Source organism: Streptomyces sp. NPDC059785 (genome assembly GCF_042732375.1).
GTDB lineage: Bacteria > Actinomycetota > Actinomycetes > Streptomycetales > Streptomycetaceae > Streptomyces.
Genome location: NZ_JBHWHV010000036.1, coordinates 1 through 95783 on the forward strand (window position 1 = coordinate 1; position 95783 = coordinate 95783).

The following is a 95783-nucleotide window of genomic DNA, read 5'->3' on the forward strand; positions in this document are numbered from 1 at the left end:
CCGGCGCCCGCTTCTTTTTTTTTTACCCCCCCGGCGCAACCGGGGGGGGGCACCGCCGCGGCCGGGGGCGGGGATTCCCGCCGCCGGCCCTCTCAGGGGTGCTGCTCAGCCGGTCACTTGCACTTCTTGCCGGAGTTGATGCAGCTGACCATGGTGTTCATCAGGTTCTCGTCGAAGACGTTGATGAAGTCGTCGTGGTCGGTGCTCGGCTTGTGCAGCTGTTCCGGGAATCCGTCGACCGCGTAGGCGTTGACGACCTCCCCGTTCTCGATGGTCGGCGCCGGGATGTCGTACACCAGACGCATCGTCAGCTGCGGGATCGCCTTGAAGCCGTTGGCGCAGTTGCCGTTGGCATCGGCGAAGGCCACGTGGGTGCGGTGGTTGGCGCTGTCGACGTTCTGCCCGTCCCAGCAGCTCTGGAAGGCGAACGTACGGACCACGCTGCTGCCCTCGGGGCAGATCGGGTACTGCTCGGTGAGCTGCACCTTGTTCTCGAAGCCGGTGCAGCTCCAGTGCGCGTTGGCGTTGGCCAGACCGTTGGTCGTGGTCTTCGCGTCACCGGTGATGATCCGCAGGAACTTCGGCATCGCGACGACCTTGCTGCGCGCGTTGCCGACGAACTTGATGTCCGCCTGCGCGGCCTGCTGGATGGCGCCGACGTTGCCTTCCTTGCCACCGCCGTCGTTGTTCTGGTCGAAGTCCTGCGTACCGTCCTGGATCCGGATGACCGGCCAGTAGTACGACGACTTGTCACCGGCGTTGGTGCAGCTCGTGTCGGCCGCGGCGAAGGTGTCGTTGTTGGCGAAGGCGTCGTTCGACTGGTTGCCGACGTAGTCGTGCAGGTGGTGCGCGCCGTTGGTGACACCGGGCGCCACGATCACGTTGTCGGTGTTGAAGTTCTTGTTCTCGTTCACACCGCAGGTGCTCGTGAAGGTGCCGGAGGAACCGCCGCGCCGGGTGCGGGCCTTGGTCGACCTCGTCTTCTTCACGTTCGGCTGGACCGTCGTGATGTCCACGAAGTCGGCTGCGACGGGGCCGTTGCCGGCCTGGCCGCCGTTGCCCTGCTCCTGACCGCCGTCGTCGCCCTGGTCCTGACCGTCACCGTTCTGGTCCTGACCGTCGTTGTTCTGGTCCTGGCCGTCGCCGTTCTGGTCCTGACCGTCGCCCTCACCGTCGTTGGTCTGCGGCTGCTCGGCGGGGATGCCCGTGCAGCCGGCGAGGCCGTCCAGCGAGCCCGGGGCGGTCTGGCCGGCCCGAGTGAAGTTGATCTTGATGCGGTCGATCACCGCGGCCCGCTTCTCCTTCAGCGGTCCGAGGATCGAGTTCTGGACGAAGCTGGCGTCCTTGGTGGCCGCGTCGCGCGTCGCGGCGAGCCGTGCGTACGCCTCGGTGATCTGCTTGTCCAGATTCGCCAGCTCCCTGTCGACGCCGGAACGTGCCTTCGACGGCACGTCGGTCAACTGCTGGCCGACGTCCGGGCACTTGATCGTCGCCACCTGGGCGGCGGCCGCCCTGGTGTTGTTGCGCGCCGAGTTCTCCTCGTGCGCGGAAGCGTAGAAATTCGCCCAGACAAGCCCGCCCCCGCCGACGGCCAGTGCCGCGGAGGCGGCTATGGCGCGGACGGCCAGTGGCGAACGTCGTTTTCGTGTGTTGCGTCCCATGGAACTCCTCTGACTTCCTTGCGGGGCAGCGAGGCGCCCGACAGGAGTGAAGCGGCGCCATCCCATACGCAGGGGGCGCACGAGGCGTTCAGAAACCCGGGAAAATCTTAGAAGTTCATGAGGCCAATTCCGGCACAATGGGCCCGAAGGCCCATGTATCACCGGCACTTGATCTAGGCTTCCAGGTTTGAACCCGATTCAGTCGCGGATTACTGACCCGGATTCAACAGTGCCGCGCCGGATTCAGCGGGCGCCCTGATCGAGATAGGCGAGGACGGCGAGGACGCGCCGGTTGTCGTCGTCGGAGATCTCCAGATCCAGTTTGCCGAAGATATTCGACGTGTGTTTCGCGATGGCCCGTTCCGTTACCACCAATTGGCCCGCGATGGCCGCGTTCGACCGGCCCTGCGCCATCAATTCCAGTACTTCCAGCTCGCGCGGGGTCAGCCGGCCCAGCGGCCGGTCGGCCGAGGAGCGGCGCGCCAGCAACTGCTGGATCACCTGCGGGTCCATGGCCGTACCGCCCGCCGCCACCCGGCGTACCGCGTCGACGAACTGCTCCGCGTCGAAGACCCGGTCCTTGAGCAGATAGCCGACTCCGCCCGCCCCGTCGGCCAGCAACTCCCGCGCGTACAACTGCTCCACGTGCTGCGACAGCACGAGCACCGGCAGCCCGGGTCTGTCCCGGCGGGCCTGGAGCGCGCACTGCAACCCTTCGTCCGTGTGCGAGGGCGGCAGCCGTACGTCGACCACCGCGACGTCCGGCGCCTGCTCGGCCAGCGCCCGGGTCAGCTCGGGCCCGCTCTCCACGGCGGCGGCGATCTCGAAGTCGTAGGCCTCCAGCAGCCGGACCAGTCCGTCGCGCAGCAGGAACAGGTCCTCGGCTAGGACAACTCGCACGGGATCTCCATCGTGACCATGGTGGGACCGCCCGCGGGGCTGCTGACGGCCAGGACGCCGTCGAATGTACCCAGCCGCCGCTCCACCCCGGCCAGCCCCGAGCCCGCCCCGACGACCGCGCCGCCCCCGCCGTTGTCCGTGACCGCGATCCGCAGCATGCCGTCCGCGTGGTGGACGTCCACCCACAGCCGGTCGGCGCCGGAGTGCTTGACCGCGTTGGTCAGCACCTCGCTGACCGCGAAGTACGCGGCCGACTCCACGGGCGCGTCCGCCCGCCCGGACAGCTCGACCGTCACCTCGCCCTCCAGCGGCAGCCGCAGCGCCAGCGCCCGTACGGCGTCCCCGAGTCCGCGCTCGGCGAGCACCGGCGGGTGGATGCCGCGCACCAGGTCGCGCAGTTCGGTGAGGGCGTCGGCGGACGACCTGCGGGCCTGGGCGAGCAGCTCCCTGGCCTTCGCCGGGTCCTTCTCGACCAGCGCCTCGATGGTCCCCAGGTCCATGCCCATCGCGACCAGCCGGGCCTGCGCCCCGTCGTGCAGGTCCCGCTCGATGCGCCGCAGTTCGGCCGCCGAGGTGTCCACGGCGTCCCGCCGGGTCTCGGTGAGCTGCTCCACCCGGCGGGTCAGCTCCCGCTCCGCGGCCGGGGCGAGCTGCGAGCGGGCGATCCGGAAGTGGGTGCGGATCAGCAGCGGTCCGGTGAACAGGGCGACGGTGATCCACACGCAGCCGAGCGCGGCGGCCAGCAGTGCCGTGCCCTGCCCGGCGACCGGGACGAACGCGTACCAGTAGGTGCCGATGGCGCCGGTGACCGGCTCCCACAGGCCCAGCGCGAGCAGGACCCCGAAGACCCCCTCGGCCAGCAGCCCGGGCACCAGCACGGCGACGGTGGCGCCCGCCAGCGTGTCCACCGTCAGCCACCGCAGGTCCCGCCAGGTCGCCGGGTCCCGCAGCAGGGCCCGGCAGCGGCGCGCCTGTCCGATGAGACCGCCCTCGGCACCGGGCGGGAACGGCGCGTACCGGGCGGGGATCCGTACTTCCGACCACCCGGCGGCCAGCGACCGCCGCCCGTTCGCGTAGGCACGCACCCGCAGCAGCAGGTACGGGGTCGTCAGCACGCCGATCCCCAGCGGGATGAAGGCGATCGACAGCCAGGCGAACACGGACAGCACGATCGACGCCGTGTACCCCATCAACGACAGGGCCAGCCCCTGTGCCCCCGCGACCAGCGCCGCCCGTACCCTCGCCATCGCCCCGTCCATGCCCCATCCCCTCTCGTGACGGGCACAAGTGTGCCCGTACGCAGGGGGGTCGGTCAGGGTGGACGGCCCCCCGAAGGGGGTGGAGACAGGTACACCCCGTGCTCGTCCCGGACGGCCGAGGCGTCTTCACGCGCCCTGCGCGCCGAGGCCCAGCACCTTCGCCTCCACCGCCGGGTCGAGGCCCACCGCCGGCCGGTCGGGGCGCCGCGGCGCGCCGCCGCCGAGCGTCCCGAGCCAGCTCCAGGTGTCGGCGACGGTCTCCGCCACCGGACGGCAGCGCAGCCCGGCCGCCACCGCCCGGGAGACGTCCGCACTGTGCAGCCCGGCATGCAGGTCGCTGTCCGGCGGCACCCACACCGGCAGCTGGGTCCAGGGCGCTATGCCCGCGCCGAGGATCACCTCAGGGTCGGTCCACCGCAGCTCGGCGTCGCCGCCCGTGGCCCGTACGCACGCGTCGAGCAGTTCCCCGGTCGTCGTGTGCCCCTGCGGCGACATCAGGTTGTACGCCCCGCTCAGCCCCTGCCGTGCCGCCCCGAGGATCCACTCGGCCAGGTCACGGACGTCGACGTACTGGAGCGGCAGCCCGCGCGGGCCCGGCGCGAGGACGGGACCGCCGCGCGCCACCCGCGTCAGCCACCACGGCAGCCGCCCGATGTTCTCGTACGGCCCGAGGAGCAGCCCGCAGCGCACGAGCAGCGAGCCGCCGTCGCCGAACGCCCCGGCGGCGGCGAGTTCACCGCCCCGCTTGTCGCGCGCGTAGTCGGTGAGGTCCGCGTCCGCGGACGCGTCCGGCACGAGCGGCGCGTCCTCGTCGTACCCGGCGGCCGGCGGCCACGCGTACACCGAGCAGCTCGACACGTACACGTACCGTCCGGCCCGCCCCGCGAGCAGCCGGGCGGTGTCGCGGACCGCCCGCGGGGCCCCCGACCAGGTGTCCACGACGGCGTCCCAGGTGCCCTCGGCGAGCGCCGCGAGGCCCTCCGGGGTGGTGCGGTCGCCGCGCAACGCCGTGACGCCCGCGGGCGGTTCGTGCCGGCCCCGGTGGAAGACGGTCACGTCCCAGCCCGCCGCGAGCGCCGCCTCGGCGACCGCGCGCCCCGCGAACTCCGTGCCGCCCAGTATCAGAAGTCTCATACCGGCGACTCTGCCCCGGCGGGCGGCCCCGCGGAACGGTTCTCTGCTGACAGGAGAGAACCGCGCCCGCTGCCTTGCGCCGGGACCGGGGCCGGGGCCGGGGCCGGGTCAGTGTCCGGCCGGCGGCGCGTACTTGTAGCCCACCCGCCGCACGGTCTGGATCGCCTCCCGGTGCTCCGCGCCGAGCTTGCGGCGCAGCCGGGCGATGTGGACGTCCACCGTGCGCCCGTCGCCCACGTGCCCGTAGCCCCACACCGTGGTGACCAACTGGTCCCGGGTGTGCACCCGGTGCGGATGCGCGACGAGATGGGCGAGCAGCTCGAACTCCAGGTACGTCAGCTCGAGCGGCCGCCCGTCGACCCGGGCGGTGCGCTGCACGGGGTCGATGCGCACCAGCGGCGCGGCCCCCTCGTCCGCGCCCTCGGGGTCCGGCACCTCGGCCGGCAGCGGGGGCTGCTGACCGGCCTGGCCGGCCGGGACCAGGACGAGGTAGCCGACCATCGGCGGCCGGCCGGGCAGCGTGGGCAGGGTGTGCTGGGGTGCGGGCAGCCAGGTGGCGCCCGGCGGCAGGAGCGCCGTGACGTCGGAGACCGGGCCGTGCGGCGCGGCCGTTGCGGCGGCCGGGGACCAGGTGTCGTCCCGGTCGACGGCACGCAGCCGGTGCCGTGCGCTGCCGGGGGAGGCGGGGGTGAGGGTGCCGGCGGTCGAGACGGAGCGGGAGTTCGCCATGAGGGTCAGCTCTTTCGCGCGAGGAGTCGTCGTGTGGAGTCGACGGCCGCCAGTTCCTGGTCGGGCTCGTCGGAGACGTACGTCGTGCGCGCTGGCCGAAGGCCGGGGGTGTACGGCTTTAGAGGGCCCGCGCGTTCCTCGCGCGGCGACACACCCGGTCGAAGTCGTGGTGCTGGCGGGAAGGCCAGAAGGGCTCCAGATCGGGACGCCCCGTCGCGGTGCACCTCTGGAAGCCGACCATGCCCCCATTGAAGCAGACACCCGTGCCCCACAGGAGATCCCGCCCGGACCTTCTCGGCAGGTGATACGGGGCGGGGGCGCGGGGTGCGGGTGGGCGGGGCGGTGTGCGGGGCTGGGCGCGGCATGTGGGCGGGCGGCGCGGCGTGCGGGACGGCGGGGTGGCGTGCGGGACGGCGGGGTGGCGTGCGTGCCGACCGGCGCGGGGTCGGTGCCGGCCGGCTTCGGGGCCGTGCGGCGGGACCGGCGCTGATCCGGCACGGGACAGTGCCGGCCCGCCATGGTTCCCGTGCCGACCGGCGCGGGGTCGGTGCCGGCTTTCCGCAGGACCGGTGCCGGCCCGGGGCGGGATCGGTGCCGATTCGCTAAGGGTGCCGCTCCGGCTCGGGACCGGCGTCGGCCCGCCACGGGACCGGTGCTGATCCGGCACGGGACAGTGCCGGCCCGCCATGGGTCCCGTGCCGACCGGCGCGGGGTCGGTGCCGGCTTTCCGCAGGACCGGTGCCGGCCCGGGGCGGGATCGGTGCCCGTTCGCTAAGGGTGCCGCCCCGCCATGGGGCCGGTGCCGACCAGCGCGCGACAGGATGCTGACCGGGGCAGGACCAGTGCCGCCCCGGCTCGGGACCGGCGTCGGCCCGCCGCGGGACCGGTGCCGACCGGTGTGGGGCGGCACCGGCCGGTACCGGATCCGGGCCGCGGGCCGCCGGTCCGTGCCTCAGCCCGTCAGGCGCTTGCGCCAGTCCAGGTCCGTCACCTCGATCGCGCGGTCGGGGGAGCCGTCCCAACTGGTGGACAGGCCCGCGGCGGTGAGCGCGGTGACGACCGCCTGGCCGACCTCCGCCGTGCGCTCCTCGGGCCGGTCGGGGGCGTCCCAGCTGCCGTAGTACAGGGAGAGGCCGTGACCCGCGGCGGCGCTCTCCGTGCACTGCCGGTGGAAGAAGACGAAGCCGCGGGCCCCGGCGTCCGCGCACTCCGCGCCGATCTCCGCCATCCCGCAGCCGCGGCAGCAGGCGAAGTCCTCACGGGCCGTGATGCCGTCCGCGTCCAACGCCTCGAAGGCTTGCGTCAGGCGCTCGGGATCGGTCGTACCGGTCCAGGACTCCTGCTCGGCGACGCGCTCCACCCACAGCCGGTCCACCAGTCGCCGGGCCTGCGCCTTGGTCACCAGCGGCTCGTCGTCCTCGTCGCGCAGATCGGCGGCGGCCTCGCTCAGCGTCTTGCGATCCGCGTACCCGCAGCGCAGCAGTTCCCGGACGCGCGCCTCGGTCTGCTCCCGGGCCTCCCGCGGCGGTTCGGGCACCTCCTCGGGGGCGGGCAGGTCCACCGGCTCCCAGACCAGACCCGCGTCCCAGCCGTCCTCCTGCCGGGCCCAGGCCGTCATGGCCCGCACCACGGGCCCCGGCTCGGCCAGATTCGTCCCGTGCATCGGCGCACCGGCGCGGTGTTCGAGGCGGTAGTCCCCGTCCCCCTCGTGCCACACCTGGACGAACACGTCCGGGAGGTCCGGTATCCGGTTCACCACCAGATACCGGTCGCGCTCGCCGCCGATCCGCTCCACCAGTTCGGCGAGGACCGCGGCCGGAATCCGGGTGTGCGTCTGCCAGTTCTCGGTCTCGACCTTGACGGCCAGCGGTTCGTCCGGCGTTCGTTCGCTCAGCATGGGCCAAGACTGGCACGCACCACTGACAGCGCGAGGGGCGCCCGCGCACGACGCGAGGGGCGCCCACCATGCCGGTGGGCGCCCCTCGGACCGTCGCGGAAGCGGATCAGACCTGGCCGGCCTTCTCCAGCGCGGAGCAGCACGTGTCGACGAGCAGCCGCGTCACGACGTACGGGTCGACGTTGGCGTTCGGACGGCGGTCCTCGATGTAGCCCTTGCCGTCCTTCTCGACCTGCCACGGGATACGGACCGAGGCGCCGCGGTCGGAGACGCCGTAGCTGTACTCGTTCCACGGGGCGGTCTCGTGCAGGCCCGTCAGACGGTCGTCGATGCCCGCGCCGTAGTTCTTGACGTGGTCCAGCGGCTTGGAGCCCTCACCGAGCGACTCGGCCGCGGTGATGATCGCGTCGTAGCCCTCGCGCATCGCCTTGGTGGAGAAGTTGGTGTGCGCGCCCGCGCCGTTCCAGTCGCCCTTCACCGGCTTCGGGTCGAGCGTCGCGGAGACCTTGAAGTCCTCGGCGGTGCGGTAGAGCAGCCAGCGGGCCACCCAGAGCTGGTCGGAGACCTCCAGCGGGGACAGCGGGCCGACCTGGAACTCCCACTGGCCGGGCATGACCTCGGCGTTGATGCCGGAGATGCCGAGCCCCGCCTTCAGGCAGTTCTCCAGGTGCGCCTCGACGATGTCACGGCCGAAGATCTCGTCCGCGCCGACGCCGCAGTAGTAGCCGCCCTGCGGGGCCGGGAAGCCGCCCACGGGGAAGCCGAGCGGGCGCTCGCCGTCGAAGAAGGTGTACTCCTGCTCGATGCCGAAGATCGGCTCCTGCGCGGCGAACTTCTCCGCGACCTCGGCCAGCGCGGCCCGGGTGTTGGACTCGTGCGGCGTCATGTCGATGTTCAGGACCTCGCAGAGCACGAGGACGTCGTCGCCGCCGCGGATCGGGTCCGGGTAGGAGGCGACCGGCTTGAGCACGCGGTCCGAGGAATGACCCTTGGCCTGGTTGGTCGAGGACCCGTCGAAGCCCCAGATCGGCAGCTCGGCGCCCTTGGCGTCGTCGGCGAGGATCTTGGTCTTCGAACGCAGCTTGGCCGTCGGCTCGGTGCCGTCGATCCAGATGTACTCAGCCTTGAAGGTCACGGGCCACATCCTTCGGGTGGGTCTGCACGCACCCTCGCGGGTGCTGCGGCGCTGCGGCACTGGGGCGCCGCGTATCTGCCGGGCAGCTTGTCAACGCGCGATTTCCCGGCCATTGCCCGAATGTGAACCCCGTGTTACCTGGCGCTCGTGTGGCCGGAGTCACCCGGTGAGGCCCCGGCAGTCATCCGGTGCGGCCACGGAGCCGGATGGGAGCCGCGGCCGCCGTGCGGCTCGTATGCGATGGGTTTGCGTGCCCCGCGCGGTGGCCGGGGTCAGCTGACCTTCTCGATCCTGGCCTTGCGGATCAGGAACTTGCCGGGCTCGCGGACCTGCTCGAACGCCGCGTCGTTCAGCAGGACGCAGCTTCCGGAGACCGAGGTGACCTCCACCGTCGTCGACTTCCCGTTGTCCAGATTGGTCACCTTCAGCTTCGTACCGGCCGGGAACCGGTTGCTGGACGCGGCCGGGGCACCCGCCTCGCCGGAGAGCGTGACGGTCGAACCGGCGCAGACCTGCTCACCGGCGGCGGCACCGCTCGCGCCCGTGCCCGCGCCCGGGTCGTCGGCGGAGCCGGTCGCCACGGGCGCGCTCGTCGCCGGCCTGGCGGCCCCGGTGGCCTGGGAACCCTGCCCGGCCTGCGAGTCCTGCCCGGCCTGCGAGTCCTGCCCGGCCTGCGAGTCCTGCCCGGCCTGGGAGTTCTGGGAGTCCTGAGCCGACTCCCCGACCTCGCAGCCGGACGCCTCCTGCTTGCGCTCGATCTCCGCGACGACCGCCTCGCGGTTGGCGATCCGGGCCTCCGACAGCGCGTCGGGGGAGGCCCGCTGGGCCTCGATGAACCGCTGGTTGTTGTTGAGGGCGGTGGCCAGGCCCTGGCAGACCGTCGAGGTCCGCGCGTTCTGCACCGGCGCCGCGTTCGAGACGGCCGCCAGGGCGAAGGCCCCGCCGCCGGCCACGACCGCGGCACCGGCCAGCAGCGCGAGCTTCTTCCTGGCGCCGAGCGTTCTTCTGCGCGACATGCGCGCCTCCTGGGTGAGGGGGGTGCGTACGCCGCTATGTACGGGATACCGAACGGGGCTGCTCAACGGGTGACGGGTGTGGCGCGAGTGACCTGGACCACAGAGAACCGGGGCGGAGCCGGGACGGTCACCGGGGAGCCGGAGCCGGAGCCGGAGCCCGTGCCGGGACGGTCACCGGAGAGCCGGAGCCGGAGCCGGAGCCGGAGCCCGTGCCGGGACGGTCACCGGCGAGCCGGAGCCGGAGCCCGTTCCGCCGTGCTCACCGCGACAGCGCGTCCCGTACCGCCTCCTCCGTCCGCGCCACCACCGCGGTGCCGTCGTCCGCGGTGATGATGGGCCGCTGGATCAGCTTCGGGTGCTCCGACAGCGCCTTGATCCACCGGTCCCGGGAGCCCTCGTCCCGCGCCCAGTCCTTGAGCCCCAGCTCCTTGGCCGCGGCCTCCTGGGTGCGGGTGATGTCCCACGGTTCGAGGCCGAGGCGTGCCAGTACGGCTCGGATCTCGTCCTCGGTGGGCACGTCCTCCAGGTAGCGGCGCACGGTGTACTCGGCGCCCTCCGCGTCGAGCAGGCCAACGGCGCTGCGGCACTTCGAACAGGCCGGATTGATCCAGATCTCCATGCCCGCAACGATATCGCCGAACACCCTTTTCCCAGGCGTCACCGAGGCCCCAAAGCCCGTCTGGCCAGGGGCTTTTGTCAGTGGTGGACGGTAGAATAGAAGCAGTGTTCGAGGGTGCCACCGGAGGTTCCGGAAGGGTCCCCGACCGCGACAGGAGGATGCCCGTGCCCGCTGCCGCACTCAAGCCGAAGCCCACCCAGTCCACCGCCAAGAGGGCGGTGCCGCTCGACCTGCCGTACGCCCCCGTCGACAAGCGCCCGCTCCCCGCGGGACGCCCCCGCGACTGGTACGTCACGCACAACCGCCGGCTCAAGGCCATGCGGCTGGCGATCGCCCTCCTCGACTCCGGTGTCTACGTGCCGAACCAGGCCCGCGACGAGACCATCCGCAGCACCGCCGTACAGATCGGCGTGCACCCGCCGTCCGACACCACCTGCCACATGGTCCGCGCGCTGATGCGGTACTCCCGCTGACGCGGTAGTCCCGCAGGGCCGCGCGTCACCAGGCGCCCGCCGCCCGGACGCCCCGCCCACCGCGGGGCGTCCGGGCGGACCGCATACGCCGATCGCATGTGCCGCCGCCCCTCCGTCCGGCGCAAGCGGTCTACACCCGCCACCGAACGCGCTGGTCAACGGTGCGTTTCACACCGCGGGCGCGGGCTAGGCTCTACCCGTGAGCGCCGAACGCGTCGTTCCCGGCCAGTACGCGGTGGTGGCGGTCGCCTCCTCCGCGGGCGGCGTCCACGCGCTCATCTCCCTGCTCGGCGGTCTGGGCCAGGATTTCCCCGTACCGGTGCTCGTCGTCCAGCACCTCGACCCCCGCCACCGCACCGTGATCGCCGACGTCCTGGCCCGCCGTACGGCCATGGACGTGAAGCTCGCGGAGACCGAGGACCGGGTCGCGCCCGGCACGGTCTACATCGCCCCGCCCGACCGGCACCTGCTGGTCGACCCGTCCGGTGCGCTCGCCCTGAGCAACAGCAGACTGGTCCACTTCGTCCGCCCCTCGGCCGATCTGCTCTTCGAGTCGGTGGCCGGCGCCTACGCGGAACGGGCGATCGCCTGCGTGCTCAGCGGCTCGGGCAGCGACGGGGCGATGGGCGTGGACGCCGTCAAATCCCGAGGCGGTACCGTCATCGCGCAGGATCCGGCGACCGCCCAGTTCCGGGGCATGCCGGATGCGGCGGTGGCGACGGGGTCGGTGGACTTCGTGCTACCTCTGGAAGAGATTCCCGCTGTGATCCGGGCACTGGTCGGGACTAGTAGTGATGGATGAGGCAGAGATGAGCAAGGACCAGGACGTCGAGACCGACGAGGAACTGGAGGAACTCCTCGGTTTCCTGCGTGACGCCCGAGGGTTCGACTTCACCGGCTACAAGCGTTCCACGCTCGGCCGCCGGATCCGCAAGCGCATGGCGGACGTGGACGTGGATTCGTACGCGGACTACCGCGACCGCCTCGAGGCCGACGCCGACGAATTCAGCGCACTGTTCAACACCATCCTGATCAACGTCACCTCGGTCTTCCGCGACCCCGAGGCCTGGCCCTTCCTCCAGCGCGAGGTGATCCCGGAACTGCTCGCGCAGGTCGCCCCCGACGAGGAGATCCGGGTCTGGAGCGCCGGCTGCTCCAGCGGCGAGGAGGCGTACTCGCTGGCCATCATGTTCGCCGAGAGCATCGGTCTGGAAGAGACCATCAACCGGGTGAAGATCTACGGCACCGACGTCGACGAGGAGGCGCTGCGCGAGGCGCGCTCCGGGCTCTATCCGGCGAAAGCGCTCGAACCGCTCGCCCAGGACCTCCGCGAGCGGTACTTCGAGCAGAACGGCGCCAAGTTCAGCTTCCGCAACGACCTGCGCCGCCGGGTCATCTTCGGCCGCCACGACATCACCCGCGACGCCCCGATCTCCCGCCTCGACCTGCTCGTCTGCCGCAACACGCTGATGTACTTCAACGTCGAGGCGCAGCGGCAGATCATCGACCGGTTCCACTTCGCGCTGCGCGAGGGCGGCTTCCTCTTCCTGGGCAAGGCGGAGATGCTGCTCAACGACTCCGACCGGTTCAGCGTGGTCAGCATGCGGCAGCGGTTCTTCCGCCGCCGCCCCGGCAGCTCGGCCACTCCCTACCAGCTCACCTCGGTGAAGATCAGGCAGGGCGCCGGTGCCGAGGTGCGCAGCGTCGCGCACACCCGGCAACTCCGCGACCTGATCCTGGACGCGGCGCCGCAGCCGACCCTGGCCGTCGACTCCGACGGCATCGTCGTCCTCATCAACAACCAGGCCCGCTCCCAGTTCGGCCTGACCGCCGGGGACCTCGGGCGGCCCTTCCAGGACCTGGAGATCTCCTACCGGCCGCTGGAGCTGCGCTCGCTGATAGAGCAGGCCACGCACGAGCGCCGCACGCTGCGCGTCAACGGCACCGAACGCCGCACGCCCGAGGAGGTCCAGTACTACGACATCCTCATCCAGCCGCTGCTCGGCCCGAACGGCGTGCCCGCCGTCACCAGCATCACCTTCGCCGACGTCACGGTGGCCACCCAGCTCAAGTCCGAGGTCAAGCGCGTACGCGAGGACCTGGAGACCGCGTACGAGGAGCTCCAGTCCACGAACGAGGAGCTGGAGACCACCAACGAGGAACTCCAGTCCAGCATCGAGGAGCTGGAGACCACCAACGAGGAACTCCAGTCCACGAACGAGGAGCTGGAGACCACCAACGAGGAACTCCAGTCCGGCAACGAGGAACTGGAGACGATGAACGAGGAGATGCGGGTCCGCACCGACGAGCTGGACCTGACCCGCGCCTTCCTCGAGTCCGTCCTGTCCAGCATGGGCGCGGGCGTCGTCGTCCTCGACCCCGCACTGCGGGTCAGGAGCTGGAACAGCGGAGCGGTGGACCTGTGGGGCCTGCGCTCGGAGGAGGTCCTCGGCCAGCCGTTCTTCGAGCTGGACTTCGGGCTGCCCACGGAGCCGCTGCGCGACACGGTGCAGAAGGTCCTCGACACCGGCAGACGCGGTGCCCCGCTGTACGTGGCGGCCGTCAGCAGGCTCGGCAAATCCATGAAGTGCGCCGTGCTGTGCAGCCCCTTCGACGGTGACGAGGGCGGGGTCGTGCTGCTGATGGAAGAGAGCCGGAACCCGGGTCTCAGCTGAACCGCCGAGCGTACGATATGGGCATGAACCCGGAGGGCGGTCCGCCGGACTCGGCGTCGACGGCGCAGCACCGCGCCGCCCTCGCACGGCGACGTGCGGACCAGGAACTGAAGGCCGCCGCCCGGCAGGAGCGGCTGGCCGAACGGACCGGTCTCGAACTGTACGCACGCCTGGCACGGCTGCACCACAGTTCGGCTGCCTGCCACCGCACCGCGGCAGAGCTCCAGGACGCCTACGCGCGGCAACTCGCCTCCTGGGAGGGCGGACAGGGGGCGCAGCCGCACTTCATGACCGGGGTCGCCGAGGTCTGCGGCACCCGCAGCGCGGCCCTGTCCCTGATCGGTCTCGACCAGCGGCAGCTCGCCGTGGCCGCCTCGGACGACCAGGCCTGGGCCGCCCAGGAGCTGGAGTTCGTGCTCGGCGAGGGGCCGGCCAGAGAGGCGGCGGTGCACCGCCGCCCGGTCTCGGCCTCGGGCACGCTGCTGGACGAGCGCTGGCCCGGCTACGGGTCCGGCCTCGCCGAACTGGGCATCGACGAAGTGGTCGCCGTACCCCTGAGCCTGGGCGACAACTGCGTGGGATCCCTCGCCCTGTTCGACCCGCGCCCCGGCTCCGGCGACCCCGTCTTCACCGAGGTGGCCGACGCCCTCACCCGCACCGTGGTGCTCGGCCCCGAGGCCGACGCGGGCCTGTACGGGAACGCGGACCTCCGCGTCGTCGTGCACCAGGCGTCCGGCATGGTCTCGGTGCAGGCCGACATCACCATCGACAACGCCCTCGAGCTGATCAAGGCCCGGGCCTTCAGCGAGGGCCGGGCCGTCCACGACGTGGCGATGCTCATCGTGCGAGGGGAACTGCGCCTCGGCTGAGACGGGGGAAGACACATCGGACCGGAGGGAGGACACTGCTGGCATACGGGCCGCACACATGACAACGGCATAGCGCGATGGCACGACGAAGTACCAGCGACGGGGGGACTGGCTCCGAGTGAACGACATCCGAGAGGTGGAGGAAACCTCATGACCACGCCCATGCCGCAGCAGCGGCTGGCGCAGGCGTTCGTCCAACTGGCCGGCAGTTCCGTCACCGAGCCCTCCGACCGGTCCGGGCTGCTCGGCACGCTCGCGAGCCAGGGCCCGGCACTCCTCGGCAGCAACGCGGCGACCGTGCTGTACGTGCCGGACGGCAGGTCGCCGGCCCAACTGACCGGTACGGACGAGAAGCCGCTGCTCCTGGAGCAGGAGGCCGTGGAGCGGCGCGAGGGCCCGGCCCACGAGGCGTACACCGGGGGCCGGCCCGTCCGGGACTGCCACCTCGAGAGCTCCGAGACCGAGCAGCGCTGGCCGCAGTACGCACCGCGCGCCGTCGGCCTCGGCTATCGGCGGGTCGCCGCACTGCCCATGCCGATCGGCCTCGGCCACCAGGAGACGCTGGGCGCCCTGGTTCTGCTGCGCCGCGACGACGACCCCTTCCCCGCCGATGTGCTGACCCTGGCCCAGTCACTCGCCGACGCCGCCGGCTGCGCGCTGGCCCGGCACCGCGAGATGGCCGAGAGCCGTGCCCTGGCCGACCAACTGGGGCACGCGCTGACCAGCCGGGTGGTGATCGAACAGGCCAAGGGGGTGCTCGCCGCGCGCCTCTCGGTCACGGTCGACGAGGCGTTCGCGCTGCTGCGGCGGCATGCGCGCTCCAAGCAGCGCCGGCTGTCTGAGGTGGCGCGCGAAGTGGTCGACGGGCGGCTGGAACTGGGCGACGGCTGAGTCCCGGCGCCCCGCGCCCCGTGCCCGGCCATGACGGAGACCGGGTGCGGAGCCTCGTGGTGCCCGGATCCGTCCGGTGACCGGACGGCATAAATACGGATGCGCGCGCCCGCGGCGCCTCCCTACCGTGGACACGCGTACCCAGCTGTCGAGCAACCGCCCGATGCCGGACAGGTTCCGGGCGGCGCGCTCGGGGCTACTCTTACGCACCGGCGGACGCGCCCCTCAGCGCGCTGTCGGACTGTCCGCCACGGCCCGAGTACCTCATGTCCCAAGGAGTCCCGTCATGGGCACCTTGATCTTCACCGTCACCCTGATCCTGGTCGTCCTCGGTTTCTCGAACCACGTCCTGTGGCTGGCCGCGATCGGCCTGCTCTTCCTCTACATCCGCTACGGCACCGGCAGGGGGAACACATCGGCCGCGTCCGGCACACCGGCCTCGTCCGGAGCCGCGGGAGGAGGCGCGGGGCGCATGGACTCCAGCTACCGCGCCTATCGCGATCGCCGCGACCGGCAGGCCAAGTGGGAGCGCCGCTACCGCCGCGAGCGCCCGTGGGAGGCGCGCCGCCAGGAGCGCCAGAAGAACAGCTAGGGCCCGGTGTCCCGACGCTGACCACGACGGAGCCCCGTCACCGCAGGGAAGCGGTGACGGGGCTCCATCCAGGTCGGGCAGGGGTCGGCTCACACGTCGAAGTAGAGCTCGAACTCGTGCGGGTGCGGGCGGAGCTGGAGCGGGGCGATCTCGTTCGAGCGCTTGTAGTCGATCCACGTCTCGATCAGGTCGGACGTGAACACGTCGCCCTGGAGCAGGAACTCGTGGTCGGACTCGAGGGAGTCGAGGACGGCCGGGAGCGAGGTCGGGACCTGCGGGACGCCCGCGTGCTCCTCGGGGGCCAGCTCGTAGAGGTCCTTGTCGATCGGCTCGGCCGGCTCGATCTTGTTCTTGATGCCGTCGAGACCGGCGAGCAGCAGCGCCGAGAAGGCCAGGTACGGGTTGCCGGAGGAGTCGGGCGCGCGGAACTCGACGCGCTTGGCCTTCGGGTTGGAGCCCGTGATCGGGATGCGCATGGCCGCGGAGCGGTTGCGCTGCGAGTAGACCAGGTTCACCGGCGCCTCGAAGCCCGGCACCAGACGGTGGTACGAGTTCACCGTCGGGTTGGTGAAGGCCAGCAGCGACGGGGCGTGCTTGAGGATGCCGCCGATGTAGTAGCGGGCGGTGTCCGACAGGCCCGCGTAGCCGGCCTCGTCGTAGAACAGCGGGTCGCCGTTGGCCCACAGCGACTGGTGGACGTGCATGCCCGAGCCGTTGTCACCGAAGATCGGCTTCGGCATGAAGGTCGCGGTCTTGCCGTTGCGCCAGGCGACGTTCTTCACGATGTACTTGAAGAGCTGGAGGTCGTCGGCCGCGGCGAGCAGCGTGTTGAACTTGTAGTTGATCTCGGCCTGGCCGGCCGTGCCCACCTCGTGGTGCTGGCGCTCGATCTGCAGACCGGACCGCTCCAGCTCCAGGGAGATCTCGGCGCGCAGGTCGGCGAAGTGGTCGACCGGCGGGGCCGGGAAGTAACCGCCCTTGTAGCGGACCTTGTAACCCCGGTTGTCCTCAAGGGCGCCGGTGTTCCAGGCGCCCGCCTCGGAGTCGATGTGGTAGTACGACTCGTTCTCGGCGGTCTTGAAGCGCACGGAGTCGAACACGTAGAACTCGGCCTCGGGGCCGAAGAACGCGGTGTCGGCGATGCCGGTGGAGGCGAGGTAGGTCTCGGCCTTCTTCGCCACGTTGCGCGGGTCGCGGGAGTACTGCTCGCCCGTGATCGGGTCGTGGATGAAGAAGTTGATGTTGACCGTCTTGTCGCGGCGGAAGGGGTCGACGCGCGCGGTGGACAGGTCGGCGCGGAGCGCCATGTCGGACTCGTGGATGGCCTGGAAGCCGCGGATGGAGGAACCGTCGAACGCCAGCTCCTCGGCCGGGTCGAAGGTCGCAGCCGGCACCGTGAAGTGCTGCATCACGCCCGGCAGGTCGCAGAAGCGGACGTCGATGAACTTGACATCCTCGTCCGCGATGAACTTCTTGGCGTCGTCGGCGTTCTGGAACATCCAGCTCCTCCTACTCCCTGCCACTGCGGACCGGGGTGGTAGTTCGTTCGTGCGGCCAGTGCGGTGGCACACGCGTGACCCGACCATAGGGACGGGGGATTTCTCAAGCGTGACCCATTTGTTTCGCCGAAGTTAACCGGCCCGGGTCCACGCGCGGTCCCGGCGGACCCCGAGCGGACCGGTACCCCTACGGTCGCAGTACCGTGGACGGGTGGACAACAGGCAAGCAATCGGATCGTGGCTCTCGGGCCCCCGCGCGGCGGCGGAGGAAGCCGGTGCCGACTTCGGATACCGGGGGGAGCAGCTCGGTCTGCCGGAGCAGGGGCCGGGTTCGATCGCCCGCCCGGGACGCCGGATCGGCGCCCTCGCCGTCGACTGGGCCCTGTGCCTGCTGATCGCATACGGGCTGCTCACCGACGGCTACAACCAGGCGACGGGCAACTGGGCGCTCCTCATCTTCTTCGTCCTGAGCGTCCTGACCGTCGGCACCGTGGGCTTCACCCCGGGCAAGCGCCTGTTCGGCCTGCGTGTCGTTTCCGACGGCGGCGGCCGCGCCAACCCGCTGCGCGTCCTGGTCCGTACGGTGCTGCTGTGCGTGGCGGTGCCCGCCCTGGTCTGGGACCGCGACGGCCGGGGCCTGCACGACCGCCTCGCCCGCACGATCGAGGTCAGGATCTGACCGGAGCGACGGACATGTGAGAGGGGCCCGGAACCGATCGGTTCCGGGCCCCTCTCACATGTCCGGCAGGTGTGGACTAGCGGCCCTTCGGACCGCCCCGCGGCATCCGCATCCCCTTGGGCATCGGGCCCTTCGGCAGCGGCATGTTGCTCATCAGGTCGCCCAGCGCGCGCAGCCGGTCGTTGGTGGCCGTCACCTGCGGACCGGTCAGCACCCTGGGGTACTTCAGCATGGTGGTGCGCAGCTTCTTCAGCTCGACCTGGCCCTCGCCGGTGCCCACCACCACGTCGTGCACGGGCACGTCCGTGACGATCCGGGCCATCTTGCGCTTCTCGGCGGCGAGCAGGGTCTTCACCCGGTTCGGGTTGCCCTCGGCGACCAGCACGATGCCCGCCTTGCCCACGGCGCGGTGCACCACGTCCTGGTTGCGGTTCATCGCCACGGCCGGTGTCGTCGTCCAGCCCCGGCCGACATTGTCGAGCACCGCCGCGGCGGCGCCGGGCTGGCCCTCCATCTGCCCGAAGGCGGCACGCTCGGCCCGGCGTCCGAAGACGATCGCCGACGCGAGGAAGGCGAGCAGGAGACCGAGAATGCCGAGATAGACCGGGTGACCGATCAAGAAACCGATCGCGAGGAAGACACCGAGGGTGACGATTCCGACAGCCGCGAGCACAAGACCGATCTTGGAATCGGCCTTGCGGGTCATCTTGTAGGTCAGGGCGATCTGCTTGAGTCGCCCGGGGTTCGCAGCGTCCGCTGCGGTTTCCTTCCTCGCCATGCCATGAAGTCTACGTGGCCCGCGAAGCGCCGACGACGGCGGTGCCGTGCAGTGGCCCCGGGGCCCGGTCCTACGACAGACGGGTGCCGGTGCCGGCCTGTTCGAGGACCCGCTGCGCCTCGACCCGGTCCTTGGCCCGGCGGCGGTCCTCGAGCACGGAGGTCCAGGCGTTGCGGCGGGCCGTGCGCTGTCCACCGCTCATGAGCAGCGACTCGACGGCACGCAGTGCATCGGTGAACGACGGGATGGCGTTGGCGCGGACGGGCGCGGCCTGCATGGTGGAGGTCCCCCCTCGGGATCAACACGGAAGCGATGACTCAGGTGCGGTCTCTACGTGGCGTAGGACCACGGTCACTGATTGGTGTTACCAGGGCGTGACCGAGCGGTCAAACGCCCGTGAAGCCTTGATGTGCCGGGCCCGAAGAGCGGCACGGCCCCGGGAAACGCCCCTATCTGCGGGGACGGCCGGGACCGCGCCGTATCGGCCACTACCGGGCGGTAGTCACTTGTGCGCGGATTCACACGCGTCACATGGCACTGAGTGCCGACGCACGTCCGGCCGCGGGGTCAGACCGCCTGCGAGGCGACGTACGCGCCGCGCTTCTCGATCGCCATCTGGTAGAGGCGCCCGGCGCGGTAGGAGGAGCGGACCAGGGGGCCCGACATGACGCCGGAGAAGCCGATCTGCTCGGCCTCCTCCTTCAGCTCCACGAACTCGTTCGGCTTCACCCAGCGCTCGACGGGGTGGTGCCGCACCGACGGGCGCAGGTACTGCGTGATGGTCACCAGCTCGCAGCCCGCGTCGTGCAGCTGGCGCAGCGCCTCGCTGATCTCCTCGCGGGTCTCGCCCATGCCGAGGATCAGGTTCGACTTCGTCACCAGGCCGTAGTCGCGGGCCTCGGTGATGACCTTCAGGGAGCGCTCGTAGCGGAAGCCGGGGCGGATCCGCTTGAAGATCCGCGGGACCGTCTCGACGTTGTGCGCGAAGACCTCGGGGCGGGAGGCGAAGACCTCCTGGAGCAGCTCCGGGACGGCGTTGAAGTCCGGGGCGAGCAGCTCGACCTTGGTCCGGCCGTCCGCGCGCTCCGCGGTCTGCTGGTGGATCTGGCGCACGGTCTCGGCGTACAGCCAGGCGCCGCCGTCCGCCAGGTCGTCGCGGGCGACGCCGGTGATCGTGGCGTAGTTCAGGTCCATCGTGACGACGGACTCGCCGACGCGGCGCGGCTCGTCACGGTCGAGCGCCTCGGGCTTGCCGGTGTCGATCTGGCAGAAGTCGCAGCGCCGGGTGCACTGGTCGCCGCCGATGAGGAAGGTCGCCTCGCGGTCCTCCCAGCACTCGTAGATGTTGGGACAGCCCGCTTCCTGGCAGACCGTGTGCAGCCCCTCGCTCTTCACGAGGTTCTGCATCTTCGTGTACTCGGGGCCCATTTTCGCCCGGGTCTTGATCCACTCGGGCTTGCGCTCGATGGGGGTCTGGCTGTTCCGGACCTCCAGGCGCAGCATCTTGCGTCCGTCGGGTGCGACTGCGGACACGTCCGGCTCCCTACAACTTCGATTCGTCGGCGTCCACCAGGGTACGCCCGTGCTGTTCTCGGCCCTGCGTCCGGGCAACCTTCGGCTGCGGGGGTGCATTCCCGGTCCCGGGGGGTGGGTCCTAGGCGGAGGCGGGTGCCACCTCGCGCGGCTTGAGGTCGGCGTTCTCCAGTACGTCGCGCAGGTGCTTCTCGGCGACGGGCAGGACGTCGGCGATGGTGAGGTCGCGGCCCAGCTCGTGGGCGAGGGAGGTCACACCGGCGTCGCGGATGCCGCACGGGATGATCTTGTCGAAGTTGGACGTGTCCGGGTTCACGTTGAGCGCGAAGCCGTGCATCGTGATGCCCTTGGCGACGCGGACGCCCAGCGCGCAGATCTTGCGGTCCTCGCGCCGCTGGCCCGCGTTGGAGGGGGCGTACTCGGGGCCGTCGAGGCGCGGGTCGAACTCGTCGTCCGTCAGTCGCGGGTCGAAGTCCAGCGACAGGCCTCCCGCCCGTCGCCCACCACCCTCAACCGAAGCGCTGCGCGCAGCCCCTTCATCTCGGGCGGGGCGCTGCGCCACCGGGTCGCCGAGGACCCAGACGCCCGCACGGCCCTCCACCCGGCTCGTCTCGACGCCGAACTCCGCGCAGACGCGGATCATCGCCTCCTCCAGGCGGCGCAGATGTGCGACGACGTCCACCGGCCGGGGCAGCTTCTGGATCGGGTAGCCCACGAGCTGGCCGGGGCCGTGCCAGGTGATCTTGCCGCCGCGGTCCACGTCGATCACGGGAGTGCCGTCCAGGGGGCGCTCGTTGTCCGCCGTGCGCCGGCCCGCGGTGTAGACCGGCGGGTGCTCCAGGAGCAGGCAGGTGTCGGGGATCTCGTCGAGGAAGCGGGCGGCGTGCACCCGGCGCTGCTCGTCCCAGGCCAGCTGGTAGTCGACGTACCCCACGGACTGTGCGGACCCGTCGGGTATGCCCGACCCGGCACCGAACCCCATCCGCACGAACCGCAGCTCACTCACGGCCAACGCCTCCCTCAAGACAGCTCCGCGAACCCGAACCGCGAGGCCCGCCCGATGCGCGCGACCGGCTCGTCAGGCGTGAAGAACGCCCACGCCACTGTACGTCCGGCCGGAGTCCGCCGGTGCCCCGTCAGCTTCGGGGCAATCCTCACACGATCGGATGAATAGACGTCGAAATGTGCGATCGGGTACTTACAGACCGCTACATTCGCGCCGTTCACGAGGCCATAAGGGCTGCTCACAGGCAATCCGGACACCTGTGCCCGGAAGGCAGGAGACCGCACCGCAGATGACGGAACGACCCGCGCAGCGCACGCCCAACCGTCAGCTCGCCGCGCTCATCACAGAAGCGGGCTTTTCCAACGCGGGGCTGGCCCGTCGCGTGGACCAGCTAGGGCTGGAACACGGACTCGACCTCAGATACGACAAGACATCGGTCACCCGCTGGCTGCGCGGCCAGCAGCCCAGGGGCACCACCCCCGCACTGATCGCCGAGGTCTTCACCCGCCGCCTCGGCCGCCGCCTGACCGCGCAGGACCTGGGACTCGACGCCTGCGCCCCCGTGTACGCGGGCCTGGAGTTCGCGGCCAGCTCCGAGGAGGCCGTCGACATCGTCAGCGGCCTGTGGCGCAAGGACTCCGGCAGCCACGCCGAACTGCGCAAGATCGCCTTCACCCCGGCGGGCCTCGTCGTGCCCAGCCGGGACTGGCTCATCGGACGCGCCGACGACCACGTGGGCCGCGGCGACCCGGCCGCGCTCCGGATCCCCGTGCAGCAGCGCCCCGGCGCCCGGGTGCCGGGACCCGCCGAGCCGGGCGGCGTCCCGCTGCCCCGCCAGCGCGGCCGCACCGAGCGCGGTCCGGGGCAGAAGGTCACCGCGGGCGACATCGCCGCCCTGCGCTCCGTCGGCGAGCTCTTCCGGACCCTCGACCACGCCTACGGCGGCGGCCACGCCCGCCAGGCCCTGGTGCGCTACCTGGAGCACGAGGCCGAGCCGATGCTGCGCGGCACCTACGGCGAGAAGACCGGCCGCAGGCTGTTCGCCGCCGCCTCCGACCTCACCCGGCTGGCCGGCTGGACCTCGTACGACATCGCCGCGCACGGACTCGCGCAGCGGTACTTCGTGCAGGCGCTGCGGCTGGCCCAGGCGGCCGGCGACCGGGCCTACGGGTCGTACGTGCTGGTGACCATGAGCCGGCAGGCGATCTACCTGGGCCACGGGCGGGAGGCCGTGCAACTGGCCCGGGTAGCGCAGCAGGGCGTCGGCGGCTCCGCGCCGCCCGTCATGCAGGCGCTGCTGCACGCCGTCGAGGCACGCGGACACGGCGTGCTGGGCGAGGTCAGGGCCTGCACCGCCTCTCTCGTACGGGCCGAGCGCGCCCTGGAGGCCGCCAGGACCGCCGACGAGGTCCCGTACTGGGCGCGGTTCTTCGACGAGGCGCAGCTCGCCGACGAGTTCGGTCACTGCCACCGCGACCTCCAGCAGTACCGGGCCGCTGTCCAGCACGCCGAGCGTTCGCTGCAACTGCGCGCGCAGGGCTTCGCGCGCAGCAGGCTCTTCTGCCGGGTCGTGCTCGCCACGGCCAGGCTCGGCCTCGGCGAGCTGGACCAGGCGTGCCAGCTCGGCGCGGAGGCCGCGGGACAGGCCGCGGAGATGCGGTCGGTACGGGCCCTGGAGTATGTACGCGACTTCGAGCGCCGGCTCGAGCCGTACCGGGACGCCGCTCCCGTACGGGGCTACCGGGACCGGGTCGCCCCGCTGGCCTGAGGGGCGCTCAGGCCGCGGTCCTGAGCGCCCCCGCCGGAGTCGCCGGGCGGACGCCGAGGTCGTCGAGGAGGGCGTGGGCGGCCCGGCGCCCCGAGTGCAGGGCGCCCTGGACCGTGCTGGTGTCGCGGTGCTCGCCGCACACGTACAGGCCCGAAAGGAGCCGCACCGGGCGGCGCGGGTCGTGCGGCGGCGGCATCGCGGGCACCGCCTCGGGGTCGTGATGGACGGCGAGCAGTTCCCAGCGGGCGGTCGAGGTGCGGTACAGACGGGCGAGCTGGGCCCGGACGGTGGCGTCCAGGTGGGCGGTGGCCGGTGCGGGGTCGAGCACCCAGGAGGTGATCAGGGCGCGCCCGGCCGGCGCCCGGCTCGGGTCGACCCGGCTGATCACCGTCGTGTGCGTCACCGGGCCGCTCCGGTCGGCGTCCAGGACCAGCGCGGGCTCCAGGAGCGGCGGCCGGTCGGTCGTGTGGTGCAGCACCGTGACCGGGTGGAAGGCGGGGACGCGCAGCCCCGGCAGCAGTTCGGCGGCGGCGCGGGCACCGGTCGCCAGGACCACGGCGCGGCAGCCGAGTCCGCCGTGGTCGCGGGTGGTCACGGAGGTGGTGGACACCGAGGTGACCCGGACGCCGGTGCGCACCGTGCCGGGCGGCAGACCGGCCGCGAGCAGCTCGGGCAGGGCCTCGGAGCCCCCCTCGGGGACGCACAGCCGGCCCGTCAGGAAGGAGTGCAGGGCCAGGTCCGCGCAGCGGCTGGAGGTGGTCAGCGGCGGCGCGCACAGCAGGGCGGTGAGCAGTGGGCGCAGGAAGCCGTCGATCGTCCGGGAGGGGAGGCCGCGGGCGGCCAGCGCCCGGACGGCGGAGAGTTCGGGCCGGACGGGCGGGGCGTCGGGGCCGGTGGCCGCGAGCCGCGCCAGGGCCGCGTACAGCCGGGCCTGGTCGACCGGGCGGCCGAGCGGACCCGGACGGGCGCCGGACGACCCGGCACGCGGGCCCTGGGGCCGCGGCAGCCGGGGGGCGCTCGCGAGGGCGCGCGCAACAGTCAGTGCGCCCCTTGCGCTCCGGGGAACGGCCGGAACGGCGGCCCGGTGGGTCAGACCGTCGCTGTGCAGCAGGACGTCCGGGGAGAACGGCCGCAGAGCCAGCCCCTTCAGGCCCGGCGTGCGGCGCAGTTCGGGGAACGAGGTGCACAGCAGCCGTCCGACACGGTCGAGCCGGAAGCCGTCCACCTTCTCCGTAGCCATGCCTCCACCGGCGTACGGACCGGCCTCCAGGACCACGGTACTGAGACCTGCCCTGGTCAACTGGTCGGCGACCGCGAGACCGGCGACTCCGGCCCCCACGACGACGACGTCCACGTCCTGCGAGATCCCCGCCCCGCGTGCCGGCTCTAGCACGTGCACCTCCTGGAGGTCGCGCGACTGTGGGGACTTGATGCCCCAACAGATTTACGGGATAACCGAGTTGGCTTCGAGGCTAGATCGCCGCACAGAACCGGCAAGGCGCACGGAGCCCTCGCACGGTCGCATGGGGGTGGCACGGAATGCCGTCCGGCAGCGGTTACGGGGGTACGGCCCCGGAGCCGCCTACGGAACCCGGAGCGAAGCGGACCGGGCCCCGCGGATTCGCTGGCACTCGCGGACTCCCCGCCGAGGCGGAAGCGCCGGCGCTGCCCAGCGAAACGACGACACCGCGCCCGTATGGATCGATCCGCACCCCGTACGGCCCGCAGCCGCCATCCGGCGGGAGGGGCCGTGCCGGTGCATCACATGCCCGTCGAGACGTGGTCACACCCGGGTTCAGCACCTACCGACAAGGCCGAGTGCCCGACCACCGACGGGCGGATGCACCGGCACGGCCCCGCGCCCCCACCTGCCGTCGGCGCTCCGGCACCCCAGGTCGCCCCGGCCCACGGCATGCCGCCCGAAAGTCAGCGCAGCGCCGAACGCAGAGCCGAGTCGATGCCGGGAAACGCGAACGTGAACCCCGAGGCGAGCAGCCGGCGGGGCAGCACGCGCTGACTGCCCAGGATGTCACCGGCCATGTCACCGAGGGCCGCCCGCAGCACCGGCGCCGGGGCGGGAAAGAGGGCGGGCCGGTGCAGCACCCGCCGCATCGCGGCCGTGACCTCGGCATTGGTCAGCGGCTCGGGCGCCGTCAGATTGACCGGCCCCGACAGCGACCCGGTGTCGATGAGATGCCGCAGCGCGGCCACCTCATCGTGCAGCGCGATAAAGCTCCAGTACTGCCGACCACTACCGAGCCGCCCCCCGAGCCCCGCCTTGAACAGCGGAAACAGCTTCCCCCACGCACCACCGCCCCGAGCCACCACCAGCCCCGTACGGGCGAACACCGTCCGGACACCGGCCTCCTGCGCGGCCGCGGTCGCCTCCTCCCACTCCACGCACACCGACGGCAGGAACCCGTCGCCGGGCGGCGCCGTCTCGTCCACCGCGCGGTCCCCCGTCTCGCCGTAGAACCCGATCGCGCTGCTGTTCACGAAGACGCGCGGCGGCACGTCGAGGGCGGCCACCGCCTCGGCCAGGGTGGCCGTACCGAGCACCCGGCTGTCGCGGATCCGCCGCTTGTACGCGTCCGTCCAGCGCCGGGAGGCGATCCCGGCACCCGCGAGATTGACCACCGCCGCGCACCCGATCAGCCCGGCCGCGTCGATCCGCTCCGCCTCCGGATCCCAGCGCACCTCGCGATCGTCGCGGGGCGCCCGGCGCACCAGACGCACCACCTCGTGGCCGTCCGCGGTCAGGGAGTCCGCCAGCGCGGAGCCGATCAGGCCGGACGCACCGGCGATCACGACACGGGAACCGGGGGGAAGCGGTGAGTCGTTCATGGGCCCATCCTGTCGCGTCGGCCGGTGGAACGCCGGTCAGGGCGGGGCATTTCCGCCGTACAGTTGCGCGCATGCCCACCGTGCACATACGTCACGCGACCCTCGCCGACGAGGAGGCGCTCGGCCGGCTCGACCGGGAGACCTGGTCCCCGGTGCACGCCGTCCAGCCGCGCCCGCAGCCGCCGTACGGGCCCTTCTTCGACGAGCGGCGCGGGCCGCGGCAGCATCTGGTCGCCGAGCTCGTCGACGACGCCGCTGCCGTCGACGGCGCCGTCGATCGGGCCACCGTCGTCGGCTACGTCCGGCTGGGCTTCGCCACCCCGCTCGCCGCCAACTCCCACGTGCGCCAGATCCAGGGGCTCGCCGTCGCCGAGCGGGCCCGCGGCGCCGGGGTCGGGCGGGCGCTGCTGCGCGCGGCCTGCGCGGAGGCGAAGGCCCTCGGGGCGCGCCGCATCACCCTGCGCGTCCTCGGCCACAACACCCCGGCCCGCAAGCTGTACGAGTCCGAGGGCTTCGTGGTGGAGGGCGTGCTGCCGGGGGAGATGCTGATCGAGGGGGAGTACGTCGACGACGTATTGATGGGCCGCGAACTCTGAGTCGGCGTCGGCGCCGGAACGCGCGTCGGCGACCGGCGTCGGTATCGGAACACGCGTTGGCGCCCGGCGTCGGAACGTGTTCAGGCGTCAGGACGTGACCAGATCACCCGTGTCGACCGGCGCCGTAGCCTTCGCGGCGCGTTCGGCGTCGCCCGCGACCTCGTCGGCCGTCAGCACGTACCCCGTCTCGTCGTCAGAGGTGGAGCGGGCGAAGACGACGCCGTAGACCCGGCCGTCGGTGGTGAGCAGCGGGCCGCCCGAGTTGCCGGGGCGGACGGTGGAGCGGACCGAGTAGATCTCCCGGGTGACGGGGCCGGTGTTGTAGATGTTCGAGCCGCGGGCGTCGAGCCGGGAGGCGACGGTCGCCGCCTGGAGGTCGAGGCCGCCGTCCTGCGGATAGCCCGCGACGACGGCCGAATCGCCCCGGGCGGCGGTGTCGTCGAAGCGCAGCACCGGCGCCTTGAGCTCCGGTACGTACAGCACGGCGACGTCCTTGTCCGGGTCGAACAGCACGACCGTCGCCTCGTACGCCGCGCCGACGCCGCCGACCCGGACGGTGGGCTCGTCTATGCCCGCCACCACGTGGGCGTTGGTCATCACGTGCCGCGCCGCGAAGACGAAGCCGCTGCCCTCGCGGCCCTGGTCGCCCGCGGCGCCCTCGACCTTCACGGTGCTCAGCTTGGCCGCGTTCGTGGCGCTCGCCGTGACGCTGTCGCCGGAGGGCTTGGCGACACCGGCCGCCGGCTCGTTCTCGAACGGGTTGAAGACCTGGGGGAAGCCCGCCTCGGCGAGGGCCGACGTGGCGCGTGAGAACCACGAGGGCGTGGTGTCCGGCATCGCGTCCTGCACGGTGCCGAGCAGCACGGAGTTGCGGATCGACTGGGTCACCACGGCGGAGGACGAGGCACCGAGGACGCTCGCGGCCACCCAGGCCACGAGCAGCACGGCCACGCCGTTCGCCGCCGCGCCGCCGATTCCGTCGGCCACGCGGAGGGGGCCGCGGTCCAGCTCGCGGCGGAGCTTCAGGGCCAGCCGTCCCGTCAGCTCCTGGCCCACGACGGCGGGCAGCAGCACGGTCAGCACCGCGGCCACCGTCGCCGCCGCTGTGCCCGCGTCGACCAGGTCCATCACCCACGGCAGGAGCCAGACGCCGATCACGGCTCCGCCCACGAAACCGGCCAGCGAGACACAGCCGGCGACCAGGCCCCGGCGGTAGCCGGACGCGGCGTAGGCCAGGATCACCAGCAACAGCAGGATGTCGAGCAGGTCCACTCCGGCCGCCTTTCTCTCAGTGCCCCTTAGTACGCGCGGGGCGGGTCCGGTGATCAGGCACGCGCGCGTACGCCTCGTCATCGGGCACGCGTGCGTGGACCTGCGTGGACCTGCCTGGACCTGTTAAAACGTCCCGGACCGGGACGATGGTTCCACCGGGTGGCACAGCACACATCGCGGACCGGCCCGATGCGGGTGAGGGTGAGGGCGAGGACATGCGTGCCTTCTCCGGAGCGCGCGGGGAGACGGATCTGCGGGAGACGGATGCGCGGGAAACGAATACCGGGGGCGGTGCGGCGGTGGCTGACGGCCCGCTCGCGCCCCGAGACGCAGCGTCCGCCCGAGACGTGCTCGGGTGCCGAGACGCTGCGGTCGCCCGAGACGTGCTCGCGCCCCGAGACGCAGCAGTCACCCGAGACGCGCTCGGGTTCCGTGGGACAGCGACCGTCCGCAGCGCGCGCATCGTCCGTGGGGCAGCGGGCATCGGTGGTGCGCTCGGGGTCCGTGGCGCGGTGGTGGGCGGCGCGGTTGCTGGCCGGGGCGCGCGCAGCGCACCTTGCGCGTGCCGCACGCCCGCCGGATCCCGGCGATGCGCCGAGCACGCGTGTTTCCCGGTACACGGCGCGACTCCGGACCCGGCTTCGTCCGTCCCGGCTCGCACCCGCACCTCCGACCCGGCCTTCGGCCCAGCCCCCGACTCGGCTCGCACCCAAGCCTTCGGCCTGGCCGCCGGCCCAGCCTTCGGTCCAGCCTTCGGCCCAGGCTCCGACCCGGCCTTCGGCCCGGCCTTCGGTCCAACCTTCGGCCCAGGCTCCGACCCGGCCTTCGGCCCAGCCTTCGGTCCAACCTTCGGCCCAGGCTCCGACCCGGCCTTCGGCCCAGCCTTCGGCCCAGGCTCCGACCCGGCCTTTGGTCCAACCTCCGACCCGGCTTTCGGCCCGGCGTCCGCCGCGGCCTTCGGCACCGCCTCCGGCACGGCCCGCGGCCGGACCGTCGCCTCGGCTGTGGGTCCGGTTTCTCCCGGCACGGCTCGCGGCTCGGCTTCTCCCCGCGCGTCTCGCGTCCCGGCCTCCGGCACCTCCCGCTCCCCGGCCGTCAGCCCAGCCTCTCCCGGCCCGGTGCTCGGCCAGGCCGTCCGTCCGGCTTCTCCGCAAACGGTGCGCGTCCCGGCCCTCGCCCCGGTCCCCCGCGCGGGCAGCGGGGATTTCCGGTGGCTGGTGGGTCGCGCTCGCCTGCGTGCCCGGGATGGTCGTCGTCGTGGTGCTGGTCCTAGGGGCCGGCGGCGGTTCCGGGGACCGTGGCGGGCGGCCGGCGACGGCGCGGGCCGCGGGGCAGCACCGGGCCCCCGAGCCGCCCGTCGTGCCACGCTCGCGGTGGATCGACGACCGCGCCCACGAACAGCCGCCCCCGCGCTACGACGACCGCGTCACCGCGGTCTTCGTGCACCACACCGACTCCCCGAACACGTACGACTGCGCCGACTCGCCCCGTATCATCCGCGACCTGTACGCCGGGCAGATCGGCGCCCGCGAGTGGGACGACATCGGCTACAACTTCCTGGTCGACCGCTGCGGCACGATCTTCGAGGGCCGGGCGGGCGGCGTCGGCCGGCCCGTCACCGGCGCCCACACCCAGGGCTTCAACCACCGCACCGCCGGCATCGCGGCCATCGGCACCTTCACCGCGGGCACGCCGGTGCCGTCGGCGATGACCGACGCCATCGCCGCGCTCGCCGCGTGGAAGCTCGGCCTCTCGGACATCGACCCGCGTACCCGGGTGCCCCTCGTCTCCAGCAACGACCTCAGCCGCTACCGGGCCGGCAGCACCGCCCGGCTGCCCGCGCTCGCCGGTCACAACGCGGGCTTCATGACCAGTTGCCCGGGCGCCGCCCTGACGGCCCGGCTGCCCGCCATGCGCGAACGGGCGGCGCGGTTGCAGGGGCGCGATGGCTGAGTGCACCCCTGGTGGGTCCACAGAAAGGTCACAGTCCGCCCAAGGGGTCCTCATCGCCGCGCTTCCTAACCTCGTCGTACAGCCGACTGGAGGTGGGGAAGATGAGCAGCAGTCGTACGAAGCGGACCGTCCGGTGGAGCCGGGCCCTGCGCAGTCCGTGGACCGTGGCCTGCGCGGTGGTGACGGTCGTGGTCGGTCCGGCCGCCGTCACGGCGTCCGCGCTGGACCGCGCTAACGCGGCACCGCCGCTGCATGCGCCGGCCGACCGGGGTGGATCGTCGGCCGACCAGGGCGGATTGTCGGCCGACCGAGGCGGATCGTCGGCCGACCGGGACCGACCGGGCCCCCGGGGGCTGCCGGCCTCCGACGCGTATCTCGCGACAGCGGCGTCCGTACGGGAAGTGCGGCGCCAACGCTGAGTGCGGGCGGGGCGCGGGCAGCAGGGGGTATCAGTCCCTGAAGCGTTCCCACAGCCGTGGGTACCGCTCGGCGAGCACGGCGTCGTTCTCGAAGTCGAGCGGGGTGCCCTCGGGTTCGGGCGGGGCGGGCGGGATTCCCAGGTCGGGGGCGACGACGCCGGTGAGCTGCTCGTACGCCTCGTCGGCCGCGTAGCCGAGCTCCTCGCCGTCCCCGTCGATCTCCTCGTCGAAGTCGTCCAGGAGGCCGGCGAGCGAGTCCGGGTCGTGCAGGGCGCCCTCGAACACCTCGCGGCCCTGGCCGATCAGCCAGCACCGGAAGAAGTCGAAGGCGTCGTCGCTCGCGCCGTCGAGCAGCATCCACGCGGCGCCCCACAGGTCCCAGCGGTAGGCGCGGTTGTAGCGGGACTCGAAATGCCGGGCGAAGTCCAGGACCGAGTCCGGGTCCAGTTGGAGGAGCCGCTCGACGAGAAGGTCGGCCTGTTCCTCGGGGTCGCCCTCGGCGGCCTCGCGGGTGGCGTCCACCAGCTCCCAGAACTCCGTCTCGTCCATCACGGGTCAAGCATCGGGCCTCGCGGAGGGGGACGCACGCGGAGTGCCGCAGATTGTTGTGCGCGCCCGCGCGACGAGGGGAAACCGCAGGTGGGGGTGGTGCCAGTCGCGACATCGGTGCCCATCCCGTCGCCACCGTCCGGCCGAAAGCAGCCCACCCTTGGCGCTATCCGAGCGTTCGCCCGCCGCCCTCACACGCCGAGGCGCACGCCGGTACCGCGAACCGGGCGCACGGTGACCTTCGCCGGGGAGGCGACCGCGTTGGGCGCCCGGCTGTCCGTCGCGGGCGCCCGGCGGTCCGTCGCGGGCGTCTGGCGGTCCGTCGTGGTGCCTGGCTCGGACGTGGGGCGGGGCCGCGCCGGTACATCCGCCCGTCGCTTGCGCGGTCGCCCGACTCGGTGACCAAGGTGCCCTCTCGGTACGACCACGCAAGCGACGGGCATGTGATGTACCGGCACGGCCCCTCCCGTGCGTACGCGGCTGCGGGTGGTGGGGGTGCGAGGTGCGGGCAGTCCCGTCGTGCGCCCGGCGGCCATGCGCGGGGCGGACCTCAGTGGTACAGCGCCGCCAGCCTTGCCGCGTCTGCTGCGAAGCGGGTGCGGAGGGTGGGCGGGTGGAGGACTTCCGCCTCCGGGCCGAGGGCCGTGAGCTGGGTGTGGGCCACGTCCTCGGACTCCACGGGCAGGGTGAGCGTGACACGGCCCCCCTCGTCCGGCTCGCCGCAGGCGTCCAGCGCCTCGCGGGCCGCTGCCGGATCGACGGCGTACGGCAGCCGTCGTACGCCCTCCGCGGTGAGCCGTACGGTGACCGTCGCCCGGAGGATGGAGCGGGCGAACTCCGCGGACCGGGCCGCCCAGAAGTCCGGCAGGTCGAAGTCCTCGTTACGGTCGAAGCCCTCCTCGGTGGCGGTCACCGACGTGAACCTGTCGATCCGGTACACCCGGAAAGACTCCGACACGGGCTCCCGGGCGCACAGGTACCACACGCCCGCCTTCAGCACGAGCCCGTACGGTTCGAGGGTCCGTTCCACCTCTTCCTCGCCGCGGCGGTAGCGGCTGTCGATCCGGTGGTCGTCCCAGACCGCCTCGGCCACCGCGGGCAGCAGCTCCGGGGTTCCGGGCTCCGCGAACCACGCGGGCGCGTCCAGGTGGAAGCGCTGCGCCGCCGTGCGCGGGGCGTCCCGCAGGGCGGGCAGCAGTGCGGCCGAGACCTTGAGGCGGGCCGCCGACGCCGTGTCCCCGAGCCCCATCTCGCGCAGCGGGCCCGGCACCCCGGACAGGAACAGCGCCTCCGCCTCCCCGCGCGCCAGGCCCGTGAGCCGGGTGCGGTAGCCGCCGATCAGCCGGTAGCCGCCCGCCCGGCCCCGGTCCGCGTACACCGGGATGCCGGCCTCGGAAAGCGCCTGCGCGTCCCGGGTCACCGTCCGCTCGGACACCTCAAGGTCCCGAGCCAGCTCGGCTCCGGTCATCGACGGCCGGGACTGGAGCAGCAGCACCATCTTGATCAGGCGGGCAGCGCGCATACCGACATCATGCGGGGTACGGGGAGGGGACAGGCGTGCGGGTACGGCCGAGGGGCCGGACATCCCTTCGGATGTCCGGCCCCTCGGGACCAGGAGACCTACAGGCCGTAGCGTTCGCGCGCCTCCTTCACGGCCGTCGCCTTGACCTCGCCGCGGCGGGCGAGCTGGGCCAGCGCCGCTACGACGATCGACTGGGCGTCCACGCCGAAGTGGCGGCGGGCCGCCTCGCGGGTGTCGGAGAGGCCGAAGCCGTCCGCGCCCAGCGAGGACCAGTCCTGCTCGACCCACTGCGCGATCTGGTCCGGGACCTGGCGCATGTAGTCGGAGACCGCGAGGACCGGGCCCTCGGCGCCCTGGAGCGCACGGCGTACGAACGGCACCCGCTCCTCGCCGCGCAGCAGCGCCTCGTCGGCCTCCAGCGCGTCGCGCCGCAGCTCGGTCCAGGAGGTCGCGGACCATACGTCGGCGGCCACGCCCCACTCCTCGGCGAGCAGCTTCTGGGCGTCGAGCGTCCAGTGGATCGCCGTGCCGGAGCCCAGGAGCTGGATGCGCGGGGCGTTCGCCGGCGTGGTCAGGCCCGCCGTCTCCGCCGTGTTGAAGCGGTACAGGCCCTTGACGATGCCCTCGTCGATGCCGGGGGCGGCCGGCTTCGCGGGCTGCGGCAGCGGCTCGTTGTAGACCGTCAGGTAGTAGAAGACGTTCTGGTCCTCGCCCGGGGCCGCCTCGCCGTACATCCGGCGCAGACCGTCCTTGACGATCGCCGCTACCTCGTAGGCGAACGCCGGGTCGTACGACAGCGCCGCCGGGTTGGTCGCCGCGATGACGGGGGAGTGGCCGTCGGCGTGCTGGAGGCCCTCGCCGGTCAGCGTGGTGCGGCCCGCCGTGGCGCCGACCAGGAAGCCGCGGCCGAGCTGGTCACCGAGCTGCCACATCTGGTCGGCCGTGCGCTGCCAGCCGAACATCGAGTAGAAGATGTAGAACGGGATCATCGCCTCGCCGTGCGTCGCGTACGCGGTCGACGCGGCGATGAAGTCGGCCATGGAACCGGCCTCGGTGATCCCCTCGTTGAGGATCTGGCCGTCCTTGGCCTCCTTGTAGTACATCAGCTGGTCGCGGTCGACCGGCTCGTACGTCTGGCCCTTGGGCGAGTAGATGCCGAGGGAGGGGAACAGCGACTCCATGCCGAAGGTGCGGGCCTCGTCGGGGACGATCGGGACCCAGCGCCTGCCTGACTGCTTGTCGCGGACCAGGTCCTTGACCAGCCGGACGAAGGCCATGGTCGTCGCCACGTTCTGCGAGCCGGAGCCCTTGTCGAAGGCGGCGAACGCCTTGTCGGCGGGGGCGGGCAGCGGCGCGAGGGCGTGCGTGCGGCGGGCCGGGGCCGGGCCGCCGAGGGCCGCGCGGCGCTCCTGGAGGTAGCGGACCTCGGGGGAGTCGGCGCCCGGGTGGCCGTAGGGCACCTGGCCGTCGGCGAAGGCGCTGTCCGCGATGGGCAGCTCCAGGAGGTCGCGCATCTCCTTGAACTCGTCCACCGTCAGCTTCTTCATCTGGTGGTTGGCGTTCTTGGAGGCGAAGCCCTTGCCGAGGGTGTGGCCCTTGACCGTCTGGGCGAGGATGACGGTCGGCGCGCCCTTGTGCGCCAGGGCCGCCTTGTACGCCGCGTGAACCTTGCGGGCCTCGTGGCCGCCGCGCGAGAAGTGGAAACACTCCAGGATCTTGTCGTCGCTCAGCAGCTTCGCCAGCTCGGCGAGCGCCGGGTCGGCGCCGAAGAAGTCCTGGCGGATGTAGGCGGCGTCACGGGTCTGGTACGTCTGCACCTGCGCGTCCGGGACCTCGCGGAGACGGCGGACCAGCGCGCCCGTGGTGTCGAGCTGGAACAGCTCGTCCCACGCGGTGCCCCACAGCGTCTTGACGACGTTCCAGCCGGCGCCGCGGAACTGGGCCTCCAGCTCCTGCACGATCTTGAAGTTGGCGCGGACCGGGCCGTCGAGGCGCTGGAGGTTGCAGTTGATGACGAAGGTCAGGTTGTCCAGGCCCTCGCGGGAGGCGAGCGCGAGTGCCGCCGTCGACTCGGGCTCGTCCATCTCGCCGTCGCCGAGGAACGCCCACACGTGGGACTGCGAGACGTCCTTGATGCCGCGGCTGGTCAGGTAGCGGTTGAAGCGCGCCTGATAGATGGCGGAGAGGGGACCGAGGCCCATGGAGACCGTCGGGAACTCCCACAGCCAGGGCAGGCGGCGCGGGTGCGGGTACGACGGCAGGCCGTTGCCGCCCGCTTCCTGGCGGAAGTTGTCGAGGTGCGCCTCGGTGAGGCGGCCGTCGAGGAAGGCGCGGGCGTAGATGCCGGGGGAGGCGTGGCCCTGGATGTAGAGCTGGTCGCCGGACCCGTCACCCTCCTTGCCCTTGAAGAAGTGGTTGAAGCCCGTCTCGTAGAGCCAGGCCGCGGAGGCGAAGGTGGCGATGTGGCCGCCGACGCCGTGTTTGCTGCCCCGGGTGACCATCGCGGCCGCGTTCCAGCGGTTCCACGCGGTGATCTTCCGCTCCAGCTCCTCGTCGCCGTCCACGGTGGGCTCGGCGGCGGTCGGGATGGAGTTGACGTAGTCGGTCTCGAGCAGCTTGGGCAGCGCGAGGCCGGCGCCCTCGGCGCGCTCCAGCGTGCGGCGCATCAGGTACGCGGCACGGTGCGGCCCGGCCGCCTTGGTGACGGCGTCCAGGGAGGCCTGCCATTCGGCGGTCTCCTCCGGGTCGCGGTCCGGGAGCTGGTCGAGCGCGCTCGGCTGGATTGCGGTGGGGTCGGTCATTGCGCCGCCTTCCGGATGCGGAGGGGGGTTCCCTCGTCGGTAAGGGGTTGGGGGTGCCCTTGGTCTTTGGCAGGACAGGGCGGCGGGCCCTGGTTGGGGTCCGTCGGTGACTGTAACTCCCTGATCGATGATCGATCAAAGGGTTGAAGGCGAAAACCTCTTCAAATCGAGAAAGTCGGCACCCGGTGCCTTTCGGTCAGGCACCGGGTGCCTTGGAAATGACTGTTCCCGCGCGCGTTTGCACAGGTGGGGGCGCGTCCGAGCAAGGTCACGCTGCGTCGCCGTCAGGGCGCGGCGCGCACCCGAGCACATGCGACTTCACCAGGTCCGCGATCAGCGGATCCCGCCGCCGGAAGGCGTCCACCAGCGCCTCGTGCTCCTCGGCGTACGACTGCTGCACGGTGCCGAGCCAGCGGATGGACAGCGCCGTGAACACCTCGATGCCCAGGCCCTCCCAGGTGTGCAGCAGCACCGAGTTGCCCGCGGCGCGGACGAGTTCGCGGTGGAAGCCGACGGTGTGCCGCACCTGGGCGGTGCCGTCCGCCTTCCGGTCGGCCTCGTACAACGCGCTGACGTGCGGCTCCAGGGCCGAGCAGTCCTCGGCCAGGCGCTCGGCCGCCAGCTCCGCCGCGATGGCCTCAAGACCGGCCCGTACGGGGTAGCTCTCCTCCAGGTCCGCGGCGGACAGATTGCGCACGCGTACGCCCTTGTTGGGGGCCGACTCGATCAGCCGCAGGGACTCCAGCTCGCGCAGCGCCTCGCGGACCGGGGTCTGGCTGACCTCCAGCTCGGTGGCGATCCGCCGCTCCACGATGCGCTCGCCCGGCTGCCAGCGCCCGCTGACGATCCCCTCCACGATGTGCTCGCGGATCTGTTCGCGCAGCGAGTGGACGACGGGCGCGGTCATGGGGGCTCCTTCGCTGGGCGCGGGCGCCGGGCGGGGCCCGGTGACATCGACGTCTAGACAATAAGGCCGTGCCTGGGTGGGGGAGCGGCGCTTGGGGGCGCTTTTGCGCAGGTGAGACGAGACTTACATGTCGCACGGCGCGAGCCTTCGCGGGGGCGGCCGCCAGGGCTTCGCGGGAGGTCCGGTGCCGCGTGCGGACTCGTCGTGGCTGGTCGCGCAGTTCCTCGCGCCCCTGAAAACCGCGCAGTTCCCCGCGCCCCTGTCCACAACGTGCGGCGCCCCCGCCCGGACTTCTCCGGGCGGGGGCGCCACACGTGCACGCACGCTTGCGCGTCAGAGGCCCAGCTCGACCTCGAACTCGCCCGCCTCCAGGATCGCCTTGACCGCGGTCAGGTAGCGGGCCGCGTCGGCGCCGTCGACCTGGCGGTGGTCGTAGGAGAGGGTCAGGTAGGTCATGTCGCGGACGGCGATGACCGTACCCTCCTCCGTCTCGAGGACGGCGGGGCGCTTGACCGTGGCGCCGATGCCGAGGATCGCGACCTGGCCCGGCGGCACGATGATCGTGTCGAAGAGCGCACCGCGCGAACCGGTGTTGCTGATGGTGAAGGTCGCGCCGGCCAGCTCGTCCGGCGTGATCTTGTTCGCCCGGACCTTGCCGGCCAGGTCGGCCGTGGCCTTGGCGATACCGGCGATGTTGAGGTCGCCGGCGTTCTTGATGACCGGGGTCATCAGGCCCTTCTCGGAGTCCACCGCGATACCGATGTTCTCGGTGTCGAAGTAGGTGATGGTCCCCTCACCGTCGTTGATCTTCGAGTTGATCGCCGGGTGGGCCTTCAGGGCCTGGGCGGCGGCCTTCACGAAGAACGGCATCGGGGAGAGCTTGACGCCCTCGCGGGCGGCGAAGGAGTTCTTCGCCTGGGCGCGCAGCTTCATCAGCCGGGTCACGTCGACCTCGACGACCGAGGAGAGCTGGGCCTGCTCGTGCAGGGCCTTGACCATGTTGTCGCCGATGACCTTGCGGATGCGCGGCATCTTGACGGTCTGGCCGCGCAGCGGGGAAGCCTCCAGGGTGGGGGTCTTCTTCGCGGCGGGGGCGGCAGCGGCGGCCGGGGCCGGGGCGGCGGCCTTGGCGGCCTCCGCGGCGGCGGTGACGTCCTGCTTGCGGATGCGGCCGCCGACGCCGGTGCCCTTGACGCCGGCCAGGTCGACGCCGTGCTCGGCGGCGAGCTTGCGCACCAGCGGGGTCACGTAGGCGCCGTCGTCACCGGAGGTCGCGGCCGGGGCCGGGGCCTGGGCGGCGGGGGCCGGCGCGGGAGCCGGGGCGGCGGGCGCCGGCTCGGGAGCCGGGGTCTCCTGCTGCTGCGGCGCGGGAGCCGACGGAGCCTGCGGGGCCGGAGCGGCCTCGGCCGGGGCGGCGGGCGCCGCGGGGGCGGCCTGGGCCGGGGCGGGCTGCGCGGGAGCGGGCTCGGCGGCCGGGGCGGCCGGAGCCTCGGCCGGGGCGGCCGACGGAGCGGAGCCGGGCGCGCCGATGACGGCGAGCTTGGCGCCGACCTCGGCGGTCTCGTCCTCGCCGACCACGATCTCCAGGAGCACGCCGGCGGCGGGCGAGGGGATCTCGGTGTCGACCTTGTCGGTGGAGACCTCGAGCAGCGGCTCGTCCTCGGCCACCTCCTCGCCGACCTCCTTGAGCCAGCGGGTGACGGTGCCCTCGGTGACCGACTCGCCCAGCGCGGGCAGGACGACATCGGTGCCCTCGGCGGAACCGCCGCCGGAGGCGGCCTCCGCGGTCGGGGCGGGGGCGGGGGCCGGGGCCTCGGTGGACGGGGCGGCGGCCGGGGTCGGCTCGGGGGCCGGCGGGGCCACCTGCTCCTGGGCCTGCGGGGCGGACTCGGCCGCGGGCGCGGGCTCGGCGGCGGGCGCGCCCGTGCCGTCGTCGATGACGGCCAGTTCGGCGCCGACCTCGACCGTCTCGTCCTCGGCGACCTTGATGGAGGCGAGGACACCGGCGGCGGGGGAGGGGATCTCGGTGTCGACCTTGTCGGTCGACACCTCGAGCAGCGGCTCGTCGGCCTCGACGCGCTCGCCCTCGGCCTTCAGCCAGCGGGTGACAGTGCCCTCGGTGACGCTCTCACCGAGCGCCGGAAGGGTTACGGAAACCGCCATGGTTTCTGTTGCTCCTTAACGATGGGTCTCCCCTTCTCGAGCCTAGTCGAGAGCACGGGGAAGGTGCGGAAGTCTGTGGTCGTCGCGTCCGGGCGACGCGGTGACTGGGGCTCGGCCCGGCCGGGACAGACCCGGCCGGTCGGGTCAGTCGTGCGAGTGCAGCGGCTTGCCCGCGAGGGCCAGGTGCGCCTCGCCGAGCGCCTCGTTCTGCGTCGGGTGGGCGTGGACGAGCTGCGCGACCTCGGCGGGAAGCGCCTCCCAGTTGTAGATGAGCTGGGCCTCGCCGACCTGCTCGCCCATGCGGTCACCGACCATGTGGACGCCGACCACGGCACCGTCCTTGACCTGGACGAGCTTGATCTCGCCCGCGGTCTTCAGGATCTTGCTCTTGCCGTTGCCCGCGAGGTTGTACTTCAGGGCGACGACCTTGTCCGCGCCGTAGATCTCCTTGGCCTTGGCCTCGGTGATGCCCACGGAGGCGACCTCGGGGTGGCAGTACGTCACCCGGGGCACGCCGTCGTAGTCGATCGGGACGGTCTTCAGACCGGCCAGCCGCTCCGCCACCAGGATGCCCTCGGCGAAGCCGACGTGCGCGAGCTGGAGGGTCGGGACCAGGTCGCCGACCGCCGAGATCGTCGGCACGTTCGTCCGCATGTACTCGTCGACCAGGACGTAGCCGCGGTCCATGGCGACCCCGGCCTCCTCGTAGCCGAGACCCTGCGAGACCGGGCCGCGGCCGACCGCGACCAGCAGGTACTCGGCCTCGAACTCCTTGCCGTCGGCGAGGGTGACCTTGACACCGTTCTGGGTGTACTCGGCCTTCGAGAAGAAGGTGCCCAGGTTGAACTTGATGCCGCGCTTGCGGAAGGCGCGCTCCAGCAGCTTGGAGGAGTTCTCGTCCTCGACGGGGACGAGGTGCTTCAGGCCCTCGATGACCGTCACGTCGGTGCCGAAGGACTTCCAGGCCGAGGCGAACTCGACGCCGATGACGCCGCCGCCGAGGACGATCGCGGACTGCGGCACGCGGTCCAGCTTGAGCGCGTGGTCCGAGGAAATGATGCGGTTGCCGTCGATCTCCAGGCCCGGCAGCGACTTCGGCACGGAGCCGGTCGCAAGAAGCACGTGGCGGCCCTGGACACGCTGGCCGTTCACGTCGACCGAGGTCGGGGAGGACAGCCGGCCCTCACCCTCGATGTACGTCACCTTGCGGGAGGCGATGAGCCCCTGGAGGCCCTTGTACAGGCCCGAGATGACGTCGTCCTTGTACTTGTGGACGGCCGCGATGTCGATGCCCTCGAAGGTGGCCTTGACACCGAACTGCTCGCTCTCGCGAGCCTGGTCGGCGATCTCGCCCGCGTGCAGCAGGGCCTTCGTGGGGATGCAGCCGTTGTGCAGGCAGGTGCCGCCGACCTTGCCCTTCTCGATCAGGGCGACGTCCAGGCCCAGCTGCGCCCCGCGCAGGGCCGCGGCGTAACCACCGCTACCGCCGCCGAGGATCACTAGGTCGAAAACGGTGCTGGCGTCGTTCGCCACGTCACGTCCTCCATGCATTGCGCCGTACGCCGGTCTCCACTGACCGGTCGGCGGCTGGTGTCCGGCCGCATCTGTTTCTTCGGCCCTGTGGTGGGGGCCCTGTCCTGCCGAGAACCCATCTTCGCACTTGTCGGTGACTGCCGGGACGCCGGGCCGGGGTGTGAGACGTCTCATCCGTCACGTACGGGCGGTACGGCGGAGTGGGGAGGCCGTACGACGGCCCCGGGCCCAGGGCCCGGGGCCGTGCGCCGTACGGGGGGTCAGCCCAGGTCGCCGGCGGCGGTCAGCTCGGCGAGCCGGACGAGGGTACGGACCGCGGAGCCGGTGCCGCCCTTCGGGGTGTAGCCGAAGGGGGCCTGCTCGTTGAAGGCCGGGCCCGCGATGTCCAGGTGCGCCCAGGCGATGCCCTCGCCCACGAACTCCTTGAGGAACAGGCCGGCGACCAGGCCGCCGCCCATCCGCTCGCCCATGTTGGCGATGTCGGCGGTGGGGGAGTCCATGCCCTTGCGCAGGTGCGCAGGGAGCGGCATCGGCCAGGACTCCTCGCCGGCCTCCGCCGCGGCCTCGGTGACCGCGGTGCGGAAGGCGTCGTCGTTGGCCATCACACCGAAGGTGCGGCTGCCGAGCGCCAGCACCATGGCGCCGGTCAGCGTCGCCACGTCGATGATCGCGTCCGGCTTCTCCTCCGAGGCGCGCCACAGGGCGTCGGCGAGGACCAGGCGGCCCTCGGCGTCCGTGTTGAGGACCTCGACGGTCTTGCCGCTGTACATGCGCAGCACGTCGCCGGGGCGGGTCGCCGAACCGGAGGGCATGTTCTCGGCCAGCGCGAGCCAGCCGGTCACGTTGACTTCCAGGCCGAGGCGCGCGGCGGCGACGACCGCGGCGAAGACCGCCGCCGCGCCGCTCATGTCGCACTTCATCGTCTCGTTGTGGCCCGGGGGCTTCAGGGAGATGCCGCCCGAGTCGTAGGTGATGCCCTTGCCGACCAGGGCGACGCTCTTCTTCGCCTTGGAGCTGGTGTACGCGAGCTTCACCAGCCGGGGCGGGTTGGCGGAGCCGGCGCCGACGCCGAGGATGCCGCCGTAGCCGCCCTTGGCGAGGGCCTTTTCGTCGAGCACCTGCACCTTGATGCCGTGCTCCTTGCCCGCGGCCTGCGCGACGGCCGCGAAGGCCTCCGGCGTCAGGTCGTTGGGCGGGGTGTTGATCAGGTCACGGGCGCGGTTGAGCTCCTCCGTGACGGCGACGGCGCGCTCGATCGCGGCCTTGTACGCCTTGTCGCGGGGCTTCCCGCCGAGCAGCACGACCTCGGCGAGCGGGGCCTTGCGGCCGCCGTTGCCCTTGGCGTCCTTGCCGTTGTCCTTGTACGCGTCGAAGGAGTACGCGCCGAGCAGCGCGCCCTCGCCGACGGCCCCCGCGTCCTCGGCGTCCGCGACCGGGAGCAGGAAGGCGGCCTTCTTGCTGCCGGCCAGGGCGCGGGCGGCGGTGCCCGCGGCGCGGCGCAGCGACTCGGCGCCGTGGGTCTCGTCCTTCTCCGGGGCGGCACCGAGGCCGACCGCGACCACCACGGGCGCCTTGAAGCCGGACGGGGCGGGCACCTTGGTCACCTCGCCCTCGGCACCCGAGGCGCCGAGCGTCTCCAGGACACCGGCGAGCCTGCCGTCGTACGCCTTGTCCACGGCCTCGGCGCCCGGTGCGAGGACCGGGCCCTTGGCGCCCTTCGCGACACCGACCACGAGGGCGTCGGCCCTGAGGCCGGACGCCGCGGCGGTGCTGAGAGTGAGAGCAGTCACGGTGGTGAAATCTCGCTTCCGTTGAAATTGCGGTGGTCGAACGGGGTATGTCGACCAAGCCTGTGCAACAGACCTTAGATCGGTACGGAGCGGCGGCTCGGACCGGGCCGGTGATGCCAGGGACGAGCCTACGCGCGGGCGACCGTTTCGCCGGTGCCCACAGCCCGTTCACCCACCTGTGGCGCGGCACCGGACCCGCCCCACCGGTACCGGTGTTGACGCCGGCGCCGGCGTCAGCGGAGGGCGAGTACGAGGAGGGCGGTCGTGGCCGCCGTTTCGGCGAGGGCGCCGAAGACGTCGCCCGTGACGCCGCCGAAGCGGCGCACGCAGCGCCGTAGCACCAGCTCGGCGGCGCCGCAGCCGGCCACCACCGCGAGCACCCCCCGCAGGACCCCGTACGAGACGGACTGGCCGCTCCCGAGCAGCGCACCCGCACCCGCCACCATGGCCGTCACGGCGACCGTGACGAGCAGTGCGAGTCGCGCGGGCACCACGCCCGCCACCGCCGCGCCCAGCCCCTCGGGCCGGGCCGCCGGCACCCCGTCGCGGGCGGCCAGCGTCAGGGCGAGCCGGGCGACCGCCGCCGAGACGACGGCCGCGCACGCGCCGCGGGCCCAGGAGGAGTCGTACGCCCGGTCGAGGGCGGCGACCTGGGCGAGCAGCACGAACAGCAGCGTGATCACCCCGAACGGCCCGATGTCCGACTGCTTCATGATCCGCAGCGCGTCCTCGGCGGGCTTGCCGCTGCCGAGCCCGTCCGCGGTGTCGGCGAGCCCGTCCAGGTGGAGCCCCCGGGTGAGCACGGCAGGCACGGCGGCGGATCCGACGGCCGCGAGCAGCGGCCCCGCGCCGAGGACCAGGAGCAGCAGTCCCACCGCCCCGGCGGCGAGCCCGACCACCAGCCCGGCCACGGGTGCGCACGCCATGCCGCCGCGCGCGGCGGAGCGGTCCCAGCGGGTCACCCGTACGGGCAGCACGGTGAGCGTGCCGAAGGCGAAACGGAGACCGTCGGAGAGGAAGAGGAGGGGTGACCTGGACACCGGCGCAGGCTACCCGGGCGTACCGAGCGCGGGTGAGGAGGCACCCGGCACCGTGCCCCGCACCCGCACCCGCCGGACACGGGCGCCCCGTACCCGCCGGGCTCGGCCGCCCCGTACCCGCCGGGCTCGGGCGCCCCGTACCCGCCGGGCTCGGGCGCCCCGCACTTGCCGGGCTCGGGCGCCCCGTACTTGCCGGGCTCGGGCGCCCCGTACCCGCCGGGCTCGGGCGCCCCGTACTTGCCGGGCTCGGGCGCCCCGTACCCGCCGGGCTCGGCCGCCCCGTACCCGCCGGGCTCGGGCGCCCCGTACTTGCCGGGCTCGGGCGCCCCGTACCCGCCGGGCTCGGGCGCCCCGTACTTGCCGGGCTCGGGCGCCCCGCACTTGCCGGGCTCGGCTGCCCCGTACCCGCCGGGCTCGGGCGCCCCGCACCCGCGGGCTCGGCCGCCCCTCATCCGCGGGCCCGGGCCCCGAGATGCCGCCGGTGCAGCCACTTCGGCAGCCCCGGCGCTTCGAGGAACCCCTCGGCGCGGGCGGCGGCGATGCCGATGCGCGGCAGGTCCGCGCTCTTCTCGAAGAGCAGGAAGCGGGGCTCCCAGATCGGCCGGTACTTCGCGTTCGCCCGGTACAGCGACTCGATCTGCCACCAGCGCGAGAAGAAACTGAGCAGCGAGCGCCACAGCCGCAGGACCGGCCCCGCACCCAGCCGCGAGCCGCGCTCGAAGACGGACCGGAACATCGCGAAGTTCAGCGAGACCTGCCGGACCCCGATCTCCCCGGCACGGCGCAGCAGTTCGATCACCATGAACTCCACGAGCCCGTTCTCGGCGCCCCGGTCACGCCGCATCAGATCGAGGGACAGCCCGCAAGGCCCCCACGGCACGAAGGACAACAAGGCCCGCAACTCACCCTTGCCATCCACGCATTCGAGCATCACGCAGCGCCCGTCCGCGGGATCCCCGAGCCGCCCGAGCGCCATGGAAAAACCGCGCTCGGTGGCGCCGTCGCGCCAGTCGTCGGCGCGGTCGAGCAAGCGGGCCATCTCGTGCGCCGGAATGTCCTCGTGCCGCCGGACACGGACCCGGTAACCGGCCCGCCGCACCCGGTTGTACGCCTGCCGGACGGTACGCATGGCCCGCCCCTCCAGCGTGAACTCGTCGGTCTCCACGAGCGCCTCGTCCCCGATCTCGAGGGCGTCCAGACCGTGCCGCCGGTACACGGTGCCCGCCTCCTCGCCCGCGCCCATCACGGCCGGGATCCACCCGTGCGCGCGGGCCTGGGCGAGCCAGGGTTCGATGGCGCCGGGCCACGCCTCGGGATCGCCCAGCGGGTCACCGCCCGCCAGCGACACCCCGCCCAGCACGCGGTACGCCACCGCCGCCTTGCCGGTCGGCGACCACACGACGCTCTTCTCGCGGCGCAGCGCGAAGTAGCCGAGCGAGTCGCGCTCACCGTTGCGGTCGAGCAGCCCCCGCAGCCGGGCCTCGTCGTCCGCGCTGATCGGGTCGACGGCGCGGCGGGAGCGGAAGGCCGCGTAGAACACGGCGAGGACCAGCAAAGTACTGCACACGTTGATGACGACATTGACCCAGTTGGGAGCGAGAATCCCAGGAAAGCGAACGTCGTCGGCGGCGACGGAGACGAGCCGGAGGGCGCCGTAGTGCCAGCGATCGGCAAAGGACGAACGCCACGCGTCGGGCGCCGCATTGGTAACCGTCACGAGCACGCCCGCGAGCAGCGAGGAGCCCAGCAGCCCGCCCACGGCGACCACGGCCGCGAGCCGGGGATTGGCCCGGTCGCCTTTCGCGTAGAAGGCCCGCCGCCCCACAAGAAGCGAAAGCACGAAGACCGCCGTAAGAACCAGCGAAACCCAGTTCTGCGCGTATCGCCGAATCTCGGGAAACACCATGGCGAACGCGAACAGCACCAGGAACGGACCGCTGAGCGCCAGATTGAGAATCCAGGCGGCCCGCTTGCGGCGGCGCATGGTGACGGCGAGGAACATCGCGAACACCCCGGACGCGAACCCGGCCGTCAGCAGATACGGGGTGAAGTAGTTCTCCGTGTTGTGCCGCCGCACGTCCTGCCCGAGGGACACCCACACGGCACTGAGAAAGTTGACGAACGCGACGCCCCGCAAGTACCAGACGGCGAAGGCGGCGGCTCGACGTGAGACGGAGACCGGGACATCGGCGGACAGGCGTTCCCTCTCGCCCCGCCGGACCGGAACCCCCCGCGACCCAAGGGTGACAATGCGGACATCTCCCATGAAGGGCGATGATATGGCCCATCACCCCACGGGTCCGGCAGGGCGCGGGCCGGCGGGCCACCTCGGTGGGCGCACCCCCGACCACCCGCGGCCCCGCCCCACGGACAACGAAGCGCGCCCGACGGACCGGCTAGGCGTCGTCCGAGTCCCCCGCGCTCCTCTCGTCCTCCATGTCCCCCGAGCCGGCAACCGCCCGCTCCGGCAACTCCGCCGCCAACGCCGCAGCCGCCCGTACCAGCGGAAGGGCGAGCAGCGCCCCCGCCCCCTCCCCGACCGTCACCCCGTGGTCGAGCAGCGGATCGAGCGCCATCCGGTCCAGCGCCTTGGCCTGCGCCGGCTCCCCGCTGTTCTGACCGGCCAGCCACCAGTCCGGCGCCCGGAAGGCGACCCGCTGCGCGACCAGCGCGCACGCCGCCGAGACGACCCCGTCGAGGATCACCGGGGTCTTGCGGACCGCGCACTGCAACAGGAACCCGGTCATCGCGGCAAGATCGGCCCCGCCGACCGCGGCCAGGAGCTGGAGCTGGTCCCCGAGCACGGGCCGCGCCCGACGCAGCGCATCGCGCACCGCCGCGCACTTCCGCATCCACGCGAGATCGTCGATCGGCTCGCCGCCCCGCCCGGTGACCACGGAGGCGTCGGTCCCGCACAGCGCGGCGATCAGCACCGCCGCCGCGGTCGTCCCGCCGACGCTCACATCGCCCAGTACGACGAGATCGGTACCGGAGTCCGCCTCCTCGTCCGCCAGGGCGACCCCGGTCCGGAAGGCGGCCTCGGCCTCCTCCTGGGTCAGCGCGTCCTCGATGTCGATCCGCCCGGAGCCACGCCGCACCCGGTGCCGTACGACGTCCGCGGGCAGGCTCTCCGGCTCGCAGTCGAGGGCCATGTCGACCACCCGTACCGGCACGTCCGCCCGCCGGGCGAGGATCGCGGCGGCGCTGCCGCCCTCGAGAAGCCGGCGCACCAGCAGCTCCGCGGTGCCCGCGGGACGCGCCGAGACGCCGAGCGCGGCCACCCCGTGATCGCCCGCGAACAGCACCGCGCGAGGCCGCTCGACCGGCCGCACCGGCACCGCGGACTGCGCCGCCGCCAGCCACTCACCCAGTTCGTCGAGCCGGCCCAGCGACCCGGGCGGCACGATCTGCCGCTCCCGGTGCGCCTCGGCATCACGGCGCACCCCGCCGTCGGGGCGCTCGATCAGATCGGTGAAGTCGTCGAGATTAAGCGAGCTCATTCGCCGAACAGTACCGGCACCGATCGAACACGGCTGCGTCACGTCATTGCACCACTCACCGGCATCCCTTACGTTCCGTTTTGCACCGAAATATCAGATAGCCGTCACCCAACCGAAACCACCCGCAGTGGCCACCCGCCAATCCCCCGGGCCCAGGAGCCGCACATGCCCCCCACCCAGCAGCCGCGCTCCACCCCCGACACCCCGCCTCACACCCCACCCCACATCCCACCCCGCCCCACGCACCGCCCCACACCCCCCGACCACCCCACCCAGAACGGCGCCAGCGCCGGCGACCGACTCCACGAGCCGCGCCGCGAGGACTGCCCGTGGTGCGGCTCCGCACGGCTCCGCACCAGGCTGCGCACCCCGGGCCCGGGCAGGCGCCGGGCCGGAACCTTCGTCGTGGACGAGTGCCGGGAGTGCGGACACGCCTTCCAGAATCCCCGGCTCACCGCGGAGGGCCTGGCCTTCCACCACGCCGACTTCCACGAGGGCCACGACGCGTTCGCGGACCGCATCCTCACCGCCCGGGGCAGCCGCAGCCGCCACCTGGCAGCCGCCCGCGCGGTGCTCGCCCTCCCCGCACCCGAACCGGAGAGCTGGCTGGACGTCGGCACCCGTAACGGACACTTCCCGCAGGCCGCCCGCGAGGTCCACGCGTACACCGCCTTCGACGGACTCGACGCCGGCGCGCGCGTGGAGCAGGCGTACGCGGCCGGACGGGTCGACGAGGCCCACGTCGGCCGGCTGACCGACCCGGTGACCGCGGGCCGGCTGCGCGGCCGGTACGACGTCGTCAGCATGTTCCACCATCTGGAGCACACCGCCGACCCGCGGGCGGAACTGCGCGCGGCCCTCGCCGCGCTCCGCCCCGGCGGCCACCTCCTGATCGAGGTCCCGGACCCGGCCAGCGCGTTCGGCACCCTGCTCGGCCGCTGGTGGGTCGCCTACGGCCAGCCGGCCCACCTGCACCTGATGCCGCTGCCCAACCTCGTCGCCGAGCTGCGCGCCCTCGGCTGCGAGGTGGTCTCCACCGACCGCCGCGAACCCCACGTCCCGTACGACCTGACGGGCGCCCTCGCGCTGGCGCTGGCGAGGGTGCTGCCGGACGTCGAGGCGTCCTGGCGGGCCGCGCCGCCCACCGAGGCGCAGCGCGCCGTCCGCGCCGCCCTGGTCGGGGCGGCGACGCCGCTGCTGGCCGCGGCCTGCGCCGTGGACCACGCCCTGGCCCCGCTGCTGCGCCGCACCCGCTTCTCGAACGCGTACCGCATCATCGCCCGCCGCACCCCCTGAACCGCACCCGCACCCGGCAGCGAACCGCACCCGCACCCGGCGGCGAACCGCACCCGCACCCGCACCCGGCGGTGAACCGCACCCGTACGCCCCGCGAGCCGCACCCGGCGGTGAACCGCACCCGCACGGCCCGCGAGCCGCACCCGCACCCGCACCCGGCGGCGAACCGCACCCGCACGCCCCGCGAGCCGCACCCGGCGGTGAACCGCACCCGCACGGCCCGCGAACCGCACCCGCACGGCCCGCGAGCCGCACCCGCACCCGCACCCGCACCCGCACCCGGTGGCGAACCGCACCCGCACGCCCAGCGAACCGCACCCGGTCCCGGTCCCCTCCCAGCCAGCGCAGCTCAGCCCCCAACGCGGCTCGCCCTCCCCCTCAACCCCGCAGGGCCACCGCCTGCCCCGCCACCACCAGCAGCACGTGCTCGCACTCCGCCGCGAACGCCGCGTTCAGCCGCCCCAGTTCGTCGCGGTAACGGCGCCCGGAGGCCGTCGCCGGGACGATGCCGGAGCCCACCTCGTTGGAGACGGCGACGACCGTGCGCCGGGTGGAGCGCACGGCGGACGCCAGCTCCGTGACGCGGCGCCGCAGGGCGGCCTCCCCGCCGCCCGCCCACTCCGCGTCGTCCCAGGCGTTCACGGTGTCCATCGCGTCCGTCAGCCACAGCGACAGACAGTCGACGAGCAGTGGCGGACCGTCCCGCTCCAGCAGGGGCACCAGGTCGCAGGTCTCGACGGTGCGCCAGGAGCCGGGCCGCCGCTCCCGGTGGGCGCGCACCCGGGACGCCCACTCGCCGTCTCCGCCCCGGGTGCCGCCCGTCGCCACGTACACCACGTCGGGGAACGCCTCCAGACGCCGCTCCGCCTCGACCGACTTGCCGGAGCGGGCGCCGCCGAGGACGAGGGTGCGGCGCGGCACGTCCGGTACGTCCTCGTACGCGCCCACGACGAGCGTCGTACCGTCCGGCACCGCACGCGCCCCGGCGGCGGCGAGCCGGCGGCGCAGCTCGGGCCCGGGCGGCACCTCGTGCCCGAGGTGCACCGCGATCACGTCCGTGGTCGGCCCGACGGCCCCGGCCGCGCGCAGCTTCGCCAGCGCGTCGGGCCGCCCCACCACGTCGGCCACCACCATGGCGTACGGCTCCGGGTGCTCGTCGAGCCCGGCCGGCGCCCCGCCCGGCGGCAGGTAGAGCAGCCGCAGCCCGTCGGGCCCGGTCAGGGCGTACCCGGTGCCCGGCGCGTCGAGGGCCACCGCCCGCACCCGGTGCCCGGACAGCAGCGCCAGCTCCCGGCCGTCCGGCACCCGTCCGGGCCGCGGCAGCCCGGCCGGGATCTCCACCGCGGGCCCGTCGTGCGGATGCGACAGCAGCACCTGCCGTACGCCGCCCAGCGAGTGCCCGGCCCGGGCGGCCGCCAGGGCCGCGCCGGGGGTCAGGTCGAACAGCAGGCTCCCGTCCACGAGGAGCGCGGTCGCGGCCCGGGCGTCCGTACCGAGGGCGGTCGCGCAGACCGCGCAGGGGCAGCCGGGGCGGGGGAGTCCGGCCGGGGCGCCGGTGCCGAGCAGAGTCAGTTCCACGGGCATGATTTTCGCTTGTCGGGGCATGTCCCGCGCGTCCGGCTAGGCTTTCGGCAGGAGCTGGATCTTGTCCGGCTTCCGCTGTGCGGTGTGGATTGTGCTCACAACTGGGAGGCGTACATGGCGGCATGGACGTGGCGGTTCGAGAAGGCCGACGGGGCTGAGGTCCAGCCCTCGGTCGCGCCCGAGGAGTTCACCACGCAAGGGGACGCCGAGTCGTGGATCGGTGAGTACTGGAAGGACCTGGCCGACGGCGGCGCCGACCAGGTGCGGCTCTTCGAGGACGGCTCGGAGATCTACGGCCCGATGAGCCTGCACGCCGAGGAGGCGTAGCACGGGGCCGTCGCTCGGACTCGTACGGGCCGCCGGGGCCGGACCTCCGGCGGCCCGTCCCGCCTCTCGCCCCACTCCCCGCGCTTCCCGTCGTCCGCCCTCTCGCCCCACTCCCCGCGCTTCCCGTCGTCCGCCCCCTCGCCCCACTCCCCACGCTTCCCCTCGCCCCGCCGCCCGGCTCACTGCTCGCCCAGCGTGACCTCGGCGGTCCGGCTCGCCCCGCCGCGGGTGTAGGCCACCTTCGTCCGGTCGCCGGGCTTGCGGGACGCCAGCGCCTCGGTCAGCGAGGTGATGGTGGTGATGTCCGTGGAGCCGATCCGGGTGATGACGTCCCCGGCCCGGATGCCCGCCTTGTCGGCCGCGCCGCCTTGCGCGACCTTCACCACGGCGACCCCCGCCGACCGGTAGGAGCCGTCGACGACCGTACGGCCGGTGATGCCGAGCGCGGCCCGCCCCGAGTCGGTGACGTGCCCCTTCTCGATGATCTGGTCGGCGACCGTCTTGACCATCGACGCGGGGATCGCGAAGCCGATGCCGGGCGCCGCGCTGCCCCCGAGGTCCGGGTCCGTCGCGGCCAGCGTGGGGATGCCGACGACCTGGCCGTCCAGGTCCACCAGGGCGCCGCCGCTGTTGCCCGGGTTGATCGCGGCCGACGTCTGCACCATGTTCGGGATCGTCGCCCCCGTGCCGCCGCCCCCGCTGCTCTCGCTGACGGTCCGGCCGGTCGCCGACACGATGCCCTGCGTCACGCTGGACGACAGCCCGAGCGGTGAGCCCATCGCGAGCACGATCCGGCCCACGGCCACCTTCGAGGAGTCTCCGAAGGAGGCCGCCCTGACCCCGTCCGGCACCTTGTCCAGCTTGAGCACGGCGAGGTCCTGCTCCGGGTAGCTGTGCACGAGCCGCGCCGTCAGCGTGGCCTCGCTGCCCGCCGTCGTCACCTTGAAGGTCCGCTCGCTGCCCACGACGTGCGCGTTGGTGACGATGTGCCCCTTGCCGTCGTACACGACGCCGGAGCCGAGGTCGCTGCGGGCCTGGATCTGCACCACCGAGGGCAGTACGTCCTCGATGACCCGCTGGTAGTCCGCCTCCAGCTCGTTGGCGGAGCTGCGCCCGACGGGCCGGCCCGCCCCCACGCCCGCCTCCGCACCGCGTTCCGTGCCGTCCCGCGTGCCGTCCCGCACGGCGGCGGGACCGGCCAAGGAGCAGCCGGCGAGCAGGGCCGCGGCACACACCAGGGCGGCCACGGGACGGAGCGGACGGGCGCGGGTACGGAAAACGTCCATGCCCCGAAGTGTTCCGTCCGGAACCCGCACCGGCCCGTCGTACGCGCCCGATCAGGCGTCGGCGCCGGTACGCGGTACGTCCCGGCCGCGCGCACGCCGTACGGCGGCGACGCCTCAGCCGCGTACCCCGCACAGATGCAGCAGCGCCGCCACCCGGCGGTAGGGGTCCGTACGGCCGGCCCGCTCCTCGGCGGCCAGCAGGGATTCGAGGTCGGCCGGTACCTCGGCGCCGTCCGGGGCGAGGTCGGTGAAGACCCGCACCCCGTACCAGGTGTGCAGCGGCGCCCCGATGCCCGCGAGCGTCGCGGTCAGCGTCTCGAGGCGGTCGGCGCGCACGTCGAGACCCAGCCGGTTCGTGTACGACACCGAGTCGAAGGCGCCGAGCGCGCCCTGCCAGTCACCGGCCAGACCCGGCCGCATGGCCAGCGCGTCCCCGTTGCGGACGAGCAGCGAGAGCAACCCGCCGGGGGCCAGCATCCGCGCGAGGCCCGCCAGCAGCGCGTCGGGCTCCTCGACGTACATCAGCACACCGTGGCACAGCACCACGTCGAAACTGCCGGGCAGGAAGTGGACGCCGGTGTCCCGGCCGTCGCCCTCGACCAGTTTGACCCGGCCCCGGATCCCCTCGGGCTCACCGGCCAGCGCCGCCCGCGCCACCGAGAGCATCTTCGCGTCCTGCTCGACACCGGTGACCTGGTGGCCGGCGCGCGCCAGGCGCAGCGCCTGGGTGCCCTGCCCCATGCCGACGTCGAGCACCCGCAGCCGCTGACCGACCGGGAACCGCCCGGTTATCTGCTCCTCGACCTGCCGGGCGACGAGCTCCTGCCGCACGACGTCGCGCAGTCCGCCCAGCCTGCTCAGCCAGGCGTCCGCCGCACCGCCCGCGAAAGGCGTCGCGCTCAGAGCTGCGCCCCGCGCTTGACCTGCGGCTTGGGCAGCCGGAGCCGGCGCATCTGGAGCGTACGCATCAGGGCGTAGGCGACGGCGCCCTTCCTGGACACGTCCGGGAAGCGCGCGTTGAGCTGCTTCTTGAGCCGGAACGCGATGTTGATCGAGTCGAGCACGATCAGCACGATCACGATGAGCCACAGCAGCAGCGCGATGTTCTGCAACGAGCCGATCCGCACCATGCTGCACACGAGGATCACCACGGCCAGCGGCAGGAAGAACTCGGCGACCGAGAACCGGGCGTCGACGAAGTCGCGCGCGAACTTCCGCACCGGGCCCTTGTCCCGGACCGGGAGATAGCGCTCGTCGCCGTTGGCCAGTGCCTGGCGCTGCCGCTCCATCTGGGCACGGCGCTCGTCACGCTGCCGCTTGGCCGCGTCCTTGCGCGTCATCGGCGTATTGGCGACGCTGCGGCGCTGGCTCTGGGCCTGGCTGCGCTTGGGCGTGGGCCGGCCCTTGGGGGCCTGCGGGTCACGGGGCTGCTTGGAGTCGGTCACCTGCGCCGCGGTGGCGGCGGGGGCCTTCTCTTCCTTGGCACGGCTACGGAACACAAAACCCAAGGGTACGGGGTACCGGGGCATGGACCCCAGCGGACTGGGGAACGATCCGGCAACACCGCTCGTCTGTAGTGGGACAGAGGGGACGTAGCGTGCGGTTCGGTCGGGGAAGCACCTACTCCCTACGCCGGATCGGGCCCGGACGCAGTCGTCCTTGGGGATGAGCGCATCCGTCCCCGAACAGTGCGGTAATGGATGCAGACCCCGTACCGTGGGGTCTGTTGCAGTGGCTGGAGCCGGAGTCCGTCAGAAGGGGGCGCGCGAAGCCCATGAGCGGTGTCATGAAGCGTATGGGGATGATCTTCCGCGCGAAGGCGAACAAGGCCCTTGACCGGGCCGAGGACCCGCGCGAAACCCTCGACTACTCGTACCAGAAGCAGCTCGAGCTGCTCCAGAAGGTGCGCCGGGGTGTCGCCGACGTGGCGACCTCGCGCAAGCGTCTGGAGCTCCAGCTCAACCAGCTCCAGTCCCAGTCCACGAAGCTGGAGGACCAGGGCCGCAAGGCGCTCGCGCTCGGCCGCGAGGACCTGGCCCGCGAGGCGCTCTCCCGCCGCGCCGCCCTCCAGCAGCAGGTGACGGACCTCCAGACGCAGCACCAGACGCTTCAGGGCGAGGAGGAGAAGCTCACCCTCGCGGCGCAGCGCCTCCAGGCCAAGGTGGACGCCTTCCGCACGAAGAAGGAGACCATCAAGGCCACCTACACCGCAGCCCAGGCGCAGACCCGGATCGGCGAGGCGTTCTCCGGCATCTCCGAGGAGATGGGCGACGTCGGCATGGCCATCCAGCGGGCCGAGGACAAGACGGCGCAGATGCAGGCGCGGGCCGGCGCGATCGACGAGCTGCTCGCCTCCGGCGCCCTCGACGACCCGACCGGCATGGCCAAGGACGACATCCAGGCCGAGCTGGACCGGCTCTCCGGTGGTACGGATGTAGAGCTGGAGCTCCAGCGCATGAAGGCGGAGCTGGCCGGGGGCACCTCGTCGTCGCAGCAGGCGATCGAGGGCGGCACGGGACAGGCCCAGCCGGCCCAGCCCCAGCAGCAGTCCCAGGACACCCCGCGCTTCGACAAGCAGTGACCGCGGATCACCGCGGACAACCACGCATCACGGTTCCCACGCCGAGGAGGCGACATGATCGTACGGATCATGGGGGAGGGGCAGGTGGAGCTGGCCGACGGCCACTTCACCGAACTGAACAAGCTGGACGACGCGCTGCTCGCCGAGATACAGAGCGGTGACGAGGAAGGCTTCCGCCGCACCTTCGCCGCGCTCCTCGACGCGGTACGCCGCCTGGGCACCCCCCTGCCCGACGACTCCCTGGAACCGTCCGAGCTGATCCTCCCCGCCCCGGACGCGACCCTGGACCAGGTCCGGGACATGCTCAGCGACGACGGCCTGATCCCCGGCTGACACCCGCGCCCCCCACCGCAGGGGCGCGGGGAACTGCGCGCCGAGCCACGACGCCGCCGCGCCCGCCCGACGCCGGACCGTGGCACCCACCGGCCCACCCGGAGGGCCCCGTGGCGGCGAGGCGCGCGGGTACCGGTGGCAGCCGTTCCAAGCCCCGCACGGGCCCCGTACCGTGAACGGGTGAGCACCCTAGAGCGCACCAGGTGTCAGGTGCGGGCCCATCCGCTCGCGCTGGACGCGACCCTGGCCGCCTGTGTCCTGGCCTGCATGGTGGCGGGTTCCTTCGTCGACCCGCACGGCGACGACGGAGTGACCTGGGGCGTCCGTACACCCGACGCCCTCGGCCTGACCCTGATGGTGTTCGGGGCGGCGGCCCTCGTCCTGCGCCGCCGCGCACCGCTGCCGGTCCTCGGCACGACGGTCGCCTTCTCCCTCGTGGAACTGATCACCGGCGATCCCCGCGCCCCCGTCGTGATGTCCGCGGTGGTCGCCCTGTTCACCGTGGCGGCGGCCACGGACCGCCCCACCACCTGGCGCGTCGGCCTGCTGACCATGACCGTGCTGACGGCCACCGCGATGCTCGCGGGACCACTGCCCTGGTACGCGCAGGAGAACCTGGGCGTCTTCGCCTGGACCGGCATGGCCGCGGCCGCGGGCGACGCCGTGCGCAGCAGGCGCGCCTTCGTGCACGCCATCCGCGAGCGCGCCGAGCGCGCCGAACGCACCCGCGAGGAGGAGGCGCGCCGCCGGGTCGCCGAGGAGCGGCTGCGCATCGCACGCGACCTGCACGACGTCGTCGCCCACCACATCGCCCTCGTCAACGTCCAGGCCGGGGTCGCCTCGCACGTCATGGACAGACGGCCGGACCAGGCGAAGGAGGCGCTGGCGCACGTCCGCGAGGCCAGCCGCTCCGCCCTGAACGAACTGCGCGCCACGGTCGGACTGCTGCGGCAGAGCGGGGACCCGGAGGCCCCCACCGAACCCGCCCCCGGCCTGGACCGGCTCGACGAACTGGCCGACACCTTCCGCAACGCGGGCCTGCCGGTCGAGGTGGCCCGCGCCGACGACGGCACCACCCTGCCCGCCGCCGTCGACCTGGCCGCGTACCGCGTCGTGCAGGAGGCCCTCACCAATGTGCAGAAGCACGCGGGCCCCGAGGCGAAGGCCGAGGTCAGCGTCGTACGGGTGGGGACGGAGCTGGAGGTCACGGTGCTCGACAACGGGTCGGACGACAAGAAGGGGGAGGAGCAGGGGCCCCCGGACGGGGGCGGGCACGGACTGCTCGGCATGCGCGAGCGGGTGACCGCGCTCGGCGGGCGCTGCACCGCCGGTCCCCGCTACGGCGGCGGTTTCCGCGTCCATGCGATCCTTCCGGTCGACAGCCGCACGCCTGCCCCGGGGGGCTCCGCATGACCGTCCCGATCCGCGTCCTGCTCGCCGACGACCAGGCGCTGCTGCGCAGCGCCTTCCGCGTGCTGGTGGACTCCGAGCCGGACATGGAGGTGGTGGGGGAGGCGTCCGACGGCGCGGACGCGGTGCGGCTGGCCCGCGAGGCGCGCGCCGACGTGGTGCTGATGGACATCCGGATGCCGGGCACGGACGGCCTCGCCGCCACCCGGCTGATCAGCGCGGACCCGGAACTCGCGCACGTACGCGTGGTGATGCTGACGACCTTCGAGGTCGACGAGTACGTGGTGCAGTCGCTGCGCGCCGGTGCCTCGGGCTTCCTCGGCAAGGGCTCCGAGCCGGAGGAACTGCTCAACGCCATCCGGATCGCGGCGGGCGGCGAGGCGCTGCTGTCACCGGCCGCCACCAAGGGCCTGATCGCCCGGTTCCTCGCGCAGGGCGACCCGGCGGAGGACGGCCGCGACCCCGCCCACTCGGACCGGCTCGGCACCCTCACCGGACGGGAGCGCGAGGTGCTGGTCCAGGTGGCCGGCGGACACTCCAACGACGAGATCGCCGAACGCCTCGAGGTCAGCCCGCTGACGGTGAAGACCCACGTCAACCGCGCCATGGCAAAGCTGGGCGCCCGCGACCGGGCCCAACTGGTCGTCATCGCCTACGAGTCGGGACTGGTCCGTCCGAGGGTGGACTGACCTCCACCGGCGTGTACTGCGCCCGCAGTAGGCGCGGCATAAGGAAATCGCCCTCCAGAGGGCGGATCACCCTCCGGCGATGGCTCAGGGTGAGAGCAGGCGCGCTCACATGCGCCCCAGCGGGCCCCTGGTGCCCGCCATCCGGTTGCCTGCCCTCCTGCCGTCCGCCACAGAGAAGAGACCCTCTCCCATGTCCTGGCTGTCCAGATTCAGCCTCGCGCAACGGGCCCTGATCGGGCTGATGTCGATCATCGCGGTCGTCTTCGGAGCGATCGCGATCCCGCAGCTCAAGCAGCAGCTCCTGCCCACCATCGAGCTGCCGATGGTGTCCGTCCTCGCCCCCTACCAGGGCGCGTCGCCGGACGTGGTGGAGAAGCAGGTCGTCGAACCCATCGAGGACAACCTCGAGGCCGTCGACGGCATCAGCGGCGTCACCTCCACGGCGAGTGAGGGCAACGCCGTGATCATGGCGTCCTTCGACTACGGCAACGACACCAAGCAGCTCGTGGCCGACGTCCAGCAGGCCGTCAACCGGGCCCGCGCGCTGCTGCCGGACGCCGTGGACCCGCAGGTCATCGCCGGTTCCACCGACGACATGCCGACCGTGACCCTCGCCGTCACCTCGCAGCAGGACCAGCAGGCCCTGGCCGACCGCCTCGACCGCACCGTCGTCCCCGCCCTGGAGGACATCGACGGCGTCGGCCGGGTCACCGTCGACGGCGTCCGCGACCTCCAGGTCACCGTCACCCCCGACGACGCCAAGCTGGCGAAGGCGGGCCTCACCACGGCCGCGCTCGGCCAGTCCCTCCAGGCGGGCGGCGCCACCGTTCCAGCCGGCTCCTTCGACGAGGACGGCGCCAACCGCACGGTCCAGGTCGGCGGCGGCTTCACCTCGCTCGGCCAGGTCCGCGACCTGATGGTCACCGGCCAGGGCGTGAAGAAGCCCGTACGCCTCGGCGACGTGGCCACCGTCCGCCAGGAGCAGGCGAAGGCGGACTCGCTGACCCGGACGGACGGCCGGCCGAGCCTCGCGGTGAACGTGACCATGGACCACGACGGCAGCGCGGTCGCCATCTCCGACGAGGTCGCCGACAAGCTGCCGGACCTGCGCAAGGACCTCGGCAAGGGCACGGACATCACCGTCGTCAGCGACCAGGGCCCGGCGGTCTCGAAGTCCATCGACGGACTGACCACCGAGGGCGCCCTGGGCCTGCTCTTCGCGGTCCTGGTCATCCTGGTCTTCCTGGCGTCGGTGCGCTCCACCCTCGTCACGGCGGTCTCCATCCCGCTGTCGGTGGTTCTCGCCCTGATCGTCCTGTGGACCCGCGACCTGTCGCTGAACATGCTGACGCTGGGCGCGCTGACCATCGCCATCGGCCGCGTCGTCGACGACTCGATCGTGGTCCTGGAGAACATCAAGCGGCACCTGGGCTACGGCGAGGAACGCCAGGAGGCGATCCTGAAGGCCGTCCGTGAGGTGGCGGGCGCGGTCACGTCCTCGACCCTCACCACGGTCGCCGTCTTCCTCCCGATCGGCCTGACCGGCGGCATGGTGGGCGAGCTGTTCGGCTCGTTCAGCCTGACGGTGACGGCGGCGCTGCTCGCCTCCCTGCTGGTGTCGCTGACGGTGGTGCCGGTCCTGTCGTACTGGTTCCTGCGCGCGCCGAAGGGCACCCCGGAGGACGCCGACGAGGCCCGCCGCAAGGCCGAGGAGAAGGAGTCCCGCAGCCGCCTCCAGCGCGGCTACGTCCCCGTCCTGCGCTTCGCGACCCGCCGCCGCCTGACCAGCGTGGCGATAGCCGTCGTCGTCCTCATCGCCACCTTCGCCATGGCGCCGCTGCTGAAGACGAACTTCTTCGACCAGGGCGAGCAGGAGGTGCTGACGGTCAAGCAGGAGCTGGAGCCGGGCACCAGCCTGGCGGCGACCGACGCGGCGGCCCGCAAGGTCGAGAAGCTGCTCGGCGGCACCGAGGGCGTCAAGGACTACCAGGTCACGGTCGGCTCGTCCGGTTTCATGGCGGCCTTCGGCGGCGGCACGGACACCAACCAGGCGTCGTACCAGGTGATGCTGGAGGACTCGGCGTCCGCCACCGACGTGCAGGACAGCCTCGAGAAGAACCTCGGCAAGCTCTCCGGCACCGGTACGACGACGGTCTCGGCGGGCGACGGCTTCGGCAGCCAGGACCTCAGCGTGGTCGTGAAGGCGTCCGACGCGGACGTGCTGCGCGAGGCGGCCGAGCGGGTCCGCGCCGAGGTGGCGAAGCTGGACGACGTCACGGACGTGACCAGCGACCTGGCGCAGAGCGTGCCGAGCATCTCGGTGAAGGCCAACTCCCGCGCCGCGCAGGCCGGTTTCGACGACACGACGCTGGGCGCGGCGGTCGCCCAGGCGGTCCGCGGCACCACCACCGGCAAGGCGACCCTGGACGACACCGAGCGGGACATCGTCATCACCCCGGCGCAGCCGGCGAAGACGCTGGCCGACCTCAAGTCCCTGCGGCTCGGGGCCGTGAAGCTGAGCGACATCGCGACGGTGAAGCTGGTGGACGGCCCGGTCTCGATGACCAGGATCGACGGCCAGCGCGCCGCCACGATCACGGCGCGCCCGACGGGCGACAACACGGGCGCGGTGAGCACCGACCTCACCGCGAAGCTGGACAAGCTGAAGCTCCCGGCCGGCGCCACGGCCTCGATCGGTGGCGTCTCCGAGGACCAGGACGAGGCGTTCGCCAACCTGGGCCTGGCGATGCTGGCGGCGATCGCGATCGTCTTCATGCTGCTGGTCGCGACCTTCCGCTCGCTGGTGCAGCCGCTGATCCTGCTGGTCTCGATCCCGTTCGCGGCCACGGGCGCGATCGGCCTGCTGCTGGTCACCGGCACCCCGATGGGCGTACCGGCGATGATCGGCATGCTGATGCTCATCGGCATCGTGGTCACCAACGCGATCGTGCTCATCGACCTGATCAACCAGTACCGCAGGCAGGGTTACGGAGTCGTCGAAGCCGTCCTCGAAGGCGGCCGCCACCGACTGCGCCCCATCCTGATGACGGCCCTGGCGACGATCTTCGCCCTGCTCCCGATGGCGCTGGGCGTCACGGGCGAGGGCGGCTTCATCGCCCAGCCGCTGGCGGTGGTCGTCATCGGCGGTCTGATCACGTCGACCCTGCTGACCCTCCTCCTGGTCCCCACGCTCTACGCGATGATCGAACTCCGCAAGGAGCGCAGAGCGAAGAAGAAGGCGGCGAAGCGAGCCGAGAAGACGCCCATGGACCCGCAGCAGTCCACGGCCGAGCCGGAACCCGCCAAGGTCTAGTCCGAGACCACACGAAAGGGGCGCCTCTCCACCGGAGGGACGCCCCTTTCAAGCACCTGTCACCGTCTCTCTCGCTCCTAGGGCAGGGCGAGCATCCGCTCGAGGGCGAGCTTGGCGAACGCCTCGGTCTCCTTGTCGACCTGGATGCGGTTGACGAGCGAGCCCTCGGCCAGGGACTCCAGGGTCCAGACCAGGTGGGGCAGGTCGATGCGGTTCATGGTGGAGCAGAAGCAGACGGTCCGGTCGAGGAAGACGATCTCCTTGCCCTCACTCGCGAAACGATTCGCCAGACGACGGACGAGATTGAGCTCCGTACCGATGGCCCACTTGGAACCGGCCGGGGCGGCCTCCAGCGCCTTGATGATGTACTCCGTCGACCCCACGTGATCGGCGGCGGCGACGACTTCGTGCTTGCACTCGGGGTGGACCAGCACGTTGACGCCGGGTATCCGGGCCCGTACGTCCTCGACGGACTCCAGCGAGAACCGCCCGTGCACCGAACAGTGCCCCCGCCACAGAATCATCTTCGCGGCACGCAACTGCTCCCCGCTCAGCCCGCCATTCGGCTTGTGCGGGTTGTAGACGACACAGTCCTCCAGCGACATGCCCATGTCGCGGACGGCGGTGTTGCGCCCCAGATGCTGATCGGGCAGGAAGAGCACCTTCTCGCCCTGCTCGAACGCCCACCGCAGCGCCCGCTCGGCATTGGAGGAGGTGCAGATCGTGCCCCCGTGCCTGCCGGTGAACGCCTTGATGTCGGCGGAGGAGTTCATGTACGACACCGGCACGACCTGCTCGGCGACGCCCGCCTCGCTCAGCACGTCCCAGCACTCGGCGACCTGCTCGGCGGTGGCCATGTCGGCCATCGAGCACCCGGCGGCGAGGTCGGGCAGCACAACCTTCTGCTCGTCCCCGGTCAGAATGTCGGCCGACTCGGCCATGAAGTGCACACCGCAGAACACGATGTACTCGGCCTCGGGGCGCGCGGCGGCGTCCCGGGCCAGCTTGAAGGAGTCACCCGTGACGTCGGCGAACTGGATGACCTCGTCGCGCTGGTAGTGGTGTCCCAGTACGAAGACCTTGTCGCCGAGCTTCTCCTTGGCGGCGCGGGCGCGCTCCACGAGGTCCGGGTCGGACGGGGAGGGCAGGTCGCCGGGGCACTCGACGCCGCGCTCGCTGCGCGGGTCGGCCTCACGGCCGAGCAGCAGCAGGGCGAGGGGCGTCGGCTGTACGTCGAGCTCCTGGGGCTGGGCGGTGGTCACCACACGCACCCTTTCTGTTACGCGGCTGGCCGGACCGTGATGCGGCCGGAGGTTACGCCTTTTCGTCGAATTGACGCTATCTATCATATCCGCTTCGCGTCACTTTGACGACGCCCATAACGTCGATGTGACGTGAATCCCGCAGGGCATCCCGAACCCGCACCTTGTCCACAGCCCGTTCTCGCCCCCCGGCGGTATATGCGAGCATGAAGAGGAAAAGCGAAAGCAGGACACTCGGCCCGGAATGATTCCGAGGCCCCGCCGGTTGCAACCGTCGGCAAGCAGTCTCCGTACAACCCGGGAGAGAAGCAGATGTCCGTATCGGACGAGACCACCACCGTGAGCGACGGCATCATCCTTTCCGACGCCGCCGCGGCCAAGGTCAAGGCCCTGCTCGACCAGGAAGGCCGCGACGATCTGGCGCTGCGCGTCGCCGTTCAGCCCGGTGGCTGCTCCGGCCTGCGCTACCAGCTCTTCTTCGACGAGCGCTCGCTCGACGGGGACGTCGTCAAGGACTTCGGCGGCGTGAAGGTCGTCACCGACCGCATGAGCGCCCCGTACCTGGGCGGTGCCTCCATCGACTTCGTGGACACCATCGAGAAGCAGGGCTTCACGATCGACAACCCGAACGCGACCGGCTCCTGCGCCTGCGGCGACAGCTTCAGCTGACCGGCCTCATGGCGGCACCACGCCAAGCCGAAGGCGGCGTCCCCCTCCGACAGGGACGCCGCCTTCGCGTTTGAGGCGGCCGGACGCACGACGGACATGCCCGTACCGCGCACCCCCGACCACCCGCAGTCGCGTACGCACGGGAGGGGCCGTGCCGGTACATCAAATGCCCGTCGATTGCGTGGTCGTACTGACAGGGCACCTTCGTCACGAGGCCGGGCGACCGCGTAAGCGACGGGCGGATGTACCGGCGCGGCCCCGCCCCACACCCGCCCGCCGCTCACGACGGAGAGCCAGGCGCCCACGTGCGACCGCGACCGCCAGGCCCCCACCTCCGACCGCCAGGCCCCTAGGGCTGACCGGCCTTCGCGCCCGGAGCGCTCGCCGTCCCCTCCGGGACCTTCTCGCCGTCCTTCCCCACGACCGTCCGATCCCCGAGCGGCTCGTCAAGCTTCACCGTCCGCTCGAAGACCTTAGCGATCTTGATGCAGACCTTGTCCTTCCAGGGCTTCTCGGTCACCGTGACCGTCACCTCGCCCGAGCCCTCGCTCGCCGAGGCCGAGTAGTCCGAGCACACCCCGCCCGTGAAACTGAGGGTCAGCTCCTTGCCGTCGGCGGTGTAGCCCTCGACATCGACATCACGCGAACCCGCATCGGACGACGACTTGGACGTCTCGCCGGGCGTCTTGCCGGACGCCGGCTCGGACGACACCAGGAACCGCGGCTCGACGGCCGGATGCGTCACCGTATAGCTCTCCTCGGCCCCCTTCGTCCGCACCTCGAACAGCCAGGACGGCACCAGCGTCTGCCGTCCGTCCGCCGAGTGCGACGCCAGCCCGAAGACGGCCTTCCCGACGCTTGCCGTGGCCCGGGCCGAGGCCGTGGCCGAGCCGCCCCCGCAAGGCGTCTCGTCCCGGTCCTTCAACGGCACCGGACTGGCACACCCCCCGATCCCCTTGCGCCCACCGCCACCGCCACCAGCACCGGACCCGTCATCACCCGTCCCGGCCGCTGCCCCGTTCATCGCATCGAGCGCCTCCTGCGCCCCGATCACCGGATAGACGTCCCCCTTCACCGGCTCCTTGAGCTGCCCGCTGCCGCCGACCACCTGCCCGTCGCCGCCGACCTGCACCCCGGTGGTCCAGCCGTACGTGGGCAGCCCGCCGATCTCCGGGTCCGCGTTGACCACCCGCACGGAGCCCATGAGCTGACGGGCGTCCAGCTTCGCGTCGTCCTGGCCGACGGCCTTGAGCACGGGCGCGGCGGCCTCGCGCGCGACGGCCTGGCTCACCGCGTGACCGTCACCCTCCTCGGACCCGGACCCGGACCCGGACCCGGACCCGGACCCGGACCCGGACCCGGACCCGGACGCGGACCCGGACCCGGACGCGGACCCGTTCGCGCACACGGTGCCGCTCTTGCAGTTGTCGGTCCCCGACGCGTAGCGGCTGAACGTCCAGGTCCCTGGAGCCGCCCGGTTCACTTGCAGACTGGGCCCGGAACCGTCCTTGGCCTGCCCCACGCGCCAGGTGCCGCCCGTGAGCCGCGGCGTCCCGGAGACACCGAGCGCCTTGGCGAGCCGGGCCACCTCGTCCGCGGTGACATCACCGCGCGGCGTGTACACGGGCGCGGACCCGGGATCGCCGGGCAGTTCGCCGTCCGCCCGGTAGACCACCCCGTACGGGTTGGGCTCGCCGGGCGCGATGCCGTTCGTGGCGTCGGCGTCGGCGTCCGCACCGCCCTCGGAGTAGCCGTCGAGGGCGAGCGGCGGGGGAGTGCCGTCGGCCGAGGCGGAACCGTCCCGGCCGCCCCCGCCTTCGCTCCCGCCGGACGCGCTGGTGGCGACGTACGCCCCGCCGCCCCCGGCAAGCAGCACGGCGGCGGCGACCGAGGCGACAACCACCCGGGACCGCCGCCGAGGCGGCTCGGCCGTACCGTCGCCGGAGTCCGCGGCCGTCCCGCCGGCGGAGACGGTCGTCCCCTCGGCGGAATCCGTAGCCGTACCGTCGCCGGAGGCGGACGTCCCGTCGGCGGAGTCCGCGGCCGTCCCGGCGGCAGAGTCCTCGGGGGGCTCGCTCGCTTCGTTGTCGGGTCGCTCGGTGCTCACCGCATCGCTCCTTCGGCTCCGCTGCTGTCCCTGTGACCTTTGCCCGGCCGAAGCCGTGGCACTGAGAGGTCGTATCCCGCATCGCCTATACGGGGGACAGCGATGGGACGCAGCGGAGGAGCGTGTGGTTCCCTGCCTGAAGCTCCCGCCCGAAGCTTCCGCCCGAAGTCTGCGCCTGAGCTCCCGCCCGGATCAGTCCCCGTACTCGGACATGGCGTCGAGCAGCCGAGCCGAGGCAAGCGGTACGGACACCCCGTGGATGAGGGAAAGCGAGACCGGGAGCGGAACAACCCGATCGGGAGCCACCCAGTGCGGAACCATCCGCGCGCAGTCCCCCCACAGCGAGTCCGGCCCACCCTCCGCACCAAGCGAAACGGAGCCGTACGAATCGGAACCGTACGAATCGGAGCCGTACGAATGGGAACCGTACGAAACGGAACCGTACGAACCGGAGCCATGCACCTTCGGGTACGTCATGACGGAACCGTAAGCACAGGACCGCCACGAAGAAAGATCTACTATCGGGTATTTTCGGCCGCTTCTGAGCCGTACCTCGACCGGGTAGCGTGAACTGTCAATCCCCTCCCCGCAGGAGCGTGTCCCCGCCGTGCGTATCGCAGTCACCGGCTCCATCGCCACCGACCATCTCATGACCTTCCCCGGCCGTTTCGCCGACCAGCTCGTCGCCGACCAGCTCCACACGGTCTCCCTCTCGTTCCTGGTCGACAACCTGGACGTGCGCCGCGGCGGAGTGGGCGCCAACATCGCCTTCGGCATGGGACAGCTCGGCACCGGGCCGATCCTGGTCGGCGCCGCGGGCGCCGACTTCCACGAGTACCGCGCCTGGCTGGACCGCCACGGCGTCGACACCGGCTCCGTCCGCATCTCCGAGGTGCTGCACACCGCGCGCTTCGTCTGCACCACGGACGCCGACCACAACCAGATCGGCTCCTTCTACACCGGCGCCATGAGCGAGGCCCGCCTCATCGAGCTGAAGTCGGTCGCGGACCGGGTCGGCGGCCTGGACCTCGTCTCGATCGGCGCGGACGACCCGGAGGCGATGCTGCGCCACACGGAGGAGTGCCGCAGCCGCGGCATCCCCTTCGCCGCGGACTTCTCGCAGCAGATCGCCCGGATGAGCGGCGACGAGATCCGGATACTGCTCGACGGCGCCACGTACCTCTTCTCCAACGAGTACGAGAAGGGGCTGATCGAGAGCAAGACCGGCTGGACGGACGAGGAGATCCTCGGCCGGGTCGGCCACCGGGTCACCACCCTGGGCGCCCGCGGCGTACGGGTGGAGCGCGCGGGCCAGGAGCCGATCGAGGTCGGCTGCCCGGAGGAGGAGCGCAAGGCGGACCCGACGGGCGTCGGCGACGCGTTCCGCGCCGGCTTCCTGTCCGGTCTCGCCTGGGGCGTCTCGCTGGAGCGCGCCGCGCAGGTCGGCTGCATGCTCGCCACGCTGGTGATCGAGACCGTCGGCACCCAGGAGTACCAGCTCCGCCGGGCCCACTTCATGGACCGCTTCACCAAGGCGTACGGCGACGAGGCCGCCGCCGAGGTGCAGGTCCACCTGGCGTAACGCCACTCCCCGCGTCAGGAGACCCGGCGGACCAGATAAGCGGAGCCCCGGTCCGCCGGCTCCTCACCGACGTACTCCTGTCCCCGCATCTCGCACCAGGCGGGGATGTCCAGGCGGGCCGCCTCGTCGTCCGCCAGGACGCGGACCGTGCCGCCGACCGGTACGTCGCCGATGGCCTTGGCCAGTTCGATGACGGGGATCGGGCACCGCCGGCCCAAGGCGTCCACCACGAGGCCATCACCACCCCCGGCAGGCGCCCCGGCCGCTCCCGTCCCGGCCGCTCCCGTCCCGGCCGCTCCCGCCCCGGTTGCGGCCGCCCCGGACGCTCCCGCCGAGGCCCCCAGCGTCTCCCGGACCGCAGCGACCACCCCCGGCAGCACGTCCAGGAAGCGCTCGACCTCCTCGGCCGGTGTCCCCGCGGGCAGCGACACGCGGACGTTCCCCTCGCTGAGCACCCCCATGGCCTTCAGCACGTGGCTCGGGGTCAGCGTGCTGCTCGTGCAGGAGGAGCCGGACGACACCGAGAACCCGGCCCGGTCCAGCTCGTGCAGCAGCGTCTCCCCGTCGACATAGAGACAGGAGAAGGTGACCACGCCGGGCAGCCGGCGCACCGGGTCGCCGACCACCTCCACGTCCGGCACCAGCTTGGGCACGCGGGCCCGGATCCGCTCCGTCAGCTCCCGCAGCCGGGCGGCCTCCGCGGCGGCCTCGGCCCGGACGGCGCGCAGTGCCGCCGCCGAGGCCACGATCGCCGGGATGTTCTCGTAGCCGGGCGACCGCCCGGCCTCCCGCTCGTCGGCCGGGCCGCCCGGCGCGAACCGCACCCCCTTGCGCACGGCGAGCAGCCCGACCCCCGAAGGCCCGCCCCATTTATGGGCACTTCCGGTGAGCAGCGACCAGTCGCCCTCGACCGGCCTCCAGGGCAGCGACTGCGCGGCGTCCACCAGCAGCGGCACCCCGGCGGCCCGGCACGCGTCCGCCACCGCGGCCACCGGCTGCTCGGTGCCGACCTCGTGGTTGGCGGACTGCAAACACGCCAGCGCCGTGTCCGCCCGCAGCCCGCGCTCGTACGCCGCCGCCTCGACGGCACCGGTCCGCAGCACCGGGATCCGCGTCACCGAACCGCCGCCCGACTCGTGGGCCTCGGCCGAATGGAGCACCGAAGAGTGTTCGACCGCGGACACGATCAGGTGGTCGCCGACCCGGCGGCGGCCGGCCAGCGCGCCCGCGATCCCGGTGTGCACGGCGTGTGTGCCGGACGGGGTGAAGACCAACTCGTCCGGGCGGCAGCCCACCGCCTCGGCGGCCGCCTCGCGCGCGGCATCGAGCAGCAGCCGGGCCCGGCGGCCCTCGCGGTACAGCCGGGCGGGGTCGGCCCAGCCCTCGTCGAGCGAGGCGAGCAGGGCCTGGCGGGCCACCGGGTGCAAGGGCGCGGAGGACGCGGCATCGAAGTAGGACACGGGGCCAAACTAAGCGTTTCGCCGAGTCCCGGAAGCCCGCCGTTCTCCGAAGCCCGGTATACCGACCGCGGCGCCGCCGTGGCCGGTCGCGCCCGTGCGGCGGAGCCGCACATCGACACAGCCCCGCGCCCCTTGGGGGCGCTCCCCTCCGCGTCCCCCGACACCCCGTCAGTTGGCAGTCGGCCCTGGTCATCTCCCACCCTTCGGAGTGACCCGCGGCGCGTATGGCACCCTCCCCGCGCGACCCCAAATGGCGTCCAGTAGGGTTTGGTCCGCATAAACATCCAAACCCCTGCCCGACGCAGGGCGGCGACCGACCAGCGAGAAGGCCGCAGCCGACAAGCGCGGGCGAGACTCTCGGGAAGGCGCTACGTGAGTCCCAACGGCTCCGACCTCCCCCACGCCCCGGGGGGCGCGGGCGGTACCCCCACCCCGCGGCGCCCGATGCGGCGGAAGCTGCTGCAGGCACTGACCGCGGGCCTGGTCCTGGCGACCGCGACCGGTTGCACATACAAGGACTTCCCCCGCCTCGGTATGCCCACCCCGACCACGGAAGAGGCTCCGCGGATCCTCTCCCTGTGGCAGGGGTCGTGGGCGGCCGCGCTCGCCGTCGGCGTGCTGGTGTGGGGTTTGATCCTGTGGAGTGCTTTCTTCCACCGGCGCAGTCGCACCAAGGTCGAAGTTCCCCCGCAGACCCGGTACAACATGCCGATCGAGGCGCTGTACACGGTCGTTCCGCTCATCATCGTGTCGGTGCTGTTCTACTTCACGGCCCGCGACGAGTCGGAGCTCCTCGACACCTCCAAGAAGCCCGACGTCACGGTCAACGTGGTCGGCTTCCAGTGGAGCTGGGGCTTCAACTACATCGAGAACGTCGACGGTTCGACCGGCGACGCGAAGACCGACAAGAACCTGGACGCCATTCCGGACCGGTTCAAGGACCAGTTCCCGGCGAACGCGGGCGGGGTCTACGACGTCGGTACGCCGGGTACGCGGAACCCGCAGACCAACAACCCGGGCCCGACCCTCTGGCTTCCCAAGGGCAAGACGGTCCGCTTCGTCCTCACTTCGCGTGACGTCATCCACTCCTTCTGGGTGGTGCCGTTCCTGATGAAGCAGGACGTCATCCCGGGCCACACCAACTCTTTCCAGGTGACCCCCAACAAGGAGGGCACCTTCCTGGGCAAGTGCGCCGAGCTCTGCGGCGTCGACCACTCCCGGATGCTCTTCAACGTGAAGGTCGTCTCCCCCGAGCGCTACGAGGCCCACCTCAAGGAGCTCGCGGCGAAGGGCCAGACCGGTTACGTCCCGGCGGGCATTGAGCAGACGGGCCCTGAGAAGAACCGGGAGACGAACAACCTGTGAGCATCCTCAACGAACCCCAGGGTGCCGCCGCTGCCGACGGTACGCTCACGGCCGAGGTGCCGGTGCGGCGCAAGCAGCCCGGCAACGTCGTGATCAAGTGGCTGACGACCACTGACCACAAGACGATCGGCACGCTGTACTTGGTCACGTCGTTCGCGTTCTTCTGCATCGGTGGCGTGATGGCGCTGATCATGCGCGCCGAGCTGGCCCGGCCGGGTCTGCAGATCATGTCGAACGAACAGTTCAACCAGGCGTTCACGATGCACGGCACGATCATGCTGCTGATGTTCGCGACGCCGCTGTTCGCCGGTTTCGCCAACTGGATCATGCCGCTGCAGATCGGCGCGCCGGACGTGGCCTTCCCCCGGCTGAACATGTTCGCCTACTGGCTGTACCTGTTCGGCTCGCTGATCGCGGTGGCCGGCTTCCTGACCCCGCAGGGCGCGGCCGACTTCGGCTGGTTCGCCTACAGCCCGCTGTCGGACGCGGTCCGCTCGCCGGGCGTCGGCGCCGACATGTGGATCATGGGTCTGGCCTTCTCCGGCTTCGGCACCATCCTCGGCTCGGTCAACTTCATCACCACCATCATCTGCATGCGCGCCCCCGGCATGACCATGTTCCGCATGCCGATCTTCGTGTGGAACGTGCTGCTGACCGGTGTCCTCGTGCTGCTGGCCTTCCCGGTCCTGGCGGCCGCGCTGTTCGCCCTGGAGGCGGACCGCAAGTTCGGCGCCCACGTCTTCGACGCCGCCAACGGCGGAGCCCTGCTGTGGCAACACCTCTTCTGGTTCTTCGGCCATCCAGAGGTGTACATCATCGCCCTGCCGTTCTTCGGGATCATCTCCGAAGTGATCCCGGTCTTCTCGCGCAAGCCGATGTTCGGCTACATGGGCCTGATCGGCGCCACCATCGCCATCGCCGGCCTCTCCGTCACCGTGTGGGCCCACCACATGTACGTCACCGGCGGCGTCCTGCTCCCGTTCTTCTCCTTCATGACGTTCCTGATCGCCGTCCCAACGGGCGTGAAGTTCTTCAACTGGATCGGAACGATGTGGAAGGGATCGTTGTCCTTCGAGACACCGATGCTCTGGGCGGTCGGCTTCCTGATCACCTTCACCTTCGGTGGTCTGACCGGCGTCATCCTGGCCTCGCCGCCGATGGACTTCCACATCTCGGACTCGTACTTCGTGGTGGCGCACTTCCACTACGTGGTGTTCGGCACCGTGGTCTTCGCGATGTTCGCCGGCTTCCACTTCTGGTGGCCGAAGTTCACCGGCAAGATGCTGGACGAGCGGCTCGGCAAGATCACCTTCTGGACGCTGTTCATCGGCTTCCACGGCACGTTCCTGGTCCAGCACTGGCTGGGCGCCGAGGGCATGCCGCGCCGGTACGCGGACTACCTCGCGGCCGACGGCTTCACCGCGCTGAACACCATCTCGACGATCTGCTCGTTCCTGCTGGGCCTGTCGATCCTGCCGTTCTTCTACAACGTCTGGAAGACCGCCAAGTACGGCAAGAAGATCGAGGTCGACGACCCGTGGGGCTACGGCCGTTCGCTGGAGTGGGCCACCTCCTGCCCGCCCCCGCGGCACAACTTCATCACCCTGCCGCGGATCCGCTCCGAGTCCCCGGCGTTCGACCTGCACCACCCGGAGATCGCCGCGCTCGAGCAGCTCGAGCACAGTGGCCACGGTGCCAGCGCCCTCGCGGGTAGCAAGGAGGCCGGCAAGTGAAGATCCAGGGCAAGATGTTCATCTGGCTCGCCGTCTTCATCCTCGTCATGGCGATCGTCTATGGCGTGTGGTCGAAGGAGCCAGCCGGTACCACGGCGCTCTTCCTGGCCTTCGGCCTGAGCATCATGATCGGCTACTACCTGGCCTTCACGGCCCGGCGGGTCGACGCGGGCGCTCAGGACAACAAGGAGGCCGACGTCGCGGACGAGGCCGGCGAGGTGGGCTTCTTCAGCCCGCACAGCTGGCAGCCGCTCGCCCTCGGCATCGGCGGCGCGCTCGCCTTCATGGGGGTCGTCTTCGGCTGGTGGCTGCTGTACTTCTCGCTGCCGGTCATCCTGGTCGGCCTGTACGGCTGGGTCTTCGAGTACTACCGCGGTGAGAACCGCACCCAGTAGCACGCACCGCACGAACGGGAGCCCGGACATTCCGCCAGGAGTGTCCGGGCTTCCCTCGTTCGCCGTACCCCCTCTACCCCACACGGCTCACCCGCCGCGCCGTACCCGCGGGTCGTTCCTACTTTGAGGGCATGAGCCACTCACCGCGTCTCCGCACGGTCGTCAGCTGCACCTCGCTGGTGGTCGCCCTGGGCGCCGCCCTCAGCGCCTGCGGCGCGGACGACCAGCCGCTCTCCGCCACGCCCTACGACGCGGCGGACCAGATCGCCTTCAACGGCCCCTCGGGCGGCAGCCGCAAGGCCGACCCGGACAAGCCCCTGGAGATCACCACCAGGGACCAGGAAGGGCGCATCACGGACGTGACGGCCGTGGACGCGAGCGGGCGGTACGTGGCGGGCGAACTCTCCGCCGACGGCGCACGCTGGCACAGCACCTCGCCGCTCGCCGCGGACGCCCACTACACGGTGCGGGTGAGCACCGAGGACGACGACGGGGCACCGGGCCGGGGGGTGCTCGGCTTCGACACCAGCAGGCCCACCGCCAAGAGGCGGCTCGACGTCACCTTCGGACCGGACGCGGGCACCTACGGCGTCGGCCAGCCCGTCACCGCCGAACTCAGCACGCCCCTCAAGGACAAGGCCGCCCGGGCCGTCGTCGAGCGCGCCCTCAAGGTCGACTCGACGCCCGCCGTGGAGGGCGCCTGGCACTGGGTGGACGACAAGGAACTGCACTACCGGCCCAAGGACTACTGGCCCACGCACGCCACCGTGCGGGCGCACGCCAACCTCGCCGGAATCAAGATCGGCGACCGGCTCCGGGGCGGCAACGCCAAGGCCCTGAAGCTGACCACGGGCGACCAGGTGATCGCCGTGACCGACGCGGCGGCCCACGAGATGAGCGTCTACAAGAACGGCGAGGAGATCAACCAGATCCCCGTCACCACCGGCAAGGCCGGCTTCGAGACCCGCAACGGCGTCAAGGTCGTCCTCGGCAAGGAACCCTTCGTACGGATGCGCAGCACCACCGTGGGCATCGCCGAGGGCTCCTCGGAGGCGTACGACCTACCCGTCCGATGGGCTACCAGGGTCACCTGGAGCGGTGAATATGTGCACGCCGCTCCGTGGTCCGTCGGCTCCCAGGGTTCGGCCAACGTCAGTCACGGCTGCACCGGGATGAGCACGTCGAACGCCGAGTGGTTCTTCGACAACATCCGGGCCGGTGACCTCGTCAAGGTCGAGAACTCCGAGGGCGACACCATGGACCCGTTCGGCAACGGCTTCGGGGACTGGAACCTCGACTGGAAGAAATGGCGCGAGGGCAGCGCGCTGCTCGACGGCACCCCGGACGGGCCGAGTGCCGCGGACCGGGCGCGGCTGCGCCCCGGTCCGAGCTGAGCGTGCGGCCCGCCGGACCGGCGCACCGCCTCCGCGGAGCGGGGTCAGGCGCCGACGGGCGCCCCGTCGCGCAGCAGCGCGGCCAGCGCGGCGGCGAACTCCACCGGGTCGACGGGCAGCGTCACCGCCGCGTCCGCGCGGCTCCAGGTGGCCAGCCAGGCGTCCTGCGGGCGGCCGATGAGCAGCAGCACCGGCGGGCACCGGAAGATCTCGTCCTTGATCTGGCGGCACACTCCCATGCCGCCCATCGGCACCGCCTCGCCGTCCAGGACACAGACGTCGATGCCGCCCTTGTCCAGCTCCGCCAGGACGGCGGCGGGCGTGGCGCACTCCACGAACTCGACCTGGGGAACGTCGGTGGCCGGCCTGCGGCCGGTGGCGAGCCGTACCTGTTCGCGGGTGTTGGAGTCGTCGCTGTAGACCAGCACCGTGGCGGTCGGCTGCATTGTTCCTCCGTGACTTCGGCGACTTCGGCGTCGTACGGGTGTGAACCGATGCGCGGATGCTACTCCCTCGGACACCCCGTCAACAGCGGTTCGGACACGGCTTCGATGGGCCATACGGGCTGGACACACGCCTCGGACACCCCGAACGGCACCCCCGGAGGTGAGGGCGGGATAAGCGACCGACATAATGTCGGTCGTGGCGACAGCAACGACAGTAGAAACCGGGCACGCGCACCCGTCGGTCAACCGGCCGAACCTCACCAGCGTCGGAACCATCATCTGGCTGAGTTCCGAGCTGATGTTCTTCGCGGCCCTCTTCGCGATGTACTTCACCCTGCGATCGGTGACCGGAGCGGATCACTGGAAGGAAATGGCGTCAGCCCTGAACTTCCCGTTCTCCGCGACGAACACCACGATCCTGGTGCTCTCCTCCCTGACCTGTCAGCTCGGCGTCTTCGCCGCCGAGCGCGGGGACGTGAAGAAGCTCCGGATGTGGTTCATCGTCACCTTCATCATGGGTGCGATCTTCATCGGCGGTCAGGTCTTCGAGTACACCGAGCTGGTCAAGAAGGACGGGCTCTCCCTGTCCTCCGACCCGTACGGCTCGGTCTTCTACCTGACCACCGGCTTCCACGGACTGCACGTGACGGGCGGCCTCATCGCCTTCCTGCTGGTCCTGGGCCGTACCTACGCGGCCAGAAGGTTCACTCACGAGCAGGCGACCGCAGCCATCGTCGTGTCCTACTACTGGCACTTCGTCGATGTCGTCTGGATCGGCCTCTTCGCCACGATCTACATGATCAAGTAGTCGGCGCGCCGCACTCGGCAGACCGATCCATTACCGAAGCATCGACGCAGAAGATCCTGACACCGGGGTAATCCGTGAAAAAGCTCTCCGCACGACGACGCCATCCGCTGGCGGCGGTCGTCGTCCTACTCCTCGCGCTGGCGGCCACCGGGGGGCTGTACGCCGTGTTCGCGCCAGCGGACAAGGCGCAGGCCGACGAAACCGCCCAGTCCCTCGCCATCGACGAGGGCAAGAAGCTCTACTCCGTGGGCTGCGCAAGCTGCCACGGCACCGGTGGTCAGGGCACCTCTGACGGACCGAGCCTGGTCGGCGTGGGCGCCGCGGCCGTCGACTTCCAGGTCGGCACCGGCCGGATGCCGGCCCAGCAGCCCGGCGCTCAGGTGCCGAAGAAGAAGAACATCTACTCGCAGGCGGAGATCGACCAGCTCGCGGCGTACATCGCCTCGCTCGGCGCCGGTCCTTCGGTGCCGACGAAGAACCAGTACAGCCCCGAGGGCGCGGACATCGCCGCGGGCGGCGAGCTCTTCCGTACCAACTGCGCGCAGTGCCACAACTTCACCGGCAAGGGCGGTGCGCTGTCCGAGGGCAAGTTCGCGCCCAGCCTCGAAGGCGTCGAGCCGAAGCACATCTACGAGGCCATGCAGACCGGCCCGCAGAACATGCCGTCCTTCCCCGACACCACGATGTCGGAGAAGAACAAGAAGGACATCATCGCGTACCTCAACGCGGTCAACGGAGACGAGACCGAGAGCCCCGGCGGCATTGAGCTGGGCGGCCTCGGACCGGTGAGCGAGGGTCTGTTCGGCTGGACCTTCGGACTCGGTGCCCTGATCGCCGTTGCCATCTGGGTCGCCGCTCGGACCGCAAAGGCCAAGAAGTCATGAGTAGCCAAGACATTCCAGAAGAGAACGTGCCCGCAGAGCGGGACGCCGCGCACGGTGCCGTCGGCGTGGCGGACGAGCAGAACCCGTTCGCCGACCCGGGGCTGCCGCCCCACGAGCACCGCATCCAGGACATCGACGAGCGGGCCGCCCGGCGCTCCGAGCGCGTGGTCGCCATGCTCTTCGCCCTGTCGATGCTGGCGACCGTCGGTTTCATCGCCTCGTACGTGGCGATCCCGTCCGACAAGTCCGTCTACATCTTCCCGCTGGGCCACATCAGCGGGCTGAACTTCGCGCTCGGCATGACGCTCGGCGTCGCGCTCTTCGCGATCGGCGCCGGCGCCGTCCACTGGGCGCGCACGCTGATGTCGGACGAGGAGATCGCCGACGACCGGCACGCGATCGAGGCCACGCCCGAGGTGCGGGCCAAGGTCCTCGCGGACTTCAAGCAGGGTGCGCAGGAGTCCCAGCTCGGCCGCCGCAAGCTGATCCGCAACACGATGTTCGGCGCGCTGGCCCTGGTGCCGCTCTCCGGCGTCATGCTGCTGCGCGACCTGGGCCCGCTGCCCGGGGACAAGCTGCGGCACACCCTGTGGTCCAAGGGCAAGCTGCTCGTCAACATGAACACGAACGAGCCGCTGAAGGCCTCGGACGTCGCCGTCGGTTCGCTCACCTTCGCCAAGCCCGAGGGCCTGGAGGAGCACGACGAGGACTTCCAGAAGGAGATCGCCAAGGCGGCCCTGATGATCGTCCGGCTCCAGCCCGACAACATCAAGGACAAGCAGGAACTGGAGTGGTCCCACGAGGGCATCGTGGCCTACTCGAAGATCTGCACCCACGTCGGCTGCCCGATCTCCCTGTACGAGCAGCAGACGCACCACGTCCTGTGCCCGTGCCACCAGTCCACCTTCGACCTCTCCGACGGTGCCCGAGTGATCTTCGGCCCCGCCGGTCACGCTCTGCCGCAGCTGCGCATCGGCGTGAACGACGAGGGCTACCTCGAGGCGCTCGGCGACTTCGCAGAGCCCGTCGGTCCTGCATTCTGGGAGCGCGGATGAGTACTGCACACACCACCGACTCTCGCGCTCGCGAGGAGAAGGCACCGGCCGGCGTCAAGATTGCCGACTGGGCGGACGGCCGCCTCGGGATCTACTCCCTGGCCAAGTCCAACATGCGCAAGATCTTTCCGGACCACTGGTCCTTCATGCTCGGCGAGATCTGCATGTACAGCTTCATCATCATCATCCTCACGGGTGTGTATCTGACGCTGTTCTTCCACCCGTCGATGAACGAGGTGGAGTACCACGGCTCGTATGTCCCGCTCCAGGGACAGCTGATGTCCGAGGCGTTCAACTCGACCATGCACATCTCCTTCGATGTGCGCGGCGGTCTGCTGATCCGGCAGATCCACCACTGGGCGGCGCTGGTCTTCCTGGCCGGCATGTTCGTGCACATGATGCGCGTGTTCTTCACCGGCGCGTTCCGCAAGCCGCGTGAGGTCAACTGGCTGTTCGGCTTCCTGCTGTTCGTCCTCGGCATGTTCACCGGCTTCACCGGTTACTCGCTCCCGGACGACCTGCTCTCCGGTACCGGTGTCCGCTTCATGGAGGGCGCGGTCCTGTCCGTGCCGATCGTCGGCACGTACCTGTCGATGTTCCTCTTCGGCGGGGAGTTCCCGGGCGGCGACTTCGTCGCGCGGTTCTACTCGGTGCACATCCTGCTGCTGCCGGGCATCATGCTCGGCCTGATGGTGGCGCACCTGATCCTGGTCTTCTACCACAAGCACACCCAGTGGGCGGGCCCGGGCAAGACCGAGAAGAACGTCGTCGGCATGCCCCTGCTGCCGGTCTACATGGCCAAGGCGGGCGGGTTCTTCTTCCTGGTCTTCGGTGTCATCGCGGCCATCGCGGCGATGTTCTCCATCAACCCGATCTGGGCGATGGGCCCCTACCGTCCGGACCAGGTGTCCACCGGCGCGCAGCCCGACTGGTACATGGGCTTCTCCGAGGGCCTGATCCGCACCATGCCGGGCTGGGAGATCAACCTCTGGGGCCACACGCTCGTCCTGGGCGTGTTCGTGCCGCTGATCATCTTCCCGCTGGTCCTCGCCGCGATCGCCGTCTACCCGTTCATCGAGTCCTGGGTCACCGGCGACAAGCGCGAGCACCACATCCTGGACCGTCCGCGCAACGCCCCGACGCGCACCGCGGTCGGCGTCGCCTGGATCACCTGGTACGTGGTCATGCTGATCGGCGGCGGCAACGACCTGTTCGCCACGCACTTCCACCTGTCGATCAACGCGATCACCTGGTTCGTCCGGATCGCCTTCTTCGTCGCTCCGGTGGTCGCGTTCATCATCACCAAGCGGATCTGCCTGGGTCTCCAGCGCCGCGACCGCGACAAGGTGCTGCACGGCCGGGAGACGGGCATCATCAAGCGCCTGCCGCACGGTGAGTTCATCGAGGTCCACGAGCCGCTCAGCCAGGAGGCGCTGCACACGCTCACCGCGCACGAGCAGCCCAAGCCGGCCGAGATCGGTCCCGCGGTCGACGAGAACGGTGTCGAGCGCAAGGTCAAGGGCAGCGAGAAGCTCCGCGCGAAGCTGAGCAACACCTGGTACGGGGAGGACAGCCAGATCCCCAAGCCCACGGTCGAGGAGTACAAGGAGATCACCAGCGGCCACGGCCACCACTGATCACCCGACCGTTCCACTCTGATCGCCACGATCGCCACGGCGAGAGCCCCGTCCAGTGCATGGACGGGGCTCTTTGCCGTCCCATGGCCTGGATAGGGTGGACCCCGCAACATGTGTACGGCCGCGTCCGGCCCGTACGTGCCTACGAACCCAGGAGCGGCATATGAGTGCTGTGACCCCCGCTGGAGGCGACATCGCGGCGGGCCGTTCCTGGCCCGTGGTGCTGAACGGCCTGCTCGACGGCCGCGACCAGAGCGCGGACGACACGGCCTGGGCCATGGACCGCATCATGCGCGGCGAGGCGACGGACGCCCAGATCGCCGGCTTCGCGGTCGCGCTGCGCGCCAAGGGCGAGACCGTCGAGGAGATCTCCGGGCTCGTCCGCACGATGTACGAGCACGCCAACGTCATCGAGGTGCCGGGGGAGACCGTCGACATCGTCGGCACCGGCGGCGACGGGGCGAAGACGGTCAACATCTCCACCATGTCCGCGATCGTCGTGGCCGGTACGGGCGCCAAGGTCGTCAAGCACGGCAACCGGGCGGCTTCTTCGGCCTCGGGCGCCTCGGACGTCCTGGAGAAGCTCGGCGTCAATCTGGAGCTGACCCCGCGGCGGGTCGCCGAGGTCGCCGAGGAGGCCGGGATCACCTTCTGCTTCGCGGTGAAGTTCCACCCGGCGCTGCGCCATGTGGCCGCCGCCCGCGGGCAGTTGGGCATCCGTACGACCTTCAACTTCCTCGGCCCGCTCACCAACCCCGCGCGCGTGAAGGCGCAGGCGGTGGGCGTCGCCGACGCGCGCATGGCGCCCATCGTGGCGGGCGTCTTCGCCGAGCGCGGCCACTCCTCGCTGGTCTTCCGCGGCGACGACGGCCTCGACGAGCTGACCACCACGGCGACCTCCCGGGTCTGGGTGGTCCGCGACGGCGAGGTGCGCGAGGAGCGCTTCGATCCGCGCGACGCCGGCATCGCACTGGCCCCCGTGGAGGCCCTGCGCGGCGCGGACGCGTCCTACAACGCGGACGTGGCCCGCCGGCTCCTGGACGGCGAGACGGGCCCCGTACGGGACGCGGTGCTGCTCAACTCGGCGGCGGCCCTGGTCGCCCTGGAGGCGGGGGACGGGCCGCTGGCGGAGCGGATCGGCGCCGGGATGGCGCGGGCCGCCGAGGCCATCGACTCGGGCGCCGCGAAGCGTGCTCTGGAGCGCTGGGTGGCGGCCAGCAACGCGTGAGCGCTCCGCTGGGAGACCGTGTGCCGACTGCGAGTCCGTCGTGGCTGGTCGCGCCCACGCGGCGGAGCCGCACATCGACACAGCGCCCCTTCGGGGGCGCGTGTGACGCAAGGCGCAGTCCGGGATCCGGACTGCGCCTTGCGTCGTCAAGATCCTGTGGCAGGATGCTGTACCAGGTCATGAGCGACAGCCATCAGGCCCCGGCCGGCTGTCCGGCAACCCTCCGTCCGTGGCGGGGTGCCCCGGGTGAAGACCAGGCCGTAGGCAGCGAGGTCTACGGCAAGCGCGGACCCCTCGCCCGCTTTCTCCGAAAGCGCAGTACCAGGGGTCCTGGTCGTTCGAGGGAGCCTTCTGTGAGCAAGCGAATGCGATAGGGCGTAGAGCCCCGCCTCCGCGAACCCCTTTCACCTTTCACCGCTTCCTCCGCGCCGAGCCGCCCCTTTCCCGTCTTCCCGGGGCGTCCGCTCGCGCGGTGCCTGCGCCTTGACTCTCACAGGAGTGCGCCATGTCTGTCTCCGCCGTTGCCGCCGACCGTTCCGTCTGTGCCCCGCTGCCCGTTCTGGGCGGTGATGTCGCCGTACCGCTCGTCACCGGCGGCGAGGTCACCTACGCGGCGCTCGACTACGCCGCCAGCGCCCCGGCCCTGAAGCGCGTCTGGGACGACGTGGCCGCGTACGCCCCGTACTACGGCAGCGTGCACCGCGGTGCCGGGTACCTCTCGCAGCTCTCCACCGACCTCTTCGAGAACGCGCGGGCGACGGTCGCGGAGTTCCTCGGCTGCCGCGAGGGCGACCAGGTGGTCTTCACCCGCTCGACCACCGACTCCCTCAACCTCCTCGCCGGGGCGCTCCCGGCCGGCTGCGAGGTCTTCGTCTTCGAGACCGAGCACCACGCCTCGCTGCTGCCCTGGCGGGACGCCCGCGTGACGTACCTGGACGCCCCGCGGACCCCGGACGAGGCCGTCGCGAGCCTGGAGCGCGCCCTCGCCGCCCGCGACCCCCACGGCCCCGCGCTGGTCTGCGTCACCGGCGCCTCGAACGTCACCGGCGAGCTGTGGCCGGTGCGCGAACTGGCCGCCGCCGCCCACGCGCACGGCGCCCGCATCGTCCTGGACGCCGCCCAGCTCGCCCCGCACCACCCGGTCGACATCGGCGACCTCGACGTCGACTGGGTCGCCTTCTCCGGGCACAAGCTGTACGCCCCGTTCGGCTCCGGCGTCCTCGCCGGCCGCGCCGACTGGCTGACCGCGGCCGAGCCCTACCTCGCGGGCGGCGGCGCCAGCCGTACGGTCTCCCGGCGCGCCGACGGCGGGGTGGACGTGGAGTGGCACGAAAGCGCCGCCCGGCACGAGGCCGGCTCGCCCAACGTGATCGGCGCCTACTCGATCGCCTCCGCCTGCAAGGCGCTGACCGAGGCCGGTTTCGGCAATCTGGTCGCCCGCGAGCGGCAGCTGATCGAGCGGGTCCGCGCGGGTCTCGCCGAGGTGCCCGAGGTCAGGGTGCTGTCGCTGTTCGGCGACGACGCCCCGCGGGTCGGCGTCCTGTCCTTCGTGGTGGAGGGCTGGAACAGCTCGCACTTCGCGGCGGCGCTCTCGGCCGAGTACGGCATCGGGGTGCGCGACGGTCTCTTCTGCGCCCACCCGCTGGTGCGCACCCTGCTCGGCAGCGACCCGGGGACCCAGGGCGAGTGCGGCGCCCCCGAGGCGGCACCCGGCGAGAAGTCCCTGAACGCGATCCGTGTCAGCTTCGGCGCCGGCACCCCGGACGAGCACGTGGAGCGCTTCGTGCGGGCCGTGCGGGAGCTGGTGAGCGACGGGGCGCGGTGGCGGTACCGCACCGAGAACGGGCGGTGCGTTCCGGCCGTGTGACGGCGGTCAGGGGCGCGGTCGGCGCCCCGTGGAGGCGGTGTTCAGGAGTCGAGGCCGATCGCGAACGCCGCCTCCAGGTCGTGCTGGGAGTACGTACGGAACGCGACGTGGGTGTCCGTGGCCTCGACGCCCGGGATCTTGCTGATCTTCCCGGGGATGATCTCCGCGAGGTCGTCGTGCGCCCTGACCCGGACCATCGCGATCAGGTCGTAGGTGCCGGTGACGGAGAAGACCTCGCTGACGCTGTCCAGCGCGGCGATCGACTCGGCGATCTCCGGGATCCGGTCCACGCTGGTCTTGATGAGCACGATCGCGGTGATCACGGCTGGTTCTCTCCCTCGGGGGCGGGCGCTGGGCTTTCGGCTGACGGTTGCGCCGCGGTGATTGCTGGCGTTTTCACTCTAGCCGCACGCCCGAAGCGCACCCACGCGTAGAGGAAGCCGAGGGAGAAGCCCACCAGGTGGGCCAGATGGGCGACCCCGGGGCCCTGGTCGTCGCGGCCCGCGGCCAGCCACTGGAGGGCCACCCAGAAGGGCAGCACCACCCAGGCCGGCAGGCGCAGCGGCAGGAAGAAGAGGAACGGGAAGAGACTGGTCACCCGGGCGCCGGGGAACAGGTAGAGGAACGCGCCGAGTACCGCGGAGATCGCCCCGGAGGCGCCGACCAGGGTCTGTACGGACCCCGCGTTGGCGACCGCGTAGGCCAGCAGGGCGAGGCACCCGCAGCCCACGTAGAACAGGGCGAACTCGACGTGGCCCATGCGCTCCTCGGCCATCACCCCGAAGACGCAGAAGAACAGCATGTTGCCCAGGAGGTGGAGCCAGCTCCCGTGGATGAAGAGCGCGGTCACGGGGCCGAGGGCGGCGCGCGGATCGCCGCCGAGGAGCTGCTCGGGCACGACGCCCCAGCGGCGGAAATAGGCCTGCTGGGCGGCGAGCAGACCGTCCCCCGTGCCGTAGGCCGGATTCAGCCCCGCCGCCGGCCCGATCACGAAGACCAGGCAGCAGACGGCGATCAGCCCGTAGGTCACCGGCGCCGACCGGTTCCGGACCGTTCGGCCGACCGTCGTACTCCTCATACCGATCATGGACAGAGCATGACGTAACGGGATGGGAGCGGACAGGCCGCCTCGCCGCACGGACGGCCGAGCGTCGAGTACGCGCCAGGCCGTAGGGTACGAGCCACACGCACCGGGGAAGCCGGCGCGTCACGGACACTGGAAGGAAGGCGAACAGCCCCGATGACGGTCCCGCTGCCGACCGCCGAGACGCGGTGGCGCTGCATGCTCTGCGGCAACCTCACGCGCTTCGACGTGACCCGTTCCTCGAAGGTCGTCGAGTACGTGCACCTCGACCTGGCCGGAGAGCCCAAGGTCGAGGAGCGCGAGGTGGTCAGTGAGACCATCGAGTCGGTGCGCTGCCGCTGGTGCAACGCGGTGGATCAGGTGGAACTGGTGGACAGGCCGGGCGCCGGCTCCTGAGGGAGCGGGCCCCGCACACGTATTGGGGTGACGGATGGCGGAGACCACGGGCGGGGCGCCGGACGACGGCGCCGCCGAGGTGCTCGACCGTCCGCTGCCCGACGGCGTGCGCCGCCGCGTCGTGCAGATCGTCTCCGACGGCTTCGGCGGGCTGACCGTCGGCGAGCTGCCGGTCCAGCTCCGCCAGTACGCGCGCTTCGCGCCCAACCGGCGGGCCAAGTTCGCGGGCAACGCCATGGCCGCGGCCCTGGAGTCCGAACCCCTCTTCAGGCAGCGCATCGCCGAGAAGCTGCGCGAGGCGCAGCCGGAGCTCTCCGGCGCCCTCGACGCGGGGTCGCCGCCGCCGGCCGCGGATCCGCTCGACGTGGCGGCCGCGGCCTACGTGCTGCGCCCCACGGGCTGGGTGAAGCTGGTGACCGCCGCGGGCGAGGAGGCCCAGCGGGCGGACGCCGAGCGGGCCGACGAAGAGAGCCGGGCCGAGCTGGAGCGGCTGCGCGAGGAACTGGCCGCCGCCCGCGCGCAGACCAGGACCGAGACGGAACGGCTGCGCACCGAACTGGAGTCGGTCAGGAAGGAGGCCGAGTCCCTGCACCGCAAGCTGCGCAGCGCCCTCAGCGACGTCAAGCGCGGCGAGGCCGCCCTGCGCACGCTGCGCGGGGAGCTGGAGGCCGTGCGCGGCGAGGGACAGGCGCAGGTGTCCGCCGCGGAGAGCGAGACCCGGCGGCTCAAGGCACGGCTCGGCGAGGCCGAGGCGGCCCTGGAGGCCACCCGCAGGGCCGCCCGCGAGGGCCGCAGCGTGGAGGACATGCGGGTGCGGCTGCTGCTCGACACCGTGCTCGACGCGGCCCAGGGCCTGCGCCGCGAACTCGCCCTGCCGCCGGTGTCCGTGCGGCCCGCCGAGACCGTGGACGCGGTGCAGCCGGGGCGCATGACGCCGAAGGACATCGCCGCCCGCGCGCTGTCCGAGCACGATCCGGCCATCCTCGACCAGTTGCTCGCGCTGCCCCAGGCGCATCTGGTGGTCGACGGCTACAACGTGACCAAGACCGGCTATCCGCAGATGCCCCTGGAGAAGCAGCGGCTGCGGATCCTCGGCCAGCTCTCCCAGCTCGCCGCGCAGACCGGCGCCGAGGTGACCTGTGTCTTCGACGGGGCCGAGCTGGCCGCGCCGGTGCTGCTCGCGCCGCCGCGGGGCGTGCGGGTGCTGTTCTCGAAACCGGGCGTCACGGCCGACGAACTGATCCGCCGGCTCGTCCGGGCCGAGCCGCCGGGCCGGCCGGTCATCGTCGCGTCCACCGACCGCGAGGTGGCCGACGGAGTGGCCAAGGCGGGCGCGCGCCCGGTGGCCTCCGCGGTCCTGCTGAAGCGCTTTTCGCGGGGCTGAGTCCCGGCCGTCGCTTTTCCGCTCGTAAAGGCCCTGAAAAGGGCCTGTGCGCCATGCGTAACTTCTGGGCGTGATGCCCGAATTGGCGAAACCTTCACGCGACGTAGCGTCAAAGGAGAATCACAGCTCGTGAGTTACTGGCAAATTGTGTGCCGCGTAACTGAGATTTTTCCGACGAGGATTTGAACTGATCACAATGAGGTCACTAGGGTCAGGCCTCGAACCTCCGCTCGGGTGATCACTCATCGGGAGTGACGGTGGAGGGACACCGCCCGTCGGCGCAATCGGCAGGCGGCTGGAGGAAGAAGGAGATCGCCTTCGTGGCGTCCCACCGTCGACCCAAGCAGCCGAGCCGCACCCGCGTGACCGTGCTCACCACCGCTGCCGCCGCTGCTGTCGCACTCAGTTCGCAGGCCGCCAACGCCGCGCCGAGCGAGAAGCCGAGCAAGGACGAGGTCAAGTCCAAGGTCGACAAGCTCTACGAAGACGCGGAGAAGGCCACCGAGAAGTACAACGGGGCCAAGGAGAAGCAGGACAAGCTCGAGAAGCAGATCGGCACGCTCCAGGACAACGTCGCCCGCGGCCAGGAGGAGCTCAACGACCTGCGCGAGGGCCTCGGTTCCATGGCGAGCGCCCAGTACCGCTCGGGCGGCATCGACCCCTCGGTGCAGCTCTTCCTCTCCTCGGACCCGGACGACTACCTCGACAAGGCGTCGACCATGGACCAGCTGAGCGGTCAGCAGGTCGAGGCGCTGAAGAAGGTCCAGGAGAAGCAGCGCTCCCTCGCCCAGCAGCGTTCGGAAGCCACCGCGAAGCTCAAGGACCTGGCCGAGACCCGCACCGAGCTCGGCAAGAAGAAGAAGGAAGTCCAGAACAAGCTGGCCGAGGCGCAGAAGCTCCTCAACACCCTGACGGCCGCGGAGAAGGCGGCCCTCCAGCAGGAGCAGGAGCGGGCCAGCCGGACCAGCGAGCGCAGCGCCCTCGGCTCCAGCAGCGCCGCCACCGGCCGTGCCTCGTCCGCGTACGCCGCCGCCCAGAGCAAGATCGGCTCGCCGTACGTCTACGGCGCCACCGGCCCCAGCTCCTTCGACTGCTCCGGCCTCACCTCCTGGGCGTACGCCCAGGCCGGTGTCTCCATCCCCCGGACCTCGCAGGCGCAGGCCAACGCCGGCACCCGCATCTACTCGCAGAGCGACCTCCAGGTCGGCGACCTGGTCATCTTCTACAGCGACCAGCACCACGTCGGTTTCTACGCGGGCAACGGCCAGGTGCTGCACGCCCCGCGCACCGGCACGGTCGTGCGCTACGAGTCGATCAACAACATGCCCTTCCAGTTCGGCGTCCGCATCTGACGAACGCCCCGGAGGCCGCCGCCACGCCGCCCGAACGGGCGAATCGCACCGGCCCCCGCTGACCCCGCGCCCCGCTGATGACCTGCGTCTGAGGCGGGGCGCAGTGCTGTGCGCCCGCTCCCGGCGCCCACCCGGGTCTTTGGCCGCTGCGTAGTCGTCCGGCTACTCTCTGCGCGATTCCCCCGCACCAGGGGGTCCGTAGCGGAAGGGAGAGCGGCCACCCGTGGGGTTCCATCGCCGCCTTGCACCATCCGGATTCGATCGCGGCGCCACCGGCGCGGCGATCTGCGTGCTGTCCGCAGCGGTCGCGGCGCTCGGCGCCGTACCGGCGCTCGCCGCGCCCAAGGACGACACCCGCTCCCGGGTGGACCGTCTGCTCACCCAGGCCGAGCGGGCCACCGAGGCCTACAACAAGGCCGACGAACGCGCCGACGCGCTGCGCGAGCAGGTGTCCGCCGCGCAGGACGAGATCGCCCGCCAGCAGGACCGCATCAACACCCTGCGGGACGCGGTCGGTTCACTGGCCGGGGCCCAGTACCGCTCCGGCGGGATGGACCCCTCGCTCGCCCTGCTGTTCGCCGCGGACCCGGACGACTACCTCGACCGCGCGACCGCGCTCGACCGGATCGGCGTCCACCAGGCGGGTGAGCTGAAGGACCTACGGACGGCGATGCGCGAGCTGGCCCAGCGGCGCGAGGAGGCGACGCGGAAGCTCGCCCAGCTGGAGAAGAGCCGCCGGATCGTCGCCCGGCACAAGAAGAGCGTCGAGCAGAAGCTCGCCAGGGCACGGCAGTTGCTCAACTCGCTCCCGGCCGGCCGGCGCGACGCCTACGGCCGGGCGTCCCGCGACGGGCGGGACGCCCCCGACCTCGGCGCGACCGTCCCCGGCTCCGGGCGCGCGGCGGCCGCCATGGCCGCGGCCCGCTCCGCGCTCGGACGCCCCTACGTGTGGGGCGCCGCCGGGCCCTCCGGCTTCGACTGCTCGGGGCTGATGCAGTGGTCGTACGCGCAGGCCGGGGTCGGGCTGCCGCGCACCTCGCAGGCGCAGCGGTACGCCGGACACCAGGTCCCGCTCTCCCAGGCGCGCCCCGGCGACCTGGTGGCCTACCGGTCCGACGCCAGCCACATCGGCATGTACGCGGGCAACGGCCAGGTGATCCACGCCCCCTACCCGGGCGCGCCGGTGCGCTACGACCCGGTCGACATGATGCCGGTGTCGTCGGTGACGCGGGTCTGACACGGGGCTGACACGGTCCTGACGCCGGACGGGGGCCGGGGCGGCGGGTTCCGGCCTCCTGTGCGCCGGGGGCGCGGCGGCCCGCCGCGCGCGCCGTACGATCGGGATGTGGCTGGTCGTGGGCGTGCGTACGGAGTGTTCGCGAGCTGTGTGCTGCTGCTCGCCGCCCTGACCGGGTGCGGCGGGGGCACCGCGCGGGACGCCGCCACCGACGCGGTGCAGCGGGTTCTCGACCGGCGGGCGGCGGCCGTCCTGGACCGGGACGCGGCGGCCTACCGGCGGACCGAGGCCCCCGGCACCGCGCGGAAGGCGTCCGCCGGCGCGGGCTTCGGCGGTCTGGACGGGCTCCCGCTGGCCGCCTGGTCGTACCGCGTGACCGCCGTCCACCGCTCCGGCGACACGGCCACCGCCGACGCCGACCTCAGCTACCGGATCGAGGGCTACGACCGGGCCCCCCTCACCGCCGCCCGCACCCTGCGCCTGGTCCGCTCCTCCGGGCGCTGGTACGTCGCCTCGGACCGGCCCGCGGACAAGGGCGGCGAACAGCTCTGGGACCAGGGGACGGTCACGACCGTGCGCGGCGAGCACAGCCTCGTGCTCGGCGCGGGGCAGTCGCGCGACACGCTGCGCCGCTACGCGAAGCTCGCGGACCGCGCGGTCCCGGCGGTGTCGAAGACCTGGGGCACCGACTGGTCGCGGCACGTCGTCGTCCTCGTACCGAAGTCCCTGGAGGGCATGGCGGGGCTGCTCGGCGCACCGGCCTCCGCGTACCGGGGGATAGCGGCGGTCACCACCGGCGAGGCGGGCGCCCAGGACCGGGCGCCCGCGGACCGGATCATCGTCAACCCCGACGCGTACGGCGTCCTGGGCGACCTCGGCAAGCAGGTCGTCCTCACCCACGAGGCGACCCACGTCGCCACCCGCGCGCGGACCACGGCCGCCACCCCGCTGTGGCTCTCCGAGGGGTACGCCGACTGGATCGGCTACCTCGGCAGCGGCCGCACGGCCGCCGAGGCCGCCCCCGAGCTGCGGCGCGCGGTGGCGGACGGCGACGTCCCGGCCGCCCTGCCCGAGGACGCGGACTTCGGCTTCGCCGGGGACGGCACGAAGCTGGCGCAGGCGTACGAGAACGGCTGGATGGCCTGCCGGATGATCGCCGACCGCTGGGGCGAGGTCCGGCTGAACGACTTCTACCGGGCCGTCGGTGCCCACGGGCAGCGCACCGGGGCCGTCGAGACGGCGCTGAAGGACGTCCTGGGCACGACGCTGGAGGAGTTCACGCGTCAGTGGCGGGAGTACCTGCGCACCCAGCTCGGCTGACCCCGCGGTCCCGCCTCAGGACGAGGCCAGTGACTCCGTGGTGCGGGACGCCTGGTTCGGTACGGTCGGGGCGGGCGGGGAGACCGTGCCGCGCCACAGCTCGCGGCCGGCCGTCACGGCGGCGGCCACCAGCAGCCCGTTGCGCAGCAGGATCAGCGCGATGCCGAGGTCGTCGCCCATGACCACGTGCGTGAACCACACCGGGAACTCCAGCACGGTCACCAGCGAAGCCGCCAGGACCAGCAGCGCGGCCTTCGTCATCCGGGTGCCGCGGAAGCACAGGCAGACGGCCGAGAGCCCGACCAGCCACACCAGGTACTGGGGGCTGATCACCCGGCTGGTGACGGTGAACAGCAGCACCGCCACGAACGCGGCCTCGGCGAGCGCGTGCGCCGGGAACCGCTGCGCCGACAGCCGCCACAGCAGCACCCAGCCGAGCGCCACGGCGGTCAGGAACAGCGCCGCGCCGCTCACCACCCCGACGTACGGGCCGAGGAATTCCACCGAGCCGTAGTTCAGGAGCACCTGGCCCGGCCAGCCGAAGCGCCGGGCGACGTGGAAGACGAGCGAGCCCAGCGACTCGACCTCCGTGCCCCGGTCGCGCTGGTAGGTCAGGAAGGCGAACGCGCCCGGCATCGTCACGGCGAAGACCGCGCAGAGCGCGCCCGCGGTGACCGCGGCGGCGGCCCAGGCCCGCCGGCCGCCGCCGCGGGCCGCGCCCACCAGCAGCAGCACCGGCCACACCTTCAGCAGTGCGCCGAACCCGGCCAGCGCGCCGAGCACCCGGGGGCGGCGGACACCGGCGAGCAGCGCGGCCACGGCCACCGCCGTGACGAAGATGTCGTAGCGGGAGTACACGGTCGGGCCGAGCAGCGGTACGCCGATCACCCAGACCCAGGCTCCGCGCAGGGTCTTGCCGGGGCGCAGTCCGGCGTACTGGAGCAGCGCGAGGACGGCCAGGTCGGTGAGGAAGGCGAGGACGAAGAACGCGGACGCGTAGCCGAGGAAGGGCAGCAGGGCCGGGGAGAGCATCGCGAGCGCGGCGGCCGGCGGGTACTGCCAGGTGACGTCGGACAGCGGGAAGGTGCCGGTGCGCAGGACGTCGTACCAGCCCTGGTAGATCACGGAGACGTCGCTGGTGACGTCCGGGCCGGGGAAGACGAACACCCGGAAGACGAAGAGCAGCAGCACGAGCCGCGTCAGCCCCCAGGTCCCCAGCAGCGCGTACGGGAACCGGTCCCGGCCCGCGCCCGTGTCCGCGCCCCTGCCCGTGCCCGTCATGACCATCTGATCCCCGTTGGTCTAGTTCATCCGCATCTCATCTGTTTTCCACCGGCCATCTTTACGTGCCGGACTGTGCGAGAGCCATGAAGCGCGGCCGTCGGGAGCTGTGAGTACGGCCGGGAGGCGGCCCGGCGGGGCGGGCCCGGTAGGGTCGGGCGCGATGCACAAGACCTTGATCGTCACCAACGACTTCCCGCCCCGGCCCGGCGGTATCCAGGCGTTCCTGCACAACATGGCGCTGCGCCTGGACCCCGGCCGGATCGTGGTCTACGCCTCCACCTGGAAGCGGGGCCGCGAGGGTGCCGAGGCGACGGCCGCCTTCGACGCCGAGCAGCCCTTCACCGTCGTACGGGACCGCACCACAATGCTGCTGCCGACGCCCGCGGTGACCCGGCGGGCCGCCGGGCTGCTGCGCGAACACGGCTGTACGTCGGTGTGGTTCGGGGCGGCGGCCCCGCTCGGTCTGATGGCCCCCGCCCTGCGCAGGGCGGGCGCGCGGCGCCTGGTGGCGACCACGCACGGGCACGAGGCGGGCTGGGCGCAGCTGCCCGCCGCCCGCGGGCTCCTCGGCCGGGTCGGCGAGTCGACGGACACGGTCACCTACCTGGGGGAGTACACGCGGTCCCGGATCGCCCGCGCGCTGTCGCCGCAGGCGGCCGCCCGTATGGTCCAACTGCCGCCCGGTGTCGACGAGAAGACCTTCCACCCGGCGTCCGGCGGCGACGAGGTGCGGGCCCGGCTCGGGCTCACCGACCGGCCGGTGGTCGTCTGCGTCTCCCGGCTCGTGCCGCGCAAGGGCCAGGACACGCTGATCCTCGCCATGCCGCGGATCCTGGCCCGCGAACCGGACGCCGTGTTGCTCGTGGTCGGCGGCGGGCCCTACGAGAAGGAGCTGCGGCGGCTCGCGAGCGAGACCGGTGTCGCCTCGTCGGTCCGCTTCACCGGCTCCGTGCCGTGGGGCGAACTGCCCGCGCACTACGGTGCCGGTGACGTCTTCGCCATGCCCTGCCGGACGCGGCGCGGCGGGCTCGACGTCGAGGGGCTCGGCATCGTCTATCTGGAGGCGTCCGCGACCGGGCTGCCCGTCGTGGCAGGGGACTCCGGGGGTGCGCCGGATGCGGTGCTCGACGGGGAGACCGGGTGGGTGGTGCGGGGCGGGGACGTGGAGGCCGTGGCCGACCGGATCGCTGTCCTCCTCGCCGATCCGGAGCTGCGGCGGCGGATGGGGGAGCGGGGGCGGGCCTGGGTCGAGGAGAGGTGGCGCTGGGACCTGCTGGCGGAACGGCTGAAAGCGCTGCTGTAGCCGACTGGTTCTCCTCGCCCCCTCCGCCCCTGCCCGTCCCGTGGATCTGGGGGCGGCAGCCCCCAGGCACCCGCTTCCGGCCTGGACGGCCTCGTCCTCAAACGCCGGACGGGCTGAACCTTTCAGCCCCTCCGGCGTTTGAGGAGCGGGGTCTGGGGCGGAGCCCCAGGTACGGAGGGGGTGGCAGGCCGGTGCTCGGCCGTCAGGCCCGATAGATCGCTTCGATCTCGTCCGCGTAATCCTTCGCCACCACGTTCCGCTTCAGCTTCAGCGACGGCGTCAGATGCCCCGACTCCTCGGTGAACTGCGCCCCCAGCACCCGGAACTTCCGCACCGACTCCGCCTTGGAGACCGCCGCGTTCCCGTCGTCCACCGCGTCCTGGATCGCCGCCAGCAGCTCCGCGTCCTCGCGCAGCGAGGCGGCCGTGGAGTCCGCGGGCTTGCCGTGCTCGTCGGCCCACCGGCCGAGGAACTCCTCGTCGACGGTGACCAGCGCGCCCACGAAGGGCCGCCCGTCGCCGACGACCATGCACTCGGCGACCAGCGCGTGCGCGCGGATGCGGTCCTCGATCACGGCCGGGGCGACGTTCTTGCCGCCCGCGGTGACGATGATCTCCTTCTTGCGGCCGGTGATCCGCAGATAGCCGTCCTCGTCGAGGGTGCCGATGTCCCCGGTGTGGAACCAGCCGTCGGCCAGCGCCTCGGCGCTCGCGCCCTCGTTGTTCCAGTACTCCTTGAACAGGTGCTCGCCGTGCAGCAGCACCTCGCCGTCGTCGGCGATGCGCACCACGGAGCCGGGCAGCGGCTGGCCGACCGTGCCGATCTTCTGGCGGTCCCAGGGGTTGAAGGCGGTGGCCGCGCAGGACTCGGTCAGGCCGTAGCCCTCCAGGACCGTGAAGCCGATGCCGCGGAAGAAGTGCCCGAGCCGTTCGCCGAGCGGGGCGCCGCCGGAGATCGCGTACTCGCCCCGGCCGCCGAGCACCGCGCGCAGCTTGCTGTAGACGAGCTTGTCGAACGCCTTGTGCTTGAGCTTCAGACCGAGGGACGGGCCGGAGGGGGTGTCGAGCGCGCGGCTGTACGCGATCGCCGTGTCCGCCGCCTTGTCGAAGATCTTGCCCTTGCCGTCGGCCTGCGCCTTGGCGCGCGCCGAGTTGTAGACCTTCTCGAAGACGCGCGGCACACCGAGGATCAGCGTCGGGCGGAAGGAGGCGAGCTCGTCGGTGAGGTTCTTGATGTCGGGGAGGCAGCCCAGCTTGATGGGCGCCATCATCGGGGCGACCTGCACCAGGCGGCCGAAGACGTGGGCGAGCGGCAGGAACAGCAGGACCGAGCACTCGCCGGTGCGGAACAGCGGGCGCAGCCGCTCCACGATGTTGCCGCACTCGGCGAAGAAGCTGCGGTGGGTGAGGACGCAGCCCTTGGGGCGTCCGGTGGTGCCGCTGGTGTAGACGATGGTCGCCGGGTCGTCGGCCTTGGCGAGCGAGCCGCGCTCCTCCACGGTCGCGTCGGTGACGTCCTGGCCCGCCCGGCCCAGCTCCTCCACGCCGCCGGCCTCGATCTGCCAGAGGTGCTTGAGGGCGGGCAGCCGGTCGCGCACCGACTCCACGGCGGCCGCGTGCGCCTCCGTCTCCACCACGCAGGCGGTCGCGCCCGAGTCGCCGAGGATCCACTGCACCTGCTCCGCCGAGCTGGTCTCGTACACCGGCACGGTGACGGCGCCCGCGCTCCAGATCGCGAAGTCGAGCAGCGTCCACTCGTAGCGGGTGCGGGACATCAGGCCGACCCGGTCGCCGGGCTCCACGCCGGAGGCGATCAGGCCCTTGGCGGCGGCGTGCACCTCGGCGAGGAAAGCGGTCGCGGTGACGTCCGTCCAGGTCCCGCCCACCTTGCGGGCGATGACGGCGACGTCGGGATGCTGCGCGGCGTTTCTGCGGACGATGTCGGTCAGATTGCCGTCCGCAGGGACCTCGTAAAGGGCCGGAAGGCTGAACTCGCGCAAGACTGCTGCTCCTCATAGGGCGCCGGCGCCACGACTCTGTGTGATGCGACGGTGCGGTCCAAGGCTCGGGCAAGTGCTCCAAGAAGTCATCGAAATCCTGAGCACGACTGGACTGCCCGGACGTTACCCACCGGTACGGCGGTTTCGATAGGGGGTCCCGCCGAGATGTTCCCTGCGTCACACGTGTTGGCGTTCCTGGCCGCAGAGTAGTCGACGCCCTGTCCGGCTAGCCAGTAACCGCAGGTCCGACCACCTCTGTTCACTTTTGCCGCACACGCCTACTCTTGATCGTCATGGCACCCACACGAGGCGGTAACAGCGGGACGCGGGTTCATGTGGTCAGCGACGTGCACGGCAACGCGCGCGATCTGGCCCGGGCCGGCGAGGGCGCCGACGCCCTGATCTGCCTCGGCGACCTGGTGCTCTTCCTCGACTACGCCGACCACTCGCGGGGCATCTTCCCCGACCTGTTCGGCACCGAGAACGCCGACCGGATCGTGGAGCTGCGCACCGCCCGCCGTTTCGCGGAGGCGCGGGAGTTCGGGGCCGCGCTCTGGGCGGGGATCGGTACGGACCGGGCCGCGGCCATCGAGAAGGCGGTGCGCAGACAGTACGCCGAGCTGTTCGCCGCCTTCCCGACGCCCACGTACGCGACCTACGGCAATGTCGACATGCCGACCCTGTGGCCGGAGTACGCGGGACCCGGTACCACCGTGCTCGACGGCGGCCGGGCGGAGATCGGCGGCCGGGTCTTCGGCTTCGTCGGCGGCGGCCTGCGCACCCCCATGCGGACTCCCTACGAGATCAGCGACGAGGAGTACGCGGCGAAGATCGAGGCCGTCGGCGAGGTCGACGTGCTCTGCACGCACATCCCGCCGGAGGTGCCGGAGCTGGTGTACGACACGGTGGCCCGGCGCTTCGAGCGGGGCAGCCGAGCCCTGCTGGACGCGATCCGGCGGACCCGGCCGCGCTACTCGCTCTTCGGCCACGTCCACCAGCCGCTGGTCCGCCGGATGCGGATCGGCGCCACGGAATGCGTGAACGTGGGGCACTTCGCGGGGTCGGGGCGGCCCTGGGTGCTGGAGTGGTGACGACCCCGCCCACGGCCCCGCCCAGGGGCCCGCGCACGGCGGCCCCGCGACGCGGACGCGGTGACGGCGGGCCGTCCCGCGCGCGGTAGCCTTCACGCTGCACACACGTGCGCACACCCTCCCTCACCGGACCGCATCTGGAGGAGCCACCGCGATGGCGGAACACACCAGCTCGAGCATCACGATCGAGGCGGCACCGGCCGACGTCATGGCGGTGATCGCGGACTTCGCCCGCTACCCGGACTGGACCGGCGAGGTGAAGGAGGCGGAGGTGCTCGCCACGGACGAGCAGGGCCGTGCCGAGCAGGTGCGACTGGTCATGGACGCCGGCGCCATCAAGGACGACCAGACCCTGGGCTACACCTGGGCCGGCGACCACGAGGTCTCCTGGACCCTGGTCAAGTCGCAGATGCTCCGCTCGCTCGACGGCTCGTACCTGCTGAAGCCGGCCGGTACCGACGCCACCGAGGTCACCTACCGGCTGACCGTCGACGTCAAGATCCCCATGCTCGGCATGATCAAGCGCAAGGCCGAGAAGGTCATCATCGACCGGGCGCTCGCGGGTCTGAAGAAGCGCGTCGAGTCGGGCGACGCCGGCAAGTAGCCGCCGACGGGCGGGCGGCCGGGCCGCCGGTGGGCCGGGAGCGCGGTTCCCGGCCGCGGACACGGCGCGGGTACCGTTCAGCTTCATGCGCACCATCCTGATCACCGGCCCGGGCGGCAGCGGCCGTACCACCGTCGCCGCGGCCACCGCGCTGAAGGCCGCCCGTGAGGGCACCCGCACCCTGGTCCTGAGCGCCGACCGCACCGACACCCTCGGCGCGGTCCTCGGCACCCCGACGGGCGCGGACCCGGTGCGGGCGGCGCCCGGCCTCACCGCCTGGCGTCCCGACCCGGCGGAACGCTTCCGCGAGGACCTGGCCGCCTTCCAGGACCGGGCCACCGGCGCCCTCGACCTGCTGGGCGCCGCCCGCCTGGACGCCGAGGAGGTCACCCCGCTCCCCGGCGCGGAGGAGCTCGCCGTGCTCCGCGCGCTGCGCGACGCCGCCCTCTCCGACCGGTACGACCTGCTCGTCGCCGACCTGCCGCCGGTCCCGCACGCGCTCGCCCTGCTCGCCCTGCCCGAGGAACTGCGCCGCTACCTGCGCCGCCTGCTGCCCCCGCAGCGCCAGGCGGCCCGCGCCCTGCGCCCCGTCCTCGGCCGGCTGGCCGGCGTACCGATGCCCGCGGACTGGCTGTACGAGACGGCGGCCCGCTGGGACGCCGAACTGGCCGCCGTGGAAGCCGTCGTCGCGGACCCGGCCACGACCGTACGGCTGGTCGCCGAGCCGGGACCGGCCGGCACCGACGCCGTGCTCGCCGCCACCACCGCGCTCGCCCTGCGCGGCCTGCGCGCCGACGCCCTGGTCGCCAACCGCGTCCTGCCGGACACCACCGCGGACACCTGGCTGGCCGCGCTCGCCGCCCAGCAGCGCAAGGCCCTCGACGAGTGGCGCGACGGCCACGACCCGCACGAGGTCCCGCACCTCGGGCGCGACCCGCGCGGCACCGACGACCTCGCCGCGCTCGCCGTACCCGGCGCGGGCGACGCCCCGGCGGGCGTCGAGTGGCCCGTCGCCGACCACCTCGCCGACGACGGCGTCCTCGTCTGGCACATACCCCTGCCCGGCGCCGTGCGCGAGGACCTCGACCTGGTCCGGCGCGGCGACGAACTCGTGGTCGGCGCAGGGCAGTTCCGCCGGATCGTGCCGCTGCCGTCCGCGCTGCGCCGCTGCACCGTGGCCGGCGCCGCGCTGCGCGAGGGCGAACTGCGCGTCCGGTTCGCGCCCGACCCCGCGCTGTGGCCCCAGGGCAGGTGACCGGGGGCGGCGCGGACGGTGAAGCGGCCGCCGCCGTTCGGGTAACGTCGGAAGGGACGAAACGTAGGCAGGAGTCCGCCATGAGCGAAGAGCGCCCCACGTCCGACGCCGACGCCGCCGACGCACCCGATGCCGCCGACGACGCCCACGAGACGGCCGACACCGACGCCGACGCCTGGGCGCGGGCCTGCGCCGAGGACCTGGAGGCGGAGAAGGCCCGCCGCCGGGCGCGGTACGGACCGCCGCCCGGCTCCGCCGCCGAGGAACTGCGCAGGCTCGTCGACGCGGTCGCGGACAAGCTGTCCGGACTCCAGTCCCCGCTGCTCGGCGCGGTCGCCTCGGGCACCGCCCAGCAGATGGTCAACCAGGTCGTACGGCAGGCCAAGGCCGCCGTCGAGCCGGTCATCGAGCGCAATCCGGACGTCTTCGACCATCTGGCCACGGCCGGCTCCGAGCTGCTCGCCGCCTACCGCTCGGCGGTCGAGGCCCAGGAGCGCCGGTGGACGGCCCGGGACGGGCAGCGCCGCGACGACGGCCCGGGCCGGGGCGAGCACATCGATCTGGACTGACGCGGGCCGGTCCGTACCGCTCCCGAGTGATCGGGATCGGGCGGGGCCGGGGGTCACCTCGGGTACGGTTGGCCGTAGCGGGGCTCGACCGAAACTGAGGGATTCATGGGACTCACCATCGGCGTCGACATCGGCGGCACGAAGATCGCGGCCGGCGTGGTCGACGAGGAAGGCAACATCCTCTCGACCTTCAAGGTGCCGACTCCCACCACGCCGGAGGCGATCGTCGACGCCATCGCCGCGGCCGTGGAGGGCGCCCGGGCGGGACACGAGATCGTCGGCGTGGGCATCGGCGCCGCCGGCTACGTCAACCGCCAGCGCTCGACCGTCTACTTCGCGCCGAACATCGACTGGCGGCAGGAGCCGCTGAAGACCGAGGTCGAGGCCCGCGTGGGCCTGCCGGTCGTGGTCGAGAACGACGCGAACGCGGCCGCCTGGGGCGAGTACAAGTTCGGCGCGGGCAAGGGCCACCGCAACGTCATCTGCATCACGCTGGGCACCGGCCTCGGCGGCGGCATCATCATCGGCAACAAGCTGCGCCGCGGGCACTTCGGCGTGGCCGCCGAGTTCGGCCACATCCGGATGGTCCCGGACGGCCTGCTCTGCGGCTGCGGCTCGCAGGGCTGCTGGGAGCAGTACGCGTCCGGCCGCGCCCTCGTGCGGTACGCCAAGCAGCGCGCCAACGCCACCCCCGAGCGCGCCGAGGTGCTCCTCGCGCTCGGCGACGGCAGCCCCGACGGCATCGAGGGCAAGCACATCTCGGTCGCCGCCCGGCAGGGCGACCCGGTGGCCGTCGACTCCTACCGCGAGCTGGCCCGCTGGGCCGGCGCGGGCCTCGCCGACCTGGCCTCCCTCTTCGACCCGTCCGCGTTCATCGTCGGCGGCGGCCTCTCGGACGAGGGCGAGCTGGTCCTCGACCCGATCCGCAAGTCGTACAAGCGCTGGCTCGTCGGCGGCAACTGGCGGCCCGTGGCCGACGTCATCGCCGCCCAGCTCGGCAACAAGGCCGGTCTGGTCGGCGCCGCGGACCTGGCCCGGGAGCCCGACCCGGTCATGTGACGGCCCCGGCCCCCGCACCACTGCCGCGCCCGCCGCACCCCCGGGAGGGGGACGGCGGGCGCAGGTGTAACGGGGGCGCGGGAGGCATGCGTACGGGTACGCGAGGCACGCGGGTCTTCGGGTATGTGGGGCGCCCGGAGACGGGGTGTGCGGGGTGCCGGGTACGCGAAGCGCCCGGAGACGGGGCGCGCGGGCGGCCCCCTGAGCCCCGTGCCGGTGTCCGCGGCGTATGTTGATCGCCATGCCGACCAGCCCGACCGCCAGTGAGCTGCCCAACTCCCGTACCGAAGCCGACGGTTCGGCCGTCGTCCGGGTGCTCAGCTACAACATCCGCTCGATGCGCGACGACACCGCCGCGCTCGCCCGGGTGATCAGCGCCTGCGCCCCCGACCTCGTCCTCGTCCAGGAGGCCCCGCGGTTCTTCCGCTGGCGCAAGAAGCTCGCCCGGCTCGCGGCGGCGTCGGGGCAGGTGATCCTGACCGGCGGCGGTACGGCGGCCGGTCCCGCGGTCCTGTGCAACCTGCGGGCCACGGTCGAGCGCACCGAGGACGTACTGCTCCCGCTCACCCCCGGCCTGCACCGGCGCGGCTTCGCCACCGCCGTCGTCCGCTTCGGCGGCGCCCGCCTCGGCGTCCTCAGCGCCCACCTCTCGCTCCGGCCGGACGAGCGGTACGCGCAGGCGGGTCTGCTCCTGGACCGGCTCGCCGGGCTCGGCACCGCGCACGCGGTCGCGGGCGGCGACCTGAACGAGCCCCCCGAGGGCCCCGGCTTCCGGCGGATCGCCGAGCACCTCCAGGACGGCTGGGCGGCCCGCGCCTGGGGCGGCGAGCAGACCTTCGGCGCCACGGCCCCCGTCCGGCGCATCGACGCGCTCTTCGCCACCCCGGGCGTCGAGGTGCTGGGCTGCGGGGTGCCGCTGGGGCTGCCGGGCGTGACGGGGAACGACCTGAGGGCGGCCACGGACCACCTGCCGGTCCTGGCCGCCCTCAGGATCCCCGCGGAGCCGGCCGGCTAGGGCGTGTTGCGAAATTCCCGTCTTTCGCCCGAAGGGCGGGCCGCGCGGCGTCAGGTGCGTGCTCTCGGCGTGCCGGGCGGAAGCCCTCGTACTGGACGTACTCGGGCTTTCGCCCGGT

81 protein-coding genes and 1 riboswitch are annotated in these 95783 nt (G+C 72.1%); of the genes, 41 read left to right on the forward strand and 40 right to left on the reverse strand.

From position 1 onward, the window contains the following. Positions 1–113: 113 nt before the first annotated feature. From ACFV6E_RS25400 to ACFV6E_RS25440, 9 genes are all read right to left on the reverse strand, one after another. Positions 114–1661, reverse strand: coding sequence for a DUF1996 domain-containing protein (locus ACFV6E_RS25400; RefSeq protein ID WP_385172814.1), 1548 nt, complete (start codon positions 1659–1661; stop codon positions 114–116). Between the two features lie 243 nt (positions 1662–1904). Continuing rightward, positions 1905–2561: a response regulator gene (locus ACFV6E_RS25405; RefSeq protein WP_385464848.1), complete on the reverse strand. Its 657-nt coding sequence runs from the start codon at positions 2559–2561 to the stop codon at positions 1905–1907. After that, positions 2546–3820 (reverse strand): sensor histidine kinase, encoded by a 1275-nt coding sequence (locus ACFV6E_RS25410; RefSeq protein ID WP_385464850.1) that lies wholly within the window; start codon positions 3818–3820, stop codon positions 2546–2548. The genes ACFV6E_RS25405 and ACFV6E_RS25410 overlap by 16 nt, the downstream gene beginning before the upstream one ends. Positions 3821–3946: 126 nt before the next feature. After that, positions 3947–4954 (reverse strand): NAD-dependent epimerase/dehydratase family protein, encoded by a 1008-nt coding sequence (locus tag ACFV6E_RS25415; protein ID WP_385464853.1) that lies wholly within the window; start codon positions 4952–4954, stop codon positions 3947–3949. Positions 4955–5062: 108 nt separating this feature from the next. Beyond that, entirely contained in the window at positions 5063–5683 is a 621-nt protein-coding gene (locus tag ACFV6E_RS25420) for a winged helix-turn-helix domain-containing protein (RefSeq protein ID WP_385172805.1), read from the reverse strand. A gap of 952 nt (positions 5684–6635) precedes the next feature. Then, positions 6636–7580 carry a DUF6891 domain-containing protein gene (locus tag ACFV6E_RS25425; protein ID WP_385464856.1) on the reverse strand — a complete coding sequence of 315 codons (945 nt, stop codon included), beginning with the start codon at positions 7578–7580 and terminating at the stop codon, positions 6636–6638. A gap of 106 nt (positions 7581–7686) precedes the next feature. After that, complete coding sequence (gene glnII, locus ACFV6E_RS25430; protein WP_385172799.1) at positions 7687–8715, reverse strand: glutamine synthetase; 1029 nt, start codon at positions 8713–8715, stop codon at positions 7687–7689. 272 nt (positions 8716–8987) lie between these two features. Beyond that, positions 8988–9731 (reverse strand): hypothetical protein, encoded by a 744-nt coding sequence (locus tag ACFV6E_RS25435; protein WP_385464859.1) that lies wholly within the window; start codon positions 9729–9731, stop codon positions 8988–8990. Positions 9732–9990: 259 nt separating this feature from the next. After that, positions 9991–10350, reverse strand: a complete 360-nt coding sequence (locus ACFV6E_RS25440; protein WP_385172793.1) for an arsenate reductase family protein — start codon at positions 10348–10350, stop codon at positions 9991–9993. Between the two features lie 164 nt (positions 10351–10514). Between ACFV6E_RS25440 and ACFV6E_RS25445 the strand changes: the two genes are divergently transcribed. The 6 genes from ACFV6E_RS25445 to ACFV6E_RS25470 all read left to right on the forward strand — a co-directional run bounded on the left by ACFV6E_RS25445 (position 10515) and on the right by ACFV6E_RS25470 (position 15850). Further along, the gene (locus tag ACFV6E_RS25445) at positions 10515–10823 is read left to right on the forward strand and encodes a hypothetical protein (protein ID WP_385172791.1); all 309 of its coding nucleotides are present in this window, start codon (positions 10515–10517) and stop codon (positions 10821–10823) included. Positions 10824–11022: 199 nt separating this feature from the next. Next, complete coding sequence (locus ACFV6E_RS25450; protein WP_385172788.1) at positions 11023–11625, forward strand: chemotaxis protein CheB; 603 nt, start codon at positions 11023–11025, stop codon at positions 11623–11625. 7 nt (positions 11626–11632) lie between these two features. Further along, positions 11633–13498, forward strand: coding sequence for a CheR family methyltransferase (locus ACFV6E_RS25455; RefSeq protein ID WP_385172786.1), 1866 nt, complete (start codon positions 11633–11635; stop codon positions 13496–13498). A 23-nt stretch (positions 13499–13521) separates the two neighbouring features. Next, a complete protein-coding gene (locus tag ACFV6E_RS25460) occupies positions 13522–14367 on the forward strand; it encodes a GAF and ANTAR domain-containing protein (protein ID WP_385172783.1) in 846 nt (281 codons plus the stop codon). 150 nt (positions 14368–14517) lie between these two features. Then, positions 14518–15258, forward strand: a complete 741-nt coding sequence (locus ACFV6E_RS25465; RefSeq protein ID WP_385464862.1) for an ANTAR domain-containing protein — start codon at positions 14518–14520, stop codon at positions 15256–15258. Between the two features lie 286 nt (positions 15259–15544). Further along, positions 15545–15850, forward strand: a complete 306-nt coding sequence (locus tag ACFV6E_RS25470) for a hypothetical protein (RefSeq protein ID WP_385172777.1) — start codon at positions 15545–15547, stop codon at positions 15848–15850. An 89-nt stretch (positions 15851–15939) separates the two neighbouring features. On the opposite strand, the gene glnA is transcribed toward ACFV6E_RS25470, so the two are convergent. Beyond that, positions 15940–17349 carry a type I glutamate--ammonia ligase gene (gene glnA, locus ACFV6E_RS25475; protein ID WP_385172774.1) on the reverse strand — a complete coding sequence of 470 codons (1410 nt, stop codon included), beginning with the start codon at positions 17347–17349 and terminating at the stop codon, positions 15940–15942. A 211-nt stretch (positions 17350–17560) separates the two neighbouring features. On the opposite strand from glnA, the gene ACFV6E_RS25480 reads away from it, so the two are divergent. Next, positions 17561–18028, forward strand: coding sequence for an RDD family protein (locus ACFV6E_RS25480; RefSeq protein ID WP_385172772.1), 468 nt, complete (start codon positions 17561–17563; stop codon positions 18026–18028). Between the two features lie 76 nt (positions 18029–18104). On the opposite strand, the gene ACFV6E_RS25485 is transcribed toward ACFV6E_RS25480, so the two are convergent. From ACFV6E_RS25485 to lipB, 4 genes are all read right to left on the reverse strand, one after another. Next, complete coding sequence (locus ACFV6E_RS25485) at positions 18105–18806, reverse strand: DUF4191 domain-containing protein (protein WP_385173869.1); 702 nt, start codon at positions 18804–18806, stop codon at positions 18105–18107. A 70-nt stretch (positions 18807–18876) separates the two neighbouring features. Next, positions 18877–19083 (reverse strand): hypothetical protein, encoded by a 207-nt coding sequence (locus tag ACFV6E_RS25490; RefSeq protein ID WP_385173871.1) that lies wholly within the window; start codon positions 19081–19083, stop codon positions 18877–18879. Positions 19084–19373: 290 nt separating this feature from the next. Beyond that, complete coding sequence (lipA, locus tag ACFV6E_RS25495) at positions 19374–20339, reverse strand: lipoyl synthase (protein ID WP_385464865.1); 966 nt, start codon at positions 20337–20339, stop codon at positions 19374–19376. A gap of 121 nt (positions 20340–20460) precedes the next feature. Further along, the gene (gene lipB / locus ACFV6E_RS25500) at positions 20461–21345 is read right to left on the reverse strand and encodes a lipoyl(octanoyl) transferase LipB (RefSeq protein ID WP_385173875.1); all 885 of its coding nucleotides are present in this window, start codon (positions 21343–21345) and stop codon (positions 20461–20463) included. A gap of 289 nt (positions 21346–21634) precedes the next feature. On the opposite strand from lipB, the gene ACFV6E_RS25505 reads away from it, so the two are divergent. After that, positions 21635–23113 carry a regulator gene (locus ACFV6E_RS25505; RefSeq protein WP_385464867.1) on the forward strand — a complete coding sequence of 493 codons (1479 nt, stop codon included), beginning with the start codon at positions 21635–21637 and terminating at the stop codon, positions 23111–23113. A 7-nt stretch (positions 23114–23120) separates the two neighbouring features. On the opposite strand, the gene ACFV6E_RS25510 is transcribed toward ACFV6E_RS25505, so the two are convergent. Both ACFV6E_RS25510 and ACFV6E_RS25515 read right to left on the reverse strand, forming a co-directional pair. Beyond that, positions 23121–24506 (reverse strand): NAD(P)/FAD-dependent oxidoreductase, encoded by a 1386-nt coding sequence (locus tag ACFV6E_RS25510; protein ID WP_385464870.1) that lies wholly within the window; start codon positions 24504–24506, stop codon positions 23121–23123. 533 nt (positions 24507–25039) lie between these two features. Beyond that, positions 25040–25957 (reverse strand): TIGR01777 family oxidoreductase, encoded by a 918-nt coding sequence (locus ACFV6E_RS25515; RefSeq protein WP_385464873.1) that lies wholly within the window; start codon positions 25955–25957, stop codon positions 25040–25042. A gap of 71 nt (positions 25958–26028) precedes the next feature. Between ACFV6E_RS25515 and ACFV6E_RS25520 the strand changes: the two genes are divergently transcribed. Continuing rightward, on the forward strand, positions 26029–26553 hold the full coding sequence (locus ACFV6E_RS25520; RefSeq protein WP_385173885.1) for a GNAT family N-acetyltransferase: 525 nt from the start codon (positions 26029–26031) through the stop codon (positions 26551–26553). 87 nt (positions 26554–26640) lie between these two features. Here the strand turns inward: ACFV6E_RS25520 and ACFV6E_RS25525 are convergent, their stop codons facing one another. After that, positions 26641–27825, reverse strand: coding sequence for a MarP family serine protease (locus tag ACFV6E_RS25525; RefSeq protein ID WP_385464875.1), 1185 nt, complete (start codon positions 27823–27825; stop codon positions 26641–26643). A gap of 1245 nt (positions 27826–29070) precedes the next feature. Here ACFV6E_RS25525 and ACFV6E_RS25530 point away from each other — a divergent pair. Continuing rightward, complete coding sequence (locus ACFV6E_RS25530) at positions 29071–29778, forward strand: peptidoglycan recognition protein (RefSeq protein WP_385173902.1); 708 nt, start codon at positions 29071–29073, stop codon at positions 29776–29778. A gap of 28 nt (positions 29779–29806) precedes the next feature. Here ACFV6E_RS25530 and ACFV6E_RS25535 read toward each other — a convergent pair whose 3' ends face one another. From ACFV6E_RS25535 to cobT, 11 genes are all read right to left on the reverse strand, one after another. Further along, a complete protein-coding gene (locus ACFV6E_RS25535) occupies positions 29807–29989 on the reverse strand; it encodes a hypothetical protein (protein ID WP_385173891.1) in 183 nt (60 codons plus the stop codon). A gap of 238 nt (positions 29990–30227) precedes the next feature. Continuing rightward, positions 30228–30746, reverse strand: a complete 519-nt coding sequence (locus ACFV6E_RS25540; RefSeq protein WP_385173905.1) for a DUF4240 domain-containing protein — start codon at positions 30744–30746, stop codon at positions 30228–30230. 550 nt (positions 30747–31296) lie between these two features. Beyond that, complete coding sequence (locus tag ACFV6E_RS25545) at positions 31297–32268, reverse strand: helix-turn-helix transcriptional regulator (protein ID WP_385173894.1); 972 nt, start codon at positions 32266–32268, stop codon at positions 31297–31299. 98 nt (positions 32269–32366) lie between these two features. After that, complete coding sequence (aceE, locus tag ACFV6E_RS25550) at positions 32367–35069, reverse strand: pyruvate dehydrogenase (acetyl-transferring), homodimeric type (RefSeq protein WP_385464878.1); 2703 nt, start codon at positions 35067–35069, stop codon at positions 32367–32369. Between the two features lie 268 nt (positions 35070–35337). After that, entirely contained in the window at positions 35338–35976 is a 639-nt protein-coding gene (locus ACFV6E_RS25555; RefSeq protein ID WP_385173899.1) for a GntR family transcriptional regulator, read from the reverse strand. A gap of 333 nt (positions 35977–36309) precedes the next feature. After that, on the reverse strand, positions 36310–38139 hold the full coding sequence (gene sucB / locus ACFV6E_RS25560) for a 2-oxoglutarate dehydrogenase, E2 component, dihydrolipoamide succinyltransferase (RefSeq protein ID WP_385464881.1): 1830 nt from the start codon (positions 38137–38139) through the stop codon (positions 36310–36312). A 144-nt stretch (positions 38140–38283) separates the two neighbouring features. Then, a complete protein-coding gene (gene lpdA, locus ACFV6E_RS25565) occupies positions 38284–39672 on the reverse strand; it encodes a dihydrolipoyl dehydrogenase (RefSeq protein ID WP_385464884.1) in 1389 nt (462 codons plus the stop codon). A 260-nt stretch (positions 39673–39932) separates the two neighbouring features. Continuing rightward, positions 39933–41462: a leucyl aminopeptidase gene (locus tag ACFV6E_RS25570; protein WP_385176658.1), complete on the reverse strand. Its 1530-nt coding sequence runs from the start codon at positions 41460–41462 to the stop codon at positions 39933–39935. A gap of 233 nt (positions 41463–41695) precedes the next feature. After that, complete coding sequence (locus tag ACFV6E_RS25575; RefSeq protein WP_385464887.1) at positions 41696–42502, reverse strand: adenosylcobinamide-GDP ribazoletransferase; 807 nt, start codon at positions 42500–42502, stop codon at positions 41696–41698. Between the two features lie 448 nt (positions 42503–42950). Next, positions 42951–44768: a phosphatidylglycerol lysyltransferase domain-containing protein gene (locus ACFV6E_RS25580; RefSeq protein WP_385464890.1), complete on the reverse strand. Its 1818-nt coding sequence runs from the start codon at positions 44766–44768 to the stop codon at positions 42951–42953. A gap of 130 nt (positions 44769–44898) precedes the next feature. Continuing rightward, the gene (gene cobT / locus ACFV6E_RS25585) at positions 44899–46002 is read right to left on the reverse strand and encodes a nicotinate-nucleotide--dimethylbenzimidazole phosphoribosyltransferase (RefSeq protein WP_385464893.1); all 1104 of its coding nucleotides are present in this window, start codon (positions 46000–46002) and stop codon (positions 44899–44901) included. A gap of 165 nt (positions 46003–46167) precedes the next feature. Between cobT and ACFV6E_RS25590 the strand changes: the two genes are divergently transcribed. Next, a complete protein-coding gene (locus ACFV6E_RS25590) occupies positions 46168–47298 on the forward strand; it encodes a class I SAM-dependent methyltransferase (RefSeq protein ID WP_385464896.1) in 1131 nt (376 codons plus the stop codon). A 378-nt stretch (positions 47299–47676) separates the two neighbouring features. Here ACFV6E_RS25590 and ACFV6E_RS25595 read toward each other — a convergent pair whose 3' ends face one another. Beyond that, complete coding sequence (locus ACFV6E_RS25595; RefSeq protein WP_385464899.1) at positions 47677–48876, reverse strand: bifunctional adenosylcobinamide kinase/adenosylcobinamide-phosphate guanylyltransferase; 1200 nt, start codon at positions 48874–48876, stop codon at positions 47677–47679. Between the two features lie 120 nt (positions 48877–48996). Between ACFV6E_RS25595 and ACFV6E_RS25600 the strand changes: the two genes are divergently transcribed. Then, the gene (locus ACFV6E_RS25600) at positions 48997–49209 is read left to right on the forward strand and encodes a hypothetical protein (protein ID WP_385464901.1); all 213 of its coding nucleotides are present in this window, start codon (positions 48997–48999) and stop codon (positions 49207–49209) included. A gap of 179 nt (positions 49210–49388) precedes the next feature. Here ACFV6E_RS25600 and ACFV6E_RS25605 read toward each other — a convergent pair whose 3' ends face one another. The 3 genes from ACFV6E_RS25605 to ACFV6E_RS25615 form a co-directional block, all read right to left on the reverse strand. Further along, positions 49389–50495: a S1C family serine protease gene (locus ACFV6E_RS25605; protein ID WP_385464903.1), complete on the reverse strand. Its 1107-nt coding sequence runs from the start codon at positions 50493–50495 to the stop codon at positions 49389–49391. Positions 50496–50609: 114 nt separating this feature from the next. Continuing rightward, positions 50610–51326 carry a class I SAM-dependent methyltransferase gene (locus tag ACFV6E_RS25610; protein ID WP_385464906.1) on the reverse strand — a complete coding sequence of 239 codons (717 nt, stop codon included), beginning with the start codon at positions 51324–51326 and terminating at the stop codon, positions 50610–50612. Between the two features lie 68 nt (positions 51327–51394). Next, positions 51395–52024, reverse strand: coding sequence for a DUF3043 domain-containing protein (locus tag ACFV6E_RS25615; protein ID WP_385166010.1), 630 nt, complete (start codon positions 52022–52024; stop codon positions 51395–51397). Between the two features lie 245 nt (positions 52025–52269). Between ACFV6E_RS25615 and ACFV6E_RS25620 the strand changes: the two genes are divergently transcribed. The 5 genes from ACFV6E_RS25620 (at position 52270) to ACFV6E_RS25640 (ending at position 58821) form a co-directional block, all read left to right on the forward strand. After that, on the forward strand, positions 52270–53076 hold the full coding sequence (locus tag ACFV6E_RS25620; RefSeq protein ID WP_385166012.1) for a PspA/IM30 family protein: 807 nt from the start codon (positions 52270–52272) through the stop codon (positions 53074–53076). Between the two features lie 54 nt (positions 53077–53130). Further along, entirely contained in the window at positions 53131–53409 is a 279-nt protein-coding gene (locus ACFV6E_RS25625; protein ID WP_385166013.1) for a hypothetical protein, read from the forward strand. Positions 53410–53589: 180 nt separating this feature from the next. Further along, a complete protein-coding gene (locus ACFV6E_RS25630) occupies positions 53590–54822 on the forward strand; it encodes a sensor histidine kinase (protein ID WP_385166015.1) in 1233 nt (410 codons plus the stop codon). Continuing rightward, positions 54819–55508: a response regulator gene (locus ACFV6E_RS25635; RefSeq protein ID WP_385166017.1), complete on the forward strand. Its 690-nt coding sequence runs from the start codon at positions 54819–54821 to the stop codon at positions 55506–55508. The genes ACFV6E_RS25630 and ACFV6E_RS25635 overlap by 4 nt, the downstream gene beginning before the upstream one ends. A gap of 190 nt (positions 55509–55698) precedes the next feature. Then, positions 55699–58821, forward strand: a complete 3123-nt coding sequence (locus ACFV6E_RS25640; RefSeq protein ID WP_385464909.1) for an efflux RND transporter permease subunit — start codon at positions 55699–55701, stop codon at positions 58819–58821. 77 nt (positions 58822–58898) lie between these two features. On the opposite strand, the gene nadA is transcribed toward ACFV6E_RS25640, so the two are convergent. After that, positions 58899–60083: a quinolinate synthase NadA gene (gene nadA / locus ACFV6E_RS25645; protein WP_385166020.1), complete on the reverse strand. Its 1185-nt coding sequence runs from the start codon at positions 60081–60083 to the stop codon at positions 58899–58901. A gap of 312 nt (positions 60084–60395) precedes the next feature. On the opposite strand from nadA, the gene ACFV6E_RS25650 reads away from it, so the two are divergent. Further along, on the forward strand, positions 60396–60752 hold the full coding sequence (locus ACFV6E_RS25650; RefSeq protein ID WP_028805207.1) for an iron-sulfur cluster assembly accessory protein: 357 nt from the start codon (positions 60396–60398) through the stop codon (positions 60750–60752). Positions 60753–61101: 349 nt separating this feature from the next. Here the strand turns inward: ACFV6E_RS25650 and ACFV6E_RS25655 are convergent, their stop codons facing one another. Continuing rightward, positions 61102–62859: a hypothetical protein gene (locus ACFV6E_RS25655; protein ID WP_385464912.1), complete on the reverse strand. Its 1758-nt coding sequence runs from the start codon at positions 62857–62859 to the stop codon at positions 61102–61104. Positions 62860–63466: 607 nt separating this feature from the next. Here ACFV6E_RS25655 and ACFV6E_RS25660 point away from each other — a divergent pair. Next, on the forward strand, positions 63467–64441 hold the full coding sequence (locus ACFV6E_RS25660; RefSeq protein WP_385166023.1) for a carbohydrate kinase family protein: 975 nt from the start codon (positions 63467–63469) through the stop codon (positions 64439–64441). Positions 64442–64455: 14 nt separating this feature from the next. Here ACFV6E_RS25660 and ACFV6E_RS25665 read toward each other — a convergent pair whose 3' ends face one another. Continuing rightward, entirely contained in the window at positions 64456–65901 is a 1446-nt protein-coding gene (locus ACFV6E_RS25665; RefSeq protein ID WP_385464915.1) for a cysteine desulfurase/sulfurtransferase TusA family protein, read from the reverse strand. Between the two features lie 372 nt (positions 65902–66273). Here ACFV6E_RS25665 and coxB point away from each other — a divergent pair, with 372 nt between their 5' ends. The 4 genes from coxB (at position 66274) to ACFV6E_RS25685 (ending at position 70788) form a co-directional block, all read left to right on the forward strand. Beyond that, a complete protein-coding gene (gene coxB, locus ACFV6E_RS25670) occupies positions 66274–67266 on the forward strand; it encodes a cytochrome c oxidase subunit II (RefSeq protein ID WP_385166026.1) in 993 nt (330 codons plus the stop codon). Then, the gene (ctaD, locus tag ACFV6E_RS25675) at positions 67263–68999 is read left to right on the forward strand and encodes a cytochrome c oxidase subunit I (protein WP_385166028.1); all 1737 of its coding nucleotides are present in this window, start codon (positions 67263–67265) and stop codon (positions 68997–68999) included. Before coxB ends, ctaD begins: the two co-directional genes overlap by 4 nt. After that, positions 68996–69394 carry a cytochrome c oxidase subunit 4 gene (locus tag ACFV6E_RS25680; protein WP_385166030.1) on the forward strand — a complete coding sequence of 133 codons (399 nt, stop codon included), beginning with the start codon at positions 68996–68998 and terminating at the stop codon, positions 69392–69394. Before ctaD ends, ACFV6E_RS25680 begins: the two co-directional genes overlap by 4 nt. Positions 69395–69525: 131 nt before the next feature. Further along, entirely contained in the window at positions 69526–70788 is a 1263-nt protein-coding gene (locus tag ACFV6E_RS25685; RefSeq protein WP_385464918.1) for an Ig-like domain-containing protein, read from the forward strand. Positions 70789–70832: 44 nt separating this feature from the next. On the opposite strand, the gene ACFV6E_RS25690 is transcribed toward ACFV6E_RS25685, so the two are convergent. Then, positions 70833–71234, reverse strand: coding sequence for a hypothetical protein (locus ACFV6E_RS25690; protein WP_385166034.1), 402 nt, complete (start codon positions 71232–71234; stop codon positions 70833–70835). 187 nt (positions 71235–71421) lie between these two features. Here ACFV6E_RS25690 and ACFV6E_RS25695 point away from each other — a divergent pair, with 187 nt between their 5' ends. The 6 genes from ACFV6E_RS25695 (at position 71422) to ACFV6E_RS25720 (ending at position 78713) form a co-directional block, all read left to right on the forward strand. Then, entirely contained in the window at positions 71422–72042 is a 621-nt protein-coding gene (locus tag ACFV6E_RS25695; protein WP_385166036.1) for a heme-copper oxidase subunit III, read from the forward strand. Positions 72043–72116: 74 nt separating this feature from the next. After that, positions 72117–72926 (forward strand): c-type cytochrome, encoded by an 810-nt coding sequence (locus tag ACFV6E_RS25700; RefSeq protein WP_385166038.1) that lies wholly within the window; start codon positions 72117–72119, stop codon positions 72924–72926. Further along, a complete protein-coding gene (locus ACFV6E_RS25705) occupies positions 72923–73981 on the forward strand; it encodes a Rieske 2Fe-2S domain-containing protein (protein WP_385166039.1) in 1059 nt (352 codons plus the stop codon). The genes ACFV6E_RS25700 and ACFV6E_RS25705 overlap by 4 nt, the downstream gene beginning before the upstream one ends. Then, positions 73978–75618, forward strand: coding sequence for a cytochrome bc complex cytochrome b subunit (locus tag ACFV6E_RS25710; RefSeq protein WP_385166041.1), 1641 nt, complete (start codon positions 73978–73980; stop codon positions 75616–75618). Before ACFV6E_RS25705 ends, ACFV6E_RS25710 begins: the two co-directional genes overlap by 4 nt. A gap of 163 nt (positions 75619–75781) precedes the next feature. After that, on the forward strand, positions 75782–76846 hold the full coding sequence (gene trpD / locus ACFV6E_RS25715; protein ID WP_385166043.1) for an anthranilate phosphoribosyltransferase: 1065 nt from the start codon (positions 75782–75784) through the stop codon (positions 76844–76846). Positions 76847–77021: 175 nt separating this feature from the next. Further along, positions 77022–77138, forward strand: a riboswitch (SAM riboswitch). Between the two features lie 213 nt (positions 77139–77351). After that, complete coding sequence (locus ACFV6E_RS25720) at positions 77352–78713, forward strand: aminotransferase class V-fold PLP-dependent enzyme (RefSeq protein WP_385166045.1); 1362 nt, start codon at positions 77352–77354, stop codon at positions 78711–78713. Between the two features lie 41 nt (positions 78714–78754). Here the strand turns inward: ACFV6E_RS25720 and ACFV6E_RS25725 are convergent, their stop codons facing one another. Continuing rightward, positions 78755–79036 carry an Lrp/AsnC family transcriptional regulator gene (locus tag ACFV6E_RS25725; protein ID WP_385166047.1) on the reverse strand — a complete coding sequence of 94 codons (282 nt, stop codon included), beginning with the start codon at positions 79034–79036 and terminating at the stop codon, positions 78755–78757. Continuing rightward, on the reverse strand, positions 79033–79800 hold the full coding sequence (locus tag ACFV6E_RS25730; RefSeq protein ID WP_385166049.1) for a rhomboid family intramembrane serine protease: 768 nt from the start codon (positions 79798–79800) through the stop codon (positions 79033–79035). Before ACFV6E_RS25730 ends, ACFV6E_RS25725 begins: the two co-directional genes overlap by 4 nt. A 153-nt stretch (positions 79801–79953) precedes the next feature. On the opposite strand from ACFV6E_RS25730, the gene ACFV6E_RS25735 reads away from it, so the two are divergent. The 5 genes from ACFV6E_RS25735 to ACFV6E_RS25755 all read left to right on the forward strand — a co-directional run bounded on the left by ACFV6E_RS25735 (position 79954) and on the right by ACFV6E_RS25755 (position 85486). Further along, the gene (locus ACFV6E_RS25735) at positions 79954–80193 is read left to right on the forward strand and encodes a hypothetical protein (protein WP_385166050.1); all 240 of its coding nucleotides are present in this window, start codon (positions 79954–79956) and stop codon (positions 80191–80193) included. Positions 80194–80227: 34 nt separating this feature from the next. Further along, entirely contained in the window at positions 80228–81577 is a 1350-nt protein-coding gene (locus ACFV6E_RS25740; protein ID WP_385166052.1) for an NYN domain-containing protein, read from the forward strand. A 320-nt stretch (positions 81578–81897) separates the two neighbouring features. Then, positions 81898–82929, forward strand: coding sequence for an NlpC/P60 family protein (locus ACFV6E_RS25745; protein WP_385166054.1), 1032 nt, complete (start codon positions 81898–81900; stop codon positions 82927–82929). Between the two features lie 223 nt (positions 82930–83152). Next, positions 83153–84166 (forward strand): NlpC/P60 family protein, encoded by a 1014-nt coding sequence (locus tag ACFV6E_RS25750; protein WP_385166056.1) that lies wholly within the window; start codon positions 83153–83155, stop codon positions 84164–84166. Between the two features lie 108 nt (positions 84167–84274). After that, positions 84275–85486: a hypothetical protein gene (locus tag ACFV6E_RS25755; protein ID WP_385464922.1), complete on the forward strand. Its 1212-nt coding sequence runs from the start codon at positions 84275–84277 to the stop codon at positions 85484–85486. A gap of 15 nt (positions 85487–85501) precedes the next feature. On the opposite strand, the gene ACFV6E_RS25760 is transcribed toward ACFV6E_RS25755, so the two are convergent. Next, a complete protein-coding gene (locus ACFV6E_RS25760; RefSeq protein WP_385464925.1) occupies positions 85502–86767 on the reverse strand; it encodes a glycosyltransferase 87 family protein in 1266 nt (421 codons plus the stop codon). Positions 86768–86930: 163 nt separating this feature from the next. On the opposite strand from ACFV6E_RS25760, the gene ACFV6E_RS25765 reads away from it, so the two are divergent. Continuing rightward, positions 86931–88073 (forward strand): glycosyltransferase family 4 protein, encoded by a 1143-nt coding sequence (locus ACFV6E_RS25765; RefSeq protein ID WP_385464928.1) that lies wholly within the window; start codon positions 86931–86933, stop codon positions 88071–88073. A 202-nt stretch (positions 88074–88275) separates the two neighbouring features. Here the strand turns inward: ACFV6E_RS25765 and ACFV6E_RS25770 are convergent, their stop codons facing one another. Further along, entirely contained in the window at positions 88276–90072 is a 1797-nt protein-coding gene (locus ACFV6E_RS25770) for an AMP-dependent synthetase/ligase (protein ID WP_385166064.1), read from the reverse strand. 293 nt (positions 90073–90365) lie between these two features. On the opposite strand from ACFV6E_RS25770, the gene ACFV6E_RS25775 reads away from it, so the two are divergent. The 6 genes from ACFV6E_RS25775 (at position 90366) to ACFV6E_RS25800 (ending at position 95665) form a co-directional block, all read left to right on the forward strand. Further along, positions 90366–91163, forward strand: coding sequence for a metallophosphoesterase (locus ACFV6E_RS25775; RefSeq protein WP_385166065.1), 798 nt, complete (start codon positions 90366–90368; stop codon positions 91161–91163). A gap of 154 nt (positions 91164–91317) precedes the next feature. Then, positions 91318–91767, forward strand: a complete 450-nt coding sequence (locus ACFV6E_RS25780) for an SRPBCC family protein (protein WP_385166067.1) — start codon at positions 91318–91320, stop codon at positions 91765–91767. An 85-nt stretch (positions 91768–91852) separates the two neighbouring features. Continuing rightward, on the forward strand, positions 91853–93022 hold the full coding sequence (locus ACFV6E_RS25785; RefSeq protein WP_385166068.1) for an ArsA family ATPase: 1170 nt from the start codon (positions 91853–91855) through the stop codon (positions 93020–93022). Between the two features lie 80 nt (positions 93023–93102). Then, positions 93103–93591, forward strand: a complete 489-nt coding sequence (locus tag ACFV6E_RS25790; RefSeq protein WP_385166070.1) for a DUF5304 domain-containing protein — start codon at positions 93103–93105, stop codon at positions 93589–93591. Between the two features lie 105 nt (positions 93592–93696). Further along, the gene (locus ACFV6E_RS25795; RefSeq protein WP_385166072.1) at positions 93697–94650 is read left to right on the forward strand and encodes an ROK family glucokinase; all 954 of its coding nucleotides are present in this window, start codon (positions 93697–93699) and stop codon (positions 94648–94650) included. Between the two features lie 241 nt (positions 94651–94891). After that, positions 94892–95665 (forward strand): endonuclease/exonuclease/phosphatase family protein, encoded by a 774-nt coding sequence (locus ACFV6E_RS25800; RefSeq protein WP_385464931.1) that lies wholly within the window; start codon positions 94892–94894, stop codon positions 95663–95665. Positions 95666–95783 lie beyond the last annotated feature (118 nt).

Excerpts from the sequence above, each read along its gene's own strand:
- ACFV6E_RS25420 (WP_385172805.1), bottom strand. The coding sequence starts at position 5,683 with ATGGCGAACTCCCGCTCCGTCTCGACCGCCGGCACCCTCACCCCCGCC.
- ACFV6E_RS25735 (WP_385166050.1), top strand. The coding sequence starts at position 79,954 with ATGACGGTCCCGCTGCCGACCGCCGAGACGCGGTGGCGCTGCATGCTC.
- ACFV6E_RS25540 (WP_385173905.1), bottom strand. The coding sequence starts at position 30,746 with ATGGACGAGACGGAGTTCTGGGAGCTGGTGGACGCCACCCGCGAGGCC.
- ACFV6E_RS25415 (WP_385464853.1), bottom strand. The coding sequence starts at position 4,954 with ATGAGACTTCTGATACTGGGCGGCACGGAGTTCGCGGGGCGCGCGGTC.
- ACFV6E_RS25765 (WP_385464928.1), top strand. The coding sequence starts at position 86,931 with ATGCACAAGACCTTGATCGTCACCAACGACTTCCCGCCCCGGCCCGGC.
- ACFV6E_RS25580 (WP_385464890.1), bottom strand. The coding sequence starts at position 44,768 with ATGGGAGATGTCCGCATTGTCACCCTTGGGTCGCGGGGGGTTCCGGTC.
- sucB (WP_385464881.1), bottom strand. The coding sequence starts at position 38,139 with ATGGCGGTTTCCGTAACCCTTCCGGCGCTCGGTGAGAGCGTCACCGAG.
- ACFV6E_RS25635 (WP_385166017.1), top strand. The coding sequence starts at position 54,819 with ATGACCGTCCCGATCCGCGTCCTGCTCGCCGACGACCAGGCGCTGCTG.
- ACFV6E_RS25400 (WP_385172814.1), bottom strand. The coding sequence starts at position 1,661 with ATGGGACGCAACACACGAAAACGACGTTCGCCACTGGCCGTCCGCGCC.
- ACFV6E_RS25650 (WP_028805207.1), top strand. The coding sequence starts at position 60,396 with ATGTCCGTATCGGACGAGACCACCACCGTGAGCGACGGCATCATCCTT.
- ACFV6E_RS25425 (WP_385464856.1), bottom strand. The coding sequence starts at position 7,580 with ATGCTGAGCGAACGAACGCCGGACGAACCGCTGGCCGTCAAGGTCGAG.
- ACFV6E_RS25555 (WP_385173899.1), bottom strand. The coding sequence starts at position 35,976 with ATGACCGCGCCCGTCGTCCACTCGCTGCGCGAACAGATCCGCGAGCAC.
- ACFV6E_RS25455 (WP_385172786.1), top strand. The coding sequence starts at position 11,633 with ATGAGCAAGGACCAGGACGTCGAGACCGACGAGGAACTGGAGGAACTC.
- ACFV6E_RS25760 (WP_385464925.1), bottom strand. The coding sequence starts at position 86,767 with ATGACGGGCACGGGCAGGGGCGCGGACACGGGCGCGGGCCGGGACCGG.
- ACFV6E_RS25705 (WP_385166039.1), top strand. The coding sequence starts at position 72,923 with ATGAGTAGCCAAGACATTCCAGAAGAGAACGTGCCCGCAGAGCGGGAC.
- ACFV6E_RS25640 (WP_385464909.1), top strand. The coding sequence starts at position 55,699 with ATGTCCTGGCTGTCCAGATTCAGCCTCGCGCAACGGGCCCTGATCGGG.
- ACFV6E_RS25740 (WP_385166052.1), top strand. The coding sequence starts at position 80,228 with ATGGCGGAGACCACGGGCGGGGCGCCGGACGACGGCGCCGCCGAGGTG.
- ACFV6E_RS25730 (WP_385166049.1), bottom strand. The coding sequence starts at position 79,800 with ATGATCGGTATGAGGAGTACGACGGTCGGCCGAACGGTCCGGAACCGG.
- ACFV6E_RS25465 (WP_385464862.1), top strand. The coding sequence starts at position 14,518 with ATGACCACGCCCATGCCGCAGCAGCGGCTGGCGCAGGCGTTCGTCCAA.
- ACFV6E_RS25505 (WP_385464867.1), top strand. The coding sequence starts at position 21,635 with ATGACGGAACGACCCGCGCAGCGCACGCCCAACCGTCAGCTCGCCGCG.
- ACFV6E_RS25410 (WP_385464850.1), bottom strand. The coding sequence starts at position 3,820 with ATGGACGGGGCGATGGCGAGGGTACGGGCGGCGCTGGTCGCGGGGGCA.
- ACFV6E_RS25470 (WP_385172777.1), top strand. The coding sequence starts at position 15,545 with ATGGGCACCTTGATCTTCACCGTCACCCTGATCCTGGTCGTCCTCGGT.
- ACFV6E_RS25780 (WP_385166067.1), top strand. The coding sequence starts at position 91,318 with ATGGCGGAACACACCAGCTCGAGCATCACGATCGAGGCGGCACCGGCC.
- ACFV6E_RS25775 (WP_385166065.1), top strand. The coding sequence starts at position 90,366 with ATGGCACCCACACGAGGCGGTAACAGCGGGACGCGGGTTCATGTGGTC.
- ACFV6E_RS25515 (WP_385464873.1), bottom strand. The coding sequence starts at position 25,957 with ATGAACGACTCACCGCTTCCCCCCGGTTCCCGTGTCGTGATCGCCGGT.
- ACFV6E_RS25600 (WP_385464901.1), top strand. The coding sequence starts at position 48,997 with ATGGCGGCATGGACGTGGCGGTTCGAGAAGGCCGACGGGGCTGAGGTC.
- ACFV6E_RS25685 (WP_385464918.1), top strand. The coding sequence starts at position 69,526 with ATGAGCCACTCACCGCGTCTCCGCACGGTCGTCAGCTGCACCTCGCTG.
- ACFV6E_RS25710 (WP_385166041.1), top strand. The coding sequence starts at position 73,978 with ATGAGTACTGCACACACCACCGACTCTCGCGCTCGCGAGGAGAAGGCA.
- ACFV6E_RS25435 (WP_385464859.1), bottom strand. The coding sequence starts at position 9,731 with ATGTCGCGCAGAAGAACGCTCGGCGCCAGGAAGAAGCTCGCGCTGCTG.
- ACFV6E_RS25490 (WP_385173871.1), bottom strand. The coding sequence starts at position 19,083 with ATGCAGGCCGCGCCCGTCCGCGCCAACGCCATCCCGTCGTTCACCGAT.
- ACFV6E_RS25520 (WP_385173885.1), top strand. The coding sequence starts at position 26,029 with ATGCCCACCGTGCACATACGTCACGCGACCCTCGCCGACGAGGAGGCG.
- glnA (WP_385172774.1), bottom strand. The coding sequence starts at position 17,349 with ATGTTCCAGAACGCCGACGACGCCAAGAAGTTCATCGCGGACGAGGAT.
- ACFV6E_RS25485 (WP_385173869.1), bottom strand. The coding sequence starts at position 18,806 with ATGGCGAGGAAGGAAACCGCAGCGGACGCTGCGAACCCCGGGCGACTC.
- cobT (WP_385464893.1), bottom strand. The coding sequence starts at position 46,002 with ATGAGCTCGCTTAATCTCGACGACTTCACCGATCTGATCGAGCGCCCC.
- aceE (WP_385464878.1), bottom strand. The coding sequence starts at position 35,069 with ATGACCGACCCCACCGCAATCCAGCCGAGCGCGCTCGACCAGCTCCCG.
- ACFV6E_RS25790 (WP_385166070.1), top strand. The coding sequence starts at position 93,103 with ATGAGCGAAGAGCGCCCCACGTCCGACGCCGACGCCGCCGACGCACCC.
- ACFV6E_RS25615 (WP_385166010.1), bottom strand. The coding sequence starts at position 52,024 with ATGCCCCGGTACCCCGTACCCTTGGGTTTTGTGTTCCGTAGCCGTGCC.
- ACFV6E_RS25785 (WP_385166068.1), top strand. The coding sequence starts at position 91,853 with ATGCGCACCATCCTGATCACCGGCCCGGGCGGCAGCGGCCGTACCACC.
- ACFV6E_RS25460 (WP_385172783.1), top strand. The coding sequence starts at position 13,522 with ATGAACCCGGAGGGCGGTCCGCCGGACTCGGCGTCGACGGCGCAGCAC.
- ACFV6E_RS25720 (WP_385166045.1), top strand. The coding sequence starts at position 77,352 with ATGTCTGTCTCCGCCGTTGCCGCCGACCGTTCCGTCTGTGCCCCGCTG.
- ACFV6E_RS25695 (WP_385166036.1), top strand. The coding sequence starts at position 71,422 with ATGTCGGTCGTGGCGACAGCAACGACAGTAGAAACCGGGCACGCGCAC.
- ACFV6E_RS25620 (WP_385166012.1), top strand. The coding sequence starts at position 52,270 with ATGAGCGGTGTCATGAAGCGTATGGGGATGATCTTCCGCGCGAAGGCG.
- ACFV6E_RS25795 (WP_385166072.1), top strand. The coding sequence starts at position 93,697 with ATGGGACTCACCATCGGCGTCGACATCGGCGGCACGAAGATCGCGGCC.
- ACFV6E_RS25440 (WP_385172793.1), bottom strand. The coding sequence starts at position 10,350 with ATGGAGATCTGGATCAATCCGGCCTGTTCGAAGTGCCGCAGCGCCGTT.
- ACFV6E_RS25590 (WP_385464896.1), top strand. The coding sequence starts at position 46,168 with ATGCCCCCCACCCAGCAGCCGCGCTCCACCCCCGACACCCCGCCTCAC.
- trpD (WP_385166043.1), top strand. The coding sequence starts at position 75,782 with ATGAGTGCTGTGACCCCCGCTGGAGGCGACATCGCGGCGGGCCGTTCC.
- ACFV6E_RS25800 (WP_385464931.1), top strand. The coding sequence starts at position 94,892 with ATGCCGACCAGCCCGACCGCCAGTGAGCTGCCCAACTCCCGTACCGAA.
- ACFV6E_RS25625 (WP_385166013.1), top strand. The coding sequence starts at position 53,131 with ATGATCGTACGGATCATGGGGGAGGGGCAGGTGGAGCTGGCCGACGGC.
- ACFV6E_RS25690 (WP_385166034.1), bottom strand. The coding sequence starts at position 71,234 with ATGCAGCCGACCGCCACGGTGCTGGTCTACAGCGACGACTCCAACACC.
- ACFV6E_RS25605 (WP_385464903.1), bottom strand. The coding sequence starts at position 50,495 with ATGGACGTTTTCCGTACCCGCGCCCGTCCGCTCCGTCCCGTGGCCGCC.
- ACFV6E_RS25530 (WP_385173902.1), top strand. The coding sequence starts at position 29,071 with ATGGTCGTCGTCGTGGTGCTGGTCCTAGGGGCCGGCGGCGGTTCCGGG.
- ACFV6E_RS25545 (WP_385173894.1), bottom strand. The coding sequence starts at position 32,268 with ATGCGCGCTGCCCGCCTGATCAAGATGGTGCTGCTGCTCCAGTCCCGG.